Source organism: Chryseobacterium sp. KLBC 52 (genome assembly GCF_003347605.1).
Lineage (GTDB): Bacteria > Bacteroidota > Bacteroidia > Flavobacteriales > Weeksellaceae > Chryseobacterium.
Genome location: NZ_QDFZ01000006.1, coordinates 57,672 through 173,014, shown reverse-complemented (window position 1 = coordinate 173,014; position 115,343 = coordinate 57,672). Strand labels below are relative to the sequence as shown.

Below are 115,343 nucleotides of genomic sequence, written 5' to 3'. Positions count from 1 at the left end.
TGGCACTCGTTTTATCACCATGAAAGAAATTTTCAACGATACAATGGCTTCCCGTTTTCAGATCACCCGTGTACAAGATTTTTCTTATCTCGTGCTGATGACAGATGGTATTTATGATCCTAAGTTTACCACAGAAAATAAACTGGAAGATACAGAAAGCTGGAAAGCACTTTTTGAAGACCTTGCCGGAAATAATGATGACCGGACGAAAGCAGATTTTATCAACGATGAAAAAATTGATGAAGAACTTCTCATCTGGAGCGATTTCTGGAGCAGAGGAAATCATGATGACCGTACATTGGCCATAATCTATTAATACCATGAAAAAGACCATTAAGGTTGTTTCTGTTCTGGACACAGCCAAATCCTATGAATATGTAGATGAAAATCCTATCCGGGGCGGAGTGAAAGATGTTTATTTTTCGCCCGATAAAGACTATGTAGTCGCTTTCTACCGGAATCCGCTGGATGAAGGACAGAAAGAAAGAATTATGAGGATTGTTTCCACTTATCTGCAAAGTATACAGAATGGAAATACTTCAGACTACTTTCTGAACGAAATATTCAGATGGCCTTATGATATTGTTGAAAGAAACAAGCTCACAGGAATTGTAGTTCCTGTGTATCACCAAAAATTTTATTTTGCAAAGGGATATATCGGTTCAGATAATATCCAGGGACAGGATAAAGTGGGGAAGTGGTTTACCGCTCCCATGTTCAGGAATCAGCAGTATCCGTTGAGACTGGATCAGTCAGAATTGGGAGATTGGCTGAGCTATTTCCAGATTGCAGTCAATATCAGCAGAGGTGTGAAAAAACTGCATCAGATGGGGTTGGCACACTCAGATTTGTCTTATAACAATATTTTGGTAGATCCCGTTACAAAATCTGCTTGTATCATCGATATTGACGGTCTTGTGGTTCCCAAACTTTTTCCACCGGAAGTGATAGGAACTGCCGACTTCATTGCGCCCGAAGTGTTGAAAACCCAACATTTGAAACTTCAGGATCCGGACAGATATTTACCCAATCAAAAAACAGATCTGCATGCTCTTGCCGTTCTGATTTATATGTATCTGTTGAGAAGGCATCCGCTGCGTGGAGGAAAAATCTGGGATCTGGATTCTGAACAGGACGAAATTTTATCAATGGGAGAAAAAGCCATGTTTGTAGAACATCCGGAAAATAATTCCAACCATGTAAAGTCCGATCATCTTAGAAAATGGGATGCATTCTGGGGAGACCCTCAAAAGATTCCGTATACCGTTACAGGTCCATATATTTCAGAATTGTTCCGAAAGACATTCATTGACGGATTGCATGATCCTATCAGACGTCCCACCGCTAACGAATGGGAAGCTGCCTTGTTGAAAACCGTAGATCTGATACAACCTTGCCAGAATTCCAATTGTACCGAAAAATGGTATGTTTTTGATAATTCCAGCAATCCAAAATGCCCGTTCTGCGGAACACCTCATCAGGGAACACTGCCGGTATTAGATCTGTATTTCAGGTTTGATGATGGGGTATGGAAACCGGAAAACCATAGATTAATGGTGTATCATAATCAGTATCTGTTCAAATGGCATGTTTCCCGAAAAGTAATACGAAACGAAAATCTGACGATGCAGGATAAAATGCCTGTGGGATATTTTACATTCCATCAGGGAAAATGGGTTCTTGTGAATCAGGGATTATCCGGTATGAAGGATGTCACAGAACAAAAAGAAATTCCACCAGGTTCTATGGTAGAACTCACGGATGGTAAAAAAATCCTGCTTTCCTCAGAAGAAGGCGGAAGACTAATCTACGTAACTATGGCGAATCAGTAAAGATTAACGGATAATCAAGGCTTGTTTGCGTAGTGTCATTCTGAATGGAATGAAATGTAATGAAGAATCTCATATGGCTGAGATTCTTCCTTCGTCAGAATGACAAAAGTCAAATTATTTGATCAAAGGAAACATTCAACGGCATTAGCGAAAATTTAAAAAATCATTTACTGTTTTTCCGTTTCCATAAAATAAGAATACTGATCCTCATCTACAATTCTGAATCCAAGACTTTGATAAAGATGTTGTGCTTTATTTGTTTTCAAAACACTTAATGATAGTGTTTTTCCAGCTAATGACGCTTCTTCTAAAATATCAGACAAAATCCTTTTTCCAAGCCCTTTGCCCTGTTGACTGGGGTCAATCTGAAGCTGCAGTACCTCAATATTCGTAAACGTTCTATCTACTTTTAACAGTCCGATGGGCTGATCGTTTAAAAAAATAATATTGGCTTTTTCAAACTGATACAAAACTCTTTGAAGAGTTGTTTCTCTGTCTGTAGAAAGCCCGGAACTTTCATAATGAGGATTCATGGTTTTCATTCTGAGATTGAGAAGAAAATCAATGTCAGTTTCATCAGCTTGTTTGTAATGCAGATCAGGATTCATATTCAAAAATTAGAGTTCTTACTTTAATGCAATTTTTAGTCCCATTTCTTCTTTCATGTGCAATAAAACTTCGGCATTTCCTCTGGCATCGTCTACCGGATTGTGCGTGTGTTCCGTTTTGCGGAGATGCTTCCATTGGGCAAAAGTATCTTTTTCCAGTCCGCAGTACAGATCAGAAAGTCTTCGGGAAGAAAAGCCAAAAGGATTCCTTCCGATAAAATGATGAAAATACCAGCAGATAAACATCCAGTCGAAACCGTTATTATCACTGATAAATATGGGTCTGCCTTTGGAATGGGTTTTAATCCAGTCTTCAAAGGCCAGCATTACGGTTTCAGGATCGTCAAAACTCATTGTTTCTTCTCTACTGAAGCCTGAAACAGCTAATGCATCAGGATTGAACTTCTCAGAAACAGGCTTTAATTTTCCATAAAAAGTAGTGTCCAGTTCCTCATTCACGAGGACTGCTCCGAAACAGACCATAGAAAAATCCCCGGGAATCGGGCCGTCCGACTCTATGTCAACCATGATGTAGCTCATTGGAAATAGTTTTTAACAGGACGAAGATATTGAAATAAGCTGAGAGATGGAAGATGGAAGCGGGAGGAAGAAAGCTGGAAGTGACTTTTTGTTTTATAAATAACTTCTGTGTTTTTAAATCAATGAATATTTTTAAAAATATCTCAATTAAAAAGCTTCATAAGTTCATTGCCTAACAAAACTTCCATCCTCCATCTTCCTGCCTTACACCAGCTCAAAAAATCCCCTTCTCCCGATTTTTATTTTCGTTTGAGGGATCAGTTCCATTTCTTCATTTGAGTCCGTTATTTTGATTGTATTGATCTGAACGCCTCCATTCTCAATTAATCTCCGGATGGCCGATTTGCTGAGGTCATTTTTAAGTTGATGACACAGTTCAACGAGGGAAATTCTGTTCTCTATACTTTTCAATGAACCGATAGCCACAGGTTCATACACTTTCTCTTCAAAATTTTTATTCTGAAACTGGTTGATAAAAAACTGTTCTGCATTTTCCGCTGAAGCAGGATCGTGGTATTGGCTGATAATATTCTTGGCAATCAGTTTCTTAATATTCATTGGATTTTCCCCTTCTTGTATTCTGGAAAAAAGTGCTGTTTTTTCTTCAATAGAAAAATCTGTAGTCAGGTTGATAAATTCTTCAATCAAAGCATCCGGAATAGACATAGTTTTCCCAAACATTTCATTGGGTTCGTCCGTCAATCCAATAATATTGTTTAGAGATTTGCTCATTTTTTCCTTTCCGTCAAGCCCTCTCAGCAATGGCATACACATGACAATCTGAGCAGGCATTTGATGTACTTCCTGAAGCTGCCTTCCCATGGTACAGTTGAAGAGCTGATCCGTACCACCCATTTCAATATCACATGCTATTTTTACAGAATCAAAACCCTGAAGAATCGGGTAAACCAGTTCATGCATGGCAATAGGCGTATTTTCTGTGAATCTTTTATTAAAATCATTCCGGTGCATCAATTGAGCCACGGTCACTTTTGAAAGCAGTTGGATGACCTGAGAAAAATCAAGAGCATCCAGCCAGTCGGAATTGAAAACAATCTTCGTCTTCTCTACATCAATTACCTTGGAAAGCTGATTGATATAAGTCTGGGCATTATGCTGAACATCTTCAGCACTTAAAGGTTTTCTGGCTTTATTTTTTCCGGTGGGATCGCCAATTCTTGCCGTAAAGCTTCCTACAACAATAATGATCTGATGGCCCAGATCCTGAAACTGTTTCAGTTTTTTTAAGACCACTGCATGGCCCAGATGCAGATCCGGAGCGGTGGGATCAAATCCCAGTTTGATGGAAAGTTTTCTGTTTTCCTTTTCGGCTTGGGCCAGTTTTTCTTTCAGGCCGTTTTCCGGCAGGATGATAGCCACATTTTCTTGTAATGGATGAATCATGTTGAATAGTTTTAAAATGAAAAAAGCCCGGACAGGTACTGTCCGGGCTCTATATACACGTTAGATTATTTTATTGGATTACAGATATAGAAAGTCTTCCCGAACGATAGCTCGGTGCATAATATTCACTGAAGAATGGAAGACGTAATATACTGTTCAGATGTTTCATTGTGGGGTAAATATACAGGGATTCCCTGAAGATCCAATATTTAAACCATTAAGACGCATTGTAGGGTTATAACAAGATTTGTTTTAAAAGAAAAACTTAACCATCCATCAATCTTAATGGCTTAAAATAATGGTTCAAAACAATTTTACTTGCGGTTTTTGAAGCTAATTTCATGCCATAAATCCCTTAAAAATAAAATACAGGATAAAGATGTAAAAACAGTATTTTATTATTTTCTTAGTTATTTTATAAGAAGTCCGAAAAACAGGGAGGATCTTCCGGTTTTCAGTTTGCGGTTTCATGGAAAAAAATTAATAATTTAAGGTAATTATATACAATTTTACACTAATCATGATATTAAATTATGATGACTCTGTCACTCTTAATGTAATGAAGAATCTAAGCTTTACATGAGATTCTTCCTTCGTCAGAATGACAACGGTATAAAATTGTATATAACCACCTAATTTAATACATAATCAGAGTATAGATTTCTAATCTGCTCTTTCCAGTTTTCCAGATTTTCGGGAGAAGCTTTATCTGCTTTATCAAAAAATAAATGTCTGATAATTTCCAGTCCGGAGTAGATGAAAATACCATGATCCGAAGTTAGGGTAAGGGCTTTATCCATCCCTGTTTTTTCATATTCTTCATGAGATTTTCCATGGGTATTGATAATTAAAGTCTTTTTACCTTTCAGAAGCCCTTTCTGTATGCCCTGGTCATAACGGTAAGCAAAACCATAACTGAACACACGGTCTATATATCCTTTCATCATCGCGGGAAGACCTGTCCACCAGATAGGGTAGATAAAAGTAATCTGCTCTGCCCATACAATATGTTCCTGTTCCGTTTTTACATCATCTGATATTGTTCCCATACGCTGTCCCTGCATATCTTCCAAAGAAAGTACAGGATCGAAACCGATGTTGTAAAGATCCCTCACAATAATCTCCTCGTTACGGGATTGAAGGGTTTCAACAACAGTGTTTAAAAGATGATGATTTAAGCTGTTTTCATTAGGATGCGCGTAAATGATTAAATGTCTCATTGTTTTGATTGTTAAGATTAATGAGACAAATGTAGTGTGACCTGCTTTTCAAAAATTGTAAGAAAACGAAACGGACTATTTCGATTTTGGATTACAGATCTCCTGTTGGAATTTTAAATACTGAGCGGGAGAAATGTTGATAAAATGCTTGAAATCATGGATGAGCTGGCTCTGATCATAGTAACCACATTCATCGATGATGGTAAACCATTTGACCTGATTTTGTTTTTCAGTTTCTTTTTCGATGAGTTGTATTGCTTTTAAAAAGCGGTTGTAACGGGTTAGCTCTTTTAAGGAATATCCGAACTGTTCTTTCTGCTTTCGCTGGATGTTTCTTTCCGTCTGATGGGTTTGCTCTGCAATGACTTTCACCGGATTTAAAAGATCGTTTTCAAAATTGCTCAAAAGCTGGCTGGTGATATCCCGATCCTGCAGATATGGTTTACAGAATTCAAGAATGTGATTTACCTGTTCTGCGGTTGAGTTTAATCGGGTAAGCTGATGCCAAAGTTCTGTAAAACAATTGTCTTCCAGCAATTCATCCGGATGTCTTACCAATTGTTCAATGGATATTTTTCCAAAAAATCTGAAAAATGCATCATCTTTGAAATTAGCAACCAGAATAGAGCAGCCAACAGGAAGTGTATATTCAAAGGCTTGTCTTACAGGTCCGAAGTTCATACATTTATCAACATGTATCATTGTCTTTTCACGGGTGGACATCGTCGCGTTTTCTCCAAAACAAAATAACAGAATCATCTGATAAGTAGGTAAAAGCGTTTTGGTAATGGAGGTTTCAGAAGTATTTTCAGCAAAATAGAAATGAGTAAATACACTTTCAAATTCCTGTGGAACTGAAATTCTGTACTCGTTATACTCCGGCTGTAATTCCATAGGTCTGAAAGTTAAGAGATGAGGTGTTTTGCCATTTTATAATTAATCAAAGCAACTCCTTTTACATAGACTGTTTGTTCCTGAATCACCTGAAAACCTGTTTTTTCAAAAAAGGATCTGGCCGTTTTACTGACATCAGCGGTAAGTTCTTTCTCATTATTCAGCAAAGCTTTTTTCTCAATCTGTTGGTAAAGCAAGGTTGCAATTCCTCTATGCTGAAAATCCTTGTGTACGAAAAGCAGATCAATATACTTTCCCTGATCGAGCGTACAGAAACCTGCGATCTTATTCTCTTTGACAGCAACCAAAACATATTGCTCTTTAATGACTTTCACCCATCTTTCCCTATTTTCGGCACCGGATTTCCAGGCTTCGAGCTGTTGTAGATCATAATCTTTTTTGCACACTTCATCTATTGTTGCCGTAAACAGCTGCAGCATTTCCGGAAGATCATCGTAAATTCCTTTTCTGAGGATGATATGATTATCTGATGTATTGCTGTTCATAAAGTTTTTGCTGTTCTTTATTGAGAAGTGGGTAGAAAAGATTCATCTGCAGAAGGGTATAATGCTGAATGGCTTCTTTCGGACTGAGTTTCAAAATAAGCCTGTTATGGGTAAGCCAGTTGTCGGCAATGATGAAAATCTGCTCAACAAGACCATCTATAATAAAATGAGGTACATCTTTCACAAATATATTGTTCTTCTGAAGATCTGAAAAGATCATTTGAAATTCCTCTTTTCTGCTGAAATTAATCCCTTCATAATTGGCTTTGATGTCCGGATTCCGGTTCAGAATATCTATAAAATTAATAAATATAAAACGGTAAGAATAAAAAATTTCACAGGTAGAATAGGTAAACTGATAAAGGTCGTCCAGGCTTTTATTTTCCTTTTTTTTCATCTGGTTCAGCAGTTCATCCATTTCCAGGGTAAGCTCTGAGAAAAGGATTGTAATAATGTCTTCAGAGTGCTTGAAATGATAGTGCAGGTTTCCCGCACTGATGTGAAGTTCGGCCGCAATATGCCTTGTGGTAATATTGTTGTACCCTTTATCATTAAATAATTCCAGTGCTTTAGACAGAATTTTATCCTTGGTCTTCATAACCCAAAGATAAGAATATCAATGGGGATATAAATCATATTTTTAAAATTAGAACAATTGTTCTAATTTAATATCTTTGCAGTATCAAATCTTATGACAATGGAAGGTAAACAGAAATTCAATTACGAGTTGGCGGAGAGTACTGACAAAGAAAGTAAAACAGATCATCAGGAAGTTATATCAAAAATACTGCAGGTCATTCTCGGAGTAATAATGGCTGTTTTGCATATGTGATGAAAAAAAGAATTTCCTTTTGGTTCCTGCTGGGACTTGCAGCATGGGCACTTATTATTCTGCTGAGAAGAAACGGAATTATTATTCCCGTTATCAATGACCATTTTACAGATTGTATTACAATTCCCATGTATGGTTATCTGATAGAATATATCATGAATGGGATTCTCGGCTATCAATGGAAACCTGATTTGAAGTTTGTATTGACCTCAGTGCTGTATCTCTCTTTTTTATTTGAAGTGCTCTGCCCAAAACTATCAACTCATTTTACCGGAGATTTTTTTGATGTGCTGGCTTATGTTGCAGGAGGAGTGGGGTATTATCTTTTTGCAGTAAAGCAGATACATAAAAAAGCCAGCAGTTTCACATCGTAAAAGGAGACTGCCGGCTGTGTTATAGTTTTTATCCTGGTTCAATAATTATTTTTACTGCATTTTGAGCAGCTGTTTTCTTTCGGTTATGTATAAAAGACAATTATTGAATGCAAGATGTTACATGGAACGTACATTTTTTTATTCCTGTTCAAGCTTGATGATAGAACCTTTATAAAACTTGGTCAGATCATAGAGATCATTAAAATAGTGCTGAAGATCAGGAATGATGTTGGGATCAAAATCTTTCACCCCACATTGGTCTTCTGCCAGAAGGTATAAAGACTGATTATCCGGTTTCAGATATTCACAAAGGATATTATCAGGATGCTGTTTTCTGTTGATCATTTCTGTCAGAAAAATTCCGTAGATCAGAAACTGATTGAAATTTTTAGAATCCACAATATAATTCATGTCCTGTTTCAGCAGTTTTTCATAATCTGAAAGAATCTGAAGAAAATGCTCGGCATGAACATTTGTCGGAATTTCATAAAAAAGATCAATACCATTGATGAAAAGCTGTGTCTTGGTTTCCTCATGATCTGAAGAATAGGCTTTATGAAACCATTGAAAAATAAGCAGAAGTTCTTCCTGAGTGAGCTCTTCTACAGAATCCTTGATTTTTTCTTTAATCGTTTCAAGGGTATTTTTTGCTTCAGGCTGAAGAAATTTCAGAATATTTTCTTCTTCACGGCTCAGCTTATTGTACAAATTAATTTTGGCAACAGTGGGATTGGTCTTGATGAAATAAAGTTCTTCCGCCATAGTTCTTTACCCAATTAGATTTCAAATGGTTGTTTAAATATACAAAATATGCAGTAATTCTGTTAAAAAAAATAATATGCAATGAATGGTATGACTATTTTACGGTTTCATGAAGGGCAATTCTGTTTCCTTCTGAGTCTTCAAATTCTGCTACAGCAAATCCATATTTTTCATCTATTCTTTTAGGATAGAGAACAGAACCTCCATGGTGAACGGCTTTTTCCAATGTTCTGTCAATATTTTCTGTTTTAAAATAAATGATAACTCCGTTTTTAGAAGGCTTGTAGACATCTCCTTTAGCCAAAGCTCCCGTAATACCACTGTTTTTTTCTTCAAAAGGAAATAAAGCCATTTCATAGCTGTCTATAATCTCTTTATCAAAACTAAAGTTGAAAACTGCAGAATAAAACTTTTCGGCACGTTCAAGGTCATTCACGGGAATTTCAAAGTAGACAACAGGATTGGTAGATTTCATATTTTTCACAGGATTGGTTTTCCGGGACTGACTGCAAGATACGCCTATTAGCAATAAAAAGGTCAAAAAACAGGATAACAGTTTCATGATTTCAGAGTTTAAACGAGAGAATGATTTCCTGAATCTAAAATAAAGTATTTCTCTTAATTTTAAAAATAGATAGACTTCTCTATTTTTTTATCTACATTTGTAAAAATTTTCACGATGAAAAAGGAAAAAGTACGCGAAAGAATTATCAGGGTTGCTTCGGATTTGTTTTATAAACAAGGCTACAATTCAACGGGAATCAATCAGATTATTGCTGAGGCTGACATTGCGATTGGCTCTTTGTACAATCATTTTTCATCTAAAAATGATCTTCTTCAGGCTTATCTTGTCAAAGAAGAAATTGAGTGGTTTGAAGGTTTTGAAAAAAGTATCACTAAGATTTCTGACCCGAAAGAAAAGATTCTGGCGCTTATTGATTACAGAAAAAAGCTGCAGCAGACTTCAAAGTTTGCAGGATGTCATTTCATTAAAATTGTTTCCGAAACAGGAGAGGGCAATCCTTCCGTTTCCGGTTTTGCCAAACAGCATAAAGAAAAGCAAAAAGATTTAATCAAGACTCTTGTCAATGAATGTGCTGCAAAAGGTCAAATAGCCGATCCTGATTTAATAGCAGAAAATATTTTCCTTTTAATAGAAGGAGCAGTTGTTACCTCTACCATCAACAGACAAAATGATTCTTTTGATCAGGTGAAAAAAATGGTACAGGGTTTATTACCCTAATTTTTTTAGTATTTAAAAAATAGATATATCTATATAAAAATGAAGTATAAGTATTTGAAATTATTAGTGATATTGTTTGGTCAGTTGTTGACGATTATGGATATTTTTATCATCAATGTGTCCATACCTTCCATACAGCGTGATCTTCATGCCTCACATGGAGAAATGCAGTTTATGATTGCTGCCTATCTTATCGGTTTTGCTTCTTTGCTCATTACAGGAGGACGATTGGGTGATTTGTACGGAAGAAAAAAGATGTACGTGATTGGGTTATCAGCTTTTATGATAAGTTCTGTTGCGTGTGGATTTTCTGCAGGAGCTTATCAGTTGGTTATCGCAAGATTTGTACAGGGAATAAGTGCTGCGATAATGGCTCCTCAGGTACTTTCGATGATACAAATTCTGTTTCCTGATCATCAGGAACGGACTAAGGCGATGGGTTGGTACGGAATTACCATTGGAACAGGAACTGTTTTGGGTCAGTTTCTCGGAGGTTATTTTTCATCTCTGACGATAATAGAAGAACCGTGGAGACTCATTTTTCTGATGAATATTCCCATATGCTTACCAGCCATTTTCCTTAGCTTAAGACTATTAGACGAATCCAAAATGGATGTGAAACAATCTTTTGATTGGAGTGGAGTTTTAATTCTTTCTGCAGGATTGTTCTGTGCTACTTATGCTTTAACCCTCTCTGAACACGAAGGTCTTGACTTTAAAAATGTTTCATTAATGATTATTTCTGGTGGAATTGTATTCACTTTTATTAAAAATCAAAAGAAAAGAATCCAGAAGAAACAAGCTTATCTGATTGATTTTGAATTGTTCCGTTATAAAAATTTCAATGTCGGAATTATAGCGGTTTCTTTCTTTTTTATTATGCTGGATTCTTATTTTTATATTCTGTCCCTTTTCTTTCAGAATGGATTAAAGATCAGCCCGATGGAAGCAGGGGAGATTATTGTTTTTCAAGGGTTAGGTTTTATCCTGGCATCGTTCGTTTCTGTAAAACTGATTTTAAGATATGGAAAAAAAGCCCTGATGGCAGGACTTGGCTTTATTATTCTTATCCTTATGCTCCAATTGTTTTTGTTCAGGACACAGATAGGTTTTCCGGTTTTTTGTCTGCTGTTGTTTTTACATGGCTTGGGAATAGGATCTATCATCCCTTCCCTGGCCAATATAGCCCTGTCCGGAATGTCTGAAAAGCTGATTGGCAATGCCTCAGGTGTTTATAATACCTTTCAGCAGATTGCTGCCATTATCGGAATTGTTGCTGTAGGAAGTGTTTTCTATTATTTTCTTGGAGAAAATCCTGATGCACAACATTATCACAATGCTTTCTCTGTAGCTTTGTTGGTTAATATTCTCTGTCTGATTTTGGTAATGATCTGTATTCTTAAAGTTCCGGATCATGTTCTTCCGGAACTGAGAAACAGAAAATGATACTGGATTTTAATGTTGATAGATCATCAGATTGTAAGAGAAATAAATTCAAATTTCTGGTTGAAAATTATTTTTCAGCTGAAATGAGTAACATCATTGGTCTGCGGAGTTCCTCTTTCATCTCCGGAATTTCTTTCAACATCTCTTCGCCTGGTTGAGGTTCAACAACTTCTTTGATTTTAAACCCTGCTTTTAATAATATATTTAAATAAGAAGTTAAAGTACGGTGATATTTGATGACATGCTCTCCCAGAAAAGTTGTATTCCTTTTTCCTTCCACAAAATAACGGTCTACCGGCCAGCAGATTTTTTCACCATTTTTATCATATACCCAGTCCTGACCACCTTCTGCAGTGAAAACAGGATGTTCTACTGAAAATACAAAAGATCCGCCGGGCGTAAGCCATTTATAAATATTTTGAGCAATACTATCAAATGATTCTACATAATGTAAGGTGAGAGAGCTTAGTATGATGTCAAATTTTTCAGCAGGATAATCCACTTCTTCCAGCGCTTTTCTTTCATATTGAATTCCAGGGAGATTATTGATTTCCATAGCTTTTGCCAGCATTCTTTCTGAAAGATCAATTCCGATCACTGATTTTGCTCCGTTTTCCATGGCAAAACGACAATGCCATCCAAAGCCACATCCAAGATCCAGAATATTTTTTCCTTGAAAGTCCGGCAGCATATTTTTCAAAGTATGCCATTCTCCGGCACCTTCCAATCCGATCTGAGAACGGAGCATTTTTTCGTACTGGTCAAAAAATGAAGGATTATCGTATTTATTTTCTTTCATAGCTTCAAAAATTGTGGTTCTTAATGATCTATCCTTGTCAAGGTTTTAAACCTTGACAAGGGTCAAAGATTGCTGTTCTTTCTGGTAGTAAACTCAGATATTTCAGTTCTTGAAATGTAAATTTACAACAATATCAGAGTTCAGAGGTTTCTGGTCCCTGAAAAATAAAAGCTGAATGCAAAACATCCAGCCTTATATCAATTCTCGATTGAAATATTTTAATTAGCTTCCGCATACTTTTTGAAATTATCAAGGATAGCCTGCCAGCCACCTCTCTGCATGTCTTCTGGGTTCTCGCTTTCCGGATCGAAAGCAACATCAACATTGGTGTAGCCATTATTTTCTTTAAAGTCAACACGTACCTGTCTTCCGTCCGGCATAGTATACGTAAAGTTTTCCCCATCGTTTATTTCATTGTAAACGGCTTCAAAGTCGAAACCGAAACTTCCGTCTTTAGCTTCCATTCTTGCTGCATATTTTCCACCTACTTTCATATCATTGGAAGCAGATGGGCATTGCCATGAAGGATCAGCAAAGTTCCATTGAGTAATGTGTTCAGGATGGGTGTAATAATTCCATACTTTTTTTGCCTCTGCATTGATGGTGGCAGAAACTGTGATTTTGTGGCTCATTTTTTATGGTTTTAATGTTAATAGTAATTCGTCAAGTTTTTCAAGTGTTGCCATCATTCCCTGTTCCATTCCCATTTCGATAATGGTTTCCAGATCTGCTAGGGATTGATAGGTCACAATAGTTTCTACAAGGGTATTTTCATTTTTATCCGTGAAAGATACTATCCATTCTGCCTGGGGAAGATCTGTGTTGATTTCTCCCTTTTCATTGCAGAATGCATCGCTGGAAGTATAAGAATCAATAGGTTTGATCTTGTGATAACCCACCCAGCTCCAGTATTCTTTACCGCCAGGTTCTACCATTGCATAATGCCAGTGTCCGCCTTCACGGAATTCCATAGATTGTGTTTTGGTAGTGAATGGTTTGGGAGCAAACCAACGATCAAGAAATTCACTTTTCGTGTAGCAATCCCAGACCAATTGTCGATGGGCCATAAACTCACGTCTGATGGTTAAAGTGTTCTTTTCCTTATCTGCAAGGAAATCGAACTGAAGAAGATGTTTCATATTAATATTTTTATAGTTGGTTGTTGTATTAAACTTTATTTCTGCTGGCTTTTCAGGGTTGCCAGTAACGTATCAAGCTGTTCAAAACGGTTTTCCCAGATTTTTCTGAACTGTTCCAGCCAATGATCTATTTCTTTCATTTTATCAATTTCTAAAAAGTAGTAAATTTCTCTTCCCTGATGATTTTGGGTCACCAGTTCGCACTCAGTTAGAATTTTCAGATGTTTTGAAACGGCCTGTCTGGTCGTATCAAAATGCTCTGCTATGGCATTGGGTGTCATCGCCTGTACTGCGATCAGTGCAATAATAGCTCTTCGTGTAGGATCTGCAATAGCCTGAAAAATATCTCTTCTCATAGATGAAAATTTTTAAATGAAACCATATGGTTGCAAATATATGTGCAACTTTTCGGTTTCGCAATTTTTTTTGATGAAATTTATAAATCAGAAACTTAAAAACAATAGATAGTATTTGTTAATTGATTTAAATCAGTTGTTGGTGGTGGGTTTGGGTAAGTTTATCTTTTGTTTTCCCGCATGGCTTTAATCAAGCGGTCATTTCTTTTGTCAGCTCTTTCATTATTTAAAGAAAGTACGGCCCAAATAGCAGCAGGAAGCCATCCAATCAGAGTGATCTGTAAAATAAGGCAGATAATTCCGGTGAAAACTTTTCCACGGACCATAAAAGATAAGAAGGGAAGTAAGATGGCTAATAACATGATTTTAAGTTTTTTATTTGAATTAATTTAACGGGACTGAGGATCGAAATACGCTTTAAAAGTGAGAGGATCTTCCGTTTTGTCCTCCGCTTCTTCTAGATATTCCAAATACTCTTCCTGATGTTTCTCCATATAAACAAGCACAATAGCGAGGTTTACAAAGAGATTTTTGTCTTTTGAACCCAAATTTAATGCCGTTTTTAAATACTCCAGCGCCATTTCATTTTCTCCCATATCCGAGTAAATAGCACCAATATTGATTAAAGCTGAAGTATTTTCAGGCTCAATCAATAAAATTTCATCTAATTCTTTAACTAACAGATCATTTAAAGTATCCCAATGGTCTTCATTTTCCCATCTTTTAGCCTGAAGTTTTTTTACGTTTTCTAATCTTGTTGTTATCGTACTCATTATTTGGAATTACAGAATGGATGTTTACTTATAAGGTGCAAATTTAGCTTTTTACTCTTTAAGTCCATCCAGTATGGCAGCTTTCAGGATTTCAATATTGATATCTTTCAATGCTTTGAATTTAATACAATATCCCGTGACGCTGGCTTTCCCTATTTTATCTCCATAGGTTTCAGATAAATAGCTTTTATCATTACTATTCATAATATAAAGGGAAATGCCTGTTGTATTGGCACTCATTCCAATCTGATAAAAATCTCTTGTTTTTCCACCTGCATAATGCATGATATACAATCCATATCCGATATTGGGATTGGAAACGGTTTTGTTTTCACTGTTTTTACCATCCAGAAACCACAGCTGGCAATCCGGCATGAGTTCAAGAATAATGTTATGGAGTTCCTGCATATCATTACGTTTCAGTTCCGCCTGGCTGTTGATGTAGTCCTGGATTTGTTCTTGGGTGGTCATAGATCAGAAATTGATTTTTGAGATTATTGAGCAACTAATTTAAAACAAAAAAGAACAGCGATTACTGTTCTTTTTATTGTATTTTTCCTGATTTACTGAATCAGTTCTTTCATTGTTTTCTCTGTTTTCATCAGTTCACCTTGTGGAATCTGATGATGAAGATAAGTGAAAAGCAAATGGGTGACCCAGCTGTTTTCAATCTGATGAATGTAGTAAGAGCAGATCAAACCAAAATCATCCGAAATATAAGCCGGAAGATCTGAAGAACCGGTACTTCTGAATGTGGAAACAAAAATTTCCTTTCGTATATCACTTATTCTGTCTTCTGTTTCCTCATCAAAAGGCATTTCTTCAATTATCTGATACGCTTTCATCCATTCATCTGAAAACTCTGCAGAATCTCTGTTGTCAAGAATTTCATCAATCTTTTCAGAAGTAATATTGTCAAGAGCTGTTTTTAAAGATTGATTAAAAACAGCTTCCAGCAGGTTAATTTTTTCTGTTGTCATCTCAGTCTGTATTCTATCCAAATGCTCTTTTCAATAAGCTTTCCACTTTCGGTTCACTGCCTCTGAAATTTTTGTAAAGCTCCATCGGATCTTTCGTTCCCCCGGAAGAAAGCAGTACTTTATACTTAGCTGCAATCTCAGGATTAAAGATTCCGTTTTCTTTGAAATACTGGAATGCATCGGCATCCAGAACTTCCGCCCATTTGTAAGAATAATATCCTGCAGAATATCCTCCCTGGAAAATGTGGGAGAAACTTGGACTCATTGCCGTTTCAGCGTTGGAAGGATAAAGTGTGGTTGCTTTGGTATATTTGTCTTCAAACTCTTTTACACTCTCGTTCTCCAGTTCTGCCACTTTTGTATGATAGTTCATATCCAGAAGTCCGAAACCAAGTTGTCTTAAAGTCTGATATCCTTCCATGAAGTTTTTAGACTGTTCTATTTTTTCAATTTTCTCGTCGGGAAGTACTTCTCCGGTTTTATAATGTTTTGCAAACGTTTTTAAGAATTCCGGTTCATAGCAGAAGTTTTCCAGAAACTGTGACGGAAGTTCTACAAAATCCCATTTCACAGAAGTTCCGGAAAGATTAGGATATTGAGTATCTGCCATTATGCCGTGAAGCGCATGGCCAAATTCGTGGAATAGAGTAGTTACCTCCTGGAAAGTCAGTAAGCTAGGTGTATCTTTTGTCGGTTTGCTGAAGTTGCAGACAATTGAAATATGCGGACGTGAATTTTCACCGTTTTGTTTGTACTGATTTTTGTAGCTGGTCATCCATGCACCGGCTCTTTTCCCTTTTCTTGGGAAATAATCAACGTATAATAGTGCCTTGTATCTGTCAGCCTGAGCGGAGTCGAAGGCTTCTTTTACTTCATATACTTTTACATCGTCGTGGTACTTCGGAATATCATTTCTTTCCTCAAAAGTCAGCCCGAAAAGTTTTCCAGCCAGCCCGAATACAGCATCCTGTACCTGGCTTAATGGGAAATAAGGTTTCAATTCTTCATCATTAAGATCGAATTTTGCCTTACGAAGTTTTTCAGCATAGAATCCGTGGTCGTAGCCTTGCATTTCCTCAATTCCATCAGCTTTTGCTAACGCTTTTAATTCTTCAATTTCCTGATCTGCGTATGGTTTTGCTTTAGTCAGAAGTTCATTTAAAAAATCTAAAACTTTTACCGGAGACTTAGCCATTCTTTCTTCCAATACAAAATCTGCATAGTTTTTATATCCAAGAAGCTCAGCTTTCTGCTGCTTTAAATTCAATAGCTCCTTAATCAGATTCTGATTGTCAAATTCTCCACCATCAAAAGATTTTTTACCATTGGCTAAAGCCAGTTCTTTTCTCAGTTCACGGTTTTCAGCATAGGTCATGAAAGGAATATAGCTTGGATACTGTAAAGTGACTACCCAGCCTTCAAGATTTCTTTCTTTGGCTTCTTCAGCATATTGATCAATGATTGCTTCCGGAATTCCTGCAAGATCTTCTTTATTGGTGATATGTTTAAAATAAGCATTGGTGGAAGCCAATACATTCTGTCCGAACTGTAAAGATTTTAAAGAAAGATCCATGCTGATTTTCTTTAATTTTTCTTTGTCTTCCTCATTCAGTAAAGCACCGCTTCTTACAAAACCCTTGTAGGTTTCATTCAAAAGCATTTCCTGCTCTTCGTTGAGATTATATTTTTCCTTTTCATCATATACTTTTTTGATTTTGTTGAAAAGGGCTTCGTTTTGAGAAATTTTTGAAGAATATTCTGTCAGGATCGGAGAAACTTCCTGTGCAATCTGCTGGATTTCATCACTGGTTTCTGCAGAATTTAAGTTGAAAAAAATATTGGAAACCACATCCAGCTGCTCTCCAGAATACGCCAATGCTTCAATTACATTTTCGAAAGTAGGCGCTTCAGGATTGTTGACAATGGCATCAATTTCTGCTTCAGATTTTTGAATCAATTCTTTAAATGCAGGAAGATAATCTTCATTTTTAATGCTGTTGAACGGAGCCGAATGATATGGTGTGTTAAATTTTTCTGTTAAAATATTCATTTTTGATCTTTTTATATAAGGTAAATGTAATGATTCATCGGGAATCACAGCTGAAACGCTCAAAAATAATGCCTTACTGTCAAGTTATGACAAAAATACCTTATCTTTAATTAATCTTGTCATAGGGAAAGGAGAAGTGATGTGGGAACATTTAATTTTGAGAACAGATCTGAAATCATTATTAAAATCAACAACCTTAAATATATAGACTATGAAAACACTCTTAAAAATTATCGGTATCATCATTGTACTGATCCTTATCTATGCTGTCATTGCCATACTGGCTTTCAGTAAAGACTATCACTATGAAAAATCAATCGTTATCAATGCACCACAGGAAAAAGTATGGGCCTATACAGGGAATTTAAAAGGCTATAACCAATGGGATCCTTTTTCCAAAGCTGATAAAAACATTGTCATTACGTATTCAGGGAACGGAGATAAAGTAGGAGATTCCTATCACTGGAAGGGAGATAAAAATGTAGGAGAAGGTGAACAAGCCATTACTGAGCTGGTTCCGAATCAAAAAATGAGCACAAGACTTCATTTTATAGAACCTTTTGAAGGAGATATGAAAGCGAATTTTATTATGACTCCTGAAGGAGGCGGAACGAAAGTGACATGGATGATTGATAATGAGCTTACTCCGATGATGAAGATTATGAAGCCGATGATGAATAGCAATATGGATAAAATGTTCAGCCAGGGGCTGGGCGATCTGAAAAAGCTTGCTGAAAAATAATAGGAGAGCCTTGTACATCTTACAGGGCTTTTTTTATGAAAACCTATTATTCGAATAAATCATATTTCTCTTCATTTTGTTAACGTTTTTGCATAAAGTCAAAGAAATATTATTCTAAAATATTATCTTTATATAAAGAATAGATTGTATGGAGAAGATTGTATTTGAAAAAAGTGATATCAGAGACTTTGTGAAGACTACCATCACAGAGAAAATTGAAAAATTGAAAAACTTTATCGAATTTACCCTTGAAGCCAGCCGTGACATCAAAAAAACTCCGAAATATGATAGCATGAGAGAAGAAATGCAGGAGGAAATTTATCAGATGCAGCGGCAGCTGGGAGCTTTGAATGATCTTAAAAGAAATATGGCAAAAGTCCTGAATACGGCTACAGAAAGAGTACAGCTTGGTTCACTGGTCATTACCAATAAGGCAAGGTTTTATATTTCTGTGTCACTTGGAGAGTTCTTTTTCGAGGGAGACAGGTTCTACGCTATCTCTCCGGAAAGTCCCATGGCCAAAAAGATGATGGGCATGAAATCCGGCGATGAATTTACCTTAAACAAAATCCATCAGAAGGTGATAGAGGTTTTGTAAAAGTAAAAAGTAAAAAGTAAAAAGTAAAAAGTAAAAAGTAAAAAGTATTTTTGATAAGCTTCCGGGATCTTGATCACCCGCCAAACATTAAACTTCCTTCATTCTGATTCCTGCTTCTATCTTTTTCGTAATTTTGTTGCATGAATAATGCATCCATTTTAAAAGAAATTATAGAGCAAAGAAGAAGTATTTTCCCAAAGGATTATACAGACGCAGAAATATCTCAGGAAGTTTTGGAGGAGATTGTAAACTCTGCCACGTTTGCTCCCAACCATAAACGTACTAAGCCTTGGCGTTTCAAAATATTCAAAGGAGAAGGAAAAGCAAAGCTGGCATCAGAAATGCAGGCGATCTATAAGACCGTTACTCCAGAACAGCTTTTCCTGGAAAAAAAATACGCAGATATCGGTTTTAAAATCAATAAAGCCAATGTTGTGGTTTCCATTATAGTCAATTTCAGTGGAATGGTTCCTGAATGGGAAGAGATAGCCGCTACTTCAATGGCGGTTCAGAATATGTATCTTACCTGTACCGCAAATAATATCGGATGTTACTGGAGTTCTCCTAAAATTGTAGACGAGCTGAAAGAGTCTCTGACCATTGAAGAAAACCAGAAATGTCTGGGGTTATTTTATATGGGAACGGTATAGATGAAGAATATTTATAGAAATTATAATGAAGAAGATCTGCATGCTGCCTATCTTCATATGACTGATCATACTGGTAAAGTCAATGATGAATTGCGGGAAGCCATCAGTCAGCAATTCAATTATGATGAATTTGTAAAAGCAGCAGAATACAGGAAAGTTTTAGTCAAAGAAAAAGGAAGAATCTCATTTGAAGTACATAAAATGGTACAAAAGGGAGAAAAGATAGATACTATTCTTGAAACGATCTCTTCGGAAATGATCGGAAGCAGTGATTTGAAAGTTTTTATTCTGGATAAATTTGATCAGTTTTCAAAAGTAAAAGAAAATGATAAAATAGATGAAAAAATAATTTTTAAAAGCCTTTTAGGACTTGTAGCAGCTTCTGTTACCGGGCTTCTTTTTTTAAAGGCTGTGATGACATCTACAGGAGAGTTCTCATTTTTTCTGCTGGTACCAGTTTATATCATCAACTATCTGGTGATTTACGGGATTACAGGAAAAACGCGGGGTAATTTTATAGTTTTTATGGCTGTTTTAATTTCCGTAATTATTTCAACAATATTTTCTTTTGCCCTGCTTGGTTAAAAAAAATAAAATGAATTTTATAAAACTTTTTACTCGAAGCTCTTTACTTCAAACTTTTTTACTATCTTTGCACTCTTAAATATTTAACTGGGACGAGTTCCCGTAAAATTCAAACATTATGTCAGTAAAAATCAGATTACAAAGACACGGTAAAAAAGGAAAACCTTTTTTCCACATCGTGGTTGCAGATTCTAGAGCTAGAAGAGATGGTAGATTCATCGAGAAACTAGGTACTTACAACCCAATTACTAACCCGGCAACTATCGAATTGAACGTTGATTCTGCTGTACAGTGGTTAAACAACGGTGCTCAGCCAACTGATACTGCTAGAGCTATTTTATCTTACAAAGGTGCTCTTTACAAAAAACACTTACAAGGTGGTGTAGCTAAAGGTGCTTTTGACGAAGCTGAAGCTGAAAAAAGATTCAATGCTTGGGTAGAAGCTAAAGATGCTAAAGTACAAGGTAAAGTAGACGGTTTAGCTACCGCTAAAGCTGATGCTAAGAAAGCTGCTTTCGAAGCTGAAGTAAAAGTAAACGAAGCTAGAGTTGCTGCTGCTGCACAAGCTGAAGCTGATGCTAAAGCTGCTGAAGAGGCTGCTAACGCACCTGCTGAAGAAGTTGTTGCTGAAGCTACAGAAGGAGAAGCTCCTGCTGCTGAAACTGAAGAAAACACTGAAGCTTAAGAACAAACCCTGTTATGCGTAAAGAAGATTGCTATTTTTTAGGAAAAATCACACGCAGACACGGACTTGCGGGTAACGTGATCCTTAAATTGGATACCGATCAACCCGAGCTTTACAATAAATTGGAATCAATATTCGTTGAAATCAACGGATTATTGGTTCCATTTTTTATTGAAAAATCATCATGGAGCAAACTGGATGCTCTGAATCTTGCATTCAAAAACTCTTCTGAAGCGATGGTAGATCAGGTGCTGGGTAAAAGTGTTTACCTTCCGCTTGCTTCACTGCCTAAACTTTCAGGAAAACAATTCTATTACCACGAAATCATCGGATTTGAAATTTTTGACCAGAATGACAACAACTGTGGCGTGATCAGATCCGTAAACGATCAGACAGCACAGGTGTATTTCATTACCAATCTGGATGGAAAAGAAGTGGTGATTCCTATGATCAAAGACTGGATTCTTGCAGTTGACAGGGAAGAAAGAACCATCAAAATGGAACTTCCTGAAGGTCTTATTGATGTATTTCTGGTTCCTTCGAAAAAAGACGAATAGTTTTGCAATAAGCAACTTCGTCACTTACTTTATTATTATCCTTAAACTACTTTATTAACCCATTCTCTTTTCAAAGAATTGAGGGGATTTATTTCCTAATTAAACATTTTTCTGAATTCACCCGGAGACTGACTGGTTTTTTGTTTAAAAAGTTTGCTGAAAGACTGTGGATGCTCAAATCCCAGCTCATAAGCAATTTCACTGACAGACAAACTGGTGGTGCTTAAACGTTCTTTTGCTGCATCAATTAATTTATTCTGAATATGCTGCTGTGTATTTTGCCGGGTGTGAAGACGTAAAAGCGTTCCAAGATAATTAGGTGAAATATTCATCTGCTCGGCAATACATTTCACTGTGGGAATTCCGTTTTCAAGGAGATTTCCGCTTTCGAAATATTGGGAAAGGATGTCTTCGAATTTGTACAATAACTCGTGACTTGATTTTTTTCTGGTGAAAAACTGCCTTTCATAAAAACGGTCGGAGTACACCAGTAATAATTCAATCTGGGCAATAATCAGTTCCTGTGTGAATCTATCGGTATTGTTCTGGTATTCCCGTTCAATGTTTTTAAAAATGTCAACAAGGATTTTTTCTTCTTTATCAGAAAGGAAAAGAGCTTCTTTCACCTGATAGCTGAAGAAATCATACGATTTTATTTTTTTGGTTAATGAAGTATTCCACAGAAAATCGGGATGAATCAGTAATAAAAATCCGGTAGGTTCTACTTCTACATCCGGGTTGATTTCAAGACTTAAATATTGCTGCGGCGAAACAAAACACAGTACTCCTGAATTAAAATCATATTGCTGCTGTCCATAATTGAACTTTGGTGTAACATTCTTTTTTAAACCAATGGAATAAAAATTCTGGATCCACTTCAGCTCCTCGTGATCTACAATATAACGGACTTTGCTGTAATCTACCAAACTGATCAGCGGATGCTCAGGATTGGGAAGACCACAGAAAGCATGAAAATCTGAAATAGAATTAAAACGAACGGGCTGTTTCATAGAACGAAGTTAGTTGTTTTTGTAAAAAGTATAACATATTGATTCAAAAAGTCTTCGACTCCGGCCAGGCCGGCTTTCCTAAAATTTTATACTTTATTCATATATATAAATTAAATAGTAAGTATTAGGAATGTCATCCTGAGCGGAACCGAAGGCTATTAGCAGATTAAATTGCTGTAGAAACAGTAAGGCTTTCCCATTTCTCAGCATCTTTCTTTAAAATATCAATTTTGTTATTCAGAAATTCAATCGTTCCTACCCCTAATAATAAATGTACCGGAGGATTTTTCTCTTTACTGATCTGGATCAGAACATCAGCTGCTTTTTCCGGATCATTAGGCTGGTTTCCATTGATTTCGTTAAGGTGCGCCTGTTCCGAATTTCTTGCTGCTTCATAAGCCTGAATAGGATTGGCAGGTGTTTTCACAGAATCTTTGGTTAAGAAATCGGTGCGGAAATATCCGGGATAAACAACCGTAGCATGTACTCCGAAGTCTTTTACTTCTTCAGCCAGTGCTTCCGTAAATCCGGCCACAGCAAATTTTGTAGAACAATAGATTCCCCAGCCTGGAAAATTAGCAGAATAGCCGCCCACAGAAGAAATATTAAATATATTTCCAGATCTTTGCTCACGAAGATAAGGCATCGCGTTTCTGATGACATTTAAGGTTCCGAAAACATTCACTGCATAATTTTCTCTTGCCTCTTCATCGGTAAGTTCTTCCAGCGTTCCGATTTGTCCATAACCTGCATTGTTGACCACCACATCAATTCGTCCGAAATGATGAACTGTTTTTTCAATGGCAGATTTGATATCGTTATTATCTGTGATGTTGACGCTGAGCGGAAGAAAGTTTTCTGAAGTTTCTCCGATGGTGGAGATCAGGGATTCAACGGTACGGCTTGTCGCAGCAACCTGAAATCCTTCGGATAGTAATTTTTTTACCAATTCGAATCCTAAGCCTTTTGAAGCTCCTGTCACGAACCATACTTTTTTTGTTTCCATTTTTAAATATTTTTTTGTTTAAATGATGGTACAAAGATGGAAACTTACGAAAAGGGAAATGTATCCAAATCGGGGAATGATGTATCCAAATCGTGAATGGTACTATTTAACCTGTGTCATTCTGAATGAAATGCAATGTAATGAAGAATCTCAAACAATTGATGAATAAATCCCTCTTTAATTTCAAACAAGTTTCAATGATTTTTCAGAAGATTCCTGTATTTCAGCGGTGTAATTCCTATATTTTCTTTAAAACATCTGATAAAATGGCTCTGATCTGAAAAACCACATTCCATGGCAATATCCGTTAAAGAATGGGATGAAGGGAGAAGTTCAAGAGATTTATTGAGTTTTAATTTTCTGAGATATTCACCCAGATTACAGTGGAAATATTTGTGAAAATCTCTGCTGAGATGAATAGGATGGATGTTCAGGGTTTTGGAAAGTTCTGTAAGATTAAGGGTTTCTGTAAAACTTTCATGCAGAATTTCATTGATCTGACCTACCCATAAAGGTTTTCTTTCTATGCTTTCTTTTTGATGGGTTAGCTGGCTGAAAAGATGCAGCAATAGTTGATTAAAAGCCAGTTCAAATGAAATATTATCACCTTTGGTTTCTTTGAACATCTGGTAAATCGTTACGAAGAGTATTCATGATAAATTCTGTTTTAATCGGTCAATCTGTTCATACATTTTATTAAAAAACATTTTCCTTTCTCTGTTCCCGGATTCATTCAGTGATCTGGAATTTTTGATTTGATGCTCAAAATAGCTCAAAGAATCTTCACACGTTATTTTATCATTGGTCATCATATATCCGAACATGCTGAAAGGTACAAAAAAGGAACATTGTTCTTCATTTTTGAATAGAATAGCATTGTTTAAAATGACTAAATCATTCACATAGATTTGGAAATTACTTTTTTCCAGTGTTTTAATTTCCAGTCGTTCCAGTAACTTTCTCAGGTCTTCCAGAATAAGATCTGCATCATTTTTCTTTAATAAACCCATTTCATAATAGAACGAAATTTGTCTCAACGCACTCATAATGGTGGTGTCATTCCATATTTCTGTTACGTTTTGTTTGTCGTAAAGGTCTTTCAGCATTTCATTTTTTACAGAATGATATTCCATCGTGAATTCATGAAACGGACTTAAAAACTTATCCTGGTTCAACAGATTCATCCAGACATAAAACTTAAAACGGGACAGAACTGAATCTGAAATGGTATAAAAAAACGGGATATCCTTTGCAGAATAAAATACTTTGGAATTGTTGATATTCTGAAAAACATTCAAAATCTTCAAGGAGTTCTCGAAATAGTTTAAAAGATCCTCCGTGGTTTTTACAGGTTGTGTTCTCTTGACTACTAATTGATTTTCTGTTCCCAGAAACTGATCCAGTGAGATCTGATAGTATTTGGCGAGCTCCAGAGCTTCCTCAAAACTGAACTTGGCTTTCATGGAAGTCCTTCTGTGAGCCGCATCATAACTGATATTAAGAATATTAGCAATCTCATCATTTAAAGATTTTTCCCCGATTTTTCTTCGGATTTCCTTCAATAAAGCTTCCTGGTGCATAGTTTTGTGATTTTCACAAATGTAGTATTTTTTGTGGAAAGAGTTTTTGATTTTAGAAGGCTGGAAGCTTGAAGCTGGCAGAAGGGAAGTATCGGAGGTCGAAAGAATCAATACCAATTTAGAAGTAATTGAAATTATAATCACTATTGATTACTGAAAGTAACCTGCAGGCTCCTTCTTGCGGCTTCCAACCCGCATTTTGTGATTTTCGCAAACAGGATGTTTTTTTTAATTTTTTTTCACATTCGGAACTGAGTCTTCTGCTGATAATTTTGAACTGTAATTTTAAAATAACGAGTTATGAAAACACGAATTTTATTAACAGCAGTTCTTTTAGTCAATAGCCTGGCTTATGTATCAGACAATCTAAAAGCAGATTCTTTGAAACCAAGACTGATTGCCGCTTCACCCTCAAAGAATGTCAAAAATGTCAATGGAGTTTTATTTAAATATTATGATGAAGAAGATCATTTTAAGCCCAAAAAAGTAAATGGCTTAGGCATGGGATTCAATGTTGTGGGCATTTTTCTTCCACCATTGATGCTTTTCACTTTACAGCCACCAGCAAACCATGATTATGTTATTGTTCCCCGTGAAAAGATGAATACCATTAATGGGCTGCAGTTGTCAATCATCAATATGGAACCCACAGTTACCAATGGTTTGGAGATCAATATTTCAAGTAATGTCAACACCTATGCCGTGACTAACGGAATGTCTGTTTCTCCATTTTTTAATCTGCATCACGAGATGAAAGGGGTTTCTGTAGCGCCATTGGCCAATATCGGGCAGAAATGCAGAGGAATACAGATCGGTTTGTACAATCAATGTAAAGATTTCAGAGGAATCCAGATTGGTGGATGGAATGAGAACGGAAGAAGGAAACTGCCTTTAATCAACTGGAATTTTAAGAAACAAAAAGTAAATAAGGCGTTATGAAAAAGTTTACTGTAGTCACCACAGTATTTCTTTGTGGCTTTCTGAAAGCTCAGTTTGAAGAAATCAAAGAGAAAAAATGGCTGGTTATTCTTGCCAGTACCAGAATTGAAGGAACTTCAATGGATAACAAAGCATTTTGGTCAATAGGAACAAAACTGACTGATGGGGATAAAAATTACTACGGCTTAAGAGGTCACTTTAACTGGTGGGACGAAAGAAGGCTGCTGGTAATTCCTGAGTTTGATTATTTCAGAAAAGTGGTTTCGTTCCGGGATGGTGCAGAAGTATCCTCTTTATATGCGGGCGCAGGAGTTTCACCTTATGCGGTTTCACCCAAAGCAGGAATCAATTTCTACCATTTCTTTTGTGCAGAATTCGGGTACAACTTCGAATATAATACCTATAAACCATTCCCCGTTAAGGGATTTCGTTTCGGAATAGGAATTAACCTTGTTTTTTAATGATTTTAAACCAATAAATAATTCAACCATGAAAAATTATAAGCTTATAGTATTTTTATTCCTGTTTTCAGTACGTATTTTTTCACAGAATACTACGAATGATACAGTGAATACCCAAACAGAAGAACCTTTTGATTATAAAAAATATTATGACTGTGATTTCGGAGAAGAAAATGTTTTAATTGTCATCAAGAAAGGAAATGAATTTACAGACCTTAAAGATTTAAGAAAATCCGGGAAAGGTTTTGCCATTAAAATGGAAGCCATCTACAGTATGGAATTTGCAGATGGCCAGAGATATGAATCAAATGTGGTGAAAGCTATTACACAAGATAGTATTTCGATTACGAATTTTTTCAATGAGAATGCTGCGAAGTTTGCAGGAAAGCCTTTTAAGTTAATTACTTATCCTCTGTCATCTTTAAAATATGTCCGTTTTATTAATGATCGTATGTTGTCTCTGTACAATAAAAAAAATATTCAGAAGAATTTTGATCTGATTGTGAAAAAAATGGATCACGCTAAAATGTGTCCTGCAGTTCTTCAGTTTAAAGAAAGGAATGGAGAAATGAAGGTATGTCATTTTTATCTGACCTCTCAGGGATATGATCTTCTGTATGAAAGCAATGGAAGAGTGTACTATCTGGAAGGTAGAGTAGAATGGAAATGATATTTGCAAAAGTATAATTTTCAGTATGTATTCACATTTTGTTGAATTATTATAGCGTGTTTTAATGAAAATATGGATGAATACATGGAAAAAAGCAAAAGGAGTGGTGTATCTACTGAAGAAAAATAATATTTTTGTAATATAGCTAGGATGAATGATGAAAATAAAATCTTTACTACTGTTTTTGATTATAGGGGTTGTGTTTTATCATGCACAAACCCTTAATACTACAAAAAAATCTCTGAAAGAACGGACTTATGAGGAATTGGAAAAAGAATTCTACAACAGTCCTGCGGGAGAAGGAAACAGTAAAAGTATTGCAGATTATTATCTTAAAAAGGCAAAAGCTGAAAAAAACACCACTCAGATTGCTGAAGGATATGTAATGCTTCATTTTGCAGAAGACTTACCCAACGCATTAAAATGCTTAGACAGCTTACAGTACATCACAAAAAATTCCAAAGAAAATACCTATCCGGCGAGAATTTATCTGCTGAGAGGAAATTTATACTCCAAGAATGACAATCTTCAATCTGCATTCAATAATTATATCCTTGGACTGAAATATGCAAAAGAAAAAGGAAATAAGAGGCAGATTGCTATGGCTCATATCAGTATTGCCTACCTGAACAATTATATAGGAAAACATGCAGAGACAGCAAAAGTACTGAGACACTATGCTTATGATACAGATGATATGAATGAGGATGAGAAAAATTCTCTTAAACTGAATCTGGCAGATGCTTATATAGAGATCAATAAAATGGATTCTGCTTATGTCTTGATAAAAGACGGGCTGATGGATTCTAAAAAGAATAATGATGTTTACCGCTATCATCAGAATCTTGGACTGCTTGGGTATTATCATCTGCATTCCGGAAATTATCAAAAAGCGATCGATGGCTTATCGGAATGCGAAAAATATTTCTTTACAAATCATAATGGAAGTAAGAGAAACCAGAATTATACACTTTTGTATTTAGGAAAATCCTATGCCGGACTTCAGGAAAAAGACAAAGCTGTGGACTTTTTCAAGAAGATAGATTCTCTGGTTCTGAAAACAGACTATATCTATCCGGAGCTGAGAGATGTATATACCTATCTTATTGATTATTATAAAGAAAACGGGGATAAGGAAAAACAGCTGTATTATGTAGAGCGTTTTTTAAAAGTAGATCAGGTGCTGGACATGCAGTTCAGATATATTTCCAGAGAACTTCCCAGAAGGTATGATACTCCGGAACTTCAGCAGGAAAAAGAAAGCATTACCAATGAGCTTACCAAAAGAAAGAGCCTTTTTTATATAGTATTAAGTCTTTTGTTGATTTCACATTTATTATTTATCAACGTTTATTTTAAATATAAAAAATCTGAAAAGAACTATAAAAAGATCGCCCAGGATCTTATTCAGTCTGTAAATGAAAAAGCGATAGAAAAAAACAGAGATCGGCAAGTTCGAAATGACATTTTATCAGAACCTCTTCAAATGGAAAATACAGAAAATTCCGAAGACAAAACATCCAGAACGATTTCTGAAGATATTGCCCGGAATATTTTACATGAACTTGAAATATTTGAAACCAAAGATCAGTTTTTGAATAAAGGAATTACATTGGGAAGTCTTGCCAAAAAAATAAAAACAAACTCAAAATATCTGTCAGAAATTATCAATACCTACAAAGGGAAAAACTTTGCAACGTATCTTAATGATCTCCGCATTGATTATGCTATCAGCAGATTGGCCAATGACAAAAAATTCAGATCTTATAAAATTCCATTTATCGCTGAAGAATTAGGATATAATAATGAACAGGCCTTCACTTTAGCCTTCAAAAAACGAACCGGAACACCACTTTCTATCTACCTGAAAGAAATTGAAAACATGTCTTTGGATTAGGTTTAATTTATTGGTTATCATATTGTTATTATTTATAGATTCATGATTTTAGGTATATAAATTTATGAATCTATAAACCATTCTCTTGTGTCATTCTTCCGCTTCCTGCATCTTTGCTTCAGGTAAAAACACAACCATTTTATTTTGTATGTGCACAATACAAGATATCAGTTCCAAAATGTTGATCATTTAAAAAATCAAGTCAGGAATTGTATCATAAAAACTAATAACCAAGAAAACTAAAACGTAAATCATGTAGTAATTGTTCAGAATTTAGAGATGTAAAGTGTAGTGATCATTTAAAAATCATTAACAGTAAATCCGGTTAATCCGCCACACAGTTTAAAAGTATAGTATAGTCTAAAAATGGATGTATAACCTGGTAATTTACCACGAACGTATCACATAAAAACTAATAACCATTTCAATAACTAATTCCATGAAAACTCAGAGTAAAATAATATTTTATTCTTTTTAAAAGTGATAGTGTAAGTGAGTTTATTTCCGGGGGTATCCCGGATATTATTGAAGTTCAGGATAATATTGAGTGGAAATGTAACCTGAAAATGCAGAAGAGTTGGCAGAAGAAAAAAGGTAAATTTCCTGAACTGAAAGTTTAAATACCTGTTAAATGATTTTTAAACACAGCGCAATCATTAAGTTGCGCTGTTTTTTTGTAACTTTGCAGACATTAATTTTTATATAAAAAATTTATCATCAACAAATGAAAAAGCAAACGATCAAAGAAATCCTAAAGGATTACAAGAAAGTATTACATCATGACATTACAGTTTACGGATGGGTAAGATCCTTCCGTGCTAATCGCTTTATTGCGCTTAATGATGGTTCTACGATTAATAATTTGCAGATAGTTGTTGATTTCGAAAATTTTGATGAAGCTATTCTTAAGAATATCAGTACAGCTTCTTCCCTGAAAGTAGTAGGAGAAGTGGTAGAAAGCCAGGGAGCAGGACAATCTGTGGAAATTATTGCCAAAAAGATCATCATTTTAGGAGATAACTTTACAGAAGAACTTCAGAGTACAATTCTTCAGCCTAAGAAACACAGTCTTGAGAAACTCCGTGAGCAGGCTCACTTAAGATTCAGAACAAACCTTTTTGGTGCAGTGTTCAGAGTGCGTCACGCAGTAAGTTTTGCCGTTCATTCATTCTTCAACCAGAATCAGTTTTTCTATATCAACACACCGGTCATTACAGGAGCAGATGCGGAAGGTGCAGGTGAAATGTTTGGAGTAACCAACTTTGATCTGAATAATATGCCAAAAACTGAAGAAGGTGAAATTGATTTTGCACAGGATTTCTTCGGTAAGAAAACCAACCTTACCGTTTCAGGACAGTTGGAAGGAGAAACTGCCGCGATGGGATTGGGAAGAATTTATACATTCGGACCTACTTTCCGTGCTGAAAATTCAAACACGACAAGACACCTTGCCGAGTTCTGGATGATTGAGCCTGAAGTGGCATTCAACAACCTTGAAGATAACATCGACCTTGCGGAAGATTTCTTAAAATATGTGATCCAGTACGTATTGGATAACTGCAAAGATGACCTGGAGTTCTTAGACAACCGTTTTGCAGAAGAACAAAAGACAAAACCTGAGAAAGAAAGAGCAAAAGAAGGTCTTATCGAAAAGCTTCAGAATGTGGTAGCAAAACGTTTCAAGCGTGTAAGCTATACTGAAGCCATCGAAATCTTATTGAACTCTAAAGAAAATAAAAAAGGAAAATTTGCTTACCCGGTTGAAAAATGGGGAACTGACCTTCAGTCTGAGCACGAGAGATACCTTGTTGAAAAACATTTTGAAAGCCCGGTAGTATTATTTGACTATCCGAAAGAAATCAAAGCTTTCTATATGAAACTGAACGATGACAACAAAACCGTAGCAGCTATGGATGTTCTTTTCCCTGGTATCGGTGAGATCATCGGTGGATCAGAGAGAGAAGCAAGATTAGATGTTTTAAAACAAAAAATGGCAGATATGCATGTAGATGAGCACGAACTTTGGTGGTACCTTGATACCAGAAAATTCGGTTCTGTACCGCATGCAGGCTTTGGTTTAGGATTGGAAAGATTAGTTCTTTTCGTAACAGGAATGACGAATATCAGAGATGTAATTCCCTTCCCTAGAACACCGAAAAGTGCTGAATTCTAGAACAATAAAAAAAGCCTTAATCACAAGTTAAGGCTTTTTTTATTATTTAATAGTTTATTATATTAGGATAAGTAATGCAAAAATCATGCTAAATGTGTTTTTTATCAAATAAATTTATTAAATTCGTAGAATATGTTATGTTAAAACGTAAATAGGAATATGCTTAAACAACACTTACAACTCAAATTAGGACAGAAGCTGGCCCCTCAGCAGATCCAGTTGATGAAGCTTATTCAGCTTCATACTCTTGAATTTGAAGAGGAGTTGGAAAGAGAGTTAGAAGAAAACCCAGCTTTGGAAATTGCGAAAGAAGATTCTAAGGAAGATGACTATTCTTCCCTTGAAGACGCTTATCAGGATGAGGGTACAGAAAGCATTGAAACAGATTTCGACGTCAATGAATATATCTATGACGATGAACCAAGCTATAAAACCGCATCCAGCAACTACTCTCCGGATGATGAAGAATTTGATAACGAGAGTCTTTTAACGGAAGGCCAGTCCTTATATGATTATCTTACAGAACAGATCCATCTGGTGAATATCAGTGATGAAGATCTGAAGATTGCAGAATATCTTATCGGGAACTTAGATACAGACGGATATCTGAGAAGAGAAATCAAATCTATTGTTGATGATCTTGCTTTCTCACAAGGAATCTACACCACTAAAGAAAGAGTGGAAGATATCCTTGAAAATTATGTTCAGAAACTGGACCCTCCAGGAGTAGGAGCAAGAGGTCTGCAGGAATGTCTGTTACTACAGATTGAAAAGAAAGTAAGCTCAGATAAAGCAGTTTCTCTGGCTGCCAATATTTTAAGACATCAGTTTGAAGCTTTAACCAATAAGCATTACAACAAGATCATTCAGAAGTATGATATTGAAGAAGATGATCTGAAAGATGCCCTGGATGAAATATCAAAATTATCTCCTAAAGTGGGAGGAAACTTTGATACGCAGACAATTACCATTAATCAGGAGATTATTCCGGACTTTGTTATTCAGGTGAAAGACGGCCAGGTAATTCCTATGCTGAACAGCAAGAATGCGCCTACGCTAAGAGTTTCTGAAGAATATAAAGATATTCTGACAACGTATTCTCATGATAAAAATTCATCAGAACACAAGCAGGCTGCTTTATTTATCAAACAAAAACTGGACGCTGCAAAATGGTATATTGATGCCATTAATCAACGTCAGAATACCTTATTACAGACGATTACAGCCATCGTAAAATTTCAGAAGGATTATTTCATCACCGGTGACGAAAAGTCTCTGAAACCAATGATTCTGAAGGATGTTGCAGATATTACAGGTTTTGATATCTCTACCATTTCAAGGGTGGTAAAAAGTAAATATGCAGATACACCTAATGGAATCGTATATCTTAAAGATCTGTTCTCAGACAGTTTAACAAATGACGATGGAGAAGAAGTTTCTACTAAAGAGATCAAAACCCATCTTCAGGAAGTGATCAGTAAAGAAAATAAGAGAAAACCTCTTACAGATGATGCATTAGTAGTCATTCTGAAAGAGCAGGGTTATAATATTGCCAGAAGAACGATTGCAAAATATCGTGAACAGCTCAATATTCCTGTCGCGAGGTTAAGAAAAGAACTTTAACAATATAAAAAAGCATTTCAATTTGAAATGCTTTTTGTTTTATCATAAGTAAAAATGGGATAGCTATTTATCATTTTACTTTTTGTAAGTTATTAGCTCAGTTTTACATTTTCCAGCCCCAGCTCCTTCATAGAAATTTCCCGCATTTCAACCTTTCTTATTTTTCCTGAAATGGTCATTGGAAATTCATCTACAAATTTCCAGTATTTCGGAACTTTATAATGGGCAATTCTTCCTTTACAGTATTCCTGCAGCTCTTCAGCAGTGATGGTAAATCCTTTTCTCACTTTTACCCATGCCATTACTTCTTCCCCGAATTTTTCGCTGGGAACACCAATGATCTGAACATCAAGGATGTTGGTATATGTATATAAAAAATCTTCAATTTCCTTAGGGGAAATATTTTCTCCGCCACGAATGATGAGGTCTTTTATCCTTCCAGAAATGGTAATATAGCCGTCTTTATCCATCACGGCCATATCTCCGGTATGCATCCAGCGGGCATCATCCAGTACTTTCCTGGTATTTTCAGGATCATTCCAGTATTTCAGCATAACGGAATATCCTCTGGTGCAAAGTTCGCCATGCTCCCCACGTTTTAAAATTCTGCCACTTTCATCAATGATTTTTATCTCAAGATGATCCTGAACAGTTCCTACTGTGCTGACCTGCTTTTCCAGCGGTGTTCCTATTAAGGTCTGAGTAGATACAGGTGAAGTTTCTGTCATTCCATAGCAGATACTCATTTCTTTAATATTCATCAGGCTTTCTACTTTCTTCATGATTTCGGGAGGACATACAGAGCCCGCCATAACACCGGTTCTTAAGCTTGAAAAATCATAGGTGTCAAAATCTTTTACGGCCAGTTCAGCAATAAACATAGTAGGTACTCCATATAAAGAAGTACATTTTTCATCTGAAACAGCTTTTAAAGTAATCTCCGGATCAAAACTGTCATTCGGAATTACCATACAGGCTCCGTGAGCTGTGCAGCACATATTTCCGATGACCATCCCAAAGCAGTGGTAAAAGGGTACAGGAATGCAGACGCGGTCTTTCTCAGTATATTTTAATCTGATACCAATAAAATAACCATTATTGAGAATATTATGATGGGAAAGGGTAACTCCTTTCGGAAAGCCGGTGGTTCCGGAAGTATATTGAATATTAACCGGATCGTCAAACTGTACATGCTCTTCAAAACTGTGAAGCACTTCATCTGAAATTTCCTGTCCGTTATTCACAAACTCTTCCCAGTTTTCATCAAAGAATATTTCATGATCAAGGGTTGGACATACTTCTTTTGCATATTCAACCATTTCTTTATAATTACTGGTTTTAAAACTTAAAGAGGAAAAAATAAAGCGAACTTCCGACTGATTGAGTACATAGGTCAGTTCGTGAGTTCTATAGGCCGGATTGATATTCACTAAAATAGTTCCTATCCTTGCAGTGGCATACTGCAAAAGTACCCATTCATAGCGGTTGGAAGACCAGATTCCGATTCTGTCGCCTGCTTTTGCTCCTAAAAATAATAAAGCTTTTGCAACAGCTGTTGTTTGATTGTAAAATTCCTGATAAGTAGCTCTGTAATCCTGATGAACGCAGACTAATGCTTCCTGATGGGGATATTTTTCGACAGTACTTTTAAGATTGGCTCCGATGGTCTGGCCTAATAATGGAACCTCAGAAGTTCCATACACATAAGATAAGGGCATAGTTTAAGATTTGGTGGAATAAAATTAACAATTATATCCCGAATTATGCCTATGTATATTAATTTTCGTGAGAATCTATTTCTTTAAGCTGCTTCAGGTTTTTATCAAGCTTTCTGATAATAGTACCATATACCAGCCTGTAATAAAACCAGATCATAGAGATTGCAAGCAGCGTGCTTACGGTAATTCCAACAATAATAATAGTGAGACTCGAACTGCTGGGCTGTATATTCTGAGAATCTAATATATATAATATAAAAGCGATCAGGACAAAAGTGAAAAGCAAAAGCAATACAATGCTGATCAGAATAAAGGCATTCACCGTTCTTTTGAATTTGATGATCCGTGTGATAAGCCCTTTCAGATTTTCCTCAATCTTTATTTTCCGGTAATTCTGATAAAATTTCAAGACAAAATAAGCTGTAATCAGTAAACTTAAAATTTTGATCGCCAGATAGACATGACCGAAGTTGTTTTCTATTTCAGGAGCTTCCTGTGCCCCTAATCTTGTCAGCATTTTACGAAAACTTTCCGACTCTTCCTCCTGAAAAAAGTAGAACAACCCAAATACAGAAAAGAAAAGGAACTCAATAACGCTGATCCAGAAAATATACTTCACATAGTTACGCGATTTTCTATTCAACATCTGAAGAATCTCCTTGTTGTCATATTTTGGCTGAACAGGCTGTTCCTGCCATGTTTTCTTAAAGCTATCTAAATCAAATTCAGGCATATTTTTCCATCTGTTCTTTAAGGGTTTTCTTTAATCTGTTCATTTTTACACGTGCATTAACTTCAGTGATTCCGAGGTTTTCTGCGATGTCTTTGTAAGGCAGATCGTCAAGATACATCATGACTATGGCTCTTTCTACATTAGGAAGAGTCTTGATTACCGTATACAAAAGTGATACCTGCTGCTGTTTTTCATCGTCATCTTCCACAAAATCCTTTTGGTTGATGTCCAGCTCATTCGTAGGAAGGCTTTTGCTTTTTTTTCTAAAGAGGGTAATGGCTGTATTGAGCGCTACACGGTACATCCATGTGGAAATTTTGGAGTTTCCTTTGAAAGAATCATAACTTCTCCAGAGCTGTAACACGATTTCCTGGAAAAGATCCTCTTCATCTTCCAGAGAATTGGTGTACAAGCGCGATACTTTAATAATCAATCCCTGATTATCTTTGATAAGCTGCGCAAATTCTTTTTCTCTGGAATCCATAGATATATAATGACACGAAGATAATAATAAAGTGGTAATTGGTGAAAATTATAATTAAAAATTACAAAACATTAAATATGTCTTCTGTACATTGTAAGATGAGTAACGGTTAAATGTACTCATTAGCTATTGGGGTGTTTTACCTTTTTACCACAAAATTTGTGTACCTTTGCCACCGCGAGAAAATCGGCTTGTTGATTCTTGTTTCGGCAAGGGTAGGAAAGTCCGGACACCACAGAGCAGCAAAGCGGATAACATCCGTCACCCGTGAGGGTAGGACAAGTGCAACAGAAAGCAGGTACAGTTCGGCTGTAGTGAAACCAGGTAAACTCTTTGCGGTGCAATGATAAGTATATCGGTTCTTTTCAGTAATGAAAATAGGGGCGGCTCGTCCTGAAAGCCGAGGGGTAATCAGCTCAAGTATTGCAGCAATGTAATACGTAGATAAATAACAGGCGCTTCTTCGGAAGTACAAAATCCGGCTTATAGATTTTCTCGTGATTTTTTAATGCTGGAAGTTAAAGGCTTGAAGAGGGAAGTTTTTACATCTCCATCTTCAAACCTTTACCTTCCAACTTTATTTATTCACTTTCCAACTGTTTTTTAGATTCCTGTAATTCCTGTCTGTCCTTGTCGGAAAGAGTAGGATATTTGAGATTCATTTTCTCCAGAGTATCAATAATGATCTGAATAGCTGCTACTCTTGCAAACCACTTACTGTCTGCAGGAAGCACATACCATGGTGCGTAATCTTTTGAGGTTTCATTGATAGCAGTTTCATACGCCTCCATATATTGATCGAATAACGCTCTTTCCGGGAGATCTCCCGCTGAGAATTTCCAGTTTTTTTCCTGTTCATCAATTCTGTCCAGTAGTCTTTTTTTCTGCTCATCCTTAGAGACATGTAAAAAAATCTTCACAACAGTGGTTCCGTTTTGGGAAAGATGTTTTTCGAAATTACGAATACTTTCATACCTGTTTTCCCAGAATTTAGCATCAAAATCTTTGACGGAAGACCATGTTTTTTCGCTTAAATTATATTCAGGATGTACTTTGCAAACCAGAACACTTTCATAATGAGAACGGTTGAAAATTCCAATCATACCTTTCTGTGGTAAGGCAAGATAATGCCTCCATAAAAAATCATGAGAATATTCTTTGGAACTTGGGGTTTTAAAACTGGTTACATTGCAGCCCTGAGGATTCACACCTCCGAAAACATGCTCTATCATGCTGTCTTTTCCTGCTGCATCCATAGCCTGCAATACAACCAGCAAAGACTGGCTTCCGTCCGCATATAATTTTTCCTGCAACTCACGAAGTTTTTCTTTCTCCTGAATCAGCATTTGCTCTCCTTCTTCTTTCGTGAGCTTGCCTTTATAAGCAGTTGAAGTTTTTTTTATTGAAAATTTTCCACTTACCTTAAAGTTATCTGAGAAATCGGTGTCCATATTTTTTTTATTTAAAGATAAAAGTAAAAAGATAAAAGTGAAGATGTTATTAAAATTCAATAGGGGTGGGCTTTAGCCCAGCCATTTTAAAGATAAATAAATCCGAAGGCTTCAGCCAAAACCTAAATAATATATTCGATAAACGTCAATACATTTACTGCCACCTATTACCTATCATCTGCCACCTAATCAAACATAAATGTAATAAAAAAACCGCCTCATTGGAGACGGTTCTTTTATTTTTTTGAGTAGAGATTACTTCGCAGCAGCCTTTTTTGCAAGTTTTGCCGCTTTTTTCTCAGCTTTAGCAGCTTCTTTCTGTTCAGCAGGAGTCAATACTTTTGGCTCAGGAGCGTTAGCATCTACGTTACCTTTGATGTAGATTACGCTTCTGCTGTTTGCAGGATCGTTAGAGAAAACCTCAATCATTTTGTTGAAAGGTCCAGGGATCGCTGTATTGTATCCAACTTTGATCTTAGCAGACTTTCCAGGCATGATAGGATCTTGGCTGAATTCAGGAGTCGTACATCCGCAAGAAGGTTTTACATTTGAAAGAATCAAAGGCTTATCACCAGAATTCGTTACTGTAAAAAATCTTGTACCATCAGCGCTAGGCTTAATAGTACCATAATCGAAAGTAGTTTTATCAAATGTAATTGTTTGTGCAGATGCCAGAGCAAATGTCCCGAATAGTGCAATTCCTGCAATTAATTTTTTCATATTCTTGAATGTTAATACGTTTGTTAGATAAATTTTGTGAAACAAAGTTAAAAATTATTTTAATTCATGCTTAAAAATTTTTTTCTTTAGACTATTTTTGCAAATTGCAAGCCAAAGAAATAGAATTTATGCAGATTTCAGAAAAGTACAATCCACAGGAAACAGAACAAAAATGGTACAGTTACTGGTTGGAAAACAAATTTTTCCACTCAGAACCTAATGACAAACCGCCATATACGATAGTCATTCCTCCGCCTAACGTGACGGGGATACTACACATGGGGCATATGTTGAACAATACCCTTCAAGATGTTCTGGTCCGTCGTGCAAGAATGCGCGGATTTAATGCTTGTTGGATTCCGGGAACAGATCACGCTTCAATTGCTACTGAAGCTAAAGTTGTTGCTAAACTGAAGTCTGAAGGAGTCAACAAGTCAGATATTACCCGTGAGGAGTTTTTAACCCACGCATGGGATTGGACCAATAAATATGGAGGAACTATCCTGGAACAGCTGAAAAAGCTGGGATGTTCATGTGATTGGGACAGAACCCGTTTCACCATGGAAGATAAACTTTCTCAGCAGGTTATCAAAAGTTTTGTAGACCTTTATAATAAAGGACTCATCTACAGAGGCTATAGAATGGTGAACTGGGATCCGGAAGCGAAAACCAATATCTCTGACGAAGAGGTAATCTTTAAAGAGCAAAACGGAAAATTATATTTCCTTAAATATAAGATTGAAGGTTCAGAAGAATTCCTTTCAGTAGCTACTACACGTCCCGAAACTATTTTTGGGGATACAGCGGTATGTATCAATCCGAATGACGAAAGATATGCGCACCTGAAAGGTAAAAATGTAATTGTACCGATCGTTGACAGAGTAATCCCGATCATTGAAGATGAGTATGTGGATATTGAATTCGGAACCGGAGCTTTGAAAATTACTCCTGCTCACGATATCAATGACTACGAAATCGGACAAAAACATCAGTTAAAGATGATTGATGCTTTGGATGATGACGGAAATCTTAATGAGCATGGTTTACATTACGCAGGGAAAAACAGATTTGACGTAAGAAAGCAGATTGCTAAAGAACTTGAAGAAAAAGATCTTTTGTTGAAAGCAGAAGATTACGTAAATAAAGTAGGAACTTCCGAGAGAACAGGCGCTGTTATTGAACCTAAAGTTTCAGTACAATGGTTCCTTAAAATGTCTGAAATTGCTAAGCCAGCTTTGGATGTAGTAATGGATGATGAGGTTAAGTTTTATCCTGAAAAATTTAAAAATACCTACAAGCACTGGATGGAGAACATCCGCGACTGGAATATTTCCCGTCAGCTTTGGTGGGGACAGCAGATTCCAGCGTATTACTATGGAGATGGAGAGAATGATTTTGTAGTAGCTGAAACTAAAGATGAAGCTTTAGAGCTGGCAAAACAAAGAACAGGAAATTCAGATCTGACTGTAGAAAACCTTAGACAAGACGACGATGCATTGGATACATGGTTCTCATCATGGTTATGGCCAATGTCTGTATTTGACGGATTACTTGATCCTGAAAATAAAGATATCAACTATTACTATCCAACCTCTGATCTGGTTACAGGTCCGGATATTATTTTCTTCTGGGTTGCCAGAATGATTATGGCCGGATTGGAGTACAGAAAAGAAGTTCCGTTTAAGAATGTTTATTTTACAGGAATTGTAAGAGATAAGCAGAGAAGAAAGATGTCAAAATCTCTTGGAAACTCTCCAGACCCTCTTGAATTAATGGATAAATATGGAGCAGATGGAGTACGTGTAGGAATTCTATTGAGTTCTGCTGCAGGTAATGACCTTCTTTTTGATGAAGATTTAATGCTTCAGGGAAGAAACTTCATGACGAAGATCTGGAATGCATTCCGTCTGATCAATATGTGGAATCATGAAGATAAGCCAGCTATTGCAACCGATAACCAGGCAATTGAGTGGTTTGAAAACAAGCTTAATAAAACAATTGCTGAAATTAATGATCAATTCGAGAAATTCAGAATTTCTGACGCACTGCATTTGATCTATAAATTAATTTGGGATGATTTTTGTGGTTGGTATCTTGAAGCGATTAAACCTAACTATGGAGAAGGAATTTCTAAAGAAGTTTATAATAAAACGATCTACTTCTTTGAGGAGCTGATGAAGTTACTTCATCCGTTCATGCCTTTCCTGACAGAAGAACTATGGCAGACAATCTCAGAAAGAAGTATTGATGAGGCTTTAGTAATAGCTCAGCAAAAAGAAGCAGGAGCATTTGACGAGGCAATTATTAAAAACTTTGAAACGGCAGCAGAGCTGATTTCAGGAGTTAGAAACTACCGTCAGACCAAAGGAATTTCACCAAGAGAAGCCGCTGAGGTATATACCAATGCTGCTGAATTTGCCAATGAAGCTGTAGTAAGAAAACTGGCTAATATTTCTGAAATTCATTTTGGACAGAAAACAGATAAACCAAGCTTTACCTTCCTGGTAGGAGCTACTGAAGTTTCTATCCCGCTAAGTGAAAACTTAGATTTAGGAGAAGAAAAAGCTAAAACTGAAGAAGAAGTAAAATATTTAAAAGGATTCTTAGTTTCAGTAGAAAAGAAGCTTTCCAATGAGAAGTTTGTTGCCAATGCTAAGCCGGAAGTTGTAGAAGGTGAACGTAAGAAGCAAAAAGACGCTCAGGATAAGATTGCAATCCTTGAAGAGAAACTGAAAAGTTTATAAAATATAGACAATAAATTTTGTCAAAATCTCAGGCTGGATACACATGAACAATTGTATCCAGCCTGATGGTTTAAAGAATAAATACAATGACACATATAGAAAACATACAAAAACTATTCTCGAAAGACTTTGTAGAAAGTCCGTTGCTGGAAAGTTTTGAAGTAGGAAAGATCTATCTTTCAAGCGGGAAACTGGTTGCCTGTGATCCTTTGATTACGAATGATATGCTTCCTTTTACTACAGAATTTCCGAAAGGAGATTTCTCAGTAATGCTTCACAAAGAAAGAGATAGCAACTGTGTAGCCTATGCTGAAATTATATTCAACCATTCTGAAATTAAAGAATGGAAAATGGCTACCACAGCGGGACAGAACATAAAAGACCTTGAAGAAGGAGAGGTTTTCGGCTATCCTGTGGAAAGTGGGATGGGATGTCTGATGGATGTTGATACCCAAAACAGCCTTAATGAGCTGGAACAAAGATTATACGAAAATAAAGGAGGTGACTTTATGGGAATCTATGAAGAATTTTTCCATGATTATTTCTTCGATGAAAACGGAGCAATAGACCAATACGCCTTTCTTAAACCGGCAAAAGAACATCCCGGAACTATATTTGCTTTTGAAACCGGATATGGAGAAGGATTCTATGCCAGCTATATCGCTTATGATAAAGATCAACAACCCGTGAAAATAATTACTGAATTTATTGAGATAAGTTAATTTTAAATTAGTTATTTTTGAGACACAATTTTGTCAGTTATAAATTTTAAAGCTAATACAAAACACAATGAATTTCTCATCAGAACAACCTCGTATTATTGTTGTGGGCAGCTCATCGATAGATTTGGTTCTTGAAACCGAAAAACTTCCTTTGCCTAATGAAACCGTCTTAGCTATCAAATCGGATAGTTACTTTGGAGGTAAAGGGGCTAATCAGTCAGTAGGTACGGCCAGGTTGGGAGCAAGTGTATACTTTATCGGATGCGTTGGGATGGATCCTCTTGGGCAACAGATCATGAGGAATCTGGTAAGCGAAAATGTAAATGTAGGATTTGTTCATGAAACAGATAAAGAAGCTACAGGAACTGCTTATGTAACAACTTCTCATGGAAATGCTGCGATTGTGGTAGTACCCGCTGCCAATAAATACCTTAGCAAATCGCATATAGACGAAGCAGAGAAATATTTCAATACCACCGATCTTGTGCTGGTACAGCTTGAAGTTTCTATGGATGTTGTGGAACATACCGTTAGGAAAGCTAAGAAATACGGAAAGAAAGTAGGATTATACGCGTCTCCTGCAATGAGAGTCAACGAAGAGATTTTGGAAATGGTTGATTTTATTGTGGCTAAAAGTAATGAACTGTACGTTATTTTTGGAGAAGAGAAAAGGGAAGAAGTTCTTAAAAAATATTTCAATAAAGTATTTGTACGAGATGATACCAATTCTACCATTTATTTTGATGGAACAGAAATGAAATATTACCGAAACGATAAGGACGAAAAAGTATATAAAATGGGGATGGGTGATGCCTTTACATCAGGGTTTGCCATTGCATTATGCCATGGGAATTCTATTGAAGAATGTGTGAAATTCGGAAATGAAGTTTCATCAAGAGTTTCCGGAGGTAAAGGATCTCAGACAGGACTGCCGAGAATTTCGGATTTCTTTTCTTAAAGCTATTTGCAACATATCAAAAGTTTAAAACTTAACATAAACATATAAGTAAAATGTCCACTTTTATAGTGGATTTTTTCTTTTTTATAGTATGGAAAAACTAATATTCACCACCGAAGACCATATCACTCTCGTTGCCCATTTATTTACGCCGGAAAGAGATAATGGAAAACTATTACTGATCAATTCAGCAACAGGGGTAAAGCAGCAGGTATACTTTTCTTTTGCCAGCTACTTTTGTGAACAGGGATTTACAGTTATTACCTATGATTACAGAGGAATAGGACTCTCCAAACCGAAAAATATGAGAGGATTTCAGGGCTCTATGAGGCTTTGGGGTTCGAAAGATTATAAAGCGATAACTCAATATATCAAATCAGAATTTAAAGACCATAAAAAGTACTGTTTGGGGCATTCTGTAGGTGCACTCATTCTCGGAATGAATGAAGATTCCAATATCTTTGAAGAATTTGTTTTTGTAGGAACACAAAATGCCTTTGTAGGAAACCTTAAAGGAAGAACAAAAGTTGAAGCGTATTTAGGCTTTGGAATCGCTCAGCCATTAACAACCTCATTGCTAGGATATTTCCCTGCCCATTGGTTTGGATTGGGAGAAAGTCTTCCAAAAAATTGCGCATATGACTGGAGAACCTTAATTTTAAACAAGAAATCAACCAACAGGCTGTTGGAAAAAATTGACGACTTTTCTAAAAATTTGACACAGAAAGTATTTGTAATCCGGGCTGAAGATGATATATGGCTTACAGAAAAAGGAGTATTGAGCTTATTAAATAATACCTATTCAAATCTTAAACCGACTTACAGGTTGGTCGCTGCTTCAGAATCAGATAAAAATGAAATCGGGCATATCAATTTTTTTAGAAGTTACAACAGCAAACTATGGGATATTATTTTAAATGAACTGATAGATAAATGAAAAGTACGATTGACAACACAGTAGCATTTGTAAAAGAAAAATTAGAAGGAGCAGAAGCCGGGCATGACTGGTTCCATATTGAAAGAGTCTGGAAACTGGCCGCTCAGATAGCCGAAACAGAAGATTGTGACAAAGAGGTAGTAGAATTGTCTGCACTTCTTCATGACATTGCAGATCCTAAATTTCATAACGGAGATGAAACCATTGCTCCTAAAATATCCAGAACATTTCTTGAAGAACAGAATGTTTCCGAAGAAATCATTCAGAAGGTTTTATTTGTAATCGAAAATATTTCGTTCAAAAACAGAGATCAGGCACCGCAGAATCCACCTATTGAACTTCAGATTGTTCAGGATGCGGACCGTATTGATGCCATAGGAGCTATAGGAATTGCCAGAACATTCAATTTTGGAGGTTTTAAAAATAATCTGATGCATCATCCGGATATACAACCCAAACTGGGAATGTCAAAAGAAGAGTATAAAAAATCTAATGGGACAACGATCAATCATTTCTATGAAAAGTTACTGCTTCTGAAAGATATGATGAATACTGAAAAAGGAAAAAAAATGGCCGAAGAAAGACATAATTATATGCTGAATTTCCTCGACCAGTTTTATAAAGAATGGAATGTAGATTAGAGCCAACAATTGGAATGAATTAAATCTGATACTGCTTGTCAAAAATTAACTATCCTAACGAATATTGTATATAACATTATTTGTTAGGATATTTTTTACCCGATCAGTTCAAAGGGAAATAAATATAGAAAACCATTTTTTAAGGCTGGTTAAAATTAAAAATTGGCCTCGAACATGGATAAAATAGAGATAAGAAGTATCTTTGTAAAATATGACACTCATTATTTTTATCATATTTCTGGCTTGTGTCCTTTCGTTGGTCCTGTTTAAGGTTAAATCAGGAAGTATGGCCAAGTGGGCAAAGCTGTTTCGTATTGTAACAGTTGTTTTTTCAATTTCCGTTTTTACGTACTGGTTTATCAAGAAAAGTGCTGTGGCATTTGTGGATAATTCTGTGGGACTTCAGGTGATTAATAAACTTCCGCAGGCATTGGATTTTTACTTAATCAAAGTAGATAAAACAGATCAGAATACTACCCTTGAGCCTAAACATATCGGCAAAATACGTCCGGAATATTACAGAATAGAATACCTGAAAATGGATAAGTCTGATGAATACTGGATTGCAGGCTATCTTGGAAAGAAAAACCTGGTCTATTTTTCTCAACATTCTGTACCTAATAAAAATATCGATCAGATTGTAGAAGTACAGAACTACATCAATCAAAGTATGAAGCTGTCTGATGCGGCCAAAAAGCAGGTAGACGCTTATAATTATGAGAATACTAAACTGGGAATCTGGATTACGCTGGACTTTCTGCTTCTGTTTCTCAATCTTGTATTGCTGCTTAGAAGGAATAAATAAAAAAGGTAATGAGTATTGGAAACTCATTACCTTTTTAGTTTCTGTTAAGGATAATCCAGAATCTGCATAATCTGTTCCTTAAATTCTTCAGGACAGGCTTTAATAAGTTTATCCTTATTTTGTTTGCTTATTTCTTTGGGTTCAAGCCATTCGCTCTTATTGGAATTCAAACTGTGGTTATCATATACTCTTTTTATGGTACGATTTTCATAAAAAATATAGTCATCACCACGCCAGTTGGTAGCAATGCTGATTGTACAAATTTCCTTTTCCATGATTTATGTTTTAAAGCATAATGTTGAGTGAAATACATTATACTCTAAGATACGAATTTTTTCTTTACAGAAAGGCATTCATCAGGGGATAAGAGATCTGCTGAAATGAGCTTGTTTAATTTTATCTCAGTATTCCTTTATACTAAAAGAGTGTTCCTGTATTTTCTGTGGCCATTTGCGGAATATGAATATCTGTTTTCCATTCTTCATTCATCTTCCTGATAAAATAAGCAGATAGTAAAGGAGAGGCTTTTTCAATATTCTGGTGTACGAAGAAGTAAAGATTCTGAAGACCTTCTTTCTTCCATTGGGTAAGGTGTTTCAACCAATCATCCAGTCTTTCGTAGTCACTTTCTGCGTTGGCTCCTACATAACGGATAAATGCATTAGGAGTAGTAAGACGCATATGAAGCATATCTCTTCTTCCGGCAGTATCTACTATGATATTGGTGATATTATGGGCTTCAAAAAGATCACAGGTTGTATTAAGAATTTCCTCATCGGTAAACCATTCCGTATTTCGGAGCTCGATGGCTAACGGAACTTCTTTAGGCCATTCTTTTACGAATTTTTCCAGCCTGTCATAATCTTTAGGTTTAAAATTATCGTGAAGCTGAAGGAAGGCCATTCCCAATTTCTCATCAAAATTGATAATAGCAGAAGCAAAATGAGTTACGGGATCAGTCACATCAATAAGCCTTCTGAAATGGGAAACAGTATTGGTGATCTTTGGGAAGAATTTAAAATTTTCCGGAGTTTTTTCTTTCCAGGTTTTTACCTGATCTGGAGTGGGCATTCCATAGAAAGTAGCATTCAGTTCAATAGAATTAAACTGAGTAGCGTAATAAGTCAGTTCATCTTTAGTTCCTTTAGGATAGAATCCCTTAAGGTCTGTTTTATTCCATTTGGCACATCCGATAGAAATGTTTTCCAGCCCTTTTTTATTGAGGGCCAGTATTTCTTTCGTTTTAGGATGGTCTTTAGGTAATGTGAAATCTATTTTTGAAGGATCTTCTACTTGTCCGAATTTCATATCTGTAGTTTTGGTATTAAACAATAAACACAAATATAAACCAAAAATCTCAGAGCATTTCATGATTTCTGCGGAAACTACTTCAACAGAAAATGATTGCATATGACAAGGTTTAAGAAATTAAAAACCTTTTGGAATACTTGCAAAACAGAGCCTTTTATAGTTTTTGTGTAGAAAATTTTTTAAGATTTCCTACCTGCCTCTATTAAGTTTTTTTTAAGGAAATATTAAACATTCTGTTACGTAATGTTAATTCTATGTTACCATACTTCATTTTTACGAGATCTAATTTTACACCAAGTTTATAGCGAATAAAATATGAAGAAAAAAATTATCTGTGCTTTTGCTCTCTTATCGTTTGGATTTGCATTTTCACAGGAAACCAGCTCTAAAATTTTTGGAAGATTAAAGGGAATTTCTTCCGAAGTCACAGTAAAGGTAGTACACATTCCTACCAACAGTACCTTTGAAACGAAAATTAACAGCAAAGGGCAGTTCAGTTTAGATAATCTTCAGCCGGGAGGACCTTATAAAATTGAAATATCTGACGGATCACAGGTTATCTATGAAAACCCGAATCTGCAGCTTTCTTTAGGAAATAACGACTTACCAGTAGTAGAAGTAGGAAACAAAGAAAAAACAATTGATGAGGTAAAAATTACATCTAAAAAGACGACCGCAAAATATGGAGTGGGAATCAGCCAGGCACAAATTTCCGGTCTTCCGAATATCAACCGTGGAATTCAGGATGTTACCAAATTGGTTCCTCAGAGTGCCAACAACTCTTTCAATGGTACCAATTTTCGTTATAATAACGTAACAATTGACGGTTCTATCAATAACGATGCTATTGGTTTCAGCCCGTCACTGGGCGGACAAACGGGTACTTCGGGAATGCCGGGAAGCAGTACACGTTCCAATTCAATAAGTCTGGATGCTATTCAGGATGTGCAGGTGTATATTGCACCTTACGATGTGAAATTGGGGAATTTTCTTGGAGGAAGTATTAATGCAGTAACCCGAAGTGGAAGTAATGATGTTACAGGCTCAATGTATGTATACGGAAGAAATGCAGCTATCACAGGAAGAAACAGAGTAGGAGATAATTCTAAAATGCCGAGCGATTTTGAAGACTTTATCTATGGAGGAAGAGTCGGATTGCCGGTAGTTAGAGATAAGGTGTTTCTGTTTACCAACCTTGAATATACCAAAAGAACAGATCCTGTTTTCTATAATGCCAACGATCCGGGAGCACTGGTGAACGAACAGACTGCTCAGCAGATTTCAGATTTTGTACGAAATAAATACGGATTCAATGTAGGAAGCTTTAATCAGTACAACAACTTCTCTGAAAGTTCTAAACTTTTCAATAAACTGGATTGGAAAATTAATGATAAACATACTTTATCCATTAAAAATAATACGGTATTTTCACAGGCCTCCAACCTGGAAAGAGATGGAGCCAATTTCAGATTTTCCAGTATGGATTTCATTCAGAAAAATACAGCGTCTACCACTACACTTGAGCTGAAAAGCCGTTTTAATGATAAGTGGAGCAACAATTTAGTGGTAGGATATTCTTCTATTCATGATTACAGAGATCCTACTTCCGGTAATGCCATGTTTCCACAGGTTGAAATTGCTTACAACGGAGGAACAATCTTGCTGGGAAATGACAGAGAGGCTACTGTTTTCAATATGAAGCAGAAAACTTTTGAGATCACGGATAACCTTACTTATAAAAAAGGAAATCATACTTTCTTACTGGGGACTCACAACGAATTATACAATATTAATTATGGTTTTGTAAATGCATTAAACGGAAGAATTTCCTATAAAAACTTAACTGATTTTTATAATGGTACACCTGCAAGGATAAGAGGTACTTACCCTTTCAACGGAGATAGCAGAGATACCCTTTTTGATAATCCTTATGCGCAATATAAAGTAAATCTGCTTTCCATGTATCTTCAGGATGAAATCAACTGGGGAAGAGTGAGACTTTCACCGGGAGTAAGAGTAGATTATACAGATTTACCAAATAAACCACAACTAAGCCCACTGGTAAACAATTCTCCTCAGGATCCAAACGCTGGAAATACCTACAATTATACTCCATTGAGCCAGCTTACCAACAACTACCTGAATAAGCCTACATTTTCTCCAAGACTTGGATTTACGATTGATCTTACAGAAAACAGATCTATGGTACTACGTGGAGGATCAGGGATTTTTGTAGGAAGAATTCCTTTCGCGTGGTTAGGATATGCTTATTATAATGATGGAGTAGGTTTTGGAAGTTATGATTATAATGCACCGACACCAGCACAGCTTGCTGCCAACGGAGATCCATTGAACAGTGCCAATTTCCCAAAATGGCAGAACTCTTCCAAAGTACAGGTAGACCTTATTGATAATAATTTTAAAATGCCAAGAGTGTGGAGAAGTTCATTAGCTTTTGATTATACTTTGGCAGGATATAAATTAACCTTAGAAGGAATCTATACCAAAGTACTTTATGATCTGAAATTCCAGCAGGTAAACAAGACGGATAATGTGACGTATTACAGCTATGATACGAACCATGAAATGCCGATCTATACCACCAATATCAACAGTAACTTTTCTAACGCTTATCTTTTATCCAATACCAAAGAAGGATATCGTTATAACCTGACAGCACAGCTTTCAAAGTCATATGATTTCGGATTTAATTTCTTTGTAGCCTATACTTACGGAGATGCTAAAGATATCACCAATGGTATAAGAAACTCTATGGAAAGTAACTGGCAGATGAACCAGTCTCTTACGCCTAATGACCCGAAACTGACCACCTCCAATTTCGCCATCAAAAACAGAGTGGTAGCCAATCTTGGATATGCCTTTAATATTTCTGATATGAACAGGTTATCCACCAACGTGTATTTCAATGCTCAGTCCGGAAATCCTTTTTCCTGGGGATTTGTCAACAGTACAATTGCCAATACAGGACAGGCCGCAGGACTTGCCTATATCTTTAAAGATGCTGCAGAAGCTTCCAAATATATCGTTCCTATCAAAGATGCTGCAGGAAATGTATTGGTAACTGCTCAGCAGCAGATTGCAGACTATGAAAATTTTGTCAACAGTAATGACTATCTGAAATCCAGACGGGGCAAATTCACAGAAAGAAACGGGGACGTTACGCCTTGGAATATTCAGGCGGATATCAGAATCATGGATGAAATAAGACTTAGCAAAAAGTCCAAGAACAATATACAGATTTCATTAAGTATCATCAATTTTACCAATCTGTTGAACAAAGATTGGGGTAAAGTATATTTTGTACCTAATACTTTCAACTCAACAGCAAGTGTAGGATTAACAAAGGTAGGCAATGTAGCGACAGGGCAGCCTTCTGCGGGAGATCCTACGTACAATTTCAAAACACCTGGACTGCCTTATACTATTGACCAGTTTGCATCAAGATTCCAGGCTCAGCTGGGTGTTCGATACAATTTTTAATGACGCTTTTACATTTTACTTCATACTATTCTTTTTCAAAGGTTCGGATTTTCTTTCCGGACCTTTTTTATGAATTATAAATGATAAATAATGAATGATGAATGATGAATGATGAATGATGAATGATGAATGATGAATGATGATTTTTGCCGGCAAAAGAAATACATTTTTATTCTTACTAAATCATTTTGAATACATGCAATCATCTGTGAAGATCTGCGCAATCTGTGGGAAATGCTCAAAATAATTATATACAAGCTGTAATTATTCAATAGGAACGGGCTTCAGCCCGTTTTCATAAAACAAACCCTCCGTCGGCTTTAGCCAAAACTTATTAACATTGAAAACAACAAAAGCACACCTCTCAGTATGCTTTTGTAAATATAGCGTGTTTATTACTTGGTCCTATGCCTCACAGCTTGAACATGATACGAAGTTAACCATCATTTCTTTTGAAACAGATGAACTTCTTTGGTAGTAAAGGGTTTTTACTCCTTTTTTCCAGGCTTCAATATAAAGGTAGTTAACATCTTTTACAGGCATTGTAGAAGGAATCTGAAGATTCAGTGACTGTGCTTGGTCAATGTACTGCTGTCTTTGTGCTGCCTGAGAAATAATCTCCATTGGAGAAATTTCTTTGAACGTTTTGAATACTGCCTTTTCTTCAGGAGTAAGCTCGTTCAGGTGCTGTACCGATCCATGGTTGAGCATGATTGTTCTCCATGTTTCTTCGTTATCCAGCCCTTTTTCTTTCAATAATTGTGCAAGGTATTTATTCTTACGCATAAAGTTTCCTTTTGCAAGGCCTGCTTTATAATAGTTGGAAGAGAAAGGCTCAATTCCAGGAGAAGTCTGTCCTAAGATGGCAGAACTTGAAGTGGTAGGAGCGATAGCCATTGTAGTGGTATTTCTCAATCCATATCCTTTCAATACTTCCGGTTCTCCATAGATGTTGGCAAGCTCTCTTGAAGCCTGCTCAGCCTGATCCTTGATATGTCTGAATGCTCTTGCGTTGAACTGAGTCGCCTCAAAGCTTTCAAACGGAATCATATTTTTCTGTAGATAAGAATGGTATCCTAAAACGCCTAATCCAAGAGCTCTGTGACGCATCGCGAAGTTTCTTGCTCCCTGCAGATAATAGTTACCTTCAGTTTTGTCAATAAACTCGGACAATACTGCATCAAGGAAATATACTGCTAATTTAACAGCATCTGTATCTTTCCACTCATCATATAGTTCAAGGTTCATAGAAGACAGACAGCAGATAAAAGATTCTTCCATTGTAGAAGGAAGCATGATCTCAGAACAAAGGTTACTTGCATTTACCGTCATTCCTAAGTCTTTATAAACCTGAGGTTTGTTTCTGTTGACGTTGTCTGTGAAGAAAATATACGGAAGACCTTTTTGCTGGCGGCTTTCCAATACTCTTGCCCAAACTTTACGTTTTTCCATATCACCGTCAATCATATCCTGCATCCAGTAATCCGGTACACATACTCCGGTAAACAGGTTCTGAATCGGGCTGCCAATATCTTTAATGGATAAAAATTCTTCAATATCTCCGTGGTCAATATCCAGGTAAGCAGCAAAAGCACCTCTTCTTACTCCTCCCTGAGAAACAACATCCATTGCTGTATCGAAAAGCTTCATGAATGAAACGGCTCCTGAAGATTTTCCGTTATCTGTTACAGCTGTTCCTCTGTTTCTCAATTCTCCAAAATATCCTGAAGTACCACCTCCGATTTTAGTCTGCATGATGACTTCACCCATTTTGTGAGTAATTCCTTCAATGCTGTCCGGAATGTGAACGTTGAAACATGAGATAGGAAGACCTCTTTCTGTTCCCATATTAGCCCATACAGGAGAAGAGAAACTGATCCATCCCTTCGTGATCATTTCTTTGAATGCCGGTTGAAGTTCAGGTTTGTATAACCTTTTTGCAGCAGCAGTGGTAATTCTGTCGATAGCTCCGTCTACCGTTTCACCTTTCAACAGATATCCTCTGTTCAACATTTGCTCAGACTCTTCATTGAGCCACCATATATTTGAATTTTGCTCTTCCATAGATGTTATATTTTCGAATTCCGGAATGAGAGAATCACTCCGGAATTTTGTTTTTTTATAGTATTGATTGTAAAATTTCTACTTTGTGGGAACCGTTCAGCCCGCTTTCGTCTCTTAATCTCTGAAATTCTTTAAAAGACGGAACATTCAAAACTTCATGCTGAACTTCTTCATTGATGTAGTTTGAATAATGTACAAAAGTAACACCATCTTCCTTTACAAAAACTTTATATTCAAAGGTGGAAGAATCTAAATTTTTGAAATCTTCCAGAAACTTTTGGATATTCGTTTTATTGTTGGGAACAAATTCGGGGTTTACCGTATAGGTTACTATTACATTGATCATTTCTTTTGTATTTGTGCTTTATTCATGAACAGCAATTCCACGTATTAATCAGAAAAGGGGTAATCCTAATACTGACTGCTTTGACGCTCGCTTCGCTCGCGCCCAATATTAAAACAAATCGTTTGCTGTAATACTCTTATCGTGCTTCGTATAGTCTACAGGTCTTTTTGCAAAGAAATCATCTAATGAATTGGCGAAAACCTCTTCCTCGAACCATACCATTGGTCTGTATTGTTCAGGAGTGATGTTGTATCTTGTTTTCATGTTGATTTTCTTCAGGCTGTCATCTACACGGTATTTCATGAAGTTGAGAAGATCTTCTTTGGAAACGTTGTCAATTTCTCCCAGTTCAAAGATCCAGCTAAGGATATCTCCCTCTCTTGCGATAGATTCGTCTACTAACGTGTAGATGTCTTCGATATCACTGTCTGTTAATAAGTCAGGTTGCTCCTCACGGATTTTATTGATCAGGTAGATTCCTGCATTAGCGTGAATCTGCTCGTCTACGGAAGTCCATGCGATGATATTGGAAACGTTTTTCATGAAACCTTTGAATCTTGTGAAAGAAAGGATGATGGCAAACTGCGAGAAAAGAGAAACATTTTCTACTAAAATACTGAATAATAGTAAAGCGGAAACATACTCTTTAGGTGTCGCAGAATTAGCATGTTTTAAAGCATTTCCAAGGAACTCTATTCTTCCCTTTACGGCAGGAATTTCGATCACGTTAAGGAATTCGTCATTGTATCCTAAAACCTCTAATAAACGGGAATATGCTTCAGAATGACGGAACTCGCATTCTGCAAAAGTAGATCCTAATCCATTGAATTCCGGCTTGGGTAGGTGGTTGTATAAATTCCCCCAGAATGTCTTTACAGACACCTCGATCTGTGCAATGGCTAACAGCGCATTTTTCACAGCATGCTTTTCATGTGGTTCCAACTGCGAATGAAAATCCTGAACATCTGCAGTAAAGTCCACTTCCGAATGTACCCAGAACGATTTGTTGATGGCTTCTACAAATTGAAGAACCTCCGGGTATTCAAATGGCTTATAACTTACTCTTTTATCAAAAATTCCCATATTAAATATCTTTATAATTAAATAATTTAGATCCTTGTGGATAACGTTCCGGAAATACTTAAGTTTTTGTTTATCTGCGAGTTGTGAATTAAAGTTATTCACTTCCCCAAATTCATATTTCTTGTAAAGAACTAATAGCAAAGTTCGAAAAAAAGAACTGATTTTGAAAGAGGTAAATACTAATAGGCTGACTTTTAGCCTGAAAAGTTTTCCACATTTACATGAAACAGGCTCGAATAATAGGCTGGACAGCAATCTTGAGGATAAATAGATACAAATAGAGAGTTACAGTTAAACAATATTTTATAAAGTATTATTAATAAAGGAGTAATGTATTAAACAAAAAAATATTTGAATAAATTTTTATTCTTGTAACAATTTGAAAATATCATCTACTTATTGGGTATAAAACATACATCACTTAATGTTAGTAATTCAGGATTTAAATAAGTCATACGATACAGGGAAAAGCAAACTTCATGTTCTCAAAGGAATTAATCTGAATATTTCTGAAGGGGAGTTTGTTTCTATTATGGGAAGTTCCGGTTCCGGAAAATCTACGCTTCTTAATATTATTGGGATTCTGGATGAAAAAGATTCAGGAACCTATGAATTGGATGGAGTTCCTATCGAACATTTATCTGAAGTAAAAGCTGCGGAATACAGAAGTAGATTTCTAGGATTTATTTTCCAGTCTTTTAATCTTATCAATTATAAAACGGCTTTAGAAAATGTAGCACTTCCTCTGTACTATCAGAATGTACCGAGAAAAGAGCGAAATCAGAAAGCGATGGAATATCTGGAAAAAGTAGGATTGGCACAATGGGCCAACCACCTTCCAAGTGAACTTTCAGGAGGACAGAAACAAAGAGTAGCTATTGCAAGAGCTTTGATTACAGACCCAAAAGTAGTACTGGCGGATGAGCCTACAGGAGCACTGGATTCCAAAACGACTCATGATATTATGAAACTGCTTCAGGACATCAATAATGAAGGGAAAACAATCATCGTTGTAACCCACGAACCGGACGTTGCTGCACAAACCAAAAGAAATGTAGTACTGAAGGACGGGATTATTGAAAGTGATGAGTTTATTAAGCAGATTGTATTATAAGTGAATCGTGAATGGTCAGTTTTGCTTCGCAAGTGAATGGATAATGAAGAGGAAAAATAGGTTAATTGACTTCGAAGAAAATTGAGAGCGCAGCTAATTGACTTTTTTACAAAGTAAAAAAATAAAAACTATGTTTGACCTAGATCGTTGGCAGGAAATATTCAGTTCTATCCGGAGCAATGTGCTCAGGACGGTACTTTCAGGGTTTACGGTAGCCTTGGGACTGTTTATTTTCATTGTGCTTTTTGGAATTGGAAAAGGACTTCAGAATGCTTTTTCAGAAGGATTTGCCGGAGATGCTAAGAACCTTATTATTATTTCAACAGGGAAAGCCACTTTAGCTTATAAGGGGTTGCAGTCTGATAGAAATATTTCGTTGAATAACGCAGACTATGATTTTTTGATTAATGCGGATAAGTCAAAAGCGGGACCTTCAAGTCCCAGGTACAGTGCCAATTTAATGGTGAAATATGGGAAAGAAAGTGGGCTTTACCAGATCAATGGTGCTGAACCGGGAGAGCAGGTTATTGAGAATAGAAAAATTATTGATGGCCGTTATCTGACCTCTATGGATTTGACAAGGAAATTAAATGTTGCCGTAATCGGAAGAATGGTTCAGAGGGATTTGATCAAAAATGGAAATCCTATTGGAAAAGAGCTGGATATTAATGGAACAATGTACAAGGTGATCGGTGTCTTTTCAGATGATGGCGGAGACCGGGATGAAAGACATATTACCGTTCCTATTACCACTTTACAGCAGATGAAAAAAGGTTCTGATACTGTGAATATAGCCTATATCACTTATAATGATAAGCTGACTCCGGATCAGGCCATAAAATATGGTGATGAGTTACAGGATAAATTAAAAGCCAGAAAAAATGTTTCTCCTGATGATGAAAATGGAGTTCGTGTATGGAATAACGCCAAAAACATGAATGATACATTTATGTTTATGGCAGTTCTTACCGCAATTGTTGGATTCATTGGTCTGGGGACATTGCTGGCGGGAATTATCGGGATCAGTAATATCATGGTGTACATCGTGAAAGAAAGAACCAAAGAAATCGGTGTGCGAAAAGCTATTGGCGCAAAGCCAGGCGGAATTGTAGGATTGATTGTTCAGGAAAGCGTTGTGATTACAGTAGTATCCGGACTTGTAGGAGTAGGAATAGGTGTTTTGACATTAAGTCTTATTGGTGACAGTCTTGAAGAATTCTTCATTAAAAGCCCAAGTGTAGGTTGGGGATCTATTATTATGGCATTCATTGCACTGATTTTCTCAGGATTGATTGCTGGATTTGTACCCGCCTACAGAGCTTCAAGAATCAAACCTATTGAAGCATTGAGAACAGAATAATATAAGCTAAAAAGCAAATTTTTAGTTAAAAGAATGAATGGAATTCATAACTCATAATTTATAACTTATAATTCAAAAAGGTGAATATCATATTTAAAAAAGATACTTGGCAGGAAATTTATTATTCATTGAGGAATAATAAACTCCGAACATTTCTTACCATGATTGGCGTAGGATGGGGGATGTTTTTGTATGTAAGCCTTCTTGGAGCAGCAAAAGGAATGGAGAATGGTTTTGATAAATTATTTTCCGGTTTTGCCACCAATTCAATCTTCCTGTGGGCACAGAAGACCTCCATTCCATATGAAGGATTTCCTAAAGGAAGAGAAGTTCATCTGAACTTAACCGATATGGATATGCTGAAAAGAAAAGTAACAGCCATAGATTATATATCTCCCCAAAATGCCAGAGGAAGCTTTACCGGAACACCGGGAGAAGCCATGTCAAGAAACGGGAAAAACGGAACCTATTCGCTTACCGGAGATTACTCTGTAGGAAATAAAATTTCGGAAAAGAAACTGATCTACGGACGCTACATCAATGATGCCGATGTTTCAGGGAATAAAAATGTAGTCGTTATTGGAGAAGAAATTTATAAAAACTTCTTTGATTCCAAGAAAAAAGAAAATCCAATAGGAAAATCAATCAATATTAAGGGATTGTTCTTTAATGTCATCGGAGTTTTCCGTGTGAAAAAAGGAGGTGGTTTTGAAAATGATCAGACCGCTTTTATTCCACTTTCCACTTACACGAAAATGTATAATGCAGGAGACCAGATAGACCTGTTTGCCATCGTAAGCAAGCCTAATGCTAATGTTAATTCCGTAGAAGAAGATGTGAAACAGGTTTTAAAAACCAAAAATAAAGTTTCACCTGAAGATACCAATGCTTTCGGAAGCTTCAATCTTGGAAAAGAATTTAAAAAACTGACCGGTTTCCTTACAGGAATGCAGCTGCTGACCATTATTGTTGGTACCCTGACTATTCTTGCAGGAGTAATCGCTATCTCCAATATTCTTTTGATTACAGTAAAAGAAAGAACCAAAGAAATCGGAATCAGAAGAGCGTTGGGAGCAAAACCAGCTGAAGTAAGAAATCAGATTTTGCTGGAAAGTGTCGTGATTACACTCTCCTCCGGATTAATAGGTTTTATGTCTGGAATTTTTGTCCTTATGATCCTTAGTGCCATTACCCAGGGGCAGGATTCATTTCCTTTTTATAATCCGACCGTTAACTATGGAAATGTATTTGCAGCGATGGCTGTCATGGTAATTTTAGGATTGATAATCGGGATGATTCCGGCACAAAGAGCGGTAAAGATCAGACCTATTGAAGCATTAAGAACAGAGTAATTAATTTGAAAATAAACAATTTTAAGATTTAAATAAAAGAATACAGAGAATCAGTCTTTTTAAATCTTTCAATCTATTGAATAAAAAATAAACTATACATATGAAAAAGAAATTCACCTGGAAAAAAGCCATTTATATAGTGTTGGGGCTTTTGTTTGCAGTGGCATTGTTCTCAGGTCTTGGCTATTTTATCAAATCAAACTCCAAAGAGAATGAGGCTTTCCTTACCCGCAAACCTACTATCCAGAATATGGATGATAAAGTAATGGCTACAGGGAAAATTGTTCCCAAAGAAGAAATTGAAATCAAACCCAATATTGCAGGGATTATAGATAAAATCTTAGTAAAGGAAGGAGATAAAGTAGAAGTAGGACAGCTGATTGCTACCGTAAAAATTGTTCCAAGCATCTCTGAAGTAAACGCTGCACAGCAGGAAGTTCAGAATGCGCAGATCCAGATCAGTAATGCTCAGATGAATGTAGGAAATATGCAAAAGCAGTTTGAAATGCAGGATAAACTATATAAGCAAGGAGTGGCTTCAAAACAGGAATATCTGAACGCTCAGCAGCAGTTATACTCTCAGCAGCAGACTTTGAAAAATGCCCAGCAGCAATTGAATACCGCTCAAAAAAGATTGCAAATTGCGAAAACCGGAGCAACTCCTGAACTTAAAGGACAAGGGTTGGCAACTACCGAAATCCGTTCAAAAGCTTCAGGTACCGTATTGGAAGTTCCCGTAAAAGCAGGAAGCCAGGTGATTGAAGCCAATAACTTTAATGCAGGAACTACAATCTGTTCAGTGGCAGATTTAAATGTTCTGATCTTTAAAGGCGAAATTGACGAAGCCCAGGCCGGAAAGCTAAAAGAAGGGATGGATATGAATATCGTGATCGGTGCACTGCAAAATAAAACTTTCCCAGGAAAACTAACGATGATTGCACCAAAAGGTAAAGATAATGCAGGAACTATTAAATTTCCGGTAGAAGGTAACGTAACTAATCCTAATAATGAGTATATTAGAGCAGGTTTTTCTGCGAATGGTGAAATTGTTTTGAGTTCCCAGAAAAATGCATTGTTATTGGATGAGTCTTTGGTTCAGTATGAAAAGAAACAAGGTAAAGATGTTCCTTTCGTGGAAGCGAAGCAAAATGATGGAAAATTCAAAAAAGTATATTTGAAACTGGGAGCAAGTGACGGGATCAACGTTCAGATTCTTCCGGGGTCTAATATTACAAAAGACACTGAAATTAAAGTGTGGAACCCATCTGATAAAGATAAGGAAGAGCTTAAAGAAAAAGCGAACAAAAAATAATAAACTACACTATACACTTTTAAACTGTGAATCCCGGAGGAATTTTTTTCTCCGGGATTCTTTTTTATTAATTAATAGCAAGATTGTAACAAATCGAGCATTTAAAATGTCTTATTTTTAAATTTCAAACTATTTTCCATGAAAAAAGACTATTGGATCCTGCTGCTTTTTATCATCGCAAAGTTTGCCCTTCAATATTCCTTGATAAGTCCTGAGTATGAATTGCACAGAGACGAATACCTGCATCTTGATCAGGCCAATCATCTGGCATGGGGATATCTTTCCGTTCCTCCTGTTAATTCCTGGCTGGCATGGATGATTAAAATGTTGGGCAATTCCATCTTTTGGGTTAAATTCTTTCCAGCTCTGTTCGGAGCTTTAACGATAGTACTGACATGGAAAGTTGTGGAAGAACTCAAGGGAAGCCTGTTTGCTAAAGTGCTGGCTTCTTCAGGTATATTATTTTCAGTACTGCTTCGGGTAAATATGTTATTCCAGCCCACCTCTCTGGAGATTTTCCTTTGGCTGTTCTTTTACTACAGTCTGATTAAATATTTCAATTCTCAAAAAGTAAAATGGTTGTATATAAGCGCCATCATTGTCGGAATAGGAATATTAAACAAATACAATATTGTTTTTTCATTATTGGGGCTTATTCCCGCATTATTGCTGACAGAGCAGAGGAAGATTTTTATGCAGCCTCATGTGTATTGGGCAGCTCTTTTAGCTTTAATAATTATTTTTCCCAATCTTCTCTGGCAGTACCAGAACCAGTTTCCTGTTATTCATCATATGAAAGAACTTTCTGAAAAACAATTGGTGCATGTAGACCGGATGGGTTTTATGAAATCTCAGATTTTATTTTTTGTCGGAGTTATTTTTGTGATTATTGCAGGCTGGGGAGCATTGCTGTTATACAAACCTTTTGAAAAATTCAGGTTTTTCTTCTGGAGCTATATCATCACGATCACTCTATTTTTGTTTTTTAAAGCAAAAGATTACTACGCAATCGGACTCTATCCTGTGTATATTGCTTTTGGTGCTGTTTTTCTCGGAAATGTATTTGAAAAAAGCTGGAAAAGATTTTTGAAACCCGTATGTCTTCTCATTCCTGTACTTTTATTCCTGCCTTTGTATAATGTGGCTTTTCCAAATAAAAGTCCTGAATACATCGTGTCCCACCAAAGCCAGTACAAAAAATTAGGACTGCTTCGCTGGGAAGATGGAAAAGATCATCCGCTGCCACAGGATTTTGCAGATATGCAGGGTTGGAAAGAACTGGCTCAAAAGGTAGATAAAGAATATTCCAGGCTATCAAAAACCGGAAATACAATGGTGTTGTGTGACAATTATGGACAGACAGGAGCGATTAATTATTATACCAAAGCTGGAGTAACAGCGATGTCATTTCACGCAGACTATATTAATTGGATTGACTTAAGTAAGAAATATAAAAATGTTATCAGAGTCAAAGATGCCTCCGAAGCAGGGAAAGAACTTGAAGAATCCGGTTCATTTTTTGAAGTTGCAAAATTGGAAGATTCTATTACCAATCCGTATGCAAGAGAAAGAGGGACTGCTATTTTTAGTTTACAGGGTGCAAAAATAGATGTTAATAAAAGAATTCACGATGAGATTATCGAAGTTAAAAATGGATGGAAATAGTTATTAATAAAGCTGGAAAAGATGATTTGTAGACAGGATAAAGTTAATAGATAAATTTTATTGCAACTTCATTGCATTAATTGATTTTAAGCTATCTTTGCATCATCAATCATCAATCATCAATCATCAATTATCAACTGAGCTATGAAAAACAAAAACCTTGATGTTATAATAATAGGAGGAAGCTATTCTGGATTATCTGCAGGAATGTCTTTAGGAAGATCTTTAAGAAATGTCCTGATTATTGATAACGGAAAACCCTGCAACAGACAGACTCCGCATTCCCATAACTTTGTTACTCATGACGGAAAAACACCCGCGGAAATTGCAAAGCTGGCAAAAGAAGATGTAGAAAAATATGACACTGTAAAGTTTTATAATGGAACAGTCGTAAAAACAGCAAAGACAACCGAAGGTTTTGAAATTCAAACTTCATCCGGAGAAAAATTTAATACCAAAAAGCTCATCCTTGCTTCAGGAGTGAAGGATATTATGCCGGATATTCCCGGATTTGCAGAATGTTGGGGAATTTCTGTTATCCATTGCCCATACTGTCATGGTTATGAAGTGAAAAATGAAATCACCGGAATTCTTTCCAACGGAGATATGGCCTACGAGTTTTCAAAACTGATTTTTAATCTGACTAAAAACCTCACTTTATTTACCAATGGAAAAGCTGTTCTTAGTGAAATACAACTTGAAAAACTGAAGCAGAATAAAATCATTCTTAACGAAGATGAAATCAAAGAAGTAAAACATGAAAATGGTTTCATTCAAAAAATAATTTTTAAAAACGGAAAAGAAATTCCTTTACAGGCTTTGTATGCTAAAATTCCTTTTGAGCAGAATATCAATGTATCTGATGATCTGGGATGTGAACTGACAGAACAGGGATTTATTAAAGTAGATATGATGCAGAAAACAACCGTTTCCGGACTTTTTGCCTGTGGAGATAATGTAACCATGATGCGTTCCGTAGCCAATGCAGTTGCACAAGGGAGTTTTGCCGGAGCTATGGTGAATAAAGAACTTTCTGATGAGGAATTTTAAAGGCTTTTTGACACATTTAAAAGAACCGTAATGTAGGATTTATGGATACATATTTTCATTTTTTAGTGTTTAAAAATCATTTTTTCAATAGATAAATCTCGACGAAAATTCCGTACATTTGGGGTGAAAATTTCAAAAACTAAAAGTAAAATGGATATTATTTTCGACCTGATTGAAAAGGAAAGACAAAGACAAACCCATGGTTTAGAACTTATTGCATCAGAAAACTTTGTTTCTGAAAACGTGATGAAAGCAATGGGAAGTGTACTGACAAATAAATATGCTGAAGGGTATCCCGGAAAAAGATATTACGGAGGATGCGAAGTAGTAGATGAGGTTGAAACTTTAGCGATCAACAGAGCTAAAGAACTTTTCGGAGTAGACTACGTGAATGTTCAGCCACATTCCGGTTCTCAGGCGAATGCAGCCATTTATCTTGCAGTTTTGAAACCAGGTGACAAAATCATGGGAATGGATCTTTCAATGGGAGGACACCTTACTCACGGTTCTGCAGTGAATTTCTCAGGGATTCAATATAACGTAGTTTCTTACGGAGTTCAGCAGGAAACAGGTCTTATCGACTATGACCAAATGAGAGAAGTGGCATTGAGAGAAAAACCAAAAATGCTTATTGCAGGTTTCTCTGCGTACTCAAGAGATTTAGACTATGCTAAATTCAGAGAAGTGGCAGACGAAGTTGGAGCAACGCTTTGGGCAGACATTGCTCACCCGGCTGGTTTAGTGGCGAAAGGATTGTTGAACTCTCCATTCGAACACTGTCATGTCGTAACGACTACTACTCACAAAACCCTGAGAGGGCCAAGAGGAGGGATGATCATGATGGGGAAAGACTTTGAAAATACTTACGGTCACAAAACTCCAAAAGGAGAAATCAAAATGATGAGCCAGGTACTGGACGGAGCTGTATTCCCAGGTATTCAGGGAGGACCTCTTGAGCATGTAATTGCTGGTAAAGCGGTAGCTTTCGGTGAAGCATTGGACGTACAGTTTGAAACCTATGCGAAACAGGTTAAATCTAATGCTCAGGCATTATCAAAAGCGATGATCGACAGAGGTTTTGATATCGTAAGCGGTGGTACAGATAACCACCTGATGCTGGTAGACCTTAGAAACAAAGGAGTAAACGGTAAAGAAACTGAAAAAGCATTAGTACTTGCTGATATTACTTGTAATAAAAACATGGTTCCTTTCGATGATAAATCACCATTTACAACATCTGGTATCAGATTGGGAACTGCGGCTATTACAACAAGAGGATTAAAAGAAAATGATATGGATACTATTGCCGGATTAATTTCTGAAGTAGTGGACAATATCAAAAATGAAGAAGTTCTTGGATCTGTAAGAAAGAAAGTGAACGAATTAATGGAAGGTAAAGCTCTGTTCAATTACTAACAGACATTCCAATATCATATAAAGAATGGGCAAACTGCTCATTCTTTTTTTATTACAATGGAAAAAAAATCTTATACCTTCGATGAAATTAAGCAGAAACTGGTTAACTATTGTGTTTACCAGGATCGCTGCCATGCTGAGGTGGAACAGAAGATGAGGGAATTTCTGCTTATTGATGAAGCAAAAGAGGAAATCATTTTATTTCTCCTGAAAGAAAATTACCTGAACGAAGAACGATTTACCAGGAGCTATATCCGGGGAAAATTTTACATCAAACACTGGGGGAAAACCAAAATTAAAATCAATCTTAAGCAGAAACAGATCTCAGAAAGGTTGATAAACTCTTGTTTTGATGAGATTGATGATTCTGATTATGAGAAAACCATCAGAAAAATTTTTGATGATTATTATACCAAACAAACGGGCTTGAAAGAATATCAAAAAAAAACCAAAACTATAAAACATTTGATGAGCAAAGGTTTTGAGTATGAGAAAATAATTGATATTTTTGGCTAAATATTAATAAATTAAAAAAAAACTTGACGTATGACTTTTAGTAAAAAAACAACCGGTTCATTGAAAAAGATTGATACATAAAGATTTAATACTTCTTTTGAAGAAAAAACAGCTGAAATAAAGAATTTTTGAAGATAAATATCACCTTCATCAACAGATTGTATGGTATGATTTTTGTCTCTCGGTTTAGCTGTACCACAATAAAATTGTTAGATTTTATAAATATAACATCAAATTTATTTTTGATTTCAGCATATTGAAATAAATTTATTTATTTTTGCATGATTGTATCAAAATTATCTTTGATTGGATAATTAGATATTATACTTAATTAAATATGAACACCAATACAGACAATGTACAATTCTCTTAGAAAAACAATATTTGGAGGGGATAATGTTGTCAATCTCTCAGACGTAAGATATCTTCCTAGATGGATAATTCTTGTAATAGACATTATTATTCTTGTAATATCTTTATTTCTTTCTACTTACATTATCGCAAAAATTACCAAGCAGGAATTTATTTATCACGATGATAAAAGCCTTATTTTCGCTTTTATTATTCTGGTGAACGCTGCTTTTATGTATGCCTTCAAGACTTATGCCGGGATTATCCGCCATTCTACATTTATAGACTTATTTAAGCTTCTGATTTCCTGTTTTTGCACAATGCTGGCGATCGGAACCATCAATATCTGCTATTTCTGGATTACAGGAAGTAAGTTTATTCTTACTCCGTATCTGATGCTTTATTTTGTAATTTCATTTATGGGATTATTTCTTTTCAGACTTTATGTGAAAGAGTTTTTTCATATTGTAAGAGAATACCGAAGAAGTGCACTTAAAAAAAGAATTCTGGTATTGGGAATTGATGAACAGTCTATTGCCATTGCCCGTGCTATTCTTGATAATCCAAGTCTTCCCTATCAGGTAGTAGGATTTTTGACACAAAGAACAGATTCCAAAAGAGCTTCGCTGCTGGGAAAACCCATTTATGAAAAAGAAAAAATAGAACAAAATACCAAAGAAGATCTTATTATTGATGGCGTTCTTGTTGTTAAAGAAATGATGGCCAGAGATGAAATGAATTCATGGGTGAATCTATTTTTAGAGAAAGATCTTAACGTCTTTAAAGCGCCATCTGTGCAAAAGCTTAGAGACAGTGATCTGGGTGGATCTATCAGAAACCTTCAAATTGAAGACCTGTTAAACAGAAAGCCTATCAAAATTCAGAACGAAAAAGTTAAAAGCAGACACTTTGATAAAACAGTATTAGTAACCGGTGGGGCAGGATCCATAGGTAGCGAAATTGTAAGACAGGTGGCTCTTTTCAATCCTTCATTAATTGTAGTTTTAGACCAGGCAGAAACTCCGCTTTATGAAATTGAACTTGAAATGAGAGAGAAGTTCCCTCATATCGCTTTCAAATTTGTTTTAGGAGACGTTTCCAATCATCATAGGATGGAATCTCTGTTCCAGACCTATAACTTCTCAATGGTGTATCATGCTGCGGCTTATAAGCATGTACCTTTAGTAGAGGAAAACCCTCATGAAGCTATCTTTGTTAATATATTAGGTTCTAAGATTGTTGCAAAACTATCCAGCAAGTATAAAGTAAACAGGTTCGTAATGGTATCTACAGATAAAGCTGTAAATCCAACCAATGTAATGGGAGCTTCAAAACGTGCTGCTGAGCTTTTTGTACAATCGCTTCAGAATGTGGAAGGTAACGTTACCAAATTTATTACAACAAGATTTGGAAATGTACTGGGATCTAACGGTTCTGTAATACCTCATTTTAAAAAGCAGATTGAAGCCGGAGGACCGGTCACCATAACCCATCCGGAAATTGTACGATATTTCATGACAATTCCTGAGGCTTGCGAACTGGTACTTCAGGCAGGAACAATGGGCGAAGGAGGTGAAATTTTTGTTTTTGATATGGGGGAACCCGTTAAAATTATTGATCTTGCCAAAAGAATGATAAAATTATCAGGATTCGAACCTAACATTGATATTAAGATTATTTATACAGGACTGAGACCTGGGGAAAAGTTATATGAAGAACTCTTAAGTGATGACGCAAAAACACTTCCTACTCATAATGACAAAATTATGATTTCTAAAGACCCTTCTATGGGATTTGAAGAAATAGATACACTTACCAAGCAAATTACTAAAGCTTCGCTGAGAAGAGATAAGGTGGAAGTTGTAAGGATTCTTAAAACAATAGTGCCTGAATTCCGAAGTAATAATTCAATTTATGAGGCCCTGGATAAATAGAATAAATATAAATGTATATTTGCATAATTTAACAAGATAATGAAAGGAAAAATATTAGCAGTAGTTTTGGCATCTTCATTAGTGATTTCCTGTAAAGTTAATCCTAATGCTAAGAATGATTTAAATTATATGCAGAATATAGAACAGGTTGCAATCAATGCCTCTGCTAAAAATTCAGCAAATACAATCCAGGTGGGGGATCAGTTGGTGATTCTGATCACTGCCAAGGATATGGATGTTGTAAAACCTTTTAATCAGAATTATTCTTCCTCAGAACTTATCCAGACAAATGCCATGGCCGGCGGAAATACTCCTAATCAGGGATCAACAGTACTTTCAGGACCAACTTATATCGTAGATGCAAATGGAGATATTGACTTTCCGATATTAGGAAAACTCAATACTTCAGAGAAAAGTTTGACTGCTTTTAAAGATGAACTTAGAGAAAAAATGACGAGATATGTTATTAACCCAACAATTAATATCAGGCTCTCGAATTTTAAAGTTACAGTACTTGGAGAAGTCAGCAGACAGGGAGACTATACTATAGCAAGCGGGCAGGCAACTATTTTAAATGCATTAGGTATGGCTGGTGACCTGACGCAATATGGGAAAAGAGAAGACATATTGGTAATCAGAACAGAAAATGGTGTTGTTTCTCATGGCCGTATTAATATTCGGGATGCCAATCTTATTAATTCTCCTTATTACAATCTGAAACAAGGAGATGCCATTATTGTTTCCTCAAGCAATACCAAAGATGTTTTAGCAAAACAGAATCCCAATACAACTCTGTACCTTACGGCAGCTTCTATAGCTATCACAGCAATAGCAGTAGTAATAAGTTTATTTAAGAAATAAAAAAATTAATGAACACCCAACAGTCTTCAGCACCTTTAGAAGTAGAAAATAGTTCAAGGAATATTGATATTAATGAAATAGTAAAGCCCTATTTAAGAAAATGGCCGTGGTTTGCTCTGAGTGCCTTTATTGCTTTGGTAATCGGCTATATTGCATTGAAGTTTATGACTCCTGTTTACAATGTACAGACAACAGTACTTGTAAAAGATGCTAAAAACTCCTCGTCTCCCATAAATAATGACTTGGGTGTTTTACCAGACTTTTCAAATTTAGGTGGGCTGAAAACAAACAGTATTGCTAATGAAATTGAGATGCTGAAGTCAAAAAGATTAATGAAGGAAGTTGTCATTAATAAAAACCTTCAGACTGATATTTTCGCAAAGTCCAAACTTAGAAAAATTGAACTTTATAAAGATACCTCGCCAATTGAAGTAAGGGTAATTAATGAAAAACCAGATGAAATTTCTACTCCTGTTCTGCTAAAAATAGAAGGGGAGAAACTTATTGTAAGTACAGATAAGCCACAAAAAGAAATTGTTACCGGTTTTGGTAAGACCATAGGACTTCCTTTTGCCAATATTATTATTACTAAAAATAATAAGTATAATCCGGCTGCTTTAAAAGAGATAAATCTGAACGATCTTGAACTTTACATTTCAACAGTAGATGCTAAAGTAAACATGCTGCAGAATACGCTGGCGGTAAGCTTAATTAATAAAGATGCTACCGTATTGAAACTGGATATGAACTATCCACAGATTACAAAAGCGCAAGACATACTTAATGCTTTGGTTTTAGCATATAACAATGATGCCATTTTAGATAAAAATTCGGAATCTAAGAAAACACTGGACTTTATTGAAGACAGAATTAAAAGACTTACAGGAGAGCTGGGAGATGTAGAAAGTCAAAAAGAAATATTTAAATCCAAAAATAACCTTACTGATCTTGAAACAGAGGCAAAAATAAGTCTGGAAAGTTCTGCCGCTGCAAGAGCAAAACAGCTTGATGTAGATGCACAGCTGGAACTTACTAATGCTTTGATCAGTTTTGTAAACAGACAGGGACAGTATCAGGCTTTACCTTCCAATGTAGGACTAAAAAATCCTGAAGCCATTGCAGGAATTTCTACATATAATCAGCTTATTCTTCAGAGAAACAGGTTTTTAGAGTCTGCAACTGTAGAAAATCCAACAGTGGTGGATATCACCAAACAGATCAACACAATGCGCCAGTCTATTGAGCAGAGTTTGCAGAGAAACAGAATAGGTCTTGAGCTGGCAAGAAATGAATATCTTGGTGAGCAGAATAAAGTTTCAGATAAGATATCTAAGTTGCCTTCTATTGAGAAAATGTTCAGAAGTATTGAAAGACAACAACAGATCAAGGAAAATTTATACTTGTTGTTGCTTCAAAAAAGAGAAGAAACAGCAATTGCTGAATCTATTACTGCTCCTAAAGCGAGAATAATAGATACGGCATATGCATCCGCAAACCCTATTGCACCCAAAAAGAATATCATTCTGATTGTTTATTTGGTGGTGGGATTACTAGTTCCTTTTGTTATCATTTACTTAAGAATGCTTTTCAATAATAAGGTTGTTACGAAACATGATTTAGAAAAGCTAGTGCATGCACCTATTATTGGAGAACTGCCAAGTCTTGAAAAAGGAGATTCTGAAATTGTTAAAATGAATGATATTACTCCCATGGCAGAAGCATTCAGAATTCTTATTACCAATATGAATTTCATGCTTTCAAAAGAGAAAAAGGGAAAAGTAGTATTTGTTACTTCAACAGTAAAAGGAGAAGGAAAAACATTCACATCTGTCAACTTGGCTTTGACATTGGCCAATCCCAAGAAAAAAGCAATTATTATCGGATCTGATATCAGAAATCCCCAGCTTCAAAGGTATAATCCTGCCAGAAAAGGACTTGCCGGGCTTACGGAGTATCTTTACAATGACGAGACTAAACTTGAAGATATTATTCATGTATCATCTTTTAACCCCTATCTTGATGTAATTTATTCAGGAATGATTCCGCCAAACCCAACAGAATTGCTGTCTAACGGGCGTTATGAGATTCTTTTAACAGAATTGAAGGAAAAATACGAATATATTATTCTGGACACAGCACCATTGCTTCTTGTAACTGATACTTTCCTTATTGCTGAACTTTCTGATGTAACCATTTACGTTTCCAGATCCAAGTACACAGAAAAGGCGTTGCTGGAATTTGCCAACCGTAATATTGACCAGAAAAAAATCAGAAATGTCGGATTTGTGCTTAATGATGTAAGCAGGGAAAATTTAGGATACAGTAATAAATATGGTTATGGCTATAACCAGCATACAGAACAATCTTGGTTTCAAAAAATAAAAAATAAACTTAGTTAATGACAACAACATATAAAATAGCGGTTATAGGCCAGGGTTATGTAGGGCTTCCTCTCTCTCTTGAATTTGCAGATCATTATCCCGTTTTTGGATTTGATATCAATACACAGCGTGTTGATCAGCTTAATAACGGAAAAGATATAACGCTTGAAGCTGATGTTGATAAATTAAATAACGGACTGAAAAAATATAACGAATCCAATGGTTCTTTAGGCTATAAAGCAACAAGCCTGTTATCTGATATTGCAGAAGCTAATGTTTTCATTGTAACAGTTCCTACTCCCATTGATAAATATAATGCTCCGGATTTGAATCCATTGATTTCTGCTTCAAAAATGCTGGGAGAAATTATTAAAAAAGGAGATATTATCATTTATGAATCTACAGTTTTTCCAGGATGTACAGAAGAAGAGTGCGTACCAGTTCTTGAAAAATATTCAGGACTTACGTTTAACGAAGACTTTTTTGTAGGATATTCTCCGGAAAGAATTAATCCGGGAGATAAAGTAAATACACTTACAAGTGTTAAAAAAGTAACTTCTGGGTCTACAGAAGAGATTGCTGAACAAGTAGATCAATTATATAAAAAAATTATTACTGCTGGAACTCACAAAGCACCCAGTATTAAAGTTGCAGAAGCCTCAAAAGCTATTGAAAATGCACAAAGAGATGTTAACATTTCTTTTGTGAACGAATTGGCATTAATTTTTGATAGAGTAGGTATCGATACTAATGATGTATTGGAAGCAGCTGGAACAAAGTATAATTTCCTTAAATATAAACCAGGATTAGTAGGAGGACATTGTATCTCTGTAGATCCTTATTACCTTGCACACAAAGCAGAACAACTGGGATATCATCCCGATGTTATCTTATCAGGAAGACGTGTAAACGATTCTATTGCAAAGTTTGTGGCTGCTAAAGTAGTGAAGCTTCTTATCGCAAAAGGCGGGGTTATTAAAAATTCTAATGCCCTGATTTTAGGAGTTACGTTCAAAGAAAACTGTCCGGATGTCAGAAATACTAAAGTTGTAGATATCTATAAAGAACTTGCTGATTTCGGAGTAAATGTTGATATTTATGATCCATGGGCAAGCAAAGAAGAAGTAAAGCACGAATATGGAATTGATATTCTGGATGCCCTTCAGGAAGGCAAAAAGTATGATTCTTTAGTCATTGCGGTCTCTCATAATGAGTTTCTGGAAATAGATCTGGATCAGCTTAAAAAAGAGAATGCTGTGGTTTTCGATACCAAAGCATGTTTAGACAGAAGTCTGGTAGATGCAAGATTATAACTGATCATGAACTATGATATCATCATCATTGGTGCAGGTTTGGTAGGATTGGCTACAGCCTATCAGACTCTACTGAAAAATCCTGATTCTAAGATTCTGATTTTGGAAAAAGAAAACGATGTAGCATTGCATCAATCTGGGCATAACAGTGGAGTAATTCATAGCGGGATTTACTACAAGCCTGGAAGCCTTAAAGCTAAAAACTGTATCGAAGGCTATAATTCCGTTATCAACTTTGCTGAGAAACATGGCATACGATATGACCTTTGCGGGAAGATCATTGTAGCTACTTCACAGGAAGAATTACCCCTTTTAGATAATATCTATAAAAGAGGAGTTGAAAACGGACTTCAGGATTTAAAATATCTTTCCAGAGAAGAATTCCGTGAAATTGAACCTCACTGTGAAGGCGTAAAAGCAATTAAAGTTCCACAGACAGGAATCATTGATTATCCGGGAATAGCCAAAAAAATAAAAGAACTTTTTGAAGAATCAGGAGGTGAAGTAAGATTTAATAATGAAGTAAAAAACATCATTAATAAAGGATCTGAAATTATTGTCACTACCAATATTTCCGAATTTAAAACCAACAAATTAATCTCCTGTGCCGGATTATACTCCGACAAAATAACAAAAATGACCAACGAACAAAATGATGTGGTCATTATTCCGTTCAGAGGAGAATACTATAAAATAAAGGATGAAAAAAAATACCTGGTAAAACATCTTATTTATCCGGTACCCGACCCTAATTTTCCTTTTCTTGGAGTTCACTTTACCAGAATGATTGACGGTAATATAGAGGCTGGTCCCAACGCAGTTCTGGCTTTCAAAAAGGAAGGATACCACTTTTTCGATTTCAATTTCAACGAAACCATGCAAACCATGCTATGGCCTGGATTTAGAAAAATTGTAGCAAAATATGGAAAAACCGGAATGGGAGAAATGCACCGTTCACTTTCCAAATCTGCTTTTACTAAGGCGCTTCAAAAACTTTTACCGGAAATACAGGAAAGTGATCTTGTGGCAGGTGGTTCTGGAGTAAGAGCCCAGGCTTGCGACAGAAATGGAGGGTTGATTGATGATTTTGACATCGTGAAAAACGGAAACATTATTCATGTTAGAAATGCTCCCTCTCCTGCAGCCACTTCATGTCTTTCTATCGGAAAGAAGATAAGTGAACTTATCATGAATTAAATGCACTACTATATGCACTCAAAAAACTAAAAATATGAAAATTCAAATGGTTGATCTTAAAGGTCAATACCTGAAAATAAAAGAAGACATAGATGCTGGTATTCAGGAATGCATAGACAATACAGCATTTATTAATGGCCCTGCTGTAAAAGAATTTCAACACGATTTTGAAGAATATCTGGGAGTAAAGCATGTTATTCCATGTGCCAACGGAACAGATGCTCTTCAAATTGCCATGATGGCCCTTAATCTGCAGCCAGGTGACGAAATAATATGCCCTGCTTTCACTTATGTAGCGACTGCAGAAGTTATAGGTCTTTTAGGGTTAAAACCTGTAATGGTAGATGTAAACGAGAATACTTTTGATATACAGCTTGATGGTCTTGAGAAATACCTTACCCCTAATACCAAAGCGGTTGTTCCTGTTCATTTATATGGCCAAAGTGCTGATATGGAACAAATTCTTAAATTTGCAGAAAAACACAACCTTTTTGTTATAGAAGATAATGCTCAGGCAATTGGCTCTGATTATACGTTTTCAGATGGAACCGTTAAAAAAACAGGAACTATTGGGCATATTGGATGTACTTCTTTTTTTCCGTCAAAAAATCTGGGATGCTATGGTGATGGAGGTGCTTTGATGACCAATGATGATGAATTAGCGTTTAAAATCAGAATGATTGCCAACCATGGCCAGGAAAAAAAGTACTATCATAAAGTTTTAGGTTGTAATTCAAGATTGGATACCATTCAGGCAGCTGTATTAAAAGTTAAGCTTAAGCACTTGGATACATATTCAGCCGCACGAAACAGAATGGCAGATTATTATGATAAAAATCTTGCGGGTATTGCTGAAATTCAGACTCCTGAGAGAGCCGGGAATTCTACGCATGTATTTCATCAGTACACCCTGAGAGTGAAAAATGGAAAAAGAGATGAATTACAAAAATATTTGGCAGATAAGAATATCCCAAGCATGATCTATTATCCTTTGCCCCTGTATAAACAGGAAGCTTTTCTTCAATATGTAGAAGATGATTTTAGTCTTCCGGTTACGGAGCAGCTTTGCCAAGAAGTTATCTCTCTTCCAATTCATACTGAATTTGACCAGGAAGTACAGGATATTATAATTAAAGAAATTAAGAATTATTTTAAATAATATAAACCAGATATGTCGGATTTTTTTGCACATGAAACAGCCGTTATTGACGAAGGATGTCAAATAGGAAACGGAACCCGAATTTGGCATTTTTCGCATCTCATGACAGGTTGCATTTTGGGTGAAAAATGCAATATTGGACAGAATGTTGTTATTTCCCCCAAAGTAATTTTAGGAAAAAATGTGAAAGTTCAGAATAATGTTTCTATCTATGAAGGAGTAACATGTGATGATGATGTCTTTTTAGGACCTTCAATGGTTTTTACCAATGTAATAAACCCAAGAAGTGCAGTAAACAGAAAGAATGAATATCTGAAAACACACGTTGGAAAAGGGGCCTCCATCGGAGCTAATGCAACGATTGTTTGCGGGCATAATATAGGTCAGTATGCTTTTATCGGTGCAGGAGCTGTGGTTACAAAAGAAGTTCCGGATTATGCATTGGTAGTGGGAAACCCTGCCAGACAAATGGGCTGGATGAGCGAATTCGGGCATAAACTTCAGTTTGACGCAGACAATATTGCAGTTTGTGAAGAAAGTGGAGAAAAATACAAATTAGAAAATAATAAAGTTTCAAAAATTTAAATATGCAAATGAGTGAAAAAATAAAATTTGCAGTAGTGGGCTGCGGGCATATCGGCAAGAGACATGCTGAGATGATCACAAGAAATTCTGAATGTGAGCTTGTAGCTCTAATAGATATAAAGGATAAATCTTCTTTAGGAATTGAAAGCTATGATGTTCCTTTCTTTACATCATTAGATGAATTTTTGAAAGCAGGAATAGAAGCAGATGTTATCAATATTGCTACTCCCAACGGATTCCACTTTGAACAATCTTATAAAGCCATTGATGCCGGAAAGCATATTGTTGTGGAAAAACCACTGACTTTGAATAAGCAAGATGCAGAAAAACTTATTTTTCAGGCTCTGCACAAACACAAACAGGTTTTTGCGGTAATGCAAAACCGTTATTCTCCACCCTCTGCCTGGGTTAAAGAAATGGTAGAAAGCGGAAAATTGGGTGAAGTATACATGGTTCAGCTTAATTGCTACTGGAATCGTGATGACAGATACTATAAGCCGGAATCATGGCACGGAAAGAAAGATCTGGATGGTGGAACATTATTTACACAGTTTTCTCATTTTATAGATATTATGTACTGGCTGTTCGGTGATATTACCAATATACAGGCAAAATTTGCTGATTTTAATCACCAGACTCTTACAGATTTTGAAGACTCAGGATTTATTAGTTTCGATTTCGTAAACGGTGGGATGGGAGCATTAAACTATTCTACTTCAGTATGGAATCAAAACCTTGAAAGTTCAATGACAATTATTGCAGAGAACGGTGCAATAAAAATTGGAGGGCAATATATGGATAAAGTTGAGGTGTGCAATGTGAAAGATTATGTGATGCCGGAACTTCCTCCTACCAATCCAGGAAATGATTATGGCGCATATAAAGGTTCTGCAGCTAATCATCACTATATTATTGAAAATGTAGTAGACGTATTAAAAGGAAGAAATACCATTACAACCAATGCTTTGGAAGGGTTGAAAGTAGTAGATATTATCGAAAGAATTTATGCCAATAAATAATATTATTCTTCGGCTTAAAGAAATGCTTAGCAGTGATTTCAGGAAAAACCTCTTGGTGATGATCGGAGGTTCTTTCTTTGCACAATTAATACCTATTCTTTTTTCGTTTCTCCTAACCAGAATCTATACTCCAGAAGACTTTGGGGTATTTTCTAATTTTTCAGCGGTACTTTCATTTTTATTGGTATTTATGATGCTTAAATATGAAATGGCTGTTATTCTTCCGAAAAAAGACTCAGTTGCAGCTAATTTAATAGTGCTGTGTTTAGGAATAGGCGTTTTCTTTTTTGCGTTGAGTTCTGTAATTATTTATTTGTTTGATACATTTATTTATAAGGCTTTCAATTTTGAAAGCCATAATAATTTTTTGGTATACATTCCTTTGGCAGGATTGTTATTTTCAGCATTTAACCTGTTAAATGAATGGTTTGTAAGGAAGAAATATTTTCAGAATCTTGTTAAGAATAAAATTATTAATAACTCTTCTATTGCTGGAATTTCAGCATTACTTCCTCAAATAAATATTTTAAGTCTTGGACTTATTAAAGGACAGATTTTTGGACAGGTATTGTCAGTTGTTTCAGGATTTTATATTGTTTTAAAAAAAGACAAAGCGAGTTTCAGAAATATTGACAAAAGAGTGATGAAGAAACTCTTTTTCAAGTATATTAATTTTGCTAAATTTAATATACCAGGCCAGTTGATTAATACATTGTCTGTCCAAATTGTTATTTTTTATCTAACATCTCAATTTGGGTTTAAAGTAGTGGGATTTTATGCACTTACTGACCGGTTTTTGGGCGTTCCGTTATCATTTATTGGAAATGCTGTAAAAGATGTATTTAAACAGAAAGCCGCTGAGGATTATAGAAATAATGGTGAGTGTTCCGGAATATATAAAAAAACAACATTATTGTTAATAGCCTGTGCTTTACCACCATTCATCATTCTTTTTATTTTTGCTCCGGATCTTTTTGCGTTTTTCTTTGGCAGCCAATGGAAAGATTCCGGGATATTTGCGCAGATATTATGTGTAATGTATCTGCTGAGTTTTATAACAATGCCTACAGGATGGCTATTTGTAATTGCAGAAAAACAAAAATTTGATTTTTTATGGCAGATGTTATTTCTTATTTTTACTGTAGCATCATTAGGGTTTGGGTATATCTTATTTAAAGGTGATGTCGTTTATACACTATTACTATTGTCTGTTGGAAGAAGTATTACGTATTTAATTCAAATGATAATGACGTATAGACTTGCAATTGGAAAAGTTTAGACAACAATGAAAAGAAAAATTTTCGATCTTCTGAGGAATAGACTGAAAGTAAGATCATTAACTCATCTAAGAAATAAATATAAAAGGAAGTTCGATAAACAAGTTTATCGAAAAAAAATTACCTCTGAAGAATTAGCTGAGAAATTCCGGAAAATGGGTGTACAAAAAGGAAATGTAATTTTTATTCATAGTTCTTGGGATGAATTTTATAATTATGAAGGTACTCCCGAAACCTTTATTGATATGGTGCTGGATTTAATTGGTGAAGAGGGAACTCTTTTAATGCCGTCATATCCATTAATAAGAAAGAAAGGAGGAACGTTTAGTATTAAAACAACCCCCACGTTAGCCGGTTTATTGCCAGAAGTTTTCAGAAATTATAAAAAAATAGAAAGAAGCCTTGATTACCACTCTGTAGCTGCATTTGGAAAATTAGCCAAATATTTGACAGAATCTCATGTGTATTCTGAATCTTCTTGGGATGAAAATTCTCCTTATTATAAACTTGCTGATGTAAAGGCAAAAGTGTTTTCATTAGGATTAGGAAAACATCATGTGGGAACTATAATGCATTGTGCAGACAGTATATTAAGAAGAAAGTATGAATATTTTGATCTGTTTTTTAAAAAAAATGCAAAGATCAATATTAAAAAAGAGAATGGTGAAATCATCACTAAAAATTATCTGACTAAAGAAGATGACTTTTATTATAGTTTTACCGAAAAATCACATTGGGGAGTTGTAAAAAAATATTTTGACCCGGGTAAATATAAAATAGAAAAGCTTTCAAATCTCAATATCACAATGTTTGATGCTGAATATGTTGTTCATCGTGTTATTGAATTAGGCAAAAAAGGAATTGTGGTCTATACAGATCCGGATCCAAAAAAATATACATTTAGCAAATAAATATTACGTATGAAAAAAAATCTGATTGAATATTTTATCAACACAACAAAACGATTCCCTGATAAAACAGCTGTCGTAGAAAATGAAGATAAAATCAGCTTTGAAAATCTTTATAAAAGAACTGCTATTGTGGCAATGCTATTGCTGGCAAAAAAAGATATTTTAAACAAGCCGGTGGCAGTTTATTTACCCAAATCCATCCACTGCGTAACAGCAGATCTTGGGATTATGTTTTCTGGAAATGCCTATTTAAATCTGGATGTTAAAAGTCCTTTGCAAAGAGTTTCCGCAATTTTAAATCTTGTTGAACCTGAATATTTAATTACAACAAATGCTTTTAAGAAGAATATTGAAAGTATTTATCCCGAAGAGAAACTGATCATCATTGATGATATTGATTTTAACCAGGTTTTTGATCATGATAAAGAGTCTCAAGACCTTTATTTAAGACTTGAGGACAGATCTATTGATACGGATATGTCTTGTATTATCAATACATCAGGATCTACAGGGGTACCTAAAAGCGTAGCCCTGAATCACAGAAGCTTTATAGATTTCATTGAAATATCCAATGAAATATTTAAGTTTTCAGATAATGAAATTATAGGATCTCTTTCTCCGGTTATTTTTGATATTTATAGTTATGAATTATGTATGTTGATGGCCCATTCCAGTACAATAGTAGTACTTCCGGAACATATGGCGGCATTCCCTATAAAAATCCTTGAAGTACTGGAAAAGGAGAAAATAAGTTTTATATTCTGGGTACCTACTATTATGGTGAATATTGCCAATATGGATCTTTTGAAATCAATAGACCTATCCTCTTTAAAGCTAGTTTGGTTTGCAGGTGAAGTATTCCCTACAAAACAATTTAACTATTGGTACAAGTCCTTGCCCCATACGAAATTTGCTAACCTTTATGGGCCTATAGAAATCACACTTGATTGTACTTATTATATCATAAACAGAGAGTTTAGTGATAATGAGCCATTGCCGATAGGATTTCCTTATAGAAATACAGATGTATTAATCATTACTGATGAAAATAAACTAGCAGAGAAAGGCGAAGAGGGAGAATTATGTGTGAGAGGTTCTTCCTTAGCTTTAGGATACTACAATGCTCCTGAAAAAACAGCAGCAGCATTCGTTAACAATCCATTGAATAAGCATTATCCTGAAACAATTTACAGAACGGGAGATATTGTCTCTGTAAATGAAAGAGGAGAAATAATATTTAAAGGAAGAAAAGATACCCTTGTAAAACACCAAGGGTACAGAATTGAATTAGGAGAAATTGAACATATTGTTGTAAACAGTCTCAAGCTTGTTAAAAACGCTTGTTGCGTTTATAACAGAGAGAGAAAAGAGATTGTTCTGGTGTATGAAAATGATACAGAAGTAGAGCCTAATGTCTTCAGAAAAGAAATCTTAAATGTACTTCCTAAATATATGATCCCAACTTCTTATAAGTTTCTAGCAGAAATGCCTAGAAATCCTAACGGTAAAATAGACAGAGCACTTTTAAATCGACAAATCAATTCTTAAATGGAAGAAACAGGAGCACTTGATTTTAATCTTATTAAGGAAGATCAAATAAGACTTAGAAGTAAAACATTTTGTACAAATTTCTTTTTGTCTGAAGAAAAGTTTGGTTTCCTGACTGATGGAAAAAAAACAATTGCATACCGTTCTGAAAATGGATTATATTTCCTGATTGAACAAGATAACTTCTATAAATTTTTTTTTATCACAAATGATCTTAATGATCTTAAAAAAAATCTTGAGATAATTAATAAACAATTTGAAAATGTAATGATTGTTTCTGAAATTGTTGGCAACCAAGACTATCTTAAAGGCATACTTTCTGAGTTCACAAACACAGGTTTTTGTAAATATACAAGACTTATGAGGATGAATAAGATGCGAAAGGAAATGGCTCAATTCAATCTTCCAGACAATATTTATCAGCTTGGAGAAGATAGGTTAGAGGAACTGCAAAATATTTATCACAAATATTTTAATAAATTTGCAGAACAGATTCCTACCCGGAGGGAACTTCAGAAAATGATAGAACAAAAGGATGTTTATTATTATTCAGATGATTATGAAATTCAGGGATTTATTATTTTTGAAAAGAATGGAATTACTTCCCATCTCAGATATTGGTTTGTGTCACCTGATCATAGGAGTAAAAAAATAGGATCCAAGCTTATGGACGTGTTTTTTACTAAATTTGAAGATGTAAAGAGAGAAATCTTTTGGGTAATTGATACTAATGAAAATGCTATTAAAAGATATAAACATTTTGGATTTGTAGAAGAAGAAATGTATAATATAGTACTATTAAATAAAAGACTTAAATATGAAGAATAAAATAATTGAGATATTAAACAGTGTAAGACCAGAATTTGATTTCTCTCAGGAAACAGATTTTATCAGCCGAGGATTATTGGATTCCTTTGATATGGTTTCTTTGGTGACAACTTTGGATGAGCAATTTTCAATCTCGATAGATGGAACAGATATTTTGCCTGAAAACTTTGAAACATTAGAATCTATCGAAAATGTTTTAAAGAGAAATGGCGCTGTATAATTATGAAAATTAAAACATCAAATAAAAAAATATCAGGGATACTTAGCATTCTTCCTGCAAATGTTGTGAAATTTGAAGATGAAATGCATAATTATTCTTTCTCAGAAGCAAAATCTCTTAAGCTGAAAATGGCGATGGGATTTAATACAAAACGTATTGTGGAATCTGAGAATATTACCAGCTACGATTTGGTGATAAAAGGATTTGATTATCTTCTGGATAAAAGATTATTGAATAAAGAAGAGATAGATGCCATTCTATTTGTTTCTCAGTCTCCAGAATATATAATGCCTCCTACGAGCAACTTACTGCATCAGTATCTGGATTTATCAGACCATGTTTTATGTATGGATATTAATCAGGGCTGCGCGGGATTTATTATTGGACTTCAACAAGCATTTATGTTACTGGATAATCCTTCAATTAATAAAGTTTTACTTTGTAATGCCGATGTTTTAAGTCCAAAAGTTTCAAAACAGGATAGAAACAGTAATCCTCTTATAGGAGATGCTGCAGCTATTACCATCGTAGAAAAAGATGAAAATAACAACCTTATCTATGGTGAAATATTAATGGACGGAAAAGGTGCAATGGCACTTAATATCCCTGCTGGTGGAGCACGATGTCCAATCACCGCAGAAACTGGAGAGCTTTATGAAGACTCTTTTGGAAACAAAAGAAGTAAAAATCATCTGGTTATGCAGGGAGACAATGTTTTCAACTTTGTACAGACAAACGTACCTAAACAAGTAGAACGCATTTTGGAAGAAGCAGGAAAAAAAGTGGATGAAATCGAATATTTTCTATTCCATCAGCCGAATAAGTTTATGCTTCAGAAACTAGCCGATAAAATTGGCGTAAGCAGAGACAAACTTCCAAGCAATGTGGTGGAAAATCACGGCAACTCCAGTGGAGTTACAATACCTGTTACTACTACATTTAATATTGGAGAAAGACTTGAAAAAGAAACTATGGATGTTTGTTTTTCAGGTTTTGGAGTAGGACTTACTTGGGGGACTATCGTTATGAATATAGGAAATATGAATTTTTGTAGACAAATAGAAGTTTAAACTTAAAATATAAATATGGAAAATTTTTTGGAACAAATGTCAGAAATTTTAGAAGTAGATCAGGTAAATCTTGCGGATAACCTTACAAGCTTTGAAGCTTGGGATTCTCTGGCTACTCTTTCAATTATTGCTATGGCAGATGAAGAATATGGAGTATCATTAGTCAATCAGGAAATTACAGATTCTAAAACTGTTGAAGGACTATATAATTTAATTTTATCTAAACAGAATGCTTAAAGAAACTGGTTTTCTGGATTTTTCTTCTAAAAATATAATGATCACCGGTGCCGGGTCAGGTATTGGTAGAGTAACAGCAGTTAGCCTATCTTTATTAGGGGCAAATCTGTTGTTACTTGATATCAATGAAGATGGACTTAAAGAAACACAGAAACTTTGTAAGAATAATTCTTTACTGTTGGTACATGACCTTTCAGATATCACCGGATTAAAGCAGGCCGTAGAAAGTAAAATTTCAGAAATAGGAAAGCTTGACGGTTTGGTGAATGTTGCGGGAATCCCTTGTGTACAGCCATTAAAGACACTTAAGGCTGAAACTGCTGAAAAAGTTTTCAAAATTAATACATTAGCGGCTCTTGAGCTTTCAAAAATATTCTGCAGTGTCAAAAACCATAGAGGAGAACATCCATCTATCACGTTTATTTCATCTGTCTACGGAATTGTAGGATCATCTGCAAATGTGGCATATTCAATGTCCAAATCTGCATTACATGGAATTACCAAGTCTCTAGCAATTGAAATGGCCGGAAAGAAAATAAGAGTAAACTGTATTGCTCCCGGATTTATAAAAACTGAAATGCTGGATGGCGTTTCAAGTATCTTTGATGATGAATATAGTCAGAGATTAAATGCTCTTCATCCTATGGGGCTTGGAGAAGCACAGGATATTGCAAATGCAGCCGTTTTTTTAGCTTCAGACATGAGCAAATGGATAACCGGAACAATTTTATCAGTGGACGGAGGATTCACAGCAATATAAAAAATGAGAGAAACAGTTTTATTAACAGGAGCTACAGCAGGAATCGGAGAAGAGATAGCTGTAAAATTATCAGAAGCCTATGATTTGGTTCTTACAGGTAGAAATGTAGAGAAGCTAAATGAACTTAAAAATAAGCTTTCAGACGGCTGTACATCGCATATTCTGGCTCTAGATCTAAGTAATTTGGAAAATACAGAAAAAACATTTGTACAATTTCTCAATGAGAATAGTATTAATGTTCATAAGCTGGTACACTGTGCCGGATTTATGAAAATGATTCCATTGAAACTGGTTAATAATGATTTTATGATGGAGTGTTTTACGACAAACGTTTTCTCAGCAAACTTACTTATTAAACTGCTTGTTAATAAAAAAATCAATAATTCATTATTGAATTCTGTAGTGTTTATTTCAAGTAATATTAGCAACCGCGGAGCAAAAGCTATGAGTACTTATGGTGCTTCCAAGTCTGCTTTGGATGGATTGATGCGTAATTTGGCAGTAGAGCTAGCTCCAAGGGTTAGAATTAACTCCGTATTACCAGGTGCAGTACTGACAAAAATGACTCAAAACATATTTGATAATGAGGCTGTAATGGACAGAATGCAAGCTCAGTATCCTTTAGGAATTGGGTATGCAAAAGATATTGCTGACGCAGTAAACTATTTATTATCTGCTGATGCGAGATGGATTACAGGACAACAGATGACTGTAGACGGTGGGCGTTCTATAAATATATCTTCCTAAAAATGCAGATATCCATCAGAAAATTTGAAAATAGGCCTGTAGACTCAAACTGTTTCTTAATTTTTAATGAACAGAAATATGGAATAATCATAGATCCCGGTACCCAAAATCATCAAGAGCTATATGACTTTATTGATAAGGAAAATATTACTATCGAATACTGCATAATTACTCATGGACATTTTGATCATGTATACGGGGTAGAAGATATAATATCCCGATATAATCCTATATGCATTTTAAGCAGTGAGTCCCTTTTATATATACAAAACAGTAAAAAAAATCTTTCAGTATTTTATGGGAAACAGTTTTCTTATAAAATTGAAAAATATATAGCTGTTACTGAAAAGTGTATCATTAACTGGCATGGTCAGAAAATAGAGTTTTATCCTACACAGGGACATTCAGATTCTTGTATAAGTATTAAAATCAATAAAGATATATTTGTAGGTGATCTGATGATAAATGGCGAAAAAACAGTAACAAAATTACCTTCAGGTAATAAAAAAATGGCAGAAAAGTCTATTCATGAAGTACTGAATCTTGATGAGGTGGAAATTATTTTTGGAGGACATGGAGAATCCATGACAAAAATTCAAGCAGAGAATTTTTTTTTCAATGAGAACTGAAAATGCATTAAAATATACAATTGATACTATCTTGGAGATTGCTCTGGGATATAAAATTGAATTTTCTATTGTTGAAATTTCAGAAACAAATATTGAAATTAAAGTAAGAGGTAAAAATATCAATTTCAGTATTTGCGGAACTGAAGATTTTAATAAACTTCTTAGCGGCGATCTTAAACTTTCAGATATTTCTGCATTTGATGATTATTATAAGATCCCGATTCTTAAAATTGGTAAAGAAAATATACTTTACCATACAGAAAATGAAAAAATCATTTTCAATTTTGATATTCTTTCTTTATCATTTATCCTATTATCGGGTTTGGATGAGCTAGTCTCTGCAGAAAGAGATGAACATGATAGATTTCTATATAAAAATAGTATTGCCAAGAAGTACAATACTATTAAAATACCTTTAGTAGATGAATATGCCATGTTGATTAGGATAATTCTAAAAAAAGAATATCCTGATCTAGAAATTAAACCCAGACAATTTTCAATAACTCCAACACATGATATTGATGATATTTACCGATTTACAGGAACTGTAAAATCAATAAAATCAATTCTATCACAGCTGCTCAGATCAAAAAATATAAAAGAAGTTATAATTGCAGTAAAGTTTTTTTTTCAGAGCCTGTCAGATCAACGTAGAGATCCTTATTTTAAAGGCATAGAAACCCTTCTTAAAGATTCGGAAGCTAATGGGCTAAAGTCCATTTTTTTCTTTATGGGGGCAAATCCATCTGCATTTGACGCTGGACAAAATATTCGCGATAAAAATTTAAAAGCAATTTTAAATCAAATAAAAGATGCTCATATGATTGCCGGGGTTCACCCTGGATTTTATACTTATAAAGATAGGAATACTCTAAAAATGGAGATTGAAAGAGTAAAAGAAGCAATAGGACATCCTATAGTGCACTCCAGGCAACACTATTTAAGATTTGATAGACAACAGACCTTTGATAATCTGCAGGCTGAAGGAGTAGAAGTAGATTATACTATGGGATTTGCTGAGGAAGAAGGTTTTAAATGTGGAACATCCCATGAGTTCCATCCCTATGATTTTACGAATGATATGCCATATAAATTAAAAGAAAAACCACTCATTGCTATGGATGTTACTCTAAGCTCATACAAAAACTATTCGGTTGCAGAAGCAAAACAGTCTTTAGATCTTCTTTCACAAAGAATACGAAGAACAGGGGGAGATTTTATCATATTATGGCATAACGCGTATGTATATAGGGAGATGGGGTTTTACAAGAATGTTTATTTGGAATTTTTAAATAAAAACAGAAAATAGATGAGAAACTTTCTTAAAACAGTTTTTTCCTATAACTTTTTTAAAGTATTTATATATTTTATTTTCGTATTTTCTGGATCCCTTAAATGGATTCCTTTTCCAATTGATATTACTCTATTAGGAGCTTTCTTATGTGTAATGGTTTTAGTTTTTGAGATAAAATCAATTACTATTTTTAGAAGAGAAGTGTATAGTCAGGTACTTTTAATTTTACTGTTGATGTTTCTTTTCATGGTTTCAAATTTATATACAGTATCTTACATCTATTCTGAAAAAAAGAATATTGCGATGATACTTAATTTTTTGACCGTTTTGTATCCATTTATAGTATTTAAGAATATTGTTTTTGAAGAACTTAAAAACCTTATGTATGTGATTGGAGGGTTTGCTATACTCGTATTATTATATGTCTATTTCACGTACACCTTTATCATATTTTTTGATGTCACACAATATTCAGAAAGCATTCCGACTTATCTTGCCGTAGGAATCATGCTTTCAGCATGTTTCATTTTTTCTATGTCAAGTCAGCGGGTTACCGCTCCTCTGATTATTTACAGAATCATCTTATTATTTTTACTGACTCAACTTGGTGGAAGAGGACCTTTTTTTAATTTGATTCTTTGCATAGGGGTTTATTATTTTCTTAACCTGAAAAATATTAAACTAAATTATAAAGTAGTACTTTCTGCTGCAACAGCTTTTTTTGTTATCTTATTCTATCTTCATGATATTATAGACTTCATTATAGAAAATGTAAATATTGATCGATTTAATCTTTTAAAAGCATCCCAGGAAGATGAAAGTGTTATTTATAGGGTAATGGTTATTAACAAAGGTTTGGAAAGCTTTTACAGTCATCCGTTTATAGGAACAGGAATAGGAAGTTCCGGAATTGCACTTACAGGAATTGATCAGGTTGAATATCCACATAATTTGCTGCTTGAAAGTATGATAGAACTAGGACTTATTGGAGGATTAGCCTATCTATCGATCTATCTCTATTTCTTTATATATAATTTGGAAATTGTGAGAAAAGATAAAAAGCTTTTGGTACTATATGTTATATGTCTTCTTTTTTTTCTTGAAGATATGAAAAGCGGGTCCTTTGACGCTTGGAGGATAAATCTATTCTGGATTTCGATATATCTTGTACAATACAATTTCCGGATGGATTCCACATCAAAGAAGGTGATTCATTCTGTATAAGGCTTATAGATAAAATTGTATTAAAAAAATGATAATAATTAGTACCACCAAGTTAAGGTAGCATCAATGAAGTAGTATTTGGAAAAAAAAATTTTAAAGTTTAAAAACTCAAATAAAAAATGAAAATATTAATGCTTTGTGAACTTTATATAGAAAGTTTGGAGTATCAAGAAAATTTATTGGTTAAATATTACACAAAACATGGACATGAAGTTACAGTAATTACTTCCACATATGAGAATGTTTTTGATTATTATAACAACAAGCATGATAATTCACTGCCGGCGAAAGTGATCTATGATCATGGTGCAAAAATTATAAAATTACCTTTTAAGTTTAATTTTTTAGGAAAAATAAAAAAATATACTTCCATTAAAAAAATAGTGGAAGAAGTACAACCTGATCTGCTCTATATCCATGATATTATGCCTAATATGTTTGAGATGTTGGATTATAAAAAAAAGAATCCACATGTTAAAATGATTATGGATTATCATGCAGACTATAGTAATTCAGCAAATGGTTGGTTGTCTTTAAATATACTACATAAAGTAATCAGAAAGTACTTTTACATGGATCCTATTCGTAAACATATTTCGAAGTTTTATCCAATAGTTCCGGGAAGTACAAAATTCTTAAATGAAGTATATAATATTCCTCATAATGAAATGGATCTGTTACCATTAGGAGCTGATACTGATCTGGTTGCAGAAATAAAGAAGAGCGGAGTTAGAGATGAAATCAGAAACAAATTGGGTATCAATGATGAAGATGTTATAATTTTTACCGGTGGAAAATTTACACCGGCAAAGAAAACTGATTTATTAGTAAAAGCATTTAATGAAATTAACGACACAACCCTTCATTTGCTGATTGTAGGTGATGCAGATCAACATAATCAGGAATATAAAAAAGAATTACTGGCATTATCAAATAATAACCCGAATATTCATTATATTGGCTGGTTGAATAATAGGGGAGTATATGAACATCTATCAGCTTCCGATATTGCTGTGTTTCCTGCAAGTCAGTCTATTGTTTGGCAACAGGCAATAGCCTCTGGACTACCACTTATTGTTGGAGATGTAGGGGAACAGTCGGTACAGTATCTGAATGAATTTGGCGCAATTACAGAGCTTAAGAAAGAAGATATTAATAAAGAACAGATTAAAAAGAGTATAGAAGATATCATATATGGTGAAGATGAACTAAGTTTAAGAAAAGAAATGGCATTAAAAACTTCATCCAAGTACTTGGATTGGAATCACCTAATCAATAAAACGCTCTCTCATGTTAAAATTTCTAATTAATGTAATTTTTATTAGTTTAACCCTTACTTCCTGTAAATATACCGGACAAAAGAAAAGTCAGGATAAACAGCAAAAGAATATACAAAATACTCCTAGGGTACTTATCTGCTCAGGAAATAATGGGAGTGGTTTTAAAAATTTTCTGAAGGATAATCATATTGAATCGGTCAAATTCATTAATGATGCTCAATTTCTGGATCCTAACAAACCATTTACGTTTAATGAAAAACTGCTCCGCGAAGAGGTTACTCGTTCTTTTCCTAACAAAAATGATACAGGAATGGCTTACATTGATATTGAGGCTCCATACCTCGAGTATCTTATTAATGAGCCCCCTACAAGTGAAAATTTCAAAAAAAGTTTACAATTATTTTTAGATGTACTCACATTTGTAAAAAATGAAAGACCGCAAGCTCAAATAGGATATTATTATATTCCTTTTACAAATTATTGGGACAGATCTGATAAATTTTATGAAAAATACAAAAGCATTGAGAAGATTATTATAAAAAGTGATGTTTTATTTCCATCAATCTATATATTTTATAATAATTTGAATTTTAATGTGGAAAATGTTAATTATTTAGAAGATAATACTAGAGAGATGATTAAAATCGCGAGATCATATAATAAAAAAGTATTTCCTTTGATTATGTCACGGTATCATCCATCAAATAGTAGCCTAGGAAATGAAAGAATTGATGAGAGTGATTTTAGGACTTATGTTAATACAATTATGAAAACGCGCTATAACGGGTTTAGTATTGATGGACTTATTTTATGGAACTTTGATGACTACTCATATAGAACTAATGAGCCGAAAATAACCAAGGAATTTGCAAAAAGCAGAATGGATTTTAACACATTTTATGACAACTATATCACAGAAATGTTAGATATAATGATAAAAGAAAAATAAAATTATGGAAAAAGATAGAACCTATCAAATATGTACGAAAACAATTATGGATACTTCTGATCCTAATATTGTTTTTAATGAGAAAGGTGAAAGTGATTATTATATTAACTATAAAGAAAGTATTTTACCAACTTGGCATACTGATGAAAGAGGACTTAAAGAACTTGAGCAGGAAGCAGAAAAAATAAAAAAAGATGGTAAAAACCGGGATTTTGACTGTATTATCGGGCTTAGTGGAGGGTTAGATAGTTCTTATGCCGCCTATGTAGCAAAAGAAATAATGGGCCTTAAACCTCTTATCTTTCACGTAGATGCAGGCTGGAATACAGATAGAGCCGTAAGTAATATTGAGAAATTAGTCAACTCGCTTAATTTGGACCTATACACAGAGGTAATCAACTGGGAGGAAATGAAAGATCTTCAGGTTGCATTTCTAAAATCTCAGATAGCAGATCAAGATTTGCCTCAGGACATTGCTTTTTTCTCAGGTCTATATAAATTTGCGAAAAAAAATAAAATCAAATACGTTCTTACAGGAGGAAACTATTCTACGGAATGTTGTAGAGAACCTGAAGAATGGGGAGCTTATCCAGGAATAGACAAGACCTTGATTCTGGATATTCATAAAAAATTTGGTAAGAGGGAGCTTAAAACATTTCCCATTGTAGATATTTTGAGCTATAAGCTTTATTATAAATACGTTTTGGGAATGCAAGTATATAAGCCTCTTAATTGTATTCCGTATATCAAAAATGATGTAGAAAAAATGTTATCTGATAAATATGGATGGGAAAGCTTTCAGCATAAACATCATGAATCAAGATTTACAAGGTTTTTTGAAGACTATTGGTTACCTAGGAAATTTGGATACCAAAAAAGGAGAGCACACTTCTCAAGCTTGATCCTTACGGGACAAATGACTAGAGATGAAGCTCTGGATAGAGTTTCAAGACCAGAATTATCTGAAGAGTTCTTGCAGAAAGAATTCGAATATGTAGCCCATAAATTAGACCTTACTACAGATGAGCTGCAGAAATTATTCGAAGGTGAAAATAAGACTTATAACGATTATAAGAATAAAAGGTCACTCATAGGAATTGGGGCACAGGCAATGAGAAAACTTGGGCTTGAAAAAAGATTATTCAGATGATAACAATTATTGATTACGGTGTTGGAAATATCAATGCCTTCGTTAATGTATACAAAAGGGTAGACGTTCCGGTGAAGATAGCGAAAACAAAAGAAGATCTTGAAGGAGCGGAAAAACTCATTCTTCCCGGAGTAGGGCATTTTGATCACGCCATGGCCCAATTGAACAATTCAGGAATGAGAGATAAACTGGATGATCTTGTTTTGGGACATAAGATTCCTGTAATTGGTATTTGTGTAGGAATGCAGATGATGGCTAATAACAGCGACGAAGGGAAACTTGATGGTTTAAAGTGGATTGATGCTACTGTTAAAAAATTTGATGAAACAAAAATTCACCAGGTGACACGACTTCCACACATGGGTTGGAATGATGTTAAACCGGTAAAAGATATCGAATTATTTAAAGGACTGGAAGACAACTCCATTTTTTATTTTCTTCATACTTATTATTTCCACTGTAACAATCAGGAGGATATTATGGCTGTTACAGACTATGCAGGTGAATTTGCTTCAGCAGCTCACCACGAGAACAAATATGGAATACAGTTTCATCCGGAGAAAAGCCATCATTATGGTGAAATTTTATTACACAACTTTGCAAAACTTTAAATACACATGCTTAGGCCAAGAATTATACCGAGTCTTCTGATCCAGGATAACGGACTTGTAAAAACTGTTAATTTCAAAAATCCTAAATATGTAGGAGATCCTATCAACGCGGTAAGAATTTTTAACGAAAAAGAAGTTGATGAACTTGCCATTTTTGATATTGATGCTACTACAAAAGGTTTAGAACCAAATTATAGCTTAATAGAAAGAATTGCAAATCAATCACGAATGCCTTTATGCTATGGTGGAGGAGTGAAAACAGTAGAGCAGGCTCAAAAAATTTTCGGATTGGGAATTGAAAAGATTGCATTATCTTCTGCAGTGCTTCAGAACCCTCAATTAATTACTGAAATTGCAGAAAGGGTAGGCTCACAAAGTGTAATTGTTGTGCTGGACGTAAAGAAAAAACTTTTCGGAGGGTATGAGGTGTATACCCATAATGGAAAAAAATCTACAGGGATAAACCCATTTAAGTTTGCAGAAGAATGCCAGAGACTGGGAGCAGGCGAGATTGTGATCAATTCGATAGACCAGGATGGGGTAATGAAGGGATATGATATGGGGCTTATTGATAAAGTTAGAGAACAGATTTCTCTTCCCCTTACTGTTTTAGGAGGTGCAGGTTCATTAAGTGACATCAAGCAGGTTATTGATAAACATGGAATAATTGGTGTTGCTGCAGGAAGCTTGTTTGTATTCAAGGGAGTTTATAAAGCAGTCTTAATAAATTATCCTACTTTTGAAGAAAAAGAAAAACTAATAAAATAATGGATATATTACCCATTTTGAAGGTAAAAATCATACAATAAACACATATGGAAATAAAAAATAAAGTACTTCTTATTACTGGAGGTACAGGTTCATTTGGAACCGCTGTTCTCAGAAAATTTATAAATACAGAGTATTTTAAAGAAATTAGAATCTTTTCCCGGGATGAAAAGAAGCAGGATGACATGAGAAATCAGTTTAAAAGTGATAAGCTGAAGTTTTATATCGGTGACGTAAGGGATTATAAAAGTGTTGAATCTGCAATGATAGGAGTTGATTATGTATTTCATGCCGCAGCTTTAAAGCAAGTTCCTTCTTGTGAGTTTTTTCCAATGCAAGCAGTAAAAACAAATGTTGAGGGCACGCAAAATGTAATTGATGCTGCAGCTCATAATAAAGTTAAAAAAGTAATTTGTTTAAGTACAGATAAAGCTGCTTATCCCATCAATGCTATGGGGATTTCCAAAGCAATGATGGAAAAAGTTGTAGTAGCAGCCTCCAGAAATCTGAAAAATACTACAGTATGTCTTACTAGATACGGAAACGTTATGGCATCCAGAGGTTCTGTGATTCCATTATTTGTTAAACAGATCAAAAATAATGAACCAATTACCATTACAGATCCAAAGATGACCCGGTTTTTAATGTCATTGGAGGAAGCTGTAGAACTTGTATTATTTGCTTTCGAAAATGGGAATACAGGAGACCTGTTTGTAAATAAAGCACCGGCAGGAACTATCGGTGATCTGGCTCAGGCTCTGAAGGAATTATTTAAAGCAGATAATCCGATAAAAGTGATTGGAACAAGACATGGAGAAAAGCTTTATGAAACCCTTTGCACACGTGAAGAAATGCTGAAGGCAGAAGATATGGGAGATTTCTACAGAATTCCGGCAGATAACAGAGATCTTAATTATGATAAGTATTTCTCAGAAGGTATGAAAGACATTTCAAAAATAGAAGATTATCACTCTCATAATACGAAGCGACAGGATGTAGAAGGAATGAAAAAACTTCTTTTGAAACTTCCGTTGATCAGAAAAGAAGTATTGGGAGAAGATGTAACGCAATATCCGGACTAGAAGAATGGATAGTCCAAAAATTATTGAAGGCGGAAAATACGCGGATGAAAGAGGAAATTTGTTTTTCAATAATCAATATGATGCTTCTGCAATAAAAAGAATATATTGCATTGAAAATAATAGCATCGATTATATAAGAGGATGGACTGGACATAAGACAGAACAACGTTGGTTTACAGCCATGCAGGGAGCTTTTATTATTAAATTGGTTAAAGTTGATCATTGGGAAAAACCTTCAAAAGATCTTAGAATTCTTACTTTTGAGCTGAATGCCGGAAAATTAGATGTACTTCACATGCCGGCGGGATATGCTTCCGCAATTCAAGCAAAAGAAAAAGGATCGAAACTCTTAGTAATGGTAAACTATTCTTTAGGTGAAATTGAAGATAATCATCGTTTCCCTTTGGATTATTTTGAAAATATATAATGATGAAAAAAATAGGAATAACCGGACAAAACGGTTTTGTAGGCTCACATCTGTACAATACACTGGGGTTGAAGCCTGAGCAGTATGAAAGAATTGACTTTGACAGATCTTTTTTTGACCATCCGGATCAGCTGGATGCTTTTGTAAAACAATGTGATGTCATTATACACCTAGCAGCAATGAACCGCCATCCGGATCCTGAAGTGATTTTCAATAACAATATTGAACTCGTAAAGAAATTAACAGATTCTTTGGAACGAACAGGATCAAAGGCGCACGTTTTATTTTCATCATCTTCTCAGGAAGAAAGAGATAACCTGTATGGGAAATCGAAAAAAGAAGGAAGAGTGCTTTTGGCAGACTGGGCAAAAAAAGCTGGCGGAAAATTTACAGGAATGATTATTCCTAATGTTTTCGGACCTTTTGGAAAACCAAATTACAATTCATTTGTTGCTACCTTCTGCTACAAACTTACACATGGCGAAACTCCTCTTATTGATAATGACAGCGAAGTGAAACTGATCTACGTAGGGGAACTCGTACAGGAAATTATCGGCCAGATAGAAGCGGCAGATACCAAAGAGCTTTACGAAGTAGGGCATACTTCAGTAAATAAAGTCTCTGAAGTATTGGCAAAGCTTGAAGACTATAAGAAATTATATTTTGATAATGGAGAGATTCCATTGCTTACATCAGCTTTTGAACTGAATCTGTTCAATACTTTCCGTTGTTATTTTGATATTAAAGATCATTATCCTGTCAAATTTACACAACATACTGATCAAAGAGGTGCCTTTGTTGAAGTAATCAGATTGGGAATAGGTGGACAATGTTCATTTTCTACTACCGTTTCTGGTATCACGAGAGGAAATCATTTTCATACAAGAAAAATAGAAAGATTTGCTGTAATAAAGGGGAAAGCTTTAATTCAACTCAGAAAAATAGATACTGATGAAATTTACGACTTCTATCTTGATGGTGCTGAACCTGCTTATGTAGATATGCCGATTTGGTTTACGCACAATATAAAAAATATAGGAGAAGAAGAATTATATACAATTTTTTGGATCAATGAACCCTTTAACCCTGAGGATGCAGATACTTATTTTCTAAATGTCTAATATGGAACTGACAAAAAAAAGTGATATCTGGTTTACCTTTCTTCTGACTTTTGGGTATATATTTTCATACTCATTTGCTGTTTTGTTAGAAGTTACATCAAATAATTATTTTGTTGTTCCATTTCGAATCATTGTATTATTATTGAGTTTTTTTGTTATTTATATAAACTTTGATAATATTAAGAAAAGAAAGCTGACAGTTATTTTTACTGTTCTTTTCTGGATCTTTTATCTATGTAAAGCAATTTATAGTTTTGAAAATGATCTCTATCTACCTCACATATCACAAGAAAAAAATGAGATTTATATTAGGATTATTTTTTTAAATCTTATTCCTTATATAGCGATATTGGGAATAAGTTTTACAAAAGAAATTATGACTAGGCTAAATAGTATTGTTTTTAATTTTTTATTAATAATACTGGGGATAAGCTGTTTATGGACAATATTCATATTTAAGAATTTTGAAAAATCAAGTGGCATATTTGTAAGCTATTATATTAATGTGGGGCATTATGGGTTATCATTACTAATAATGTCTGTCTACTATTATTTTCAAGCCCCTGAAAAATTATTGAAACCTGTTTTAGGTACATTGGTGGGAGTTTTTACCATATTTAGTTCTTCGGCAAGAAGTCCTGTATTAGCAGTTTTTATCATTCTATTGATAGTATTATTTTATCTCAATAAATTAAAGTATTGGATTTTTCTATTATCTTTTGTAGTGTTTTTTGTTATAAGTATTTATTTTTTAAAACAAACGTTAGCATTGGATTTTGAATTTATAAATAGAATGTATAATGCTATTTTTGAAGGGAATGGAAGCGGACGCTCTTATTATTTATTAAGAGGCTGGAATATTTTTAAAGATAATGTTATTTTTGGGGGACGTATCTTATTTGAGGACGGAATGTACCCACATAATATTTTTATTGAAGTATTGATGAGCATGGGAATTGTGGGAGGCGTTTTATTCCTTTTGTATTTTAAGGATATAAGAAAGTTTAAAGTAAGATATGTCAGAGAGCATATGTATTATTTACCTTTCTTTTTGTTTTTTATTCAATATTGCGTGTTGGTTCTTACTTCAGTTAGTATTTTTGGAAATATGGAGTTTTGGAGTTTTTCAGCAATAATGATATCTATAATTTTATTTTGTTATGATGAAGAAATTAAAAGTAATGACAGTCGTAGGCACACGGCCGGAAATCATTAGATTATCAAGAGTGTTATCAGCTTTAGATACTTCTGACGCTGTAGAACATATTGTAGTCCATACAGGACAAAATTATGACTATGAACTTAACCAGATCTTTTTCGAAGATTTAGGCTTAAGAAAACCTGACCATTTCCTGGAAGCAGCAGGAAAAACAGCTGCAGAAACAATTGGAAACATTTTGGTGAAAATTGATCCGCTTCTCGAGAAAGTGAAACCGGATGCGTTTTTAGTACTGGGAGATACAAACTCATGTTTATGTGCTATTCCCGCCAAAAAAAGACAGATTCCGATCTTCCACATGGAAGCTGGAAACAGATGCTTTGATCAAAGAGTTCCCGAAGAAACCAACCGGAAAATTGTAGATCATATTTCAGATATCAATTTAACATATTCGGATATTGCCAGAGAATATCTTTTAAGAGAAGGACTTCCTGCAGACAGAATCATCAAAACCGGTTCCCCAATGTATGAGGTTTTGAATCATTACCTTCCCCAAATTAAAAACTCCGATATTCTTACAAGATTAAATCTTGAAGAAGGAAAGTATTTTGTAGTATCGTCACATAGAGAAGAAAATATTAATTCAGAAAAAAATTTCAGAGGGCTTATCAGCAGCCTAAATGCCATTGCAGAAGAATATCAGTATCCCATCATTTTTTCTACCCATCCGCGAACAAGAAATATGATTGATAAAATGCAGTTTCAGGTTAGATCTGAAATTCAGTTTCTGAAACCACTTGGTTTCCACGATTATAATGCTCTTCAAATGAGAAGTTATGCGGTACTGTCAGATTCAGGTACTATTTCAGAAGAATCTTCGATCCTTAATTTCAGGGCACTCAATATCAGAGAAGCACATGAAAGACCTGAAGCTATGGAGGAAGCTTCTGTTATGATGGTGGGATTATCTCCTGAGAGAATTTTGCAGGGATTGGTACAGCTTAAGCAGCAGCAAACAGGAGACAATAGAAACTACAGACTTGTGGCGGATTATTCCATGCCCAATGTGTCAGAAAAAACGGTTAGAATTATTATAAGCTATACCGATTACATTAACAGAGTAGTCTGGAATAAATTATGAATATCTTGTTTCTTACCTTAGTGAAGATCAATACCCTAAAAGAACGTGGTATTTATCAAGATTTAATGCGGGAGTTTTCCCAGCATGGGCATTTCCTGTATATAGTCTCCCCTGTTGAAAGATGCGAAAATCAAAAGACTAATGTGAAAAAAGAAGGGAATACTGTTTTTCTAAATGTAAAAACACTTAATATTCAGAAAACGAATTTTATTGAAAAGGGATTTTCTACCCTGACAATTGATAAACTCTTTCTAAGAGCCATCAATAAACACTTGTCAGGAGTGAAATTTGATCTGATTATTTACGCCACACCTCCTATTACTTTTACAAACCTTATTAAATATATCAAAAAAAGAGATCAGGCTAAAACATATCTTCTTCTAAAGGATATCTTCCCCCAAAATGCGGTTGATATGCAGCTGATGTCTAAAAAAGGATTACTTTACAACTACTTTAGAAATAAAGAAAAAGAATTATATTTGATTTCAGATAAAATTGGGTGTATGTCGGATGCCAATCTAAAATTTGTGATTGAACATAATTCTTTTATTCCTAAAGAAAAACTGGAGGTAAATCCAAATGCTATTGAGCTCCTGCCCTTAAATAAAGAAATTATTTGCCAATATAAAGAAATTCACGCGAGGTATGGCATCCCGGAAAATAGGAAAATCTTTATCTATGGTGGAAATTTAGGAAAACCTCAGGGAATTGATTTTCTGATAGAAACCTTAAAAGCCAAAGCTGAAGACGACAGATTATTTTTTGTGATAGTAGGCTCTGGAACAGAATTTGGCAGAATGAGGAAATGGTTTGATACTTTCCGCCCCAAAAACGCATTACTTTTATCTGTCATTCCGAAAACTGATTATGACCTGCTGGTACAGTCCTGCCACGTTGGGTTGATCTTTCTGCATAAAGATTTTACGATCCCAAATTATCCGTCCCGTTTACTATCATATCTTGAGTTTAAGTTGCCGGTCCTTACTGCTACGGATTCCTGTACAGATATTGGAACAGATGTAGTTAAGAATAATTGTGGCATCGCTGTGCATTCAGGAAATCTTCAGAAGATGATAAAAGCAATAAATACATTCGTAGAAATGGATGCAAATAACTTTGAAGAAATGAGGGAGAACAGTAGAAAATTCCTGGAAAGAGAATTTCAGGTACAACAATCTTATGATAAAATTATTAACGCTTAAAATAAAGGGAAAAGAAAGATGTATCGTGTTTTTTTAAAAAGAGTTCTTGATTTTACATTAGCCTTAATCGGTCTGCTTATCGTAAGTCCGGTCTTTATTGTTTTTTTTATTGCTTTGGCCATCGCAAATGAAGGGAAACCTTTTTTCTTTCAGAGAAGACCAGGGAAAAACGGTAAAATTTTTACCATTATAAAATTCAAAACGATGAATGACAAAACTGATTCCGAAGGTAAACTGTTATCAGATGCAGAGAGACTTACAGCAGTAGGGGCATTTGTCCGTAAAACATCTATAGATGAAATTCCACAGCTGATTAATGTTTTGATAGGAGATATGTCATTAATAGGTCCAAGACCTTTACTGGTACAATATCTCGGTTTATATGATGAACATCAGGCAAGAAGGCATGAAGTAAGACCGGGAATTACCGGCTGGGCACAGATTAACGGAAGAAATGCTATTTCCTGGGAAGAAAAGTTTAATTTAGATGTCTGGTATGTGGAGCATCTATCCTTTATGCTGGATCTGAAAATAATATTTCTTACGATAAAGAAAGTTTTTATAAGAGAAGGAATTTCAGCTGATGGACACGTTACCATAGAACCCTTTAAAGGAAATTAATTGATAGCTATGTATTTATTTGGAGCAAGCGGACATGGAAAGGTAATTGCAGATATTGCTGCTGCTAATGACATAAAAATTAAGGCATTCATAGATCAGGATGTCACTAAAAAGGAATGCTATGGATTTCCAGTCTTGAATAATTTACCAGAGGATAAGGAAAAACTTATTATTGCAATTGGGAATAATTTTACCCGTAAAAAGATAGCAGAACAGATTAAGCACGAGATTGGCATTTTAATACATCCAAAATCAATAATTTCTGGATCTGTGAAAATAGAAAGGGGAACAGTCATCATGGGAGGAGTGGTCATTAATGCTGATACTGTCATTGGAAAACATTGTATTATCAATACCAATGCATCTGTAGATCATGATTGCGTGGTTGAAGACTTTGTTCATATTTCACCCAATTCAGCACTTGCCGGAGGAGTGGAAGTAGGAGAAGGCTCTCAGATTGGAATAGGAGCTTCGGTAATCCAGGGGATCAAAATAGGAAAGTGGTGTGTAATTGGTGCCGGAGCGGTCATCATTGCCGATGTCCCCGATTACTCAATTGTTGTGGGAAACCCGGGTCGAATTATTAAGAAAAATATTATATAAATAAGTTACTAATCAGAAATATGAATACTAAAATCTGGCTGTCCTCGCCGCATATGGGAGGGAATGAACAAAAATACATCAACGAAGCATTTGAAGAAAACTGGGTAGCCCCATTGGGACCTAATGTTAATGGATTTGAAAATGATCTGGAGCAGTTTTTAGGAGAAAATGCAAAAGTGGCTGCACTTTCTGCAGGTACTGCTGCATTACACCTTGCTCTTATCGAATGCGGAGTTGTACATGGTGATGAGGTGATCTGCCAATCAATGACTTTCTCTGCTTCAGCCAATCCAATTGCGTATTGTGGCGCAATTCCTGTTTTTGTGGATAGCGAACCCGCTACATGGAATATGTGTCCGACAGCATTAAGAGAAGCCATCGAAGACAGAATCCAGAAAGGAACAAAACCTAAAGCGATTATTGTAGTTCATCTCTATGGTATGCCTGCGAAAATGGACGAAATAACAGCCATTGCTCAGGAATTCCAGATCCCTGTGATAGAAGATGCAGCTGAAGCACTTGGTTCTACCTATAAAGGACAGGCATGTGGAACATTCGGACGTTTTGGGATTTTAAGTTTTAACGGAAATAAAATTATCACCACTTCAGGAGGAGGAGCCTTGGTTTGTCATACTCAGGAAGATAAAGATAAAACGGTTTTTCTTTCTACACAAGCCAGAGACAATGCACCGCACTATCAGCATTCGCAGATCGGCTTCAACTACAGAATGAGTAATATTGTAGCAGGTATAGGAAGAGGACAGATGGAAGTTCTTAAGGACAGAGTGGCTGCACGCAGAGCAATGCACGATTTCTATGTTGACCTTTTCAGCAATATTGAAGGGGTAAATGTATTTTCAGAGCCGAATGATGATTTTTATTCAAATCATTGGCTGTCTGCAGTAATCATTGATCCGGAAATTACAGGTAAAGACAGAGAAGGTTTAAGACACGCATTTTTAGAAGACAATATTGAATCAAGACCACTTTGGAAGCCGATGCATTTACAGCCGGTTTTTGAAACTTCTCCTTATTACGGTGGAAATGTTTCTGAAAAACTCTTTGATAACGGACTATGTCTACCTTCTGGTTCTAACCTGTCAGACGATGACAGGGAAAGAATAACAAAAGTAGTACATTCGTACTTTGGAATTTAATATCATTGCACTTAATGAATCAGTATAGATATTGGAAAGCGGGTTTTGATTTTGTCTTGGCGGCAATATTAATCCTCTTTCTTATGCCGGTACTGATCATTTTATTTGTGATTGCAAGCCTGGATACATCTTCCAACGGAATTTTTTTGCAGACACGGATAGGGCAGTATGGAAAACCATTTACCATTTTTAAAATTAAAACAATTCATGAACAGAAGAGAACATGTTCAAAAGTAGGGCAGGCTCTCAGAAAATTTAAGCTGGATGAATTTCCGCAATTGTTTAATATTATAAAAGGTGATATGAGCTTTGTAGGCCCCAGACCTGATATCGAAGGCTATTATGATAAGCTTACCGGAACAGACAGAAAAGTTTTGGAACTCAAACCCGGGCTTACCTGTGAAGCAAGTATTAAATACAGAGATGAAGAGTATCTCCTGAAAAATCAGGAAGATCCTTTAGCTTACAATGATGAAGTATTATTTCCAAACAAAGTAAAAATGAATCTGGATTATTTTGAAAATATGTCTTTCAGAAACGATATAAAGATTTTGTTTAAAACATTAATAACCACATTGAAATAGAGTTTTTTAACTATTATGAAAATTAAAGAAACCCCGCTTAAAGACTGCTACATCATAGAGCCTACTATTTTTGAAGACGAAAGAGGCTACTTCTTTGAAAAGTTCAACGAAAAAAAATTCGAGGAACTTACCGGAATGAACGGGCACTTTGTGCAGGATAATATTTCCAAATCTTCCTATGGAGTATTGAGAGGTCTGCATCTTCAGAAAGGAGAACATGCCCAGGCAAAACTGGTTTCCTGTCTTGAAGGCAGCGTTTGGGATGTGGCTGTAGACCTTAGAGAAGATTCTCCTACATTCGGAAAATGGTTCGGAATAGAACTTACTGCTGAAAATAAATTACAGCTTTATGTGCCGAGAGGCTTCGGACATGGTTTTTCTGTATTGAGTACCCATGCTGTTTTCTCTTATAAATGTGATAACTTTTATAACAAAGAATCGGAAGGCAGTGTGAAATTTAATGATCCCGATCTTAATATTGACTGGAAGGTAGATGAAAAAGATGCTATACTTTCAGATAAAGACCAGAATGCCCCTGGATTTAAAGAAAAAAACTTTTAAAGTATATTCCTGAAAACCACTTTTATAAAGTGGTTTTTATTTTTTAATCCTAACTCTCCAATATTTTGTATCTTTGCAGACTCAAAATCAAAACGATGCGTACAAAATCTGTAGGGAAGAAGAAAATCAATGTAGTCACTCTTGGATGTTCCAAGAATGTATATGATTCTGAAGTATTAATGAGCCAGCTGAAAGCCAATGGCAAAGAAGTGGTTCACGAAGACCGTGGGGATATTGTGGTCATCAATACCTGCGGATTTATTGACAATGCGAAAGAAGAGTCTATCAATACCATCCTGGATTATGTTGATGCTAAAAACAGAGGTGAGGTTGAGAAAGTATTTGTTACAGGATGTTTATCTGAAAGATATAAACCGGATTTGATCAAAGAAATTCCGGATGTAGATCAATATTTCGGAACAAGAGATCTTCCGGTACTTTTGAAGCATCTGGGAGCAGATTATAAACATGAACTGGTAGGGGAAAGACTAACAACAACTCCCAAACATTACGCATACCTTAAAATTTCTGAAGGCTGTGACAGGCCATGTTCTTTCTGTGCGATCCCATTGATGAGAGGAGGCCACGTTTCAACGCCAATCGAAAAACTGGTGTTAGAAGCTCAGAAACTGGCTAAAAAAGGAACGAAAGAATTGATTCTTATTGCTCAGGATCTTACTTACTATGGTCTCGATCTTTATAAAAAGAGAGCATTGGGTGATCTTTTAAAAGAATTGGTAAAAGTAGAAGGAGTGGAATGGATTCGTCTTCACTATGCTTTCCCAAGCGGTTTCCCTGAAGATGTTCTTGATATTATCCGTGAAGAGCCTAAAGTATGTAATTATATAGATATTCCGCTTCAACACATCAATTCAGATTTGCTGAAATCTATGAAGAGAGGAACTACCCATGAGAAAACAGATGCCCTTTTAGGAAAATTCAGAGAAAAAGTTCCTGATATGGCCATCAGAACAACGCTTATCGTTGGGTATCCTGGTGAAACAGAAGAGATATTTCAGGAGCTTAAAGACTGGGTAAGAGAACAAAAATTTGACAGATTAGGCTGTTTTACCTATTCTCATGAAGAGAATACTACAGCCCATGTTTTGGAAGATAACATTCCCCAGGAAGTAAAAGAGGCTAGAGTAGAGGAAATAATGGAACTGCAGTCTCAGATATCATGGGAAAAAAACCAGGAAAAAATAGGGAAAGTATTCAGATGTATTTTTGACCGTAAAGAAGGGAACTATTTTATCGGAAGAACAGAGTATGACTCGCCGGATGTAGATAATACGGTTTTGGTTTCAGCAGAAGATACTTATATTTCAATTGGTGAATTTGCAGACGTCAGAATTACCTCTGCCGAAGAATTTGATTTATATGGAGAATTAGTGTAGCTAAACGCTTATTAATCAGTAAAAAAAATGCATTGTAAAGTAGACTTATTAACAAAAATTAACATAGAATTTTCTCGGTAGACTGTTTTTATTTTATTGATAATCAATTTGTTAATATTTTGTTTAATTAAGAATTTTTAATTTTCTTTTATAATGTATTTAAAATCGAAAATTATGTATTAAATTTGCGCAAGAAGCAATATTTTTAAATCATGTGCTTTCAGCAAGTTAGTCATTGAAATAAAGCTAAAAATCAATTTAAATAATTAGTTGGATATTTTTTTTAGTTTGATGTTCACAAGTTGAGATGTATGTTCCTTTTTGGAAATATTGATGAAAAAAATGTAATTTAAAATCTTTAAAAACTTATGAAAAAATTTTTATTAACAGCAATTATGCTTGTTGGCCTTTCGGCCGTTTCTAAGGCTCAACAGGGGCGAGTGGGGATTAACACAACCACACCTGCCGCAACTTTAGATGTAGTAGCCAACACTACAGATAATGCTAGACCTGATGCCTTATTAGTCCCTCGTATGACAGCAGCAGAATTATCCGCTAAGGATGATACAAGTGGAACGTACGCTGCGCCTCAAAACGGAGCCATTGTTTACATTACTGCGGGAACCGGTACAGGAGCTAGAAAAGCTAAAATTACTGGCCCTGGTTTCTATTATTTTGATAATACTGTTCCAGAATGGAAACCTTTTGGTGGCGGTTCTGTCGCTCCTGCAGGAATGACAGTAAGAGCGCAAACAGCTGCTACGATCTCAGATGCAGACCTGAACAACGCAATCCTTGTTACGTCGAATGTTACATTTAACCTGGCTACATTAACAAAAACCAATGGTAAAACCATTACATTTATTGATGCTACAGGAGGTAATTTCTTTAGTGTAACGGGAGTTCATACTAGTGCTTCAACAACACCTCTTCAATCAGGTGGATCTTTGTCTTATATTTGTGATGGGACAAATTGGTATAGCTATAGTTCATTCTAATAATAAAACACAATTATGAAAGTATATTTAACATCAGCATTGTTTGCCATTGTTGCGGCATCAAGCACTTTTTTTGCTCAATTGAGATCTAATGGTACTGTCAGTGCTACAGTAGCTACACAGTCCGTATTCTTAGATGCTTCTGCAAACGGCTTTACAACATCTACTAGTAATGGTAAAGGATTAGCATTTCCTAGAACAAATTTAACAACGTTCACTTTTGTAACACCAGTAACTAGTGCGCTTAATTTCCCTACAGCATATGATGGGATGATTGTTTATAACTCTACTGCTGGTACTACTCCAGCTACAGGATCAGGTATCGGAAACCAAACGGTAGGTGTAGGTTTTTACTATTTCAGCAACCCTACTCCAACACCAGCATTCTCTTCAGCTTCAGGACAATGGTTACCATTGAGTTCTTCTGCTAAAGAAAATATTCTTACTACTGAAACTGTTACAAACAGACTTGTAAATAATGCACAGATTTATGGTATAAAAGGAACTTTTACTGCAAATGGAACGACTACTGCAGTAACAATCCCTGCACCTGGTGGAATTACTGCTTTGTACGGAATTACTATTTATAAAGCGGGTACTAACACAGTATATTCAAGAGAATTGTACTCATACGATATCACTAATGGATCTGCTGTTACAGGATCTCCTACCATGTCTGTAGTATATCCGAGTGGAACATATGACTATGTTTTGGAATATTTAAAATAATATTTATTTATTATATAATAAAAAAACCAATGAGAAATCATTGGTTTTTTGCTTTTGAGATGAGACGTTCTTTTATTTTTTCGACAGAGATAAAAATAGTACACTAATTTTTAAAATTTCTATCGTGTTATTTTTGCTGTCATATCAATCTTGAAATTTTAACACAGTACATACATGTTAAAATAGGATTCAAAAATCTGATATTATAAGGCTGAGCATCTTCTGGTGGTCATTTTTGTTATATACCGGATTTAAGATTTTTAATTTTAAAATTATTCTTTCTGATTGAAATCTTAACAATGTGTTTTTTGTAATGTGTTGGTTATCAAGTTATTTTGTTTCTTGGAATTTTAAATTATGTATGAATTAGTTAATTATATTAACTTTTTAAGTGTTTTTTTAACACTTTTTAACAGCATAGTGTAAAAGCCCTATCCATAGGAGGTTACAACGTTTTTTAGTATTTTATTATGATTTCGTTAACTGTTTTTAACATATTGAATAGGGTTTTATAAAGATTCCTGATACATTTGCTCCCGTCAAAACCAATAAAAGTTCAAAATGATGAAAAGATTCATTCTCGTAATCATAATGATGATTTCAACCCTAGGTGTTTACTCTTTTACAGGTAATGCCTTAGATGCGAAAAAAACAAGTTATGCATCGTACTACCACGATAGATTTAACGGTAGAAAAACCGCCAGCGGAGAAATCTTTGATAACTCAAAGTTCACTGCAGCAAACAGAACGCTTCCATTTGGAACAAACGTTAAGGTAACTAACCTTAAAAATGGTAAAGAGGTAATAGTGAGAATTAATGACAGAGGGCCTTACCATTCATCAAGATCTTTAGACATGTCTAAAGCTGCGTTCGATGAGATCGGAGATATCAGTCGTGGTACCATTCCGGTCGAATATGAAATTGTCGATTAATTTTATGATTTAAATTAAAAAAAAGCCAGCTGATTCAGCTGGCTTTTTGTATGGATGAATACCTGTTGATTATACATCCAATTCCAATAAAGCAGGACAATGGTCAGAATGCACCGCTTCCTTTAAAATAACAGCCCTTGTGAGCTTATCTTTTAAACTATAGGAAGTGAAGTTATAATCCAGTCTCCAGCCTTTATTCCTTTCCCTTGAATTTTGTCTGTAGCTCCACCAGGTATAATTGTCCGGTTCATTGTTAAAGAACCTGAAACTGTCTATAAGTTCACATTCATTGATGAAACTGGTCATCCATTCTCTTTCCATAGGAAGAAATCCGGAAACATTCTTTAGACCTACAGGATTGTGAATATCGATAGCCTCATGGCAGATATTAAAGTCTCCCGATATAATCAGGTTAGGAATTTCTTTTTTTAAATTCTTGATATACTCAAGAAAATCATGGCAGAACTGCATTTTAAAATCCAGCCTCTCAATATTGGATGCAGAAGGAACATATACGGAAATGGCGGAAAATCCGTCAAAATCTGCACGAATGATTCTTCCTTCATTATCATAGCTTTCGATGCCGCAACCATACTCTACATGATTAGGCTTTATTTTTGAAGCAATTCCGACCCCGCTGTAACCTTTTCTTACTGCAGAATGCCAATAACTGTTATATCCTAATTTTTCAAGACTTTCGATGTCTATCTGATCGTTTCCGGCTTTGCTTTCCTGAATACAGATGATATCCGGATCGGCAATCTTCAGCCAGCCCAGGAAATCTTTTGTGAAAGCAGCTCTGATTCCGTTGACATTGTAAGTGATTAATCTCATAAACAAAATAAATTTTTTCAAATGTAGGGAAATAAAAAAGCCGGTCTTTAATTTCAAAGCCGACTTTTTATATTTTTAGGAAGGGATTTATTTTTTAAAAACTGTTTTACCATCCTTCGTCAGTTCTATTTCTTCGCCTTTTCCTCTCAGTTCATAATGATCATTCTTATACCATATTCCTGATGCAGGCTTTTGCCCCTGTAGTTCAATTGTTTCATTGTTGAAAACTACTGTAGCCGTATTTTTAGTGTTGTTGAAAGTCATGTCCAACGTTTTTCCGCTGCTGTCTTTCGAAGTACTTTTTACAATTTCATCCTGAGTTCCTGACACCGCTGCTGAATCAGACGGCGTAGAAGCAACACTGTCTATAGTAGCCGGTGCGGAATCTGTTGCTTTCTTTTCTTTATTACATGAAGTTAAAAATAAAGCTGCGAATGCTGCTGCAATAAAAATGTGCTTTTTCATAAGATTATATTTATTTAAGGTTGCCTTCAAGTATGCAAAATGAATGCCTTAAAAAAAGAGGCGGAAAAAATCAATAGATTTTTTCCGCCTTTAACCCAAAATTAAATAAACTATGAAAAAAACTACTTGGGTTCTAATACGCTGATAGGAATAATACACTCTTCAAGTGAAATTCCTCCATGCTGGTAAGTTTCTTTATAGTAATTAACAAAATGATTGTAATTTTTAGGATAAGCCAGGAATATATTGTTTTTAGCAAAAATATATTTAGAACTTAGATTTCCTTTTGGAAGGAAAAGCTTTTCAGGGTTGGTAATGGCCCATACGTCACTGTCATCATACGTTAAACTTTTACCCGTTTTGTATCTGATATTCGTAGACGTTTCTCTGTCTCCTACCACTTTACTTGGCTTTTTCACGTATACCGTTCCGTGATCTGTAGTGATAACAAGTTTATAACCATTTTCTGCCGCTGTCTTAATAATCTTCAATAAAGAAGAATTTTCAAACCAGTTGAAGGTAAGAGAACGGAATGTCTTATCATCGCGGATCAACTGATCTACAATATGGTTGTCTGTTTTCGCGTGTGACAGGATATCAATAAAGTTATACACAATCACCAGCAGGTCATTATTTTTATGCTGATTGAAGTCATCATAGATTTTTCTTTCAAAATCAGCGTTCAGTACTTTAAGGTATTTCATAGATTTTGAACCAAGACCGATTCTTTTCATCTGGTCTTCCAGGAAATCACGCTCAAATTCATTTTTATTTCCCTCTTCATTATCATTGAACCATTTATCCGGGAAACGTCTTTCAATCTCCGATGGCATTAATCCTGCAAAGAAAGAGTTCCTTGCATATTGTGTTGCCGTAGGAAGAATGCTGTAATAATAATCTTCTGATATTTTATTGTAATATTTTGTGAATAAAGGTTCAATCACTTTCCACTGATCATAACGAAGGTTGTCCACCATCAGTAAAAGAACTTTTTCTTTTTCCACTTCAGGTTTTACTTTTTCCTTGAAAAGTGTGTGGCTCATCATTGGTTTATCTGAATCTGTAAGCCAGTTTTCATAATTTTTCTCAATAAACTTTGCAAACTGAATATTGGCTTCCTCTTTCTGAGATTGAAGAAGATCGGCAAATTCATTGTCTGCTACCTTATCAAATTTAATTTCCCAGCTAAGGATCTTTTTATAATATTCAGCCCATTCCTGATAGGTTCTCAGGTAAGAAAGTTCCATGGAAAGGTTTCTGAATTCCTGCTGGTATTGTAAAATTGTTTTTTGTTCTACAAGATTATCCTGCTGAAGGTTTTTCTTTAGGGAAAGTAATATCTGATTAGGGTTTACAGGCTTTAATATATAGTCGGCAATCTGGGAACCGATAGCCTCTTCCATAATGTGTTCCTCTTCACTTTTTGTCACCATGACGATTTTTAAGGCATTATCTTTTTCCTTGATCATTGGAATAGCTTCCAATCCGGAAATGCCGGGCATATTTTCATCAATGAGTGTTAAAGCGAATTTCTCTGAATCCATAAGTTCCAAAGCCTCATTCACGTTATTAACCGGGGTTACCTGGTAACCTTTTTTTTCTAAAAATACGATATGAGGTTTAAGTAAATCTATTTCATCATCGATCCATAATATCTTTTCTGACATAATTTATTTTTTACATGGTTATTGTATCAAAATGTTGACCAAATCCTTTTAAAATCTCACAAAATCGAAAGATTAAAAGTTAAATATTAGTTAAATGAAAATCTTGTGAAATAATTCACATTTTTGTCTCATTTAATCAGTGGTTTCTATGTATTCCAAAGCCTTTTCCAGAACTTCGTCTTTGCCGTTTTTTATCCCTTCAATACTTGGTTTTACAAGAATATCGGGAATGATTCCTATTCTTTGGGTTTCCCTGCCATCTGGATAATAAGCACCAAGACCTGTAAACCTTGTATCAAGGTCAGCAATTGTAAACATAATGACATCTCCATTGGCTCCCGAAGTATGACTTCCGATAATTTTCGCGTTCGGATGCTGTTTGAACATCATGGTTGTAGTTTCTGCCTGGCTTTGTGTATTCTCATCTACTAAAACGATTACCTTTCCTTTATAGTATTCAGGATTCTTTCTGCCTGTTACGTTTTTTCTGCTGTAAAATTTTCCGGGATAGCTGGTGTCAGGAAAAGTAAACTGATAATAGATTGAGGGGTTGGGAAGAAGAAGATAACTTAAGGGAATGATTGTTTGTCTTGGATAATTCCTGAGATCAAAAATAATAGCTTTTGTGGATTTTAAACTGCGGTACATCTCATCAAGATCTTCCTTTTCTAAAATTCCCATATTCACAAACCCGATTTTCTTTTCATCATCCATCAATTTCCATTTTTTAGGAGCCGGAATTTTTTCATGAATAATATCTTTAATAAGGTATGTCCTGGTTTTTATTTCAAGATTTTGCCCATCCCTTTCGATCTTTACGGAAATAGAATCATTCTTGCTGTAGAGAAGTTTGTCTTTTATTTTGCTGACCTTTCCCCATGAGTTGGAAGCGGGGACGTATTTCGCTAAACTATTGATCACTTGAGGGATGGTTTTTCCTTCTATATCATAAATGACATCTCCGTGATGCAGAGGGCTTTTATGTCTGGATCGTGTGTCGTTAACTTTCGTAATCACCAGTTTCCCTTCAGCATACGTGTATTCCACGGGAACTTTTCGTTGACCATACAAACTACGTTGAATTTCTTTAGATGAAATATAAGCGTGTGAGTCATCTGTTTTAGCCACCAATTCTGCTAATGCCAGGTGAAAATTCTCGTCATTATCAATCGTTAGAAATTTGGGAATCATTTCCGTAAGGACATCATTCCAGTTCTGATCGGTTTCATATTTATAAGGAAAGAAATATTCTACATAATTCCAGTATCTGAATAACTCCAGTAAACCATTTCTTTTGGATGTAAATTGAGAACCATAGGATTTTTCATTCCTGAAATATATTTTTCTTCCTCCTTTTCCAATATAGTGATTGTCGCCAAGATTCCTGTTGTTTTCAATATAACGGAGCTTTTGAGATACATCATCGGAGAATATCTGCGAATTATCGATCCAGCGCAGGTCAAAATTCTTAAGGAAATAAACTTTTTGATCTTGTACCGCACATTCTTTGCATAGTGGAACTTGTCCGAGACTTTCGATCCATTCAGAATACATGGCATTGAGAGATTTCTTATCGGTAATATCCTCAAGTTCATTGATCTTTTGAAAAAGCTGTTTATCCCAGTTAAGGTTTCCCTTTGCTACACGGGGATGGTAATATTTTAAAAATCCCCAAACCCTGCACAGAGATTCCAGCTTCTGGGTCTCGGTGATGATTTGTGCGGAAAAGTTTAAACTTAAAAGTAAAAAGAGGAAAAGCGGGAAGCGTCTCATTAAAGGTTACCGTGTTTTCTCTCAAAGATAATCCTTTAATATAACAGGCGCAAAAGGTTTTCAAAAAATCTTGAATTGATAATAATATAGATGTGAAACCATTTCTGAAGCTGATACGATGAGATTTTTGATGAAAAATATTCGGTAGATCATCGCACTATCACAATATCTTAATAGTAATTTAATAAAAAGCTAAATTTTAAAATGCCTAACTTTGTTTACTAATACTGACGTTTCAATGCAGAATAAGCTAAAAATCATCAACGATCCTGTTCACGGATTTATCAAAATACCACACGAGATTTTATTTGATATCATTGAGCATCCCTACTTTCAGAGATTAAGAAGAATCGGGCAGACCGGACTTTTGAATCTGATATTTCCCGGAGCTACCCATACCAGGTTTCACCATGCTCTTGGAGCAATGCATCTGATGTTCACCGCTCTGGAAACCCTGAAGCAGAAAGGAGTGAAAATTTCTGAGGAAGAAGAGAAAGGAGCGATGCTGGCCATTCTGATGCATGATATTGGTCATGGTCCGTTTTCTCATGCGCTGGAAAGTATGCTGATGGATGACTGGCATCATGAAAATCTTTCCTTATTGCTGATGAACAAGCTTAATGAGGAATTTGAAGGTCAGTTAACCATAGCTATTGAAATGTTTCAGGGGAAATATCACAGAAAGTTTTTCAATCAGCTGATCTCTTCCCAACTGGATGTTGACCGTTTGGACTATTTGAAGAGAGACAGTTTTTTTACAGGAGTGTCCGAAGGAAATATTAATACCCAGAGAATTATTTCCATGATGAATGTCTGTGAAGAAGGTGAGCTGGTGATTGATGCCAAGGGAATCTATTCCATTGAAAATTTCCTCACAGCCAGAATGTTTATGTACTGGCAGGTGTACTATCATAAAACTTCAGCTTTGGCAGAGTTTCTTTTGGTTAAAATCCTTGAAAGAGCTAAGTATCTGATTTCGAAGGGAACAGAACTTCCCGCAACGGATAATCTGAAATATTTCTTATACCGTGAAAAGAGCGGTGCAACAGACGAAGATATAGAAAGATTTACCCAGCTTGATGATAATGATGTGATTCAGGCTATGAAAGAATGGCAGAATTCTGATGACTTTGTTTTGTCGTATTGGTGTAAATGTGTAATTCAGAGAAATTTGCCTAAAACAATTATTTCATCACATCCATTTGACCAGGAAATAATTGAGGAAAAAATAAAAAAGAGTAACGAACTTTTCGGAATCGATAATGGTGATGAATTGGTTCATGAAATTAAAAGAAAATTATTGCCTTATCATGCAGAGAAACAGCCCATTTATTTGCTGCATAAAAATGGAAAAAGAACAAGGCTGCATGAGTCGGAGGATCAGCTTTTATCAGGATTAATCGTAAATAAGACAACCCGCTATATCCTTATGTTTCCAAGAGATATCTCCAGACTGGACTCTTAAAGAATATTAAAATTTACGATCTGAAACTAAAACATGTTTGCAAATTATAGAATTTCTTATCTTTGCAGAATATGGAATTTACAGCTTCGCAAATTGCAAGTTTTATTGACGGAAAAATAATAGGTGACGAGAATGCACTTATTACGGGAGTTTCACCAATTGAAAATGGGGAATCAGGACATCTTTCTTTTATAGCACAAGATCGGTTTTCTCATTTTTTGGATAGCTCAAAATGCTCTGTTATCATCGTTTCGGAAAAACTTCTGGAGAAAAATCATTATAACCCTACCTTAATCGTTGTAAAGGATGCCTATCTTTCTTTTCAGATCCTGATGAATTTATATCAGGAAATGCAGGGAAGAAAAGAAGGTATTGAAAATGGTTCATCTATTCACGACACAGCTGTCATAGGTGATAAAGCCTATATCGGAGCATTTACCTATGTTTCTGAGAAAGCCAAGATCGGGGAAGGATCACAGATCTATCCACATGTATATATAGGAAAAGGAGTGAAAATCGGTAAAAACTGTAAGATCGACAGTGGTGCCAGAATTTATGACTACTGTATTATTGGAGATAACTGTGTGATTCATTCCAACACGGTAATCGGAGGGGACGGTTTTGGTTTCCAGCCTACCGCTGAAGGCTTCAAAAAAATACCACAGCTTGGAAATGTAATCATTGAAGACGATGTAGAAATCGGTTCAAACTGTAGTATTGACAGAGCCACGATAGGTTCTACAATAATAGGGAAAGGAACTAAGATTGATAACCTGATTCAGATTGCCCACAACGTGAAAATCGGTCAGAACAACGTCATTGCTGCCCAGGCAGGAATTGCCGGATCTACAACTATCGGGGACTGGAACCAGATTGGTGGCCAGGTAGGTGTCGTAGGACATATCAAAATAGGGAATCAGGTGAAAATTCAGGCTCAGAGTGGCGTGAATTCCAGTGTTAATGACAGAGAAACATTGTACGGTTCACCAGCAATCAGTTACAATGACTATTTAAGGAGTTATGTTCATTTCAGGAACTTACCTGGAATCGTAAATAGAATAAATAATCTTGAGAATAACTCAAAAGATAATACTAATGAGTGATATGCAAAAAACACTTCAGCAAGAGGTAACTCTTTCTGGAATTGGCCTTCATACTGGTAAAGAAGTAAAACTTACCATTAAACCTGCTAAAGAAAATACAGGTTTTGTATTTGTAAGAACAGACCTGGAGGGACATCCTCAGGTAGAAGCTGATGTAAATTATGTTGTAGCAACTGAAAGAGGAACTACATTAGAAAAATTAGGGGTTAAAATTACCACTTGCGAACACCTTTTAGCAGCCCTTGTTGGTTGTGATATTGATAACGCAATTTTAGAAATGGATGCCTCTGAACCTCCTATTTTGGATGGATCTTCAAAATATTTTGTAGAAGCTATCGAAAGTGTGGGAGTAACAGAACAAACGGTTGCAAGAGAATATCTTGTAGTAAAAGAAGTTCTTACCTACAGTGATCCGGCTACTGGTTCGGAAATCACCATCATTCCTTCAGATACTTACGAAGTAACTACTATGGTAGATTTTGGGACTAAAGTATTAGGGACTCAGAATGCTACTCTTAAAAATATTTCAGAATTTAAAGACGAAATCTCATCAGCAAGAACATTCAGCTTCCTGCATGAATTGGAAATGCTTTTAGATCATGGTTTGATCAAAGGTGGAGATATTTCCAATGCTATTGTATATGTAGATAAAGATCTTACTCCTGAAACTACAGAAAAATTAAAGAAAGCCTTTGGAAAAGATAATGTATCGATAAGACCAAACGGTATTCTAGACAATCTTAATTTAAATTATCCTAACGAAGCAGCAAGACACAAATTACTGGATGTAATCGGTGACCTTGCTTTGGCAGGTGTAAAAATAAAAGGTAAAGTTATTGCTAACAAACCGGGACACTTTGTGAATACTCAGTTTGCGAAAAAACTAAACCGCCAGTGGAAATTGCAGAAAAAGAAAAACGTTCCGGATTTTGACCTGACAAAAGAACCGGTATTCGATATCAACGGAATTATGAAGCTTATGCCTCACAGACCTCCGTTCTTATTAATTGATAAAGTGCTTGAGCTTTCAGACTCTCATGTTGTAGGGTTGAAAAATGTGACCATGAACGAGCCTTTCTTCGTGGGACACTTCCCTAAAGAACCCGTAATGCCTGGAGTTCTTCAGGTAGAAGCATTAGCGCAGACAGGAGGAATTCTTGTATTGGCCAGTGTTCCGGATCCTGAGAACTATTCTACGTATTTCATCAAAATTGATAAGGTGAAATTCAAAAGAAAAGTAATTCCGGGAGATACGCTTATCTTCAAAATTGAATTGATAGAGCCTATCAGAAGAGGAATTGTTCATATGCAGGGATATGGATATGTAGGAGACACTGTAGCAGTAGAAGCAGAGCTTATGGCTCAAGTTGCAAAAAATAAAGTTGATTAAATGATTCATCAATTAGCAGCCGTAGATAAACGTGCGAAAATCAGCAAAAATGTAATCGTAGAACCTTTTACTACCATTGCAGGGGACGTAGAAATCGGAGAAGGAACATGGATTGGTCCTAATGTAACCATTATGGATGGGGCAAGAATAGGGAAGAACTGTAGGATTTTCCCCGGGACTGTAATCTCTGCAATTCCCCAGGATCTGAAATTTGATGGTGAAGATACGCAGGTAATTATCGGTGACGAAACAACAATCAGAGAGTGTGTTACCGTAAACAGAGGTACAAAAGCTTTAGGATATACTAAAATAGGAGCGAACTGTCTTATTATGGCTACTTCGCATATTGCTCATGATTGCGTTATTGGAGATCACGTTATCATTGTAAACGGTTGTGGGATTGCAGGACATGTAGAGATTGGAGATTATACAGTAATGGGAGGTTTGTCAGCAGTTCACCAATTCGGTAAAATCGGAAAACATGTAATGATTTCCGGAGGTACCCTGGTAAGAAAAGATATCCCGCCTTATGTAAAAGTGGCAAGAGAGCCTATGTCTTATGCTGGTATCAATTCTGTTGGTTTAAGAAGAAGAGGATTTACCAATGAAAAGATCTTTGAAATCCAGAAAATCTACAGGGCAATTTTCCAAATGAAGATGAACGTTTCCCAGGCTATTTCCCATATTGAGAAAGAAATGCTTCCAACGGCTGAAAGAGATGAGATCTTACAATTTATTCAAAACTCACCAAGAGGTATCGTAAAAGGATACGGAACCGGTAAAGATAGTAACTAATGAAAAAACTATCTTTCCTTTTTGTATTGGCAATTTCCAATTTTTACCTGTCACAGAACCAGAGAATAACAGGCATGGAGTTCTATTACGGTTTCTCAGACTATAAAAAAGACAGCATTGCTAAACCCAATGTGTATGCAGAAGTGAAAAGTCAGAATGAAGATTATATCAAAATGTCACCATTCAGATATACAGATACTGATAAAAAGGCAAAGAAGGAGAATAGAGCATGGCTGATGAAGTATCAGGATAACCTGTATTTCAGTATGACCTATGCAGCATATATCTATTCTTTTGATACATTTGCAAGAGTCAATCTAATTGGGAAGAAATATTTTTTGATCTATCTGGATGAAGTAAAAGATAAAAAAGCAATTTCTTACAATAATCCTTACGGAGGAGGTTTGTTGGGAGGAGCTTTAAATGCTGGTTTAACACCTAAGTTTGCGTGGAAGGATAAAAAAGGAAACTCTTACAAGGTTCTTTTGATTGATATTGAAAAATCAAACAATACCTCTGATAAAAGAGATGTCAGCTTCGGATTGGTAGTAGATACAAAACTTATTGTTAAACTTACAGATAATGATCCTGAAGTCATTTCAAAATTAAAAACAAATCAGTATTACTTAGAGGATATAATTGATCTGGTAAATAAAGAAAATAATAAATAAAAAGCATATAATATATTAATGGCAACAAGTAACGATATCCGAAAAGGTCTTTGCATCGAGTATAGCAACGATATTTTTAAAGTAATCGAGTTCCTTCACGTAAAACCAGGAAAAGGACCTGCTTTCGTAAGAACAAAATTAAAGTCTGTGACTAACGGTAAAGTAATTGATAATACTTTCTCTGCAGGACACAAAATTGATGAAGTAAAAGTAATCACGAGAAAATTCCAGTATCTGTACGATGATGAGAACGGATTCCACTTCATGAACAATGATGATTTCTCTCAGTTATACATCAACAAAGAAATGATTGAGAACTCTCAGTTTATGAAAGCTGGTGAAGAAGTAACCATCATTTTGAAAGAAGCTGATGAAACACCACTTTCTGCTGAACTTCCACAGTCAGTATATCTTGATGTTATCGAAGCTGATCCGGGTGTAAAAGGAAACACTGCAACCAATGCCCTTAAAAATGCAATCGTTGAAACAGGAGCAAGAGTAATGGTTCCTTTGTTCATCGAACCGGGAGACAGAATTAAAGTAAGCACTGAAGACGGCAGCTACTTAGAAAGAGTAAAAGAATAAATAAAATGTACATAAATTCGGTTTGCATCAGCATTCCGAATTTTGTTTTATAAGAAAATCTATTGTTATGAGATTCCATTCTCCGCAAAAGCTTAAAACGATTGCAGATTTAATAGGCTCAGCATTTGTAGGGCCGGAAGATTTTGAAGTATTGGGAACCAATGAAATTCACATGGTAAAACCAGGTGATATTGTTTTTGTGAATCATCCTAAATATTACGACAAAGCATTAAACTCTGCAGCCACTATTATTTTAATTGATAAAGAAGTAGATTGCCCGGAAGGTAAAGCTCTTTTGGTTTCTGATGATCCTTTCAGAGACTTTAATAAAATCAATACCCATTTTACCAGAATCTATAATTTCACAGAAGAACTACACGATGTTGAAATAGGAGAGGGAACCAAAATCCATTCTTCTGCAGTGATCGGAAACAATGTGAAAATAGGGAAAAATACCTTAATCTTTCCTAATGTAGTCATTGGTGACCGTACAGAAATCGGAGATAACGTCATCATCCAGTCCAACACCGTTTTAGGAGGTGATGCATTTTATTACAGAAAATTAAATGGAAATTTTGACCGTCTGATTTCTGTTGGAAATGTTGTTATTGAAAACAATGTGGAGATCGGAAACGGCTGTACCATTGACAGAGGAGTTACAGACTCTACCATCATTGGAGAAGGTTCCGTTTTGGATAACCAGATTCAGATCGGGCATGATACCGTTATCGGGAAAAAATGTCTGATTGCCTCTCAGGTAGGAATTGCAGGATGCTGTATCATCGGAGATGAGGTGACATTATGGGGACAGGTAGGAATCGCTTCCGGAAACAAAATTGAGTCGGGATCTGTACTTTTGGGAAAAACCGGAGTAAACAGAGATCTTGAAAAAGGAACCTATATCGGGATGTTTGCAGAAGATTTTAAAACTTATCTGAAAAAAGAAGTAAAACTGAGAAATCTCAAATAAACAATTCCAAAGGTTTTATCTAAAATCAAAGAAATTTGAGTAAATTTGTGAGCATTAATAAAATAATAAATAAATTAAAACAACAATAAAATGTCAATTTTAGTAAACAAAGATTCTAAAGTAATTGTACAAGGATTTACAGGGAACGAAGGAACTTTCCACGCTGGTCAGATGATTGAATACGGAACAAACGTAGTAGGTGGTGTTACCCCAGGAAAAGGAGGTAGCGAGCACTTAGGAAAACCGGTATTTAACACTGTAGCTGACGCTGTTGAAAAAGCAGGAGCAAATGTAAGTATCATTTTCGTACCACCGGCATTCGCAGCAGACGCTATCATGGAAGCTGCTGAAGCAGGAATCAAAGTAATTGTATGTATTACTGAAGGTATTCCTGTAGCTGATATGGTAAAAGTAAAATCTTACATCGCTGACAGAGACTGCAGATTAATCGGACCAAACTGCCCTGGAATCATTACTTCTGAAGAAGCTAAAATTGGTATTATGCCAGGTTTCGTTTTCAAAAAAGGAAAAGTAGGTATCGTTTCAAAATCAGGAACTCTTACTTACGAAGCTGCTGACCAGGTAGTAAGAGCGGGTTACGGTATCTCTACTGCAATCGGTATCGGTGGTGACCCAATCATCGGAACAACTACAAGAGAAGCGTTAGAGC

Annotated in this window: 117 protein-coding genes and 1 other RNA gene (2 of these 118 cut by a window edge); 82 read left to right on the top strand and 36 right to left on the bottom strand. The window is 35.4% G+C overall.

Translation table 11 applies throughout. The features are described from left to right. Positions 1-316, top strand: partial view of a PP2C family serine/threonine-protein phosphatase gene (locus DDF69_RS08395; RefSeq protein ID WP_162800891.1) — the end only. It extends 911 nt beyond the left edge of the window; the window shows 316 of its 1,227 coding nt (coding positions 912-1,227); the start codon falls outside the window, past its left edge; the stop codon is at positions 314-316. A gap of 4 nt (positions 317-320) precedes the next feature. Then, positions 321-1,832, top strand: coding sequence for a helix-hairpin-helix domain-containing protein (locus DDF69_RS08390; RefSeq protein ID WP_114820392.1), 1,512 nt, complete (start codon positions 321-323; stop codon positions 1,830-1,832). A 167-nt stretch (positions 1,833-1,999) separates the two neighbouring features. Here the strand turns inward: DDF69_RS08390 and DDF69_RS08385 are convergent, their stop codons facing one another. The 7 genes from DDF69_RS08385 to DDF69_RS08355 form a co-directional block, all read right to left on the bottom strand. After that, complete coding sequence (locus DDF69_RS08385) at positions 2,000-2,440, bottom strand: GNAT family N-acetyltransferase (protein WP_114820391.1); 441 nt, start codon at positions 2,438-2,440, stop codon at positions 2,000-2,002. 18 nt (positions 2,441-2,458) lie between these two features. Next, entirely contained in the window at positions 2,459-2,980 is a 522-nt protein-coding gene (locus DDF69_RS08380; RefSeq protein WP_114820390.1) for a 3'-5' exoribonuclease domain-containing protein, read from the bottom strand. Positions 2,981-3,184: 204 nt separating this feature from the next. Then, the gene (gene tyrS, locus DDF69_RS08375; RefSeq protein WP_114820389.1) at positions 3,185-4,384 is read right to left on the bottom strand and encodes a tyrosine--tRNA ligase; all 1,200 of its coding nucleotides are present in this window, start codon (positions 4,382-4,384) and stop codon (positions 3,185-3,187) included. Between the two features lie 632 nt (positions 4,385-5,016). Continuing rightward, positions 5,017-5,604: an NAD(P)H-dependent oxidoreductase gene (locus DDF69_RS08370; protein WP_114820388.1), complete on the bottom strand. Its 588-nt coding sequence runs from the start codon at positions 5,602-5,604 to the stop codon at positions 5,017-5,019. Positions 5,605-5,679: 75 nt separating this feature from the next. After that, positions 5,680-6,498, bottom strand: a complete 819-nt coding sequence (locus DDF69_RS08365) for a helix-turn-helix domain-containing protein (protein WP_114820387.1) — start codon at positions 6,496-6,498, stop codon at positions 5,680-5,682. An 11-nt stretch (positions 6,499-6,509) separates the two neighbouring features. After that, on the bottom strand, positions 6,510-7,004 hold the full coding sequence (locus DDF69_RS08360) for a GNAT family N-acetyltransferase (RefSeq protein WP_114820386.1): 495 nt from the start codon (positions 7,002-7,004) through the stop codon (positions 6,510-6,512). Further along, entirely contained in the window at positions 6,982-7,602 is a 621-nt protein-coding gene (locus DDF69_RS08355; protein WP_114820385.1) for a TetR/AcrR family transcriptional regulator, read from the bottom strand. Before DDF69_RS08355 ends, DDF69_RS08360 begins: the two co-directional genes overlap by 23 nt. Positions 7,603-7,701: 99 nt before the next feature. Here DDF69_RS08355 and DDF69_RS22380 point away from each other — a divergent pair, with 99 nt between their 5' ends. Both DDF69_RS22380 and DDF69_RS08350 read left to right on the top strand, forming a co-directional pair. Beyond that, positions 7,702-7,836, top strand: a complete 135-nt coding sequence (locus tag DDF69_RS22380) for a hypothetical protein (protein ID WP_262510846.1) — start codon at positions 7,702-7,704, stop codon at positions 7,834-7,836. Next, positions 7,836-8,210 (top strand): hypothetical protein, encoded by a 375-nt coding sequence (locus DDF69_RS08350; RefSeq protein ID WP_114820384.1) that lies wholly within the window; start codon positions 7,836-7,838, stop codon positions 8,208-8,210. Before DDF69_RS22380 ends, DDF69_RS08350 begins: the two co-directional genes overlap by 1 nt. Before the next feature lie 138 nt (positions 8,211-8,348). On the opposite strand, the gene DDF69_RS08345 is transcribed toward DDF69_RS08350, so the two are convergent. Together DDF69_RS08345 and DDF69_RS08340 are read right to left on the bottom strand one after the other, a co-directional pair. Beyond that, entirely contained in the window at positions 8,349-8,972 is a 624-nt protein-coding gene (locus DDF69_RS08345; RefSeq protein WP_114820383.1) for a hypothetical protein, read from the bottom strand. Positions 8,973-9,066: 94 nt separating this feature from the next. Further along, positions 9,067-9,534: a VOC family protein gene (locus DDF69_RS08340; protein ID WP_228411946.1), complete on the bottom strand. Its 468-nt coding sequence runs from the start codon at positions 9,532-9,534 to the stop codon at positions 9,067-9,069. 117 nt (positions 9,535-9,651) lie between these two features. Here DDF69_RS08340 and DDF69_RS08335 point away from each other — a divergent pair, with 117 nt between their 5' ends. After that, a complete protein-coding gene (locus tag DDF69_RS08335) occupies positions 9,652-10,215 on the top strand; it encodes a TetR/AcrR family transcriptional regulator (protein WP_114820381.1) in 564 nt (187 codons plus the stop codon). 39 nt (positions 10,216-10,254) lie between these two features. Continuing rightward, positions 10,255-11,661 carry an MFS transporter gene (locus DDF69_RS08330; RefSeq protein WP_114820380.1) on the top strand — a complete coding sequence of 469 codons (1,407 nt, stop codon included), beginning with the start codon at positions 10,255-10,257 and terminating at the stop codon, positions 11,659-11,661. Positions 11,662-11,728: 67 nt separating this feature from the next. On the opposite strand, the gene DDF69_RS08325 is transcribed toward DDF69_RS08330, so the two are convergent. The 9 genes from DDF69_RS08325 to DDF69_RS08285 form a co-directional block, all read right to left on the bottom strand. Then, the gene (locus DDF69_RS08325) at positions 11,729-12,460 is read right to left on the bottom strand and encodes a class I SAM-dependent methyltransferase (RefSeq protein ID WP_114820379.1); all 732 of its coding nucleotides are present in this window, start codon (positions 12,458-12,460) and stop codon (positions 11,729-11,731) included. Positions 12,461-12,678: 218 nt separating this feature from the next. Then, positions 12,679-13,092, bottom strand: a complete 414-nt coding sequence (locus tag DDF69_RS08320; RefSeq protein WP_114820378.1) for an SRPBCC family protein — start codon at positions 13,090-13,092, stop codon at positions 12,679-12,681. 3 nt (positions 13,093-13,095) lie between these two features. Beyond that, positions 13,096-13,599, bottom strand: coding sequence for an SRPBCC domain-containing protein (locus DDF69_RS08315; protein WP_114820377.1), 504 nt, complete (start codon positions 13,597-13,599; stop codon positions 13,096-13,098). A 35-nt stretch (positions 13,600-13,634) separates the two neighbouring features. Continuing rightward, the gene (locus DDF69_RS08310; RefSeq protein ID WP_114820376.1) at positions 13,635-13,955 is read right to left on the bottom strand and encodes an ArsR/SmtB family transcription factor; all 321 of its coding nucleotides are present in this window, start codon (positions 13,953-13,955) and stop codon (positions 13,635-13,637) included. 161 nt (positions 13,956-14,116) lie between these two features. Continuing rightward, on the bottom strand, positions 14,117-14,317 hold the full coding sequence (locus DDF69_RS08305; RefSeq protein WP_202967943.1) for a YqaE/Pmp3 family membrane protein: 201 nt from the start codon (positions 14,315-14,317) through the stop codon (positions 14,117-14,119). A gap of 27 nt (positions 14,318-14,344) precedes the next feature. Next, positions 14,345-14,728 (bottom strand): tetratricopeptide repeat protein, encoded by a 384-nt coding sequence (locus DDF69_RS08300; protein WP_114820375.1) that lies wholly within the window; start codon positions 14,726-14,728, stop codon positions 14,345-14,347. 51 nt (positions 14,729-14,779) lie between these two features. Beyond that, positions 14,780-15,199, bottom strand: coding sequence for a DUF1801 domain-containing protein (locus DDF69_RS08295; protein WP_114820374.1), 420 nt, complete (start codon positions 15,197-15,199; stop codon positions 14,780-14,782). A 92-nt stretch (positions 15,200-15,291) separates the two neighbouring features. Next, positions 15,292-15,708, bottom strand: a complete 417-nt coding sequence (locus DDF69_RS08290; protein WP_114820373.1) for a hypothetical protein — start codon at positions 15,706-15,708, stop codon at positions 15,292-15,294. A 13-nt stretch (positions 15,709-15,721) separates the two neighbouring features. Further along, positions 15,722-17,758, bottom strand: a complete 2,037-nt coding sequence (locus DDF69_RS08285; RefSeq protein WP_114820473.1) for a M3 family metallopeptidase — start codon at positions 17,756-17,758, stop codon at positions 15,722-15,724. A 211-nt stretch (positions 17,759-17,969) separates the two neighbouring features. On the opposite strand from DDF69_RS08285, the gene DDF69_RS08280 reads away from it, so the two are divergent. The 6 genes from DDF69_RS08280 to rimM all read left to right on the top strand — a co-directional run bounded on the left by DDF69_RS08280 (position 17,970) and on the right by rimM (position 21,575). Further along, on the top strand, positions 17,970-18,500 hold the full coding sequence (locus DDF69_RS08280) for an SRPBCC family protein (protein ID WP_114820372.1): 531 nt from the start codon (positions 17,970-17,972) through the stop codon (positions 18,498-18,500). 148 nt (positions 18,501-18,648) lie between these two features. Beyond that, positions 18,649-19,098, top strand: coding sequence for a hypothetical protein (locus tag DDF69_RS08275; protein ID WP_034698989.1), 450 nt, complete (start codon positions 18,649-18,651; stop codon positions 19,096-19,098). Between the two features lie 140 nt (positions 19,099-19,238). Then, complete coding sequence (locus tag DDF69_RS08270) at positions 19,239-19,748, top strand: nitroreductase (RefSeq protein ID WP_114820371.1); 510 nt, start codon at positions 19,239-19,241, stop codon at positions 19,746-19,748. Then, on the top strand, positions 19,749-20,333 hold the full coding sequence (locus DDF69_RS08265; protein WP_114820370.1) for a hypothetical protein: 585 nt from the start codon (positions 19,749-19,751) through the stop codon (positions 20,331-20,333). 118 nt (positions 20,334-20,451) lie between these two features. Continuing rightward, positions 20,452-21,018 carry a 30S ribosomal protein S16 gene (locus DDF69_RS08260; RefSeq protein WP_114820369.1) on the top strand — a complete coding sequence of 189 codons (567 nt, stop codon included), beginning with the start codon at positions 20,452-20,454 and terminating at the stop codon, positions 21,016-21,018. Between the two features lie 14 nt (positions 21,019-21,032). Beyond that, entirely contained in the window at positions 21,033-21,575 is a 543-nt protein-coding gene (gene rimM / locus DDF69_RS08255; protein ID WP_062673923.1) for a ribosome maturation factor RimM, read from the top strand. Between the two features lie 95 nt (positions 21,576-21,670). Here rimM and DDF69_RS08250 read toward each other — a convergent pair whose 3' ends face one another. From DDF69_RS08250 to DDF69_RS08235, 4 genes are all read right to left on the bottom strand, one after another. Next, positions 21,671-22,585, bottom strand: coding sequence for a helix-turn-helix domain-containing protein (locus DDF69_RS08250; RefSeq protein ID WP_114820368.1), 915 nt, complete (start codon positions 22,583-22,585; stop codon positions 21,671-21,673). Between the two features lie 166 nt (positions 22,586-22,751). Continuing rightward, positions 22,752-23,591 carry an SDR family NAD(P)-dependent oxidoreductase gene (locus DDF69_RS08245; RefSeq protein ID WP_114820367.1) on the bottom strand — a complete coding sequence of 280 codons (840 nt, stop codon included), beginning with the start codon at positions 23,589-23,591 and terminating at the stop codon, positions 22,752-22,754. Positions 23,592-23,785: 194 nt separating this feature from the next. Then, positions 23,786-24,217, bottom strand: coding sequence for a helix-turn-helix transcriptional regulator (locus DDF69_RS08240; RefSeq protein WP_114820366.1), 432 nt, complete (start codon positions 24,215-24,217; stop codon positions 23,786-23,788). 24 nt (positions 24,218-24,241) lie between these two features. Next, positions 24,242-25,315, bottom strand: a complete 1,074-nt coding sequence (locus DDF69_RS08235; protein ID WP_228411945.1) for a helix-turn-helix domain-containing protein — start codon at positions 25,313-25,315, stop codon at positions 24,242-24,244. Positions 25,316-25,471: 156 nt separating this feature from the next. Here DDF69_RS08235 and DDF69_RS08230 point away from each other — a divergent pair, with 156 nt between their 5' ends. The 6 genes from DDF69_RS08230 (at position 25,472) to rpoN (ending at position 32,934) form a co-directional block, all read left to right on the top strand. Beyond that, the gene (locus tag DDF69_RS08230) at positions 25,472-26,110 is read left to right on the top strand and encodes a hypothetical protein (RefSeq protein WP_114820364.1); all 639 of its coding nucleotides are present in this window, start codon (positions 25,472-25,474) and stop codon (positions 26,108-26,110) included. Next, on the top strand, positions 26,107-26,571 hold the full coding sequence (locus DDF69_RS08225) for a hypothetical protein (RefSeq protein ID WP_114820363.1): 465 nt from the start codon (positions 26,107-26,109) through the stop codon (positions 26,569-26,571). The genes DDF69_RS08230 and DDF69_RS08225 overlap by 4 nt, the downstream gene beginning before the upstream one ends. Positions 26,572-26,599: 28 nt before the next feature. Further along, complete coding sequence (locus DDF69_RS08220; protein ID WP_114820362.1) at positions 26,600-27,241, top strand: hypothetical protein; 642 nt, start codon at positions 26,600-26,602, stop codon at positions 27,239-27,241. 154 nt (positions 27,242-27,395) lie between these two features. Then, positions 27,396-29,138 (top strand): helix-turn-helix domain-containing protein, encoded by a 1,743-nt coding sequence (locus tag DDF69_RS08215; RefSeq protein WP_114820361.1) that lies wholly within the window; start codon positions 27,396-27,398, stop codon positions 29,136-29,138. Between the two features lie 724 nt (positions 29,139-29,862). Then, a complete protein-coding gene (asnS, locus tag DDF69_RS08210) occupies positions 29,863-31,311 on the top strand; it encodes an asparagine--tRNA ligase (RefSeq protein WP_114820360.1) in 1,449 nt (482 codons plus the stop codon). Between the two features lie 159 nt (positions 31,312-31,470). After that, positions 31,471-32,934 (top strand): RNA polymerase factor sigma-54, encoded by a 1,464-nt coding sequence (gene rpoN / locus DDF69_RS08205; RefSeq protein WP_114820359.1) that lies wholly within the window; start codon positions 31,471-31,473, stop codon positions 32,932-32,934. 92 nt (positions 32,935-33,026) lie between these two features. On the opposite strand, the gene DDF69_RS08200 is transcribed toward rpoN, so the two are convergent. The 3 genes from DDF69_RS08200 to DDF69_RS08190 are packed head-to-tail and all read right to left on the bottom strand — an operon-like array spanning position 33,027 to position 35,869. Then, a complete protein-coding gene (locus DDF69_RS08200) occupies positions 33,027-34,652 on the bottom strand; it encodes an AMP-binding protein (RefSeq protein ID WP_114820358.1) in 1,626 nt (541 codons plus the stop codon). A gap of 58 nt (positions 34,653-34,710) precedes the next feature. Further along, on the bottom strand, positions 34,711-35,385 hold the full coding sequence (locus DDF69_RS08195) for a beta-carotene 15,15'-monooxygenase (RefSeq protein ID WP_114820357.1): 675 nt from the start codon (positions 35,383-35,385) through the stop codon (positions 34,711-34,713). Beyond that, entirely contained in the window at positions 35,378-35,869 is a 492-nt protein-coding gene (locus tag DDF69_RS08190; protein ID WP_114820356.1) for an RNA polymerase sigma factor, read from the bottom strand. Before DDF69_RS08190 ends, DDF69_RS08195 begins: the two co-directional genes overlap by 8 nt. Positions 35,870-36,047: 178 nt before the next feature. On the opposite strand from DDF69_RS08190, the gene rnpB reads away from it, so the two are divergent. After that, an RNA gene (rnpB, locus tag DDF69_RS08185) (RNase P RNA component class A) lies at positions 36,048-36,371 on the top strand. Between the two features lie 79 nt (positions 36,372-36,450). Here rnpB and DDF69_RS08180 read toward each other — a convergent pair. Together DDF69_RS08180 and DDF69_RS08175 are read right to left on the bottom strand one after the other, a co-directional pair. Next, entirely contained in the window at positions 36,451-37,320 is an 870-nt protein-coding gene (locus DDF69_RS08180) for a polyphosphate kinase 2 family protein (protein ID WP_114820355.1), read from the bottom strand. A gap of 255 nt (positions 37,321-37,575) precedes the next feature. Further along, positions 37,576-38,040: a DUF1573 domain-containing protein gene (locus DDF69_RS08175; protein WP_034699021.1), complete on the bottom strand. Its 465-nt coding sequence runs from the start codon at positions 38,038-38,040 to the stop codon at positions 37,576-37,578. Between the two features lie 128 nt (positions 38,041-38,168). Here DDF69_RS08175 and DDF69_RS08170 point away from each other — a divergent pair, with 128 nt between their 5' ends. From DDF69_RS08170 to DDF69_RS08145, 6 genes are all read left to right on the top strand, one after another. Further along, entirely contained in the window at positions 38,169-40,784 is a 2,616-nt protein-coding gene (locus DDF69_RS08170) for a valine--tRNA ligase (protein WP_114820354.1), read from the top strand. Positions 40,785-40,870: 86 nt separating this feature from the next. Further along, positions 40,871-41,506 carry a DUF4241 domain-containing protein gene (locus DDF69_RS08165; protein ID WP_114820353.1) on the top strand — a complete coding sequence of 212 codons (636 nt, stop codon included), beginning with the start codon at positions 40,871-40,873 and terminating at the stop codon, positions 41,504-41,506. A gap of 67 nt (positions 41,507-41,573) precedes the next feature. After that, positions 41,574-42,464 carry a ribokinase gene (locus DDF69_RS08160; RefSeq protein WP_114820352.1) on the top strand — a complete coding sequence of 297 codons (891 nt, stop codon included), beginning with the start codon at positions 41,574-41,576 and terminating at the stop codon, positions 42,462-42,464. Between the two features lie 91 nt (positions 42,465-42,555). Beyond that, positions 42,556-43,401, top strand: a complete 846-nt coding sequence (locus DDF69_RS08155; RefSeq protein WP_114820351.1) for an alpha/beta fold hydrolase — start codon at positions 42,556-42,558, stop codon at positions 43,399-43,401. Then, positions 43,398-44,042, top strand: coding sequence for an HD domain-containing protein (locus tag DDF69_RS08150; RefSeq protein WP_114820350.1), 645 nt, complete (start codon positions 43,398-43,400; stop codon positions 44,040-44,042). Before DDF69_RS08155 ends, DDF69_RS08150 begins: the two co-directional genes overlap by 4 nt. A 211-nt stretch (positions 44,043-44,253) precedes the next feature. Beyond that, positions 44,254-44,847 (top strand): hypothetical protein, encoded by a 594-nt coding sequence (locus tag DDF69_RS08145; RefSeq protein WP_114820349.1) that lies wholly within the window; start codon positions 44,254-44,256, stop codon positions 44,845-44,847. 44 nt (positions 44,848-44,891) lie between these two features. Here the strand turns inward: DDF69_RS08145 and DDF69_RS08140 are convergent, their stop codons facing one another. Both DDF69_RS08140 and DDF69_RS08135 read right to left on the bottom strand, forming a co-directional pair. Next, positions 44,892-45,122 carry a hypothetical protein gene (locus DDF69_RS08140; RefSeq protein WP_114820348.1) on the bottom strand — a complete coding sequence of 77 codons (231 nt, stop codon included), beginning with the start codon at positions 45,120-45,122 and terminating at the stop codon, positions 44,892-44,894. A 142-nt stretch (positions 45,123-45,264) separates the two neighbouring features. Then, positions 45,265-46,155 (bottom strand): DUF72 domain-containing protein, encoded by an 891-nt coding sequence (locus DDF69_RS08135; RefSeq protein ID WP_114820472.1) that lies wholly within the window; start codon positions 46,153-46,155, stop codon positions 45,265-45,267. Positions 46,156-46,473: 318 nt separating this feature from the next. On the opposite strand from DDF69_RS08135, the gene DDF69_RS08130 reads away from it, so the two are divergent. Further along, positions 46,474-49,659 (top strand): TonB-dependent receptor, encoded by a 3,186-nt coding sequence (locus DDF69_RS08130; protein ID WP_114820347.1) that lies wholly within the window; start codon positions 46,474-46,476, stop codon positions 49,657-49,659. Between the two features lie 405 nt (positions 49,660-50,064). Here DDF69_RS08130 and DDF69_RS08125 read toward each other — a convergent pair whose 3' ends face one another. From DDF69_RS08125 to DDF69_RS08115, 3 genes are all read right to left on the bottom strand, one after another. Further along, on the bottom strand, positions 50,065-51,723 hold the full coding sequence (locus DDF69_RS08125) for a ribonucleoside-diphosphate reductase subunit alpha (RefSeq protein WP_079242943.1): 1,659 nt from the start codon (positions 51,721-51,723) through the stop codon (positions 50,065-50,067). 55 nt (positions 51,724-51,778) lie between these two features. Continuing rightward, entirely contained in the window at positions 51,779-52,069 is a 291-nt protein-coding gene (locus tag DDF69_RS08120) for a hypothetical protein (RefSeq protein ID WP_114820346.1), read from the bottom strand. 108 nt (positions 52,070-52,177) lie between these two features. Beyond that, a complete protein-coding gene (locus DDF69_RS08115; RefSeq protein WP_041461620.1) occupies positions 52,178-53,152 on the bottom strand; it encodes a ribonucleotide-diphosphate reductase subunit beta in 975 nt (324 codons plus the stop codon). A gap of 424 nt (positions 53,153-53,576) precedes the next feature. On the opposite strand from DDF69_RS08115, the gene DDF69_RS08110 reads away from it, so the two are divergent. The 48 genes from DDF69_RS08110 to DDF69_RS07875 all read left to right on the top strand — a co-directional run bounded on the left by DDF69_RS08110 (position 53,577) and on the right by DDF69_RS07875 (position 102,955). Beyond that, positions 53,577-54,266, top strand: coding sequence for an ABC transporter ATP-binding protein (locus DDF69_RS08110; RefSeq protein WP_034699055.1), 690 nt, complete (start codon positions 53,577-53,579; stop codon positions 54,264-54,266). Between the two features lie 130 nt (positions 54,267-54,396). After that, complete coding sequence (locus tag DDF69_RS08105) at positions 54,397-55,626, top strand: ABC transporter permease (RefSeq protein ID WP_114820345.1); 1,230 nt, start codon at positions 54,397-54,399, stop codon at positions 55,624-55,626. Positions 55,627-55,706: 80 nt separating this feature from the next. Continuing rightward, a complete protein-coding gene (locus DDF69_RS08100) occupies positions 55,707-56,978 on the top strand; it encodes an ABC transporter permease (protein ID WP_114820344.1) in 1,272 nt (423 codons plus the stop codon). Positions 56,979-57,078: 100 nt separating this feature from the next. Then, a complete protein-coding gene (locus tag DDF69_RS08095; protein ID WP_185144329.1) occupies positions 57,079-58,290 on the top strand; it encodes an efflux RND transporter periplasmic adaptor subunit in 1,212 nt (403 codons plus the stop codon). Between the two features lie 138 nt (positions 58,291-58,428). After that, positions 58,429-59,955 (top strand): glycosyltransferase family 39 protein, encoded by a 1,527-nt coding sequence (locus tag DDF69_RS08090; protein WP_114820342.1) that lies wholly within the window; start codon positions 58,429-58,431, stop codon positions 59,953-59,955. Positions 59,956-60,099: 144 nt separating this feature from the next. Next, positions 60,100-61,005 (top strand): NAD(P)/FAD-dependent oxidoreductase, encoded by a 906-nt coding sequence (locus DDF69_RS08085; RefSeq protein ID WP_114820341.1) that lies wholly within the window; start codon positions 60,100-60,102, stop codon positions 61,003-61,005. A gap of 150 nt (positions 61,006-61,155) precedes the next feature. Further along, positions 61,156-62,421: a serine hydroxymethyltransferase gene (gene glyA, locus DDF69_RS08080; protein WP_034699074.1), complete on the top strand. Its 1,266-nt coding sequence runs from the start codon at positions 61,156-61,158 to the stop codon at positions 62,419-62,421. 57 nt (positions 62,422-62,478) lie between these two features. After that, entirely contained in the window at positions 62,479-62,937 is a 459-nt protein-coding gene (locus tag DDF69_RS08075; protein ID WP_114820340.1) for a regulatory protein RecX, read from the top strand. 356 nt (positions 62,938-63,293) lie between these two features. Then, the gene (locus tag DDF69_RS08070; RefSeq protein ID WP_114820339.1) at positions 63,294-65,222 is read left to right on the top strand and encodes a polysaccharide biosynthesis protein; all 1,929 of its coding nucleotides are present in this window, start codon (positions 63,294-63,296) and stop codon (positions 65,220-65,222) included. A gap of 39 nt (positions 65,223-65,261) precedes the next feature. Continuing rightward, entirely contained in the window at positions 65,262-66,083 is an 822-nt protein-coding gene (locus tag DDF69_RS08065; RefSeq protein WP_114820338.1) for a polysaccharide biosynthesis/export family protein, read from the top strand. A gap of 8 nt (positions 66,084-66,091) precedes the next feature. Then, complete coding sequence (locus DDF69_RS08060; RefSeq protein ID WP_114820337.1) at positions 66,092-68,482, top strand: GumC family protein; 2,391 nt, start codon at positions 66,092-66,094, stop codon at positions 68,480-68,482. Then, on the top strand, positions 68,482-69,777 hold the full coding sequence (locus DDF69_RS08055) for a nucleotide sugar dehydrogenase (protein ID WP_114820336.1): 1,296 nt from the start codon (positions 68,482-68,484) through the stop codon (positions 69,775-69,777). The genes DDF69_RS08060 and DDF69_RS08055 overlap by 1 nt, the downstream gene beginning before the upstream one ends. A 6-nt stretch (positions 69,778-69,783) precedes the next feature. Beyond that, positions 69,784-70,974, top strand: coding sequence for an L-2-hydroxyglutarate oxidase (lhgO, locus tag DDF69_RS08050; protein ID WP_114820335.1), 1,191 nt, complete (start codon positions 69,784-69,786; stop codon positions 70,972-70,974). Positions 70,975-71,008: 34 nt separating this feature from the next. After that, positions 71,009-72,133: a DegT/DnrJ/EryC1/StrS family aminotransferase gene (locus DDF69_RS08045; RefSeq protein WP_114820334.1), complete on the top strand. Its 1,125-nt coding sequence runs from the start codon at positions 71,009-71,011 to the stop codon at positions 72,131-72,133. A 12-nt stretch (positions 72,134-72,145) separates the two neighbouring features. Then, the gene (locus DDF69_RS08040) at positions 72,146-72,718 is read left to right on the top strand and encodes an acyltransferase (protein WP_114820333.1); all 573 of its coding nucleotides are present in this window, start codon (positions 72,146-72,148) and stop codon (positions 72,716-72,718) included. Positions 72,719-72,726: 8 nt separating this feature from the next. Then, positions 72,727-73,737 (top strand): Gfo/Idh/MocA family protein, encoded by a 1,011-nt coding sequence (locus DDF69_RS08035; RefSeq protein ID WP_114820471.1) that lies wholly within the window; start codon positions 72,727-72,729, stop codon positions 73,735-73,737. After that, positions 73,724-75,016, top strand: a complete 1,293-nt coding sequence (locus DDF69_RS08030; protein ID WP_114820332.1) for a lipopolysaccharide biosynthesis protein — start codon at positions 73,724-73,726, stop codon at positions 75,014-75,016. The genes DDF69_RS08035 and DDF69_RS08030 overlap by 14 nt, the downstream gene beginning before the upstream one ends. Positions 75,017-75,022: 6 nt before the next feature. After that, complete coding sequence (locus tag DDF69_RS08025) at positions 75,023-75,925, top strand: AAC(3) family N-acetyltransferase (RefSeq protein ID WP_114820331.1); 903 nt, start codon at positions 75,023-75,025, stop codon at positions 75,923-75,925. 9 nt (positions 75,926-75,934) lie between these two features. Continuing rightward, the gene (locus DDF69_RS08020) at positions 75,935-77,473 is read left to right on the top strand and encodes an amino acid adenylation domain-containing protein (RefSeq protein WP_114820330.1); all 1,539 of its coding nucleotides are present in this window, start codon (positions 75,935-75,937) and stop codon (positions 77,471-77,473) included. Beyond that, entirely contained in the window at positions 77,474-78,301 is an 828-nt protein-coding gene (locus tag DDF69_RS08015; RefSeq protein ID WP_114820329.1) for a GNAT family N-acetyltransferase, read from the top strand. Beyond that, entirely contained in the window at positions 78,291-78,521 is a 231-nt protein-coding gene (locus tag DDF69_RS08010) for an acyl carrier protein (protein ID WP_047386878.1), read from the top strand. Before DDF69_RS08015 ends, DDF69_RS08010 begins: the two co-directional genes overlap by 11 nt. 2 nt (positions 78,522-78,523) lie before the next feature. Continuing rightward, on the top strand, positions 78,524-79,591 hold the full coding sequence (locus DDF69_RS08005; protein WP_114820328.1) for a 3-oxoacyl-ACP synthase III family protein: 1,068 nt from the start codon (positions 78,524-78,526) through the stop codon (positions 79,589-79,591). 36 nt (positions 79,592-79,627) lie between these two features. Then, positions 79,628-79,828, top strand: coding sequence for an acyl carrier protein (locus DDF69_RS08000; RefSeq protein WP_227944283.1), 201 nt, complete (start codon positions 79,628-79,630; stop codon positions 79,826-79,828). Next, a complete protein-coding gene (locus DDF69_RS07995; RefSeq protein ID WP_114820327.1) occupies positions 79,821-80,588 on the top strand; it encodes an SDR family NAD(P)-dependent oxidoreductase in 768 nt (255 codons plus the stop codon). Before DDF69_RS08000 ends, DDF69_RS07995 begins: the two co-directional genes overlap by 8 nt. Positions 80,589-80,591: 3 nt before the next feature. Then, complete coding sequence (locus DDF69_RS07990; RefSeq protein ID WP_114820326.1) at positions 80,592-81,335, top strand: SDR family NAD(P)-dependent oxidoreductase; 744 nt, start codon at positions 80,592-80,594, stop codon at positions 81,333-81,335. Between the two features lie 2 nt (positions 81,336-81,337). Further along, positions 81,338-81,964, top strand: a complete 627-nt coding sequence (locus DDF69_RS07985) for an MBL fold metallo-hydrolase (protein WP_162800890.1) — start codon at positions 81,338-81,340, stop codon at positions 81,962-81,964. Further along, the gene (locus tag DDF69_RS07980; RefSeq protein ID WP_114820324.1) at positions 81,954-83,273 is read left to right on the top strand and encodes a polysaccharide deacetylase family protein; all 1,320 of its coding nucleotides are present in this window, start codon (positions 81,954-81,956) and stop codon (positions 83,271-83,273) included. The genes DDF69_RS07985 and DDF69_RS07980 overlap by 11 nt, the downstream gene beginning before the upstream one ends. A gap of 288 nt (positions 83,274-83,561) precedes the next feature. Continuing rightward, a complete protein-coding gene (locus DDF69_RS07975) occupies positions 83,562-84,482 on the top strand; it encodes an O-antigen ligase family protein (protein ID WP_162800889.1) in 921 nt (306 codons plus the stop codon). 119 nt (positions 84,483-84,601) lie between these two features. Next, positions 84,602-85,792 carry a glycosyltransferase family 4 protein gene (locus DDF69_RS07970; protein WP_114820322.1) on the top strand — a complete coding sequence of 397 codons (1,191 nt, stop codon included), beginning with the start codon at positions 84,602-84,604 and terminating at the stop codon, positions 85,790-85,792. Beyond that, positions 85,773-86,711, top strand: coding sequence for a hypothetical protein (locus DDF69_RS07965; RefSeq protein WP_114820321.1), 939 nt, complete (start codon positions 85,773-85,775; stop codon positions 86,709-86,711). Before DDF69_RS07970 ends, DDF69_RS07965 begins: the two co-directional genes overlap by 20 nt. Before the next feature lie 4 nt (positions 86,712-86,715). Then, on the top strand, positions 86,716-87,861 hold the full coding sequence (locus tag DDF69_RS07960) for an N-acetyl sugar amidotransferase (RefSeq protein ID WP_114820320.1): 1,146 nt from the start codon (positions 86,716-86,718) through the stop codon (positions 87,859-87,861). After that, entirely contained in the window at positions 87,858-88,472 is a 615-nt protein-coding gene (gene hisH, locus DDF69_RS07955) for an imidazole glycerol phosphate synthase subunit HisH (RefSeq protein ID WP_114820319.1), read from the top strand. The genes DDF69_RS07960 and hisH overlap by 4 nt, the downstream gene beginning before the upstream one ends. Before the next feature lie 6 nt (positions 88,473-88,478). Continuing rightward, positions 88,479-89,240 carry an AglZ/HisF2 family acetamidino modification protein gene (locus DDF69_RS07950; protein WP_114820318.1) on the top strand — a complete coding sequence of 254 codons (762 nt, stop codon included), beginning with the start codon at positions 88,479-88,481 and terminating at the stop codon, positions 89,238-89,240. 47 nt (positions 89,241-89,287) lie between these two features. Continuing rightward, positions 89,288-90,322, top strand: coding sequence for a polysaccharide biosynthesis protein (locus DDF69_RS07945; RefSeq protein ID WP_114820317.1), 1,035 nt, complete (start codon positions 89,288-89,290; stop codon positions 90,320-90,322). 4 nt (positions 90,323-90,326) lie between these two features. Then, positions 90,327-90,749, top strand: coding sequence for a WxcM-like domain-containing protein (locus tag DDF69_RS07940; RefSeq protein ID WP_114820316.1), 423 nt, complete (start codon positions 90,327-90,329; stop codon positions 90,747-90,749). Positions 90,750-90,751: 2 nt separating this feature from the next. Next, positions 90,752-91,870: an NAD-dependent epimerase/dehydratase family protein gene (locus DDF69_RS07935; RefSeq protein ID WP_114820315.1), complete on the top strand. Its 1,119-nt coding sequence runs from the start codon at positions 90,752-90,754 to the stop codon at positions 91,868-91,870. A 1-nt stretch (position 91,871) separates the two neighbouring features. Next, complete coding sequence (locus DDF69_RS07930; protein WP_162800888.1) at positions 91,872-93,086, top strand: O-antigen ligase family protein; 1,215 nt, start codon at positions 91,872-91,874, stop codon at positions 93,084-93,086. After that, positions 93,034-94,170, top strand: a complete 1,137-nt coding sequence (gene wecB / locus DDF69_RS07925; protein WP_114820470.1) for a non-hydrolyzing UDP-N-acetylglucosamine 2-epimerase — start codon at positions 93,034-93,036, stop codon at positions 94,168-94,170. Before DDF69_RS07930 ends, wecB begins: the two co-directional genes overlap by 53 nt. Continuing rightward, positions 94,167-95,372, top strand: a complete 1,206-nt coding sequence (locus DDF69_RS07920; protein WP_114820313.1) for a glycosyltransferase family 4 protein — start codon at positions 94,167-94,169, stop codon at positions 95,370-95,372. The genes wecB and DDF69_RS07920 overlap by 4 nt, the downstream gene beginning before the upstream one ends. Before the next feature lie 18 nt (positions 95,373-95,390). After that, positions 95,391-95,993, top strand: a complete 603-nt coding sequence (locus tag DDF69_RS07915) for a sugar transferase (protein ID WP_114820312.1) — start codon at positions 95,391-95,393, stop codon at positions 95,991-95,993. A gap of 9 nt (positions 95,994-96,002) precedes the next feature. Further along, positions 96,003-96,596, top strand: a complete 594-nt coding sequence (locus DDF69_RS07910) for an acetyltransferase (RefSeq protein ID WP_114820311.1) — start codon at positions 96,003-96,005, stop codon at positions 96,594-96,596. Positions 96,597-96,616: 20 nt separating this feature from the next. Further along, entirely contained in the window at positions 96,617-97,753 is a 1,137-nt protein-coding gene (locus tag DDF69_RS07905; RefSeq protein WP_114820310.1) for an aminotransferase class I/II-fold pyridoxal phosphate-dependent enzyme, read from the top strand. A gap of 14 nt (positions 97,754-97,767) precedes the next feature. Further along, a complete protein-coding gene (locus DDF69_RS07900; protein ID WP_114820309.1) occupies positions 97,768-98,337 on the top strand; it encodes a sugar transferase in 570 nt (189 codons plus the stop codon). A 15-nt stretch (positions 98,338-98,352) separates the two neighbouring features. Further along, the gene (gene rfbC / locus DDF69_RS07895) at positions 98,353-98,898 is read left to right on the top strand and encodes a dTDP-4-dehydrorhamnose 3,5-epimerase (protein ID WP_114820308.1); all 546 of its coding nucleotides are present in this window, start codon (positions 98,353-98,355) and stop codon (positions 98,896-98,898) included. Between the two features lie 95 nt (positions 98,899-98,993). Beyond that, the gene (gene rimO / locus DDF69_RS07890; protein ID WP_114820307.1) at positions 98,994-100,295 is read left to right on the top strand and encodes a 30S ribosomal protein S12 methylthiotransferase RimO; all 1,302 of its coding nucleotides are present in this window, start codon (positions 98,994-98,996) and stop codon (positions 100,293-100,295) included. A gap of 440 nt (positions 100,296-100,735) precedes the next feature. Beyond that, a complete protein-coding gene (locus DDF69_RS07885) occupies positions 100,736-101,293 on the top strand; it encodes a hypothetical protein (protein WP_162800887.1) in 558 nt (185 codons plus the stop codon). A gap of 15 nt (positions 101,294-101,308) precedes the next feature. Beyond that, positions 101,309-102,022 (top strand): hypothetical protein, encoded by a 714-nt coding sequence (locus DDF69_RS07880; protein ID WP_114820305.1) that lies wholly within the window; start codon positions 101,309-101,311, stop codon positions 102,020-102,022. Positions 102,023-102,583: 561 nt separating this feature from the next. Continuing rightward, on the top strand, positions 102,584-102,955 hold the full coding sequence (locus DDF69_RS07875; protein WP_114820304.1) for a septal ring lytic transglycosylase RlpA family protein: 372 nt from the start codon (positions 102,584-102,586) through the stop codon (positions 102,953-102,955). A gap of 69 nt (positions 102,956-103,024) precedes the next feature. Here DDF69_RS07875 and DDF69_RS07870 read toward each other — a convergent pair whose 3' ends face one another. From DDF69_RS07870 to DDF69_RS07855, 4 genes are all read right to left on the bottom strand, one after another. Continuing rightward, positions 103,025-103,789 (bottom strand): exodeoxyribonuclease III, encoded by a 765-nt coding sequence (locus DDF69_RS07870; protein ID WP_114820303.1) that lies wholly within the window; start codon positions 103,787-103,789, stop codon positions 103,025-103,027. A gap of 87 nt (positions 103,790-103,876) precedes the next feature. After that, positions 103,877-104,254, bottom strand: a complete 378-nt coding sequence (locus DDF69_RS07865) for an MliC family protein (protein WP_114820302.1) — start codon at positions 104,252-104,254, stop codon at positions 103,877-103,879. Between the two features lie 122 nt (positions 104,255-104,376). Further along, positions 104,377-105,921 (bottom strand): PglZ domain-containing protein, encoded by a 1,545-nt coding sequence (locus DDF69_RS07860; RefSeq protein WP_114820301.1) that lies wholly within the window; start codon positions 105,919-105,921, stop codon positions 104,377-104,379. 132 nt (positions 105,922-106,053) lie between these two features. Next, positions 106,054-107,694: a S41 family peptidase gene (locus tag DDF69_RS07855; protein WP_114820300.1), complete on the bottom strand. Its 1,641-nt coding sequence runs from the start codon at positions 107,692-107,694 to the stop codon at positions 106,054-106,056. Positions 107,695-107,932: 238 nt separating this feature from the next. Here DDF69_RS07855 and DDF69_RS07850 point away from each other — a divergent pair, with 238 nt between their 5' ends. From DDF69_RS07850 to sucD, 8 genes are all read left to right on the top strand, one after another. Then, positions 107,933-109,159, top strand: a complete 1,227-nt coding sequence (locus tag DDF69_RS07850; protein ID WP_114820299.1) for an HD domain-containing protein — start codon at positions 107,933-107,935, stop codon at positions 109,157-109,159. A gap of 71 nt (positions 109,160-109,230) precedes the next feature. Then, positions 109,231-110,262, top strand: coding sequence for a UDP-3-O-(3-hydroxymyristoyl)glucosamine N-acyltransferase (gene lpxD, locus DDF69_RS07845; protein ID WP_110010004.1), 1,032 nt, complete (start codon positions 109,231-109,233; stop codon positions 110,260-110,262). Beyond that, on the top strand, positions 110,255-111,652 hold the full coding sequence (locus DDF69_RS07840) for a bifunctional UDP-3-O-[3-hydroxymyristoyl] N-acetylglucosamine deacetylase/3-hydroxyacyl-ACP dehydratase (RefSeq protein WP_114820298.1): 1,398 nt from the start codon (positions 110,255-110,257) through the stop codon (positions 111,650-111,652). The genes lpxD and DDF69_RS07840 overlap by 8 nt, the downstream gene beginning before the upstream one ends. Further along, complete coding sequence (lpxA, locus tag DDF69_RS07835; protein ID WP_114820297.1) at positions 111,653-112,447, top strand: acyl-ACP--UDP-N-acetylglucosamine O-acyltransferase; 795 nt, start codon at positions 111,653-111,655, stop codon at positions 112,445-112,447. Further along, the gene (locus DDF69_RS07830) at positions 112,447-113,118 is read left to right on the top strand and encodes a hypothetical protein (RefSeq protein ID WP_114820296.1); all 672 of its coding nucleotides are present in this window, start codon (positions 112,447-112,449) and stop codon (positions 113,116-113,118) included. Before lpxA ends, DDF69_RS07830 begins: the two co-directional genes overlap by 1 nt. 18 nt (positions 113,119-113,136) lie before the next feature. Beyond that, on the top strand, positions 113,137-113,703 hold the full coding sequence (efp, locus tag DDF69_RS07825) for an elongation factor P (RefSeq protein ID WP_076596574.1): 567 nt from the start codon (positions 113,137-113,139) through the stop codon (positions 113,701-113,703). A gap of 67 nt (positions 113,704-113,770) precedes the next feature. Next, positions 113,771-114,673, top strand: coding sequence for an LpxD N-terminal domain-containing protein (locus DDF69_RS07820; RefSeq protein WP_062674061.1), 903 nt, complete (start codon positions 113,771-113,773; stop codon positions 114,671-114,673). 90 nt (positions 114,674-114,763) lie between these two features. Further along, positions 114,764-115,343 carry the 5' portion of a succinate--CoA ligase subunit alpha gene (gene sucD, locus DDF69_RS07815; RefSeq protein WP_002977143.1) on the top strand. 293 nt of this gene lie beyond the right edge of the window, so 580 of the gene's 873 nt are visible here — the first part of the coding sequence; it begins with the start codon at positions 114,764-114,766; its stop codon lies beyond the right edge, outside the window.

Bases quoted from the DNA above. Each gene is read 5' to 3' on its own strand.
- DDF69_RS08390 (WP_114820392.1), top strand. From the start codon at position 321: ATGAAAAAGACCATTAAGGTTGTTTCTGTTCTGGACACAGCCAAATCC.
- DDF69_RS08385 (WP_114820391.1), bottom strand. From the start codon at position 2,440: ATGAATCCTGATCTGCATTACAAACAAGCTGATGAAACTGACATTGAT.
- DDF69_RS08380 (WP_114820390.1), bottom strand. From the start codon at position 2,980: ATGAGCTACATCATGGTTGACATAGAGTCGGACGGCCCGATTCCCGGG.
- tyrS (WP_114820389.1), bottom strand. From the start codon at position 4,384: ATGATTCATCCATTACAAGAAAATGTGGCTATCATCCTGCCGGAAAAC.
- DDF69_RS08370 (WP_114820388.1), bottom strand. From the start codon at position 5,604: ATGAGACATTTAATCATTTACGCGCATCCTAATGAAAACAGCTTAAAT.
- DDF69_RS08365 (WP_114820387.1), bottom strand. From the start codon at position 6,498: ATGGAATTACAGCCGGAGTATAACGAGTACAGAATTTCAGTTCCACAG.
- DDF69_RS08360 (WP_114820386.1), bottom strand. From the start codon at position 7,004: ATGAACAGCAATACATCAGATAATCATATCATCCTCAGAAAAGGAATT.
- DDF69_RS08355 (WP_114820385.1), bottom strand. From the start codon at position 7,602: ATGAAGACCAAGGATAAAATTCTGTCTAAAGCACTGGAATTATTTAAT.
- DDF69_RS22380 (WP_262510846.1), top strand. From the start codon at position 7,702: ATGGAAGGTAAACAGAAATTCAATTACGAGTTGGCGGAGAGTACTGAC.
- DDF69_RS08350 (WP_114820384.1), top strand. From the start codon at position 7,836: ATGAAAAAAAGAATTTCCTTTTGGTTCCTGCTGGGACTTGCAGCATGG.
- DDF69_RS08345 (WP_114820383.1), bottom strand. From the start codon at position 8,972: ATGGCGGAAGAACTTTATTTCATCAAGACCAATCCCACTGTTGCCAAA.
- DDF69_RS08340 (WP_228411946.1), bottom strand. From the start codon at position 9,534: ATGAAACTGTTATCCTGTTTTTTGACCTTTTTATTGCTAATAGGCGTA.
- DDF69_RS08335 (WP_114820381.1), top strand. From the start codon at position 9,652: ATGAAAAAGGAAAAAGTACGCGAAAGAATTATCAGGGTTGCTTCGGAT.
- DDF69_RS08330 (WP_114820380.1), top strand. From the start codon at position 10,255: ATGAAGTATAAGTATTTGAAATTATTAGTGATATTGTTTGGTCAGTTG.
- DDF69_RS08325 (WP_114820379.1), bottom strand. From the start codon at position 12,460: ATGAAAGAAAATAAATACGATAATCCTTCATTTTTTGACCAGTACGAA.
- DDF69_RS08320 (WP_114820378.1), bottom strand. From the start codon at position 13,092: ATGAGCCACAAAATCACAGTTTCTGCCACCATCAATGCAGAGGCAAAA.
- DDF69_RS08315 (WP_114820377.1), bottom strand. From the start codon at position 13,599: ATGAAACATCTTCTTCAGTTCGATTTCCTTGCAGATAAGGAAAAGAAC.
- DDF69_RS08310 (WP_114820376.1), bottom strand. From the start codon at position 13,955: ATGAGAAGAGATATTTTTCAGGCTATTGCAGATCCTACACGAAGAGCT.
- DDF69_RS08305 (WP_202967943.1), bottom strand. From the start codon at position 14,317: ATGTTATTAGCCATCTTACTTCCCTTCTTATCTTTTATGGTCCGTGGA.
- DDF69_RS08300 (WP_114820375.1), bottom strand. From the start codon at position 14,728: ATGAGTACGATAACAACAAGATTAGAAAACGTAAAAAAACTTCAGGCT.
- DDF69_RS08295 (WP_114820374.1), bottom strand. From the start codon at position 15,199: ATGACCACCCAAGAACAAATCCAGGACTACATCAACAGCCAGGCGGAA.
- DDF69_RS08290 (WP_114820373.1), bottom strand. From the start codon at position 15,708: ATGACAACAGAAAAAATTAACCTGCTGGAAGCTGTTTTTAATCAATCT.
- DDF69_RS08285 (WP_114820473.1), bottom strand. From the start codon at position 17,758: ATGAATATTTTAACAGAAAAATTTAACACACCATATCATTCGGCTCCG.
- DDF69_RS08280 (WP_114820372.1), top strand. From the start codon at position 17,970: ATGAAAACACTCTTAAAAATTATCGGTATCATCATTGTACTGATCCTT.
- DDF69_RS08275 (WP_034698989.1), top strand. From the start codon at position 18,649: ATGGAGAAGATTGTATTTGAAAAAAGTGATATCAGAGACTTTGTGAAG.
- DDF69_RS08270 (WP_114820371.1), top strand. From the start codon at position 19,239: ATGAATAATGCATCCATTTTAAAAGAAATTATAGAGCAAAGAAGAAGT.
- DDF69_RS08265 (WP_114820370.1), top strand. From the start codon at position 19,749: ATGAAGAATATTTATAGAAATTATAATGAAGAAGATCTGCATGCTGCC.
- DDF69_RS08260 (WP_114820369.1), top strand. From the start codon at position 20,452: ATGTCAGTAAAAATCAGATTACAAAGACACGGTAAAAAAGGAAAACCT.
- rimM (WP_062673923.1), top strand. From the start codon at position 21,033: ATGCGTAAAGAAGATTGCTATTTTTTAGGAAAAATCACACGCAGACAC.
- DDF69_RS08250 (WP_114820368.1), bottom strand. From the start codon at position 22,585: ATGAAACAGCCCGTTCGTTTTAATTCTATTTCAGATTTTCATGCTTTC.
- DDF69_RS08245 (WP_114820367.1), bottom strand. From the start codon at position 23,591: ATGGAAACAAAAAAAGTATGGTTCGTGACAGGAGCTTCAAAAGGCTTA.
- DDF69_RS08240 (WP_114820366.1), bottom strand. From the start codon at position 24,217: ATGTTCAAAGAAACCAAAGGTGATAATATTTCATTTGAACTGGCTTTT.
- DDF69_RS08230 (WP_114820364.1), top strand. From the start codon at position 25,472: ATGAAAACACGAATTTTATTAACAGCAGTTCTTTTAGTCAATAGCCTG.
- DDF69_RS08225 (WP_114820363.1), top strand. From the start codon at position 26,107: ATGAAAAAGTTTACTGTAGTCACCACAGTATTTCTTTGTGGCTTTCTG.
- DDF69_RS08220 (WP_114820362.1), top strand. From the start codon at position 26,600: ATGAAAAATTATAAGCTTATAGTATTTTTATTCCTGTTTTCAGTACGT.
- DDF69_RS08215 (WP_114820361.1), top strand. From the start codon at position 27,396: ATGATGAAAATAAAATCTTTACTACTGTTTTTGATTATAGGGGTTGTG.
- asnS (WP_114820360.1), top strand. From the start codon at position 29,863: ATGAAAAAGCAAACGATCAAAGAAATCCTAAAGGATTACAAGAAAGTA.
- rpoN (WP_114820359.1), top strand. From the start codon at position 31,471: ATGCTTAAACAACACTTACAACTCAAATTAGGACAGAAGCTGGCCCCT.
- DDF69_RS08200 (WP_114820358.1), bottom strand. From the start codon at position 34,652: ATGCCCTTATCTTATGTGTATGGAACTTCTGAGGTTCCATTATTAGGC.
- DDF69_RS08195 (WP_114820357.1), bottom strand. From the start codon at position 35,385: ATGCCTGAATTTGATTTAGATAGCTTTAAGAAAACATGGCAGGAACAG.
- DDF69_RS08190 (WP_114820356.1), bottom strand. From the start codon at position 35,869: ATGGATTCCAGAGAAAAAGAATTTGCGCAGCTTATCAAAGATAATCAG.
- DDF69_RS08180 (WP_114820355.1), bottom strand. From the start codon at position 37,320: ATGGACACCGATTTCTCAGATAACTTTAAGGTAAGTGGAAAATTTTCA.
- DDF69_RS08175 (WP_034699021.1), bottom strand. From the start codon at position 38,040: ATGAAAAAATTAATTGCAGGAATTGCACTATTCGGGACATTTGCTCTG.
- DDF69_RS08170 (WP_114820354.1), top strand. From the start codon at position 38,169: ATGCAGATTTCAGAAAAGTACAATCCACAGGAAACAGAACAAAAATGG.
- DDF69_RS08165 (WP_114820353.1), top strand. From the start codon at position 40,871: ATGACACATATAGAAAACATACAAAAACTATTCTCGAAAGACTTTGTA.
- DDF69_RS08160 (WP_114820352.1), top strand. From the start codon at position 41,574: ATGAATTTCTCATCAGAACAACCTCGTATTATTGTTGTGGGCAGCTCA.
- DDF69_RS08155 (WP_114820351.1), top strand. From the start codon at position 42,556: ATGGAAAAACTAATATTCACCACCGAAGACCATATCACTCTCGTTGCC.
- DDF69_RS08150 (WP_114820350.1), top strand. From the start codon at position 43,398: ATGAAAAGTACGATTGACAACACAGTAGCATTTGTAAAAGAAAAATTA.
- DDF69_RS08145 (WP_114820349.1), top strand. From the start codon at position 44,254: ATGACACTCATTATTTTTATCATATTTCTGGCTTGTGTCCTTTCGTTG.
- DDF69_RS08140 (WP_114820348.1), bottom strand. From the start codon at position 45,122: ATGGAAAAGGAAATTTGTACAATCAGCATTGCTACCAACTGGCGTGGT.
- DDF69_RS08135 (WP_114820472.1), bottom strand. From the start codon at position 46,155: ATGAAATTCGGACAAGTAGAAGATCCTTCAAAAATAGATTTCACATTA.
- DDF69_RS08130 (WP_114820347.1), top strand. From the start codon at position 46,474: ATGAAGAAAAAAATTATCTGTGCTTTTGCTCTCTTATCGTTTGGATTT.
- DDF69_RS08125 (WP_079242943.1), bottom strand. From the start codon at position 51,723: ATGGAAGAGCAAAATTCAAATATATGGTGGCTCAATGAAGAGTCTGAG.
- DDF69_RS08120 (WP_114820346.1), bottom strand. From the start codon at position 52,069: ATGATCAATGTAATAGTAACCTATACGGTAAACCCCGAATTTGTTCCC.
- DDF69_RS08115 (WP_041461620.1), bottom strand. From the start codon at position 53,152: ATGGGAATTTTTGATAAAAGAGTAAGTTATAAGCCATTTGAATACCCG.
- DDF69_RS08110 (WP_034699055.1), top strand. From the start codon at position 53,577: ATGTTAGTAATTCAGGATTTAAATAAGTCATACGATACAGGGAAAAGC.
- DDF69_RS08105 (WP_114820345.1), top strand. From the start codon at position 54,397: ATGTTTGACCTAGATCGTTGGCAGGAAATATTCAGTTCTATCCGGAGC.
- DDF69_RS08095 (WP_185144329.1), top strand. From the start codon at position 57,079: ATGAAAAAGAAATTCACCTGGAAAAAAGCCATTTATATAGTGTTGGGG.
- DDF69_RS08090 (WP_114820342.1), top strand. From the start codon at position 58,429: ATGAAAAAAGACTATTGGATCCTGCTGCTTTTTATCATCGCAAAGTTT.
- DDF69_RS08085 (WP_114820341.1), top strand. From the start codon at position 60,100: ATGAAAAACAAAAACCTTGATGTTATAATAATAGGAGGAAGCTATTCT.
- glyA (WP_034699074.1), top strand. From the start codon at position 61,156: ATGGATATTATTTTCGACCTGATTGAAAAGGAAAGACAAAGACAAACC.
- DDF69_RS08075 (WP_114820340.1), top strand. From the start codon at position 62,479: ATGGAAAAAAAATCTTATACCTTCGATGAAATTAAGCAGAAACTGGTT.
- DDF69_RS08070 (WP_114820339.1), top strand. From the start codon at position 63,294: ATGTACAATTCTCTTAGAAAAACAATATTTGGAGGGGATAATGTTGTC.
- DDF69_RS08065 (WP_114820338.1), top strand. From the start codon at position 65,262: ATGAAAGGAAAAATATTAGCAGTAGTTTTGGCATCTTCATTAGTGATT.
- DDF69_RS08060 (WP_114820337.1), top strand. From the start codon at position 66,092: ATGAACACCCAACAGTCTTCAGCACCTTTAGAAGTAGAAAATAGTTCA.
- DDF69_RS08055 (WP_114820336.1), top strand. From the start codon at position 68,482: ATGACAACAACATATAAAATAGCGGTTATAGGCCAGGGTTATGTAGGG.
- lhgO (WP_114820335.1), top strand. From the start codon at position 69,784: ATGAACTATGATATCATCATCATTGGTGCAGGTTTGGTAGGATTGGCT.
- DDF69_RS08045 (WP_114820334.1), top strand. From the start codon at position 71,009: ATGAAAATTCAAATGGTTGATCTTAAAGGTCAATACCTGAAAATAAAA.
- DDF69_RS08040 (WP_114820333.1), top strand. From the start codon at position 72,146: ATGTCGGATTTTTTTGCACATGAAACAGCCGTTATTGACGAAGGATGT.
- DDF69_RS08035 (WP_114820471.1), top strand. From the start codon at position 72,727: ATGAGTGAAAAAATAAAATTTGCAGTAGTGGGCTGCGGGCATATCGGC.
- DDF69_RS08030 (WP_114820332.1), top strand. From the start codon at position 73,724: ATGCCAATAAATAATATTATTCTTCGGCTTAAAGAAATGCTTAGCAGT.
- DDF69_RS08025 (WP_114820331.1), top strand. From the start codon at position 75,023: ATGAAAAGAAAAATTTTCGATCTTCTGAGGAATAGACTGAAAGTAAGA.
- DDF69_RS08020 (WP_114820330.1), top strand. From the start codon at position 75,935: ATGAAAAAAAATCTGATTGAATATTTTATCAACACAACAAAACGATTC.
- DDF69_RS08015 (WP_114820329.1), top strand. From the start codon at position 77,474: ATGGAAGAAACAGGAGCACTTGATTTTAATCTTATTAAGGAAGATCAA.
- DDF69_RS08010 (WP_047386878.1), top strand. From the start codon at position 78,291: ATGAAGAATAAAATAATTGAGATATTAAACAGTGTAAGACCAGAATTT.
- DDF69_RS08005 (WP_114820328.1), top strand. From the start codon at position 78,524: ATGAAAATTAAAACATCAAATAAAAAAATATCAGGGATACTTAGCATT.
- DDF69_RS08000 (WP_227944283.1), top strand. From the start codon at position 79,628: ATGTCAGAAATTTTAGAAGTAGATCAGGTAAATCTTGCGGATAACCTT.
- DDF69_RS07995 (WP_114820327.1), top strand. From the start codon at position 79,821: ATGCTTAAAGAAACTGGTTTTCTGGATTTTTCTTCTAAAAATATAATG.
- DDF69_RS07990 (WP_114820326.1), top strand. From the start codon at position 80,592: ATGAGAGAAACAGTTTTATTAACAGGAGCTACAGCAGGAATCGGAGAA.
- DDF69_RS07985 (WP_162800890.1), top strand. From the start codon at position 81,338: ATGCAGATATCCATCAGAAAATTTGAAAATAGGCCTGTAGACTCAAAC.
- DDF69_RS07980 (WP_114820324.1), top strand. From the start codon at position 81,954: ATGAGAACTGAAAATGCATTAAAATATACAATTGATACTATCTTGGAG.
- DDF69_RS07975 (WP_162800889.1), top strand. From the start codon at position 83,562: ATGATACTTAATTTTTTGACCGTTTTGTATCCATTTATAGTATTTAAG.
- DDF69_RS07970 (WP_114820322.1), top strand. From the start codon at position 84,602: ATGAAAATATTAATGCTTTGTGAACTTTATATAGAAAGTTTGGAGTAT.
- DDF69_RS07965 (WP_114820321.1), top strand. From the start codon at position 85,773: ATGTTAAAATTTCTAATTAATGTAATTTTTATTAGTTTAACCCTTACT.
- DDF69_RS07960 (WP_114820320.1), top strand. From the start codon at position 86,716: ATGGAAAAAGATAGAACCTATCAAATATGTACGAAAACAATTATGGAT.
- hisH (WP_114820319.1), top strand. From the start codon at position 87,858: ATGATAACAATTATTGATTACGGTGTTGGAAATATCAATGCCTTCGTT.
- DDF69_RS07950 (WP_114820318.1), top strand. From the start codon at position 88,479: ATGCTTAGGCCAAGAATTATACCGAGTCTTCTGATCCAGGATAACGGA.
- DDF69_RS07945 (WP_114820317.1), top strand. From the start codon at position 89,288: ATGGAAATAAAAAATAAAGTACTTCTTATTACTGGAGGTACAGGTTCA.
- DDF69_RS07940 (WP_114820316.1), top strand. From the start codon at position 90,327: ATGGATAGTCCAAAAATTATTGAAGGCGGAAAATACGCGGATGAAAGA.
- DDF69_RS07935 (WP_114820315.1), top strand. From the start codon at position 90,752: ATGAAAAAAATAGGAATAACCGGACAAAACGGTTTTGTAGGCTCACAT.
- DDF69_RS07930 (WP_162800888.1), top strand. From the start codon at position 91,872: ATGGAACTGACAAAAAAAAGTGATATCTGGTTTACCTTTCTTCTGACT.
- wecB (WP_114820470.1), top strand. From the start codon at position 93,034: ATGAAGAAATTAAAAGTAATGACAGTCGTAGGCACACGGCCGGAAATC.
- DDF69_RS07920 (WP_114820313.1), top strand. From the start codon at position 94,167: ATGAATATCTTGTTTCTTACCTTAGTGAAGATCAATACCCTAAAAGAA.
- DDF69_RS07915 (WP_114820312.1), top strand. From the start codon at position 95,391: ATGTATCGTGTTTTTTTAAAAAGAGTTCTTGATTTTACATTAGCCTTA.
- DDF69_RS07910 (WP_114820311.1), top strand. From the start codon at position 96,003: ATGTATTTATTTGGAGCAAGCGGACATGGAAAGGTAATTGCAGATATT.
- DDF69_RS07905 (WP_114820310.1), top strand. From the start codon at position 96,617: ATGAATACTAAAATCTGGCTGTCCTCGCCGCATATGGGAGGGAATGAA.
- DDF69_RS07900 (WP_114820309.1), top strand. From the start codon at position 97,768: ATGAATCAGTATAGATATTGGAAAGCGGGTTTTGATTTTGTCTTGGCG.
- rfbC (WP_114820308.1), top strand. From the start codon at position 98,353: ATGAAAATTAAAGAAACCCCGCTTAAAGACTGCTACATCATAGAGCCT.
- rimO (WP_114820307.1), top strand. From the start codon at position 98,994: ATGCGTACAAAATCTGTAGGGAAGAAGAAAATCAATGTAGTCACTCTT.
- DDF69_RS07880 (WP_114820305.1), top strand. From the start codon at position 101,309: ATGAAAGTATATTTAACATCAGCATTGTTTGCCATTGTTGCGGCATCA.
- DDF69_RS07875 (WP_114820304.1), top strand. From the start codon at position 102,584: ATGATGAAAAGATTCATTCTCGTAATCATAATGATGATTTCAACCCTA.
- DDF69_RS07870 (WP_114820303.1), bottom strand. From the start codon at position 103,789: ATGAGATTAATCACTTACAATGTCAACGGAATCAGAGCTGCTTTCACA.
- DDF69_RS07865 (WP_114820302.1), bottom strand. From the start codon at position 104,254: ATGAAAAAGCACATTTTTATTGCAGCAGCATTCGCAGCTTTATTTTTA.
- DDF69_RS07860 (WP_114820301.1), bottom strand. From the start codon at position 105,921: ATGTCAGAAAAGATATTATGGATCGATGATGAAATAGATTTACTTAAA.
- DDF69_RS07855 (WP_114820300.1), bottom strand. From the start codon at position 107,694: ATGAGACGCTTCCCGCTTTTCCTCTTTTTACTTTTAAGTTTAAACTTT.
- DDF69_RS07850 (WP_114820299.1), top strand. From the start codon at position 107,933: ATGCAGAATAAGCTAAAAATCATCAACGATCCTGTTCACGGATTTATC.
- lpxD (WP_110010004.1), top strand. From the start codon at position 109,231: ATGGAATTTACAGCTTCGCAAATTGCAAGTTTTATTGACGGAAAAATA.
- DDF69_RS07840 (WP_114820298.1), top strand. From the start codon at position 110,255: ATGAGTGATATGCAAAAAACACTTCAGCAAGAGGTAACTCTTTCTGGA.
- lpxA (WP_114820297.1), top strand. From the start codon at position 111,653: ATGATTCATCAATTAGCAGCCGTAGATAAACGTGCGAAAATCAGCAAA.
- DDF69_RS07830 (WP_114820296.1), top strand. From the start codon at position 112,447: ATGAAAAAACTATCTTTCCTTTTTGTATTGGCAATTTCCAATTTTTAC.
- efp (WP_076596574.1), top strand. From the start codon at position 113,137: ATGGCAACAAGTAACGATATCCGAAAAGGTCTTTGCATCGAGTATAGC.
- DDF69_RS07820 (WP_062674061.1), top strand. From the start codon at position 113,771: ATGAGATTCCATTCTCCGCAAAAGCTTAAAACGATTGCAGATTTAATA.